Annotated in this window: 99 protein-coding genes, 1 tRNA gene and 4 pseudogenes (2 of these 104 running past the window's edge); 67 read left to right on the top strand and 37 right to left on the bottom strand. The window is 72.1% G+C overall.

The features are described 5' to 3' along the window. The 3 genes in view from ACFQZ6_RS06725 to ACFQZ6_RS06715 are tightly spaced (at most 6 nt apart) and all read left to right on the top strand, a layout consistent with a single transcriptional unit that may run on beyond the window. Positions 1–1,109: the 3' portion of a thiamine pyrophosphate-binding protein gene (locus tag ACFQZ6_RS06725; protein WP_381605598.1), read on the top strand. Its footprint begins 571 nt before the window's first position; only the last 1,109 of its 1,680 coding nucleotides appear in the window; the start codon falls outside the window, past its left edge; the stop codon is at positions 1,107–1,109. A gap of 6 nt (positions 1,110–1,115) precedes the next feature. Further along, complete coding sequence (locus ACFQZ6_RS06720; protein WP_381605596.1) at positions 1,116–1,712, top strand: DJ-1/PfpI family protein; 597 nt, start codon at positions 1,116–1,118, stop codon at positions 1,710–1,712. Beyond that, positions 1,709–3,220 (top strand): maltokinase N-terminal cap-like domain-containing protein, encoded by a 1,512-nt coding sequence (locus ACFQZ6_RS06715; protein WP_381605594.1) that lies wholly within the window; start codon positions 1,709–1,711, stop codon positions 3,218–3,220. Before ACFQZ6_RS06720 ends, ACFQZ6_RS06715 begins: the two co-directional genes overlap by 4 nt. 38 nt (positions 3,221–3,258) lie before the next feature. Here the strand turns inward: ACFQZ6_RS06715 and ACFQZ6_RS06710 are convergent, their stop codons facing one another. The 4 genes from ACFQZ6_RS06710 to ACFQZ6_RS06695 form a co-directional block, all read right to left on the bottom strand. Then, positions 3,259–4,614, bottom strand: coding sequence for a helix-turn-helix domain-containing protein (locus ACFQZ6_RS06710; protein ID WP_381605592.1), 1,356 nt, complete (start codon positions 4,612–4,614; stop codon positions 3,259–3,261). A 280-nt stretch (positions 4,615–4,894) separates the two neighbouring features. After that, positions 4,895–6,898 (bottom strand): dipeptide ABC transporter ATP-binding protein, encoded by a 2,004-nt coding sequence (locus tag ACFQZ6_RS06705; protein ID WP_381605590.1) that lies wholly within the window; start codon positions 6,896–6,898, stop codon positions 4,895–4,897. Further along, the gene (locus ACFQZ6_RS06700) at positions 6,895–7,734 is read right to left on the bottom strand and encodes an ABC transporter permease (RefSeq protein ID WP_381605588.1); all 840 of its coding nucleotides are present in this window, start codon (positions 7,732–7,734) and stop codon (positions 6,895–6,897) included. The genes ACFQZ6_RS06705 and ACFQZ6_RS06700 overlap by 4 nt, the downstream gene beginning before the upstream one ends. Before the next feature lie 20 nt (positions 7,735–7,754). Then, positions 7,755–8,738, bottom strand: coding sequence for an ABC transporter permease (locus ACFQZ6_RS06695; protein WP_381605586.1), 984 nt, complete (start codon positions 8,736–8,738; stop codon positions 7,755–7,757). Between the two features lie 139 nt (positions 8,739–8,877). On the opposite strand from ACFQZ6_RS06695, the gene ACFQZ6_RS06690 reads away from it, so the two are divergent. Further along, a complete protein-coding gene (locus tag ACFQZ6_RS06690) occupies positions 8,878–10,590 on the top strand; it encodes an ABC transporter family substrate-binding protein (protein WP_381605584.1) in 1,713 nt (570 codons plus the stop codon). On the opposite strand, the gene ACFQZ6_RS06685 is transcribed toward ACFQZ6_RS06690, so the two are convergent. From ACFQZ6_RS06685 to ACFQZ6_RS06665, 5 genes and pseudogenes are all read right to left on the bottom strand, one after another. Beyond that, positions 10,533–11,765, bottom strand: coding sequence for an IS701 family transposase (locus tag ACFQZ6_RS06685; protein ID WP_449334081.1), 1,233 nt, complete (start codon positions 11,763–11,765; stop codon positions 10,533–10,535). The two genes, ACFQZ6_RS06690 and ACFQZ6_RS06685, sit on opposite strands and share 58 nt — an antisense overlap. A gap of 54 nt (positions 11,766–11,819) precedes the next feature. Beyond that, a complete protein-coding gene (locus tag ACFQZ6_RS06680) occupies positions 11,820–13,967 on the bottom strand; it encodes an AGE family epimerase/isomerase (protein WP_381618115.1) in 2,148 nt (715 codons plus the stop codon). 4 nt (positions 13,968–13,971) lie between these two features. Further along, a complete protein-coding gene (locus ACFQZ6_RS06675) occupies positions 13,972–15,522 on the bottom strand; it encodes a glycogen debranching protein (protein WP_381605580.1) in 1,551 nt (516 codons plus the stop codon). Between the two features lie 287 nt (positions 15,523–15,809). Next, positions 15,810–16,001 (bottom strand): annotated as a pseudogene (locus ACFQZ6_RS06670) (hypothetical protein); the annotation flags it as partial. Positions 16,002–16,469: 468 nt separating this feature from the next. Next, positions 16,470–16,554 (bottom strand) — tRNA-Leu (locus ACFQZ6_RS06665). A gap of 145 nt (positions 16,555–16,699) precedes the next feature. Here ACFQZ6_RS06665 and ACFQZ6_RS06660 point away from each other — a divergent pair. The 3 genes and pseudogenes from ACFQZ6_RS06660 to ACFQZ6_RS06650 all read left to right on the top strand — a co-directional run bounded on the left by ACFQZ6_RS06660 (position 16,700) and on the right by ACFQZ6_RS06650 (position 19,498). Further along, positions 16,700–18,065 (top strand): annotated as a pseudogene (locus ACFQZ6_RS06660) (M20/M25/M40 family metallo-hydrolase). A 156-nt stretch (positions 18,066–18,221) separates the two neighbouring features. Further along, complete coding sequence (chpH, locus tag ACFQZ6_RS06655; protein WP_381605578.1) at positions 18,222–18,455, top strand: chaplin ChpH; 234 nt, start codon at positions 18,222–18,224, stop codon at positions 18,453–18,455. Between the two features lie 191 nt (positions 18,456–18,646). Further along, positions 18,647–19,498, top strand: a complete 852-nt coding sequence (locus tag ACFQZ6_RS06650) for a chaplin (RefSeq protein ID WP_381605576.1) — start codon at positions 18,647–18,649, stop codon at positions 19,496–19,498. 80 nt (positions 19,499–19,578) lie between these two features. Here the strand turns inward: ACFQZ6_RS06650 and ACFQZ6_RS06645 are convergent, their stop codons facing one another. Further along, positions 19,579–19,767, bottom strand: coding sequence for a DUF5703 family protein (locus tag ACFQZ6_RS06645; protein ID WP_094055315.1), 189 nt, complete (start codon positions 19,765–19,767; stop codon positions 19,579–19,581). 47 nt (positions 19,768–19,814) lie between these two features. Between ACFQZ6_RS06645 and ACFQZ6_RS06640 the strand changes: the two genes are divergently transcribed. After that, positions 19,815–20,507: a hypothetical protein gene (locus ACFQZ6_RS06640; RefSeq protein WP_381605574.1), complete on the top strand. Its 693-nt coding sequence runs from the start codon at positions 19,815–19,817 to the stop codon at positions 20,505–20,507. Positions 20,508–20,595: 88 nt separating this feature from the next. Here ACFQZ6_RS06640 and ACFQZ6_RS06635 read toward each other — a convergent pair whose 3' ends face one another. Then, positions 20,596–22,674: a helix-hairpin-helix domain-containing protein gene (locus ACFQZ6_RS06635; protein WP_381618112.1), complete on the bottom strand. Its 2,079-nt coding sequence runs from the start codon at positions 22,672–22,674 to the stop codon at positions 20,596–20,598. Next, positions 22,659–23,642: an aldo/keto reductase gene (locus tag ACFQZ6_RS06630; protein ID WP_381605572.1), complete on the bottom strand. Its 984-nt coding sequence runs from the start codon at positions 23,640–23,642 to the stop codon at positions 22,659–22,661. The genes ACFQZ6_RS06635 and ACFQZ6_RS06630 overlap by 16 nt, the downstream gene beginning before the upstream one ends. A 134-nt stretch (positions 23,643–23,776) precedes the next feature. Here ACFQZ6_RS06630 and ACFQZ6_RS06625 point away from each other — a divergent pair, with 134 nt between their 5' ends. Then, positions 23,777–24,832 (top strand): LLM class F420-dependent oxidoreductase, encoded by a 1,056-nt coding sequence (locus ACFQZ6_RS06625; protein WP_381605570.1) that lies wholly within the window; start codon positions 23,777–23,779, stop codon positions 24,830–24,832. A 225-nt stretch (positions 24,833–25,057) separates the two neighbouring features. Next, a complete protein-coding gene (locus ACFQZ6_RS06620) occupies positions 25,058–25,849 on the top strand; it encodes a ferritin-like domain-containing protein (protein ID WP_381605568.1) in 792 nt (263 codons plus the stop codon). A gap of 18 nt (positions 25,850–25,867) precedes the next feature. Here the strand turns inward: ACFQZ6_RS06620 and corA are convergent, their stop codons facing one another. After that, on the bottom strand, positions 25,868–26,857 hold the full coding sequence (corA, locus tag ACFQZ6_RS06615; protein WP_381605566.1) for a magnesium/cobalt transporter CorA: 990 nt from the start codon (positions 26,855–26,857) through the stop codon (positions 25,868–25,870). 62 nt (positions 26,858–26,919) lie between these two features. On the opposite strand from corA, the gene ACFQZ6_RS06610 reads away from it, so the two are divergent. The 4 genes from ACFQZ6_RS06610 (at position 26,920) to mshC (ending at position 30,417) form a co-directional block, all read left to right on the top strand. After that, complete coding sequence (locus ACFQZ6_RS06610; RefSeq protein ID WP_381605564.1) at positions 26,920–27,606, top strand: histidine phosphatase family protein; 687 nt, start codon at positions 26,920–26,922, stop codon at positions 27,604–27,606. Positions 27,607–27,706: 100 nt separating this feature from the next. Next, positions 27,707–28,297: a DUF3090 domain-containing protein gene (locus ACFQZ6_RS06605; protein WP_381605562.1), complete on the top strand. Its 591-nt coding sequence runs from the start codon at positions 27,707–27,709 to the stop codon at positions 28,295–28,297. After that, the gene (locus tag ACFQZ6_RS06600) at positions 28,261–29,079 is read left to right on the top strand and encodes an SCO1664 family protein (protein ID WP_381605560.1); all 819 of its coding nucleotides are present in this window, start codon (positions 28,261–28,263) and stop codon (positions 29,077–29,079) included. The genes ACFQZ6_RS06605 and ACFQZ6_RS06600 overlap by 37 nt, the downstream gene beginning before the upstream one ends. A 108-nt stretch (positions 29,080–29,187) precedes the next feature. Next, a complete protein-coding gene (gene mshC / locus ACFQZ6_RS06595) occupies positions 29,188–30,417 on the top strand; it encodes a cysteine--1-D-myo-inosityl 2-amino-2-deoxy-alpha-D-glucopyranoside ligase (RefSeq protein ID WP_381605558.1) in 1,230 nt (409 codons plus the stop codon). Between the two features lie 50 nt (positions 30,418–30,467). Here mshC and ACFQZ6_RS06590 read toward each other — a convergent pair whose 3' ends face one another. The 6 genes from ACFQZ6_RS06590 to ACFQZ6_RS06565 all read right to left on the bottom strand — a co-directional run bounded on the left by ACFQZ6_RS06590 (position 30,468) and on the right by ACFQZ6_RS06565 (position 37,600). Next, positions 30,468–31,454, bottom strand: a complete 987-nt coding sequence (locus ACFQZ6_RS06590) for a PAC2 family protein (RefSeq protein WP_381605556.1) — start codon at positions 31,452–31,454, stop codon at positions 30,468–30,470. 133 nt (positions 31,455–31,587) lie between these two features. Next, the gene (locus ACFQZ6_RS06585; protein ID WP_381605554.1) at positions 31,588–32,295 is read right to left on the bottom strand and encodes a FadR/GntR family transcriptional regulator; all 708 of its coding nucleotides are present in this window, start codon (positions 32,293–32,295) and stop codon (positions 31,588–31,590) included. A gap of 150 nt (positions 32,296–32,445) precedes the next feature. Next, positions 32,446–34,062 (bottom strand): glycerol-3-phosphate dehydrogenase/oxidase, encoded by a 1,617-nt coding sequence (locus ACFQZ6_RS06580; protein WP_381605552.1) that lies wholly within the window; start codon positions 34,060–34,062, stop codon positions 32,446–32,448. Positions 34,063–34,130: 68 nt separating this feature from the next. After that, positions 34,131–35,690 (bottom strand): glycerol kinase GlpK, encoded by a 1,560-nt coding sequence (glpK, locus tag ACFQZ6_RS06575; RefSeq protein ID WP_381605550.1) that lies wholly within the window; start codon positions 35,688–35,690, stop codon positions 34,131–34,133. Between the two features lie 77 nt (positions 35,691–35,767). Then, entirely contained in the window at positions 35,768–36,562 is a 795-nt protein-coding gene (locus tag ACFQZ6_RS06570) for an MIP/aquaporin family protein (protein ID WP_381605549.1), read from the bottom strand. A 273-nt stretch (positions 36,563–36,835) separates the two neighbouring features. After that, entirely contained in the window at positions 36,836–37,600 is a 765-nt protein-coding gene (locus ACFQZ6_RS06565; protein ID WP_381605547.1) for an IclR family transcriptional regulator, read from the bottom strand. 366 nt (positions 37,601–37,966) lie between these two features. Between ACFQZ6_RS06565 and metH the strand changes: the two genes are divergently transcribed. From metH to ACFQZ6_RS06545, 4 genes are all read left to right on the top strand, one after another. Next, positions 37,967–41,485, top strand: coding sequence for a methionine synthase (gene metH, locus ACFQZ6_RS06560; RefSeq protein ID WP_381605545.1), 3,519 nt, complete (start codon positions 37,967–37,969; stop codon positions 41,483–41,485). A 130-nt stretch (positions 41,486–41,615) separates the two neighbouring features. Then, the gene (locus tag ACFQZ6_RS06555; protein WP_381605543.1) at positions 41,616–42,317 is read left to right on the top strand and encodes an HAD family hydrolase; all 702 of its coding nucleotides are present in this window, start codon (positions 41,616–41,618) and stop codon (positions 42,315–42,317) included. 431 nt (positions 42,318–42,748) lie between these two features. Next, positions 42,749–44,350, top strand: a complete 1,602-nt coding sequence (locus tag ACFQZ6_RS06550) for an ABC transporter substrate-binding protein (protein WP_381605541.1) — start codon at positions 42,749–42,751, stop codon at positions 44,348–44,350. Between the two features lie 67 nt (positions 44,351–44,417). Beyond that, complete coding sequence (locus ACFQZ6_RS06545; RefSeq protein WP_381605539.1) at positions 44,418–46,001, top strand: ABC transporter substrate-binding protein; 1,584 nt, start codon at positions 44,418–44,420, stop codon at positions 45,999–46,001. A 100-nt stretch (positions 46,002–46,101) separates the two neighbouring features. On the opposite strand, the gene ACFQZ6_RS06540 is transcribed toward ACFQZ6_RS06545, so the two are convergent. Further along, a complete protein-coding gene (locus tag ACFQZ6_RS06540) occupies positions 46,102–46,773 on the bottom strand; it encodes a response regulator transcription factor (protein ID WP_360218279.1) in 672 nt (223 codons plus the stop codon). Positions 46,774–46,787: 14 nt separating this feature from the next. Continuing rightward, complete coding sequence (locus ACFQZ6_RS06535) at positions 46,788–47,735, bottom strand: RecB family exonuclease (RefSeq protein ID WP_381605537.1); 948 nt, start codon at positions 47,733–47,735, stop codon at positions 46,788–46,790. A 131-nt stretch (positions 47,736–47,866) separates the two neighbouring features. Between ACFQZ6_RS06535 and ACFQZ6_RS06530 the strand changes: the two genes are divergently transcribed. From ACFQZ6_RS06530 to ACFQZ6_RS06520, 3 genes are all read left to right on the top strand, one after another. Beyond that, the gene (locus ACFQZ6_RS06530; RefSeq protein ID WP_381605535.1) at positions 47,867–49,345 is read left to right on the top strand and encodes a site-2 protease family protein; all 1,479 of its coding nucleotides are present in this window, start codon (positions 47,867–47,869) and stop codon (positions 49,343–49,345) included. A 54-nt stretch (positions 49,346–49,399) separates the two neighbouring features. After that, positions 49,400–50,302, top strand: coding sequence for a tRNA (adenine-N1)-methyltransferase (locus tag ACFQZ6_RS06525; protein ID WP_381605533.1), 903 nt, complete (start codon positions 49,400–49,402; stop codon positions 50,300–50,302). A 195-nt stretch (positions 50,303–50,497) separates the two neighbouring features. Continuing rightward, entirely contained in the window at positions 50,498–51,076 is a 579-nt protein-coding gene (locus ACFQZ6_RS06520; protein WP_381605530.1) for a hypothetical protein, read from the top strand. Positions 51,077–51,134: 58 nt separating this feature from the next. Here ACFQZ6_RS06520 and ACFQZ6_RS06515 read toward each other — a convergent pair whose 3' ends face one another. Then, the gene (locus ACFQZ6_RS06515) at positions 51,135–51,440 is read right to left on the bottom strand and encodes a ferredoxin (RefSeq protein WP_381605528.1); all 306 of its coding nucleotides are present in this window, start codon (positions 51,438–51,440) and stop codon (positions 51,135–51,137) included. A 244-nt stretch (positions 51,441–51,684) separates the two neighbouring features. Between ACFQZ6_RS06515 and arc the strand changes: the two genes are divergently transcribed. From arc to prcA, 6 genes are all read left to right on the top strand, one after another. Next, a complete protein-coding gene (gene arc / locus ACFQZ6_RS06510) occupies positions 51,685–53,451 on the top strand; it encodes a proteasome ATPase (protein ID WP_381605526.1) in 1,767 nt (588 codons plus the stop codon). 233 nt (positions 53,452–53,684) lie between these two features. Then, the gene (gene dop, locus ACFQZ6_RS06505) at positions 53,685–55,196 is read left to right on the top strand and encodes a depupylase/deamidase Dop (protein WP_381605524.1); all 1,512 of its coding nucleotides are present in this window, start codon (positions 53,685–53,687) and stop codon (positions 55,194–55,196) included. Positions 55,197–55,384: 188 nt separating this feature from the next. Further along, a complete protein-coding gene (locus ACFQZ6_RS06500) occupies positions 55,385–55,603 on the top strand; it encodes a ubiquitin-like protein Pup (protein ID WP_376731621.1) in 219 nt (72 codons plus the stop codon). Between the two features lie 32 nt (positions 55,604–55,635). Continuing rightward, positions 55,636–56,229, top strand: coding sequence for an endonuclease VII domain-containing protein (locus ACFQZ6_RS06495; RefSeq protein WP_381605521.1), 594 nt, complete (start codon positions 55,636–55,638; stop codon positions 56,227–56,229). Next, the gene (gene prcB / locus ACFQZ6_RS06490) at positions 56,181–57,026 is read left to right on the top strand and encodes a proteasome subunit beta (RefSeq protein WP_381605519.1); all 846 of its coding nucleotides are present in this window, start codon (positions 56,181–56,183) and stop codon (positions 57,024–57,026) included. Before ACFQZ6_RS06495 ends, prcB begins: the two co-directional genes overlap by 49 nt. A 60-nt stretch (positions 57,027–57,086) precedes the next feature. Further along, the gene (gene prcA, locus ACFQZ6_RS06485) at positions 57,087–57,848 is read left to right on the top strand and encodes a proteasome subunit alpha (protein ID WP_381605516.1); all 762 of its coding nucleotides are present in this window, start codon (positions 57,087–57,089) and stop codon (positions 57,846–57,848) included. Between the two features lie 77 nt (positions 57,849–57,925). Here the strand turns inward: prcA and ACFQZ6_RS06480 are convergent, their stop codons facing one another. Then, positions 57,926–58,939: a LacI family DNA-binding transcriptional regulator gene (locus ACFQZ6_RS06480; RefSeq protein ID WP_381605514.1), complete on the bottom strand. Its 1,014-nt coding sequence runs from the start codon at positions 58,937–58,939 to the stop codon at positions 57,926–57,928. A gap of 92 nt (positions 58,940–59,031) precedes the next feature. On the opposite strand from ACFQZ6_RS06480, the gene ACFQZ6_RS06475 reads away from it, so the two are divergent. From ACFQZ6_RS06475 to ACFQZ6_RS06395, 17 genes are all read left to right on the top strand, one after another. Continuing rightward, entirely contained in the window at positions 59,032–60,291 is a 1,260-nt protein-coding gene (locus ACFQZ6_RS06475; RefSeq protein ID WP_381605512.1) for an MFS transporter, read from the top strand. Positions 60,292–60,300: 9 nt separating this feature from the next. Then, positions 60,301–61,662: a Pup--protein ligase gene (gene pafA / locus ACFQZ6_RS06470; protein ID WP_381605510.1), complete on the top strand. Its 1,362-nt coding sequence runs from the start codon at positions 60,301–60,303 to the stop codon at positions 61,660–61,662. A gap of 145 nt (positions 61,663–61,807) precedes the next feature. Next, positions 61,808–62,809 carry an FKBP-type peptidyl-prolyl cis-trans isomerase gene (locus ACFQZ6_RS06465; RefSeq protein WP_381605508.1) on the top strand — a complete coding sequence of 334 codons (1,002 nt, stop codon included), beginning with the start codon at positions 61,808–61,810 and terminating at the stop codon, positions 62,807–62,809. Positions 62,810–62,936: 127 nt separating this feature from the next. Beyond that, complete coding sequence (locus ACFQZ6_RS06460) at positions 62,937–63,308, top strand: FKBP-type peptidyl-prolyl cis-trans isomerase (RefSeq protein WP_381605506.1); 372 nt, start codon at positions 62,937–62,939, stop codon at positions 63,306–63,308. A 119-nt stretch (positions 63,309–63,427) separates the two neighbouring features. Then, entirely contained in the window at positions 63,428–64,405 is a 978-nt protein-coding gene (locus ACFQZ6_RS06455) for a helix-turn-helix transcriptional regulator (RefSeq protein WP_381605504.1), read from the top strand. A 19-nt stretch (positions 64,406–64,424) separates the two neighbouring features. Beyond that, on the top strand, positions 64,425–65,564 hold the full coding sequence (locus ACFQZ6_RS06450) for a helix-turn-helix transcriptional regulator (protein ID WP_381605502.1): 1,140 nt from the start codon (positions 64,425–64,427) through the stop codon (positions 65,562–65,564). Positions 65,565–65,605: 41 nt separating this feature from the next. Beyond that, positions 65,606–65,893 carry a hypothetical protein gene (locus ACFQZ6_RS06445; RefSeq protein WP_381605500.1) on the top strand — a complete coding sequence of 96 codons (288 nt, stop codon included), beginning with the start codon at positions 65,606–65,608 and terminating at the stop codon, positions 65,891–65,893. Between the two features lie 9 nt (positions 65,894–65,902). Then, complete coding sequence (locus ACFQZ6_RS06440; protein WP_381605498.1) at positions 65,903–66,097, top strand: hypothetical protein; 195 nt, start codon at positions 65,903–65,905, stop codon at positions 66,095–66,097. 322 nt (positions 66,098–66,419) lie between these two features. Beyond that, entirely contained in the window at positions 66,420–66,704 is a 285-nt protein-coding gene (tatA, locus tag ACFQZ6_RS06435) for a Sec-independent protein translocase subunit TatA (RefSeq protein ID WP_360218339.1), read from the top strand. Between the two features lie 47 nt (positions 66,705–66,751). Further along, positions 66,752–67,705 carry a twin-arginine translocase subunit TatC gene (gene tatC, locus ACFQZ6_RS06430; RefSeq protein WP_381605495.1) on the top strand — a complete coding sequence of 318 codons (954 nt, stop codon included), beginning with the start codon at positions 66,752–66,754 and terminating at the stop codon, positions 67,703–67,705. A gap of 31 nt (positions 67,706–67,736) precedes the next feature. Beyond that, positions 67,737–68,627: a diacylglycerol kinase gene (locus tag ACFQZ6_RS06425; RefSeq protein WP_381605493.1), complete on the top strand. Its 891-nt coding sequence runs from the start codon at positions 67,737–67,739 to the stop codon at positions 68,625–68,627. Positions 68,628–68,684: 57 nt separating this feature from the next. Further along, positions 68,685–71,534: a DEAD/DEAH box helicase gene (locus tag ACFQZ6_RS06420; protein ID WP_381605491.1), complete on the top strand. Its 2,850-nt coding sequence runs from the start codon at positions 68,685–68,687 to the stop codon at positions 71,532–71,534. Between the two features lie 313 nt (positions 71,535–71,847). Then, a complete protein-coding gene (locus ACFQZ6_RS06415; protein ID WP_381605489.1) occupies positions 71,848–73,548 on the top strand; it encodes an ATP-binding protein in 1,701 nt (566 codons plus the stop codon). After that, positions 73,548–73,952 carry a roadblock/LC7 domain-containing protein gene (locus ACFQZ6_RS06410; RefSeq protein WP_381605487.1) on the top strand — a complete coding sequence of 135 codons (405 nt, stop codon included), beginning with the start codon at positions 73,548–73,550 and terminating at the stop codon, positions 73,950–73,952. Before ACFQZ6_RS06415 ends, ACFQZ6_RS06410 begins: the two co-directional genes overlap by 1 nt. Then, positions 73,949–74,395 (top strand): DUF742 domain-containing protein, encoded by a 447-nt coding sequence (locus tag ACFQZ6_RS06405; RefSeq protein ID WP_381605485.1) that lies wholly within the window; start codon positions 73,949–73,951, stop codon positions 74,393–74,395. The genes ACFQZ6_RS06410 and ACFQZ6_RS06405 overlap by 4 nt, the downstream gene beginning before the upstream one ends. Further along, the gene (locus ACFQZ6_RS06400) at positions 74,376–74,996 is read left to right on the top strand and encodes a GTP-binding protein (RefSeq protein WP_381605483.1); all 621 of its coding nucleotides are present in this window, start codon (positions 74,376–74,378) and stop codon (positions 74,994–74,996) included. The genes ACFQZ6_RS06405 and ACFQZ6_RS06400 overlap by 20 nt, the downstream gene beginning before the upstream one ends. 56 nt (positions 74,997–75,052) lie before the next feature. Further along, positions 75,053–76,528: a cytochrome P450 gene (locus ACFQZ6_RS06395; protein WP_381605481.1), complete on the top strand. Its 1,476-nt coding sequence runs from the start codon at positions 75,053–75,055 to the stop codon at positions 76,526–76,528. A 21-nt stretch (positions 76,529–76,549) separates the two neighbouring features. Here ACFQZ6_RS06395 and ACFQZ6_RS06390 read toward each other — a convergent pair whose 3' ends face one another. The 3 genes from ACFQZ6_RS06390 to ACFQZ6_RS06380 form a co-directional block, all read right to left on the bottom strand. Next, a complete protein-coding gene (locus ACFQZ6_RS06390; RefSeq protein WP_381605479.1) occupies positions 76,550–77,515 on the bottom strand; it encodes a pseudouridine synthase in 966 nt (321 codons plus the stop codon). A 34-nt stretch (positions 77,516–77,549) separates the two neighbouring features. Continuing rightward, positions 77,550–78,392, bottom strand: coding sequence for a siderophore-interacting protein (locus ACFQZ6_RS06385; protein WP_381605477.1), 843 nt, complete (start codon positions 78,390–78,392; stop codon positions 77,550–77,552). A 171-nt stretch (positions 78,393–78,563) separates the two neighbouring features. Then, entirely contained in the window at positions 78,564–79,493 is a 930-nt protein-coding gene (locus ACFQZ6_RS06380) for a 5'-3' exonuclease (RefSeq protein ID WP_381618109.1), read from the bottom strand. Between the two features lie 204 nt (positions 79,494–79,697). Between ACFQZ6_RS06380 and ACFQZ6_RS06375 the strand changes: the two genes are divergently transcribed. From ACFQZ6_RS06375 to ACFQZ6_RS06360, 4 genes and pseudogenes are all read left to right on the top strand, one after another. Next, positions 79,698–80,774 (top strand): quaternary amine ABC transporter ATP-binding protein, encoded by a 1,077-nt coding sequence (locus ACFQZ6_RS06375; RefSeq protein WP_381605475.1) that lies wholly within the window; start codon positions 79,698–79,700, stop codon positions 80,772–80,774. Beyond that, a pseudogene (locus ACFQZ6_RS06370) lies at positions 80,767–82,589 on the top strand (ABC transporter permease/substrate binding protein). Before ACFQZ6_RS06375 ends, ACFQZ6_RS06370 begins: the two are co-directional and overlap by 8 nt. A gap of 564 nt (positions 82,590–83,153) precedes the next feature. Continuing rightward, positions 83,154–83,720, top strand: a complete 567-nt coding sequence (locus ACFQZ6_RS06365) for a helix-turn-helix domain-containing protein (RefSeq protein ID WP_381605473.1) — start codon at positions 83,154–83,156, stop codon at positions 83,718–83,720. Positions 83,721–83,723: 3 nt separating this feature from the next. Beyond that, entirely contained in the window at positions 83,724–84,446 is a 723-nt protein-coding gene (locus ACFQZ6_RS06360; RefSeq protein WP_381605471.1) for a helical backbone metal receptor, read from the top strand. On the opposite strand, the gene ACFQZ6_RS06355 is transcribed toward ACFQZ6_RS06360, so the two are convergent. Continuing rightward, positions 84,373–85,473, bottom strand: a complete 1,101-nt coding sequence (locus ACFQZ6_RS06355) for a TDT family transporter (RefSeq protein ID WP_381605469.1) — start codon at positions 85,471–85,473, stop codon at positions 84,373–84,375. The genes ACFQZ6_RS06360 and ACFQZ6_RS06355 overlap by 74 nt on opposite strands. 71 nt (positions 85,474–85,544) lie before the next feature. Between ACFQZ6_RS06355 and ACFQZ6_RS06350 the strand changes: the two genes are divergently transcribed. Beyond that, positions 85,545–86,471, top strand: a complete 927-nt coding sequence (locus ACFQZ6_RS06350) for a LysR family transcriptional regulator (RefSeq protein ID WP_381605467.1) — start codon at positions 85,545–85,547, stop codon at positions 86,469–86,471. A gap of 14 nt (positions 86,472–86,485) precedes the next feature. Here ACFQZ6_RS06350 and ACFQZ6_RS06345 read toward each other — a convergent pair whose 3' ends face one another. From ACFQZ6_RS06345 to ACFQZ6_RS06335, 3 genes are all read right to left on the bottom strand, one after another. Continuing rightward, the gene (locus tag ACFQZ6_RS06345; RefSeq protein ID WP_381605465.1) at positions 86,486–87,184 is read right to left on the bottom strand and encodes a gamma-glutamyl-gamma-aminobutyrate hydrolase family protein; all 699 of its coding nucleotides are present in this window, start codon (positions 87,182–87,184) and stop codon (positions 86,486–86,488) included. A gap of 33 nt (positions 87,185–87,217) precedes the next feature. After that, complete coding sequence (eat, locus tag ACFQZ6_RS06340; RefSeq protein WP_381605463.1) at positions 87,218–88,666, bottom strand: ethanolamine permease; 1,449 nt, start codon at positions 88,664–88,666, stop codon at positions 87,218–87,220. 229 nt (positions 88,667–88,895) lie between these two features. Then, positions 88,896–89,627, bottom strand: coding sequence for a FadR/GntR family transcriptional regulator (locus tag ACFQZ6_RS06335; RefSeq protein ID WP_381605461.1), 732 nt, complete (start codon positions 89,625–89,627; stop codon positions 88,896–88,898). Positions 89,628–89,735: 108 nt separating this feature from the next. Between ACFQZ6_RS06335 and ACFQZ6_RS06330 the strand changes: the two genes are divergently transcribed. From ACFQZ6_RS06330 to ACFQZ6_RS06315, 4 genes are read left to right on the top strand one after another with little or no spacing between them, the layout of a single operon-like run. Next, positions 89,736–91,100, top strand: a complete 1,365-nt coding sequence (locus tag ACFQZ6_RS06330) for a glutamine synthetase family protein (protein ID WP_381605459.1) — start codon at positions 89,736–89,738, stop codon at positions 91,098–91,100. Between the two features lie 8 nt (positions 91,101–91,108). Then, on the top strand, positions 91,109–92,554 hold the full coding sequence (locus tag ACFQZ6_RS06325) for an aldehyde dehydrogenase family protein (RefSeq protein WP_381605457.1): 1,446 nt from the start codon (positions 91,109–91,111) through the stop codon (positions 92,552–92,554). After that, entirely contained in the window at positions 92,551–93,369 is an 819-nt protein-coding gene (locus ACFQZ6_RS06320) for a 3-oxoacyl-ACP reductase (protein ID WP_381605455.1), read from the top strand. The genes ACFQZ6_RS06325 and ACFQZ6_RS06320 overlap by 4 nt, the downstream gene beginning before the upstream one ends. A gap of 48 nt (positions 93,370–93,417) precedes the next feature. Beyond that, complete coding sequence (locus tag ACFQZ6_RS06315; protein WP_381618106.1) at positions 93,418–94,329, top strand: DUF2510 domain-containing protein; 912 nt, start codon at positions 93,418–93,420, stop codon at positions 94,327–94,329. A gap of 14 nt (positions 94,330–94,343) precedes the next feature. On the opposite strand, the gene ACFQZ6_RS06310 is transcribed toward ACFQZ6_RS06315, so the two are convergent. Next, entirely contained in the window at positions 94,344–95,546 is a 1,203-nt protein-coding gene (locus tag ACFQZ6_RS06310; protein WP_381605453.1) for an amino acid deaminase/aldolase, read from the bottom strand. Positions 95,547–95,778: 232 nt separating this feature from the next. Here ACFQZ6_RS06310 and ACFQZ6_RS06305 point away from each other — a divergent pair, with 232 nt between their 5' ends. After that, on the top strand, positions 95,779–96,957 hold the full coding sequence (locus ACFQZ6_RS06305) for a hypothetical protein (protein ID WP_381605451.1): 1,179 nt from the start codon (positions 95,779–95,781) through the stop codon (positions 96,955–96,957). Next, positions 96,954–98,126 carry a type VII secretion-associated serine protease mycosin gene (gene mycP, locus ACFQZ6_RS06300; protein ID WP_381605449.1) on the top strand — a complete coding sequence of 391 codons (1,173 nt, stop codon included), beginning with the start codon at positions 96,954–96,956 and terminating at the stop codon, positions 98,124–98,126. Before ACFQZ6_RS06305 ends, mycP begins: the two co-directional genes overlap by 4 nt. A 6-nt stretch (positions 98,127–98,132) precedes the next feature. Here mycP and ACFQZ6_RS06295 read toward each other — a convergent pair whose 3' ends face one another. Then, positions 98,133–99,056: a serine hydrolase gene (locus tag ACFQZ6_RS06295; RefSeq protein WP_381605447.1), complete on the bottom strand. Its 924-nt coding sequence runs from the start codon at positions 99,054–99,056 to the stop codon at positions 98,133–98,135. Positions 99,057–99,205: 149 nt separating this feature from the next. On the opposite strand from ACFQZ6_RS06295, the gene ACFQZ6_RS06290 reads away from it, so the two are divergent. Then, entirely contained in the window at positions 99,206–99,943 is a 738-nt protein-coding gene (locus ACFQZ6_RS06290; RefSeq protein WP_381618103.1) for an SseB family protein, read from the top strand. Positions 99,944–99,959: 16 nt separating this feature from the next. On the opposite strand, the gene ACFQZ6_RS06285 is transcribed toward ACFQZ6_RS06290, so the two are convergent. Further along, positions 99,960–100,307, bottom strand: coding sequence for a DUF1844 domain-containing protein (locus ACFQZ6_RS06285; RefSeq protein ID WP_210922299.1), 348 nt, complete (start codon positions 100,305–100,307; stop codon positions 99,960–99,962). A gap of 361 nt (positions 100,308–100,668) precedes the next feature. Here ACFQZ6_RS06285 and infC point away from each other — a divergent pair, with 361 nt between their 5' ends. The 9 genes and pseudogenes from infC to ACFQZ6_RS06240 all read left to right on the top strand — a co-directional run bounded on the left by infC (position 100,669) and on the right by ACFQZ6_RS06240 (position 110,478). Beyond that, positions 100,669–101,346 carry a translation initiation factor IF-3 gene (gene infC, locus ACFQZ6_RS06280; protein WP_381605444.1) on the top strand — a complete coding sequence of 226 codons (678 nt, stop codon included), beginning with the start codon at positions 100,669–100,671 and terminating at the stop codon, positions 101,344–101,346. Positions 101,347–101,467: 121 nt separating this feature from the next. Further along, positions 101,468–101,662: a 50S ribosomal protein L35 gene (rpmI, locus tag ACFQZ6_RS06275; protein WP_007829094.1), complete on the top strand. Its 195-nt coding sequence runs from the start codon at positions 101,468–101,470 to the stop codon at positions 101,660–101,662. 94 nt (positions 101,663–101,756) lie between these two features. Beyond that, positions 101,757–102,140, top strand: coding sequence for a 50S ribosomal protein L20 (gene rplT / locus ACFQZ6_RS06270; protein WP_210922300.1), 384 nt, complete (start codon positions 101,757–101,759; stop codon positions 102,138–102,140). A gap of 179 nt (positions 102,141–102,319) precedes the next feature. Then, positions 102,320–103,162, top strand: a complete 843-nt coding sequence (locus ACFQZ6_RS06265) for a TrmH family RNA methyltransferase (protein WP_381605441.1) — start codon at positions 102,320–102,322, stop codon at positions 103,160–103,162. Between the two features lie 53 nt (positions 103,163–103,215). Beyond that, the gene (locus tag ACFQZ6_RS06260) at positions 103,216–104,346 is read left to right on the top strand and encodes a PAS domain-containing sensor histidine kinase (RefSeq protein WP_381605439.1); all 1,131 of its coding nucleotides are present in this window, start codon (positions 103,216–103,218) and stop codon (positions 104,344–104,346) included. A 128-nt stretch (positions 104,347–104,474) separates the two neighbouring features. Continuing rightward, positions 104,475–105,595, top strand: a pseudogene (gene pheS / locus ACFQZ6_RS06255) (phenylalanine--tRNA ligase subunit alpha). Then, entirely contained in the window at positions 105,595–108,108 is a 2,514-nt protein-coding gene (gene pheT, locus ACFQZ6_RS06250) for a phenylalanine--tRNA ligase subunit beta (RefSeq protein ID WP_381605437.1), read from the top strand. Before pheS ends, pheT begins: the two are co-directional and overlap by 1 nt. A gap of 339 nt (positions 108,109–108,447) precedes the next feature. After that, positions 108,448–109,788 (top strand): transcriptional regulator, encoded by a 1,341-nt coding sequence (locus tag ACFQZ6_RS06245; RefSeq protein WP_381605435.1) that lies wholly within the window; start codon positions 108,448–108,450, stop codon positions 109,786–109,788. Between the two features lie 129 nt (positions 109,789–109,917). Then, a complete protein-coding gene (locus ACFQZ6_RS06240; RefSeq protein ID WP_381605433.1) occupies positions 109,918–110,478 on the top strand; it encodes an NUDIX hydrolase in 561 nt (186 codons plus the stop codon). Positions 110,479–110,688: 210 nt separating this feature from the next. Here ACFQZ6_RS06240 and ACFQZ6_RS06235 read toward each other — a convergent pair whose 3' ends face one another. Both ACFQZ6_RS06235 and ACFQZ6_RS06230 read right to left on the bottom strand, forming a co-directional pair. Further along, on the bottom strand, positions 110,689–110,946 hold the full coding sequence (locus tag ACFQZ6_RS06235) for a hypothetical protein (RefSeq protein WP_381605431.1): 258 nt from the start codon (positions 110,944–110,946) through the stop codon (positions 110,689–110,691). A 182-nt stretch (positions 110,947–111,128) separates the two neighbouring features. Further along, positions 111,129–112,001 carry a 3-hydroxybutyryl-CoA dehydrogenase gene (locus ACFQZ6_RS06230; RefSeq protein WP_381605429.1) on the bottom strand — a complete coding sequence of 291 codons (873 nt, stop codon included), beginning with the start codon at positions 111,999–112,001 and terminating at the stop codon, positions 111,129–111,131. Between the two features lie 182 nt (positions 112,002–112,183). Between ACFQZ6_RS06230 and ACFQZ6_RS06225 the strand changes: the two genes are divergently transcribed. Next, entirely contained in the window at positions 112,184–113,422 is a 1,239-nt protein-coding gene (locus tag ACFQZ6_RS06225; protein WP_381605428.1) for a glycoside hydrolase family 10 protein, read from the top strand. Positions 113,423–113,446: 24 nt separating this feature from the next. On the opposite strand, the gene ACFQZ6_RS06220 is transcribed toward ACFQZ6_RS06225, so the two are convergent. After that, positions 113,447–113,647: a DUF1918 domain-containing protein gene (locus ACFQZ6_RS06220; protein ID WP_381605426.1), complete on the bottom strand. Its 201-nt coding sequence runs from the start codon at positions 113,645–113,647 to the stop codon at positions 113,447–113,449. A gap of 95 nt (positions 113,648–113,742) precedes the next feature. Beyond that, positions 113,743–114,663 (bottom strand): DMT family transporter, encoded by a 921-nt coding sequence (locus tag ACFQZ6_RS06215; RefSeq protein WP_381605424.1) that lies wholly within the window; start codon positions 114,661–114,663, stop codon positions 113,743–113,745. Here ACFQZ6_RS06215 and ACFQZ6_RS06210 point away from each other — a divergent pair. Next, positions 114,662–115,343: the 5' portion of an aminotransferase-like domain-containing protein gene (locus ACFQZ6_RS06210; protein ID WP_381605422.1), read on the top strand. Its footprint extends 767 nt past the window's final position; the window shows 682 of its 1,449 coding nt (coding positions 1–682); the start codon lies at positions 114,662–114,664; the stop codon falls past the right edge of the window. The two genes, ACFQZ6_RS06215 and ACFQZ6_RS06210, sit on opposite strands and share 2 nt — an antisense overlap.

The raw sequence follows: 115,343 nt of genomic DNA, 5'->3' as shown, positions 1-115,343 counted from the left end.
TCGACCGCGCCGCGGACCTGCTGTCCGGCGCCCGCAGGCCCATCGTCATCGCCGGTGACGGCGTCCACTTCTCCGGCGCGCAGCCCGAACTCGCGCGGCTCGCGGAGGTGTGGGGCGCCGAGGTGTGGGGCGCCGACTGGGCCGAGGTCAACCTGTCCGTGGAACACCCGGCGTACGCGGGCCAGTTGGGCCACATGTTCGGCGAGAGCAGCCGCCGGGTCACCGGCGCCGCCGACGCCGTGCTGCTGTGCGGCACCTACGCCCTGCCGGAGGTCTTCCCGGCCCTGGAGGGCGTCTTCGGCGAGGGCGTGCCGGTCGTGCACATCGACCTGGACACCGACGCCATCGCCAAGAACTTCCCCGTGGACCTGGGTCTGGTGGCCGACCCGAAACGGTCCCTGGGGCCGCTCGCGGACGCCCTGGCGGCGCGGATGACCGGCGAGCGGCGCGCCGCCGCCGACGACCGGCTGCGCCGCGGGGCCGCCGAACGCGCCGACGCCCGCGCCGCCGCCGTACGGCGCCGCCGGGAGCACGCCGAGGCGCACGACCTGCCGCACATCGCCTTCGCGGAGGAACTCGCCGCCCGGCTCCCCGACGACGCCGTCCTGTTCGACGAGGCGCTCACCGCGGGCCCGGACCTGTTCGCCCCGCTGCCGCCGACGAAGCCAGGCCACTGGCACCAGACCCGCGGCGGCTCCCTCGGCGTCGGCATCCCCGGCGCGCTGGGCGCCCAACTCGCCCACCCCGAGCGCACGGTCGTCGGCTTCACCGGCGACGGCGGCAGCATGTACACCTTCCAGGCGCTGTGGACGGCCGCCCGGCACGGCATCGGCGCCAAGTTCGTCATCTGCAACAACAGCAGCTACAAGCTCCTTGAGGACAACATCGAGCAGTACTGGCGGGAGCAGGGCATCCCCGCGCACGACCACCCGGAGATCTTCGACCTCGGACGGCCCGCGATCGACTTCGCGGCCCTGTCGAAGTCCCTGGGAGTGCCCGCGCTGCGCGTGGAGAAGACGGGCCAGGCGGCCTCGGCGGTCGCCGAGATGCTGGCACACCGCGGCCCGTTCCTGGTCGACCTGGTCACCGAACGGGGGAAGGGACGGTAAGCAGCCGTGCGACTCACGGGGCACAAGATCGCCGTACTGATGGAGAGCGACTTCTACGAACCCGAGATCCTCTACTACCGGCACCGCTTCCCCGAGGAGGGCGCGGAGGTCCACTTCCTGTCCCGCCTGTGGGGCGAGGACTCCATGACCTTCACCGGGCACGAGCACCGGATGCCCTTCACGGTCGACGAGTCCTTCGAGGACGTCGACGAGTTCACGCTCAAGGAGTTCAGCGCCGTCATCGTGCCCTCCGGCATGGTCGCCGACCGGCTGCGCTACACCGAGGACCCCGACCAACTGCCGCCCGCCGCGCTGTTCCTGCGCCGGGCGTTCGCGGACGAGGCCATCATCAAGGGCGTCATCTGCCACGGCATGTGGCTGGCCGCCCCGATCGCGGGCATGGTCCGGGGCCGCCGCGCGGTGGTCCACAACAACCTGCTCGGCGACCTGCGGAACATGGGCGGCGTCTACGTCGACGAGGACGTCGTCGTCGACGACGACCTGGTCACCGCCCGCACCGGCGAGCACTGCCACCTGTTCGCCCGGAAGATCATCGACCTGCTCGCGGTGCGGTCCCGGCCCACCACGGTGACCCTGCCATGAGCGCCGCCACCACCGGGATCGGGGCCGCGGTCGAAGCCCCCGTCGGCCCGCGCGTCACGGCGGACGCCTCCGCCGTGACCGTGCTCGGCCCGCTGCTGCCCGTCCTCGCCCCCTGGCTGGCGACCCGTCGCTGGTACCAGGGGACGACCGTGAGCGGGCTGCGTCCGCGCGCGGTCACGGTGATCCACGGCGACGGCCTCCCCGACCTCGTCGTCGCGGTGGTCGACGTGACCGCGCGCGGCACCGCCGCCGCGCCGACCTGCTACCAGCTCCTGCTCGGCCTCGCCCGCGAGCTGCCCCGCCGCCTGGCGGACGCCGCGATCGGCACGGTGCCGTCCGGCCGCTGGGCGGGCCGGGCGGTGTACGACGCCGTGGCCGACCCGGCGCTGATGGGGCTGCTGCTGCGGGCCCTCGCCGCCCGCCGCGCGGGCACCCTGCGCCTGGAACGGGCGGGACTGTTCCCGCTGCCGGTCGGACTGGTGCCGCGCCCGCTGACCGGGGAGCAGAGCAACAGCGCGGTCGTGTACGGCGACCGGCTGCTGCTGAAGCTCTACCGGCGCCCGGAGCCGGGCCCGAGCCCCGAGGCGGAGGCCCTGCGCGCCCTGACCGCCGAGGACTGCGCGCGCACCCCCCGGCTGTACGGCGCCCTGTCGGTACCGGCGCCGGGCGGCGATCCCCTCACCGTGGGCCTGATCGAGGAGTTCGTGCCGGGCGCGGAGGACGGCTGGGAACGAGCGGTCCGCTTCGCCCGCGACCACATCAACGGGCCGGGCGACCCGGAGGCCGACGCGGACCCGGGTACGACCACCGGCGCGGGCGGTGGTTTCACCGGGCAGGCCCATGCCCTCGGGCAGGCCGTCGCCGAGGTGCACGGCGCGCTCGGGCGGGCCTTCCCGCGCCGTCGCCGCCAGGCCCTCGACCTCGCCGCGGACGCGGCGCGGATGCGACGCCGTCTGGACACCGCCGTCCTGGAGGTCCCGCAGCTCGCCCGCTACCACGCCGCGCTGGCCGCGGTGTTCGACGAGTACGGCGCCCTCGCGGGCCGCGGCTGCCCGGTGTTCGCCCAGCGCGTCCACGGCGACCTGCACCTCGGCCAGGCCCTGCACACCGAGGACGGCTGGTACGTCGTCGACTTCGAGGGCGAGCCCGCCACCCCCGCAGCCGAACGCGCCCTGCCGCAGCCCGTGCTGCGGGACGTCGCGGGGATGCTGCGCTCCTTCGACTACGCCGCCCGCACCGCGCTGGCCGAACTCGACGGCGCCGCGGGCCCCGCCCAGCAGCTCAGCCGACGGCGCCGGGCCACGGCCTGGGCGCTGCGCAACCGCCGCGCCTTCTGCGCCGGTTACGCCGCCGCGGGCGGCGAGGACCCGACCTGCCGGACCGCCCAGCTCACCGCGTTCGAGGCGGACCGCGCGGTGTACGAGGCGCTGTACGAGGCGAGACACCGCCCGCACTGGCTGCCGGTCCCGCTCGCGGCGGTCCACCGGCTCGTGGGGCGGATGCGCTGATGCGGGACTACGGGGGAGACGGGTCCGGCACCACCGCCTCAGCGCTGGTGCTGCTCCGCCAGGGCGTGCGCGGGATCGTACGTCGCGGGCATCCCGGTCGCCTGAAGCGCCTGGTCGTACGCCTCCAGCGCCTCCTTGGACCGGCCCTGCCGCTTCCACACGTCCCCGATGTGCCGCCACTCCTGCGCCGTCTCGTACGAGGGCGGGAAGTGCCGGAGCTGCCGGGTCGCCGTGTGCAGGGACTGCAGGCCGTCGTTCCGCTCACCGCGCAGCAGGTGCAACTCGGCGAGCCGGACGCGCGCGCCGACCGCCTCGACCCGCGGGCCGGAGCTGAGCAGCCCGAGGGCGCGCCGGGCGTGGGCGGACGCGTCGTCCCACTGGCCGAGTTGGATGTGCGCGTCGACCAGACAGATCTCGCACCGGGCCTGCTCGATGGCGTTGCCGACTTCGGCGAGCGTCTGCCCGGCGTCCTCCAGCAGGGCCCGGGCGCGCGCCGGGGCGGGGGTGTCGGACTGCAGCTCCAGCCAGGCGACGTTCAGCTTGAGCATGGCCACGTGCCGGAGGTTGTCGTCGTCGGCCATCATCGCCAGCGCCCGCTCGGTCAGGGCGAGCGCCTCCGGGAACTGCCGCCGCGAGAGGGCGACCAGCCCGGCGTTCCAGTACACCGCGCCCCGGCCGACCCGCCCGCCGTGCTCCTCCGCCACCGGGATCAGCCGCTGCGCGAGCAGATGGGCGCGGGTGAGGTCACCGCGCATCAGGTACGACCCGATGAGGGTGGAGCCGACCTGGATGTGGTCCATGGTGACGTCGAGGCCGAGGGCGTCGAGCGTGGCCATGGTCCGCTCGCCGATCTCGATGCTGAGGGCGATGTCGCCCACGTTGCGGTAGCAGCGGCTGAGGGAGACCGAGACGCGGCACCACGCGTCGGAACCCGCGGCCAGGTCCGGGTCCTTGACCAGTTCCTCCAGGATCGGGATGGCCGCCTCGATCCGGTCCAGCTTCTCCAGCGCGGTGGCCTGGCCGACGCGCGCCCGCAGCCGCGTCGGCCGGTCGAGGAGGGCGGGCTTGGCCAGCAGCTCGCCGAAGGACTGGAGCGCCGCGCCGTTGTCCCCGTTGCGCAGGGCCATTTCGGCGAAGGAGAGCTTCAGCTTGGTGTCTTCCAGGGCGTGCTCGTCGTGACCGGTCCTGAGATGGTCGGGCGAACACCCCAGTTTCCTGGCGAGGGTGGTCAACACCGTGTCCGAGGGAACCCTTTTCCCGGATTCGATCAGCGAGATGTAGCTGGCGGAGATTTCCGTGGAGGCCAGGTCCTGCTGCTTGAGCCCGAGCTTCACCCGCAGGTTTCGGATACGCCTGCCCACGTGGACCGGGGATGCGGCTTCCACTTGATCCATTTTGGCTTCCCGAGGGTGAGCATGACTAATGGTGTCATAGATCATGATACCAGCATGACTGGAGCACGCCAAGGTTTGCTCATGACGGCGGCGCCGACGGCCGGAAAAAGCGCTGGCTAAGTCGGTGTAGGTCACCTCGGTCGAAAGAAAAGGGAATCCCGATTCCGCTCGCCTTTCACTACTGCGCATGAACTTGACTCATGGTGAAAACTGCCATGACTGGCGCAGTAATGATCATGCGGAGGGATGGTGTCTATGAGATGGGAGAAATGAAGTGATCTCAAGATCCTTTACGCTTCTCGTCGTGACTCTCTTCGTCGTCGGCCTGGTCTGCGCCGGGATGTACCTGGCGGCGGGGGAGCCGAAGTACGACACGGTCAGACCGGCGAAGGAAAACGGTCCCGTCGTCTGCTGTCGGGGGATCGGCTGAGCGGGCCGACAGCCGCCTCCGTTCCACGACCGGGTCCGGTACCGGAACCGAATGGACCAGCACCCTGGTGTACGGATGCGCCGGTCGCTCGAAGACCTCCCGCACCCGCCCGGTCTCGACGACGCGACCGGCCCGCATGACCGCGACCCGGTCGGCGAGGTGCCGTACCGCCGCCAGGTCGTGGGAGACGACCAGACAGGAGGGACCGTGATCTCCCGTCAGCCGCCTTAGCAGGTCGAGTATCCCCGCCCGCACCGACACGTCGAGCGCGGAGACCGGCTCGTCCAGCAGCAGCAGCTCCGGCTCTCCGGCCAGCGCCCTGGCGATGGCGATCCGCTGCCGCTCACCACCGGAGAAGCGGTGCGGATAGGCGTCCGCGGCGGCGGCACCCAGACCGACCAGCTCCAGCACCTCGGCCACCCGCACGGCCGCGCGCTCCGGCGGCACCCGTCGGGCCCACAGCGGCTCGGCGACGATGTCACCCACCGGCATCCGAGGATCGAGGCTCGCCATCGGGTCCTGCGGTACGTACTGCAGGGCCCCGCGCAACCGCCGTACCGCCTCCCGTGACAGCGCGCCGGTCTCCATGCCGAGCACCTCGACACGGCCGCGCCGGGGCGCCGTCAGGGCCATCACCTCCCGCAGCGTGGTCGACTTCCCGCACCCGGACTCCCCGACCAAAGCGAGGGTCTCCCCCCGGCGCACCTCCAGGTCCACCCCGGCCACGGCCCACACCTCACGCGCCCCCCTGCCGGTCCCGGGAAACGCCTTGCCGAGCCCACTGATCCGCAGGACGGTCTCGCCCGCGCCCGCGCCACCCCCGCCCCGCCTCCTCCCGGCGGGCGGAAACAGCTCGGCCGCGCCGCGCCGCGCGGCCTCCCCGGCGTGATGACACGCGGTCAGGTGCCCGTCCACGCCCACGAGCGCCGGTACCCGCGCCTCGCACACCCGGTCCGCCAGCGGACAGCGCGGCGCGAAGGCGCAGCCGGGCCCCGGGGCGCCGGGCGCGGGCGGCCCGCCCGGCATCGGGGTGGGCGGCACCTCACTGTCGATCCGGGGCACGGAGCCGAGCAGCCCTTTGGTGTACGGCATCCGGGGCCGGGCGTAGAGGGCCTCGGCCGCCGCGGTCTCCACGATCCGCCCGCCGTACATCACCGCGACCCGGTCCGCCGCCCCCGCCACCACCCCCAGGTCATGGCTGACCAGCAGCAGCGCCGCCCCCGTCGCCCGCCGCGCGGTCACCAGCGCCCGCACCACCCTGTCCCGCACGGTGCCGTCCATGGCGCTGGTCGGCTCGTCGGCGACGATGACGTCCGGCCGGTTCGCCATCGCCATCGCGATCATGGCCCGCTGCCGGGTGCCGCCGGACAACTGGTGCGGATAGGCGTCCGCGACCCGCCCCGCCTCCGCCACCCCGACGGCGTCCAGCAGCTCGGCCGCGGCCCGCCGCGCCGCCGCCCGCCCGGGACGCGGCTCCTGGTGGACGCGGATCGCCTCGCCGATCTGGTCACCGATCCGCAGCACCGGCGTGAAGGCCGCGAGCGCGTCCTGGAAGACCAGGGCGATGCGCCGCCCCCGCAGCCGTGCCAGCTCCCGCCCGGGCATCCCGACGATCTCGCGCCCCAGCAGCCGTACCGAGCCGCTCACCGCCAGACCCGGCGGGCACAGACCGAGCAGCGCCAGCGCGGTCAGGCTCTTCCCCGCCCCCGACTCGCCGACCAGGCCCAGCACCTCGCCCCGCCGCAGCCGCAGGTCCACGCCGTGCACCAGGGGCAGCTCGGGGGCGCGCCGGGACGCGGGCCGCGCCACCCGCAGCCCCCGCACCTCAAGCAGCACCTCGCCCGGGCCCGTCACCGCCCGCCCCCCACCGCGGCCCCGGCCGGGTCCAGCGCGTCCCGCAGCGCCTCGCCGACCAGATGGCAGGCGAGGACCAGGCAGACCAGCAGCCCGGCCGGGAAGAAGAACATCCACGGGTACGTCACCGGCACCTCCGCGGCGTCCGCGATCAGCGAGCCCAGCGAGACGTCCGGCGGCTGCACCCCGAAGCCGAGGTACGACAGGCCGGTCTCACTGAGCACCGCCCCGGCCACCGCCACCGTCGCGTCCGTGATCAGGAACCCCGCCAGATGCGGCAGGACGTGCCGCCGCATCACCGCCACCGGGCCGACGCCCAGATACCGCGCCACCCGCACGAACTCCCGCTCCCGCAGCGACCGGGTCTGCGCCCGCACGGCCCGCGCGGTGACCATCCAGCCGAACACGGCCAGCAGCCCCGGGTACGCGAGCCAGCCCAGCCCGCGCAGCCGGGGCGCGAGGACCACCAGGACCAGGAACGCGGGCACCACCAGCATCAGATCGACGAAGAACATCAACGCCCGGTCGGTCCAGCCGCCGAGGTACCCGGCGCACACCCCGACGACGGTCCCCAGCACCGTGGCGAAGAACGCCACCAGCACCCCGATGAACAGCGACTTCTGGAGCCCGCGCGCACACTGCGCGAACACGTCCTGGCCGATCCGGTTGGTCCCGAACCAGTGCTCGGCGCCGGGCGGGCGGTGCAGCGCGGAGTAGTCGACGTCGGCGTACCCCCACCGGGTCAGCGCGGGACCGGCGAACGCGAGCAGGGACAGCCCGAGCAGCAGCGCGGTACCCGCGAGGGCCGTGGGGGAGCGGACCAGGCGCCGTACCACCGCGCGTGTCCGCGCCGACCTCACGGGTGCCGGACCCGGGGATCGAGCGCGGCGTGCAGCAGATCTCCGGCCAGCCCGGCCAGCAGCACCAGCGCGGCCCCGAACACCTGCATGGCCACGACGGAGTGGACGTCGCCCTTCTGCACCGACTCGACGAACCAGCCGCCCATGCCGTGCCAGCCGAAGACCTTCTCGGTGAACACCGCCCCGGTGAACAGGGTCAGGAACCCGAAGGAGAAGAACGCCGTCAGCGGGATCAGCGACACCCGCAGCCCGTGCCGCAGCAGCGCCCGCCCGGGGGTGAGCCCCTTGGCCTGGGCGGCGCGCAGATGCTCGGAGGCGAGCACGTCCAGGGTCGCCGCCCGCTGGTAACGGCTGTACGCGGCGATGGCGCCCAGGGCGACGCAGAGCGTGGGCAGCGCGAGGTGCACCGCGGTGTCCCGGAGCTGGGTCAGCGCCCCGCCCGTCAGGCCGGGCGTCCGCTCGCCGGTGTAGCGGATCACCGTACGGCCCGCGGCGTCGTTGACGGTGATCGCCCCCGCCTGCAACAACAGCCCCAGCACGAAGGGGGGCACCGCCAGCACCGCGAAGGAGAACAACGTGAGCGCCCGGTCCGGCAGCCGTCCCCGGCGGACCGCCGCCCACACCCCGGCCAGCACCCCCAGCGCCGTCCCCACCACGGTGCCCACGACCAGCAGCCGCGCGGTCACGCCGACGCGGCGGCGGAACTCCGTGGTGACCGGGGTGCCGTCGAGCGTCCGGCCGAGGTCGCCGTGCAGCGCCCGCCATGACCAGTGGGCGAACCGCTCGGTGACCGGAACGGTGTCGTCCAGCCCGAGCTGGGCGAGCCGCTGGTCGACCACGGCTCCCGGCGGCGGCGGTGTGCGCTGTTCGTAGTAGGCACGGGGGTCGAGGGCGGAGGCGGAAATCAGATAGGAGAGGAAAGTTGAAGCAAGGAGTAAAGCAAGACAGTTTGTCAGGCGTATTGCCGACAATATGAGCATCGAGTGTTCCCCCGAGGAACTTCACGAGCGTGACATGCGCCAATGTTAGGCTCAACTTCCCCGCTCGGAAGGCGAGTTCTGTATTTCCTCGCACCGGCGGTGGCGCAGCGAAGACCTTAAGAGGGGGAGAGGGCGCGCTATGGCGGTTTTCCAGGGCTCCAGAAGACGGTTACGACTCCTCCTCGTCTGGACCGCTCTCGGCGCGGTGCTCATCGGATGCACCCCATCCGGCTCGGACGACTCACCCGGTGCGGACCATTCCCGGGCCGCGGTCCCCGCCTACGGCCACACCGACGTCCACCCCCGCCCGCGCTCCGCGCTCCGCCAGGGCGGCACCCTCACCCTGCCGATCTACCAGTGGCCGACCCAGTTCAACTACCACCACGTGGACGGCGCCCTCGACGAGGTCTGGACGATGGCCGGACTGCTGGAACCGCGGCTCTTCGCCCGGGACGCGCACGGCACCCCCCAGCCGGACCCCGACTACCTCCGCTCCGCCACCGTCACCGCGACCTCCCCGCAGACCGTCACCTACCGCCTCAACCCCAAGGCCCGCTGGTCCGACGGCCAGCCCCTCGGCTGGCGCGACTTCGACGCCCAGTGGCGCGCCCTCGGCCGCGGCGACGACCGGTACCAGATCGCCGACCCCACCGGCTACGAGGACATCACCGAGGTCCGCCCCGGCGCCGACCCGCACGAGGTCGAGGTCGTCTTCGCGGAGCCGTTCGCCGACTGGCAGCGGCTGTTCACGCCGCTGTACCCGGCCGCCGCGTTCCGCACGCCCGAGCAGTTCAACGAGGGCTGGCGCACCGGCGTCCCCGTCACCGGCGGCCCCTTCAAGGTCGGCGCCCTCGACGCCACCGCCCGCACCCTCACCCTGGTGCCCGACCGGCGCTGGTGGGGCCCCCGCCCCCTCCTCGACCGGGTCATCCTGCGCACCCTCGACCCCGCCACCGCCGTACAGGCGTTCCTCAACGGCGAGGTCGACGCCGTCAACGCGGCAGCCGCCGACGTCTACGACCGCCTCAAGGACGCCCGCGACACCGACCTGCGCACCGGCTCCGCCTGGGACGCCGTACAGATCGCCCTCAACGGCGCCGCGGGCCCGCTCACCGACCCCGAGGTGCGCCGGGCCGTGCTGCACGCCGTCGACCGCAAGGCCCTCGCGGAGGTCGCGGGTGAGGGCCTGCCCATCGGCGTGCCGCTGCTCGGCAACCACTTCTTCATGACCAACCAGCCCGGCTACACCGACAACTCCGGCCCCTACGCCACCCGCGACCTCGCCCGGGCCGAACGCCTCCTGGACCGCCGCGGCTGGCGCCGCGCCGACGGCACCGGCACCCGCACCAAGGACGGCCGCCCGCTGAAGCTGCGCCTGGTGCTCAGCCAGGCCACCAACCGCCTCGGCCTCGACCTCGCCCAACTCGTCCAGCGGATGCTCGCGGAGGCCGGGATCGAGGTGGAGCTGCAGAAGGTCCCCGCCGACGACTACCTGCCGAAGTACCTCAACCAGGGCAACTTCGACCTGGCCATCTTCCGCTTCGTCGGCCTGACCTACCCCAGCGCCCTCTACCCCGTCTACCGGCAGACGGACGACAAGCAGACCTACGCCAACTACGGCCGGATCTCCAGCCCACGCGTCGACGCGCTGCTGGCCGAGGCCACCCACACCCTGGACGAGGGGCGCCGCCTGCGGCTCTACCAGCAGGCCGACGCCGCCATCTGGGAGTTGGGCCACGACGTCCTCCTCTACCAGCGCCCCCAGGTCGTCGCCGTCCGCGAACACCTAGCCAACTACGGCGTCCCGGGGCTCGGCGACATCGACTTCACCGCCGTCGGCTGGGAGAAGTGACCCCCGGCGCTCAGCGCGTCATAGCCGAGCGCCACGGAGGCGAGGGTGACGTGGTGGTGCCAGCCGCGGAACGACCGGCCCTCGAAGTCGGCCAGCCCGAAGTCCCGCTGGAGCCGCGCCAGGCTCTGCCCCGACAGCGCCCGCAACTGCGCCAGCGGCATGATGTCGGGCAGCCTGCGCGCGGGCAGGTTCGTCAGCCAGTAGGAGCGCGGCGCGGGACGGCCGTAGGGCCAGTCGGTCACCAGGTGCCGGGGCCGCTGCGCGGGCTGCGCCTCCGCCGAACGAGCCCCCGCACCCCCGCCGTGCGGAGCCTCCGTCAGCAGCAGCGCGGGCATCGACAGCACCTGTGACTGCCGCATCCGCGCGGTGGCCCGGTCCTGCCAGGCGATCGGCATCCGCTTGCGGTGCTGGGCGGCGTGCACCGCCAGCTCCACCAGCGTCCCACTGCCGTACGGCGACCCCGCGCAGGGCCGCGGCAGGGTCACCCCGACGCTCGGCGCGACCTGGACCAGGTACGCCAGGCCGCGCGCCTCAAGACCGCGCAGCAGCGGCGCCACATCGCCCTCGCCGCGCCAGTCGACCAGCACCGGCAGCGGCTCCAGCAGCCACTCCTCCAGCATCTCGTCGACGGCCTCCAGGATGTACCGCCAGCGCGGCCGGGCGCGCTCCACGTCCGGCAGGTGCGCCTGGCGGCGCAGCTCCTCGTCGCGGTCCCAGCGCTGCGGCAGCAGCAGCCGCCAGCTCACCGGCACCCCGCCGTGCCTGCCGACCAGCGAGGTGGCCAGCGCGAGCTGGCAGTTGACGGTGCGCTCCAGGGACGGCGCGTACTGCCGGGCGACGCCCACGGACCGGTCGCCGTTCTTGGTGAACACGACCTCGTCCACGCACCACGCCTCGGTGCCCAGCGTCCGCTCCAGTTGTCCGGCGAGCCGCCGCCGCACCGGCCCGCAGGGCCACGGGCTCTGGTTGACGAACTGCTGGATCTGCTGGACGGCCCGGCGCCCCAGCACCTGTTCGGAGATCCGGGCCGGGGTCTTGCGGCCGGGCACGTCGAGCAGTCCGCGGACGTACACCTCGCCCCAGCGCCGCTGGTCCGACCGGGCCAGCGTGCCGAAGAGGTCCTGGCAGTACGCGGAGAAGTCCAGCGGTGCGAGCGGCACCTCGGCGGGCGGCACGGGGACGGCCGCCTCGGGGAGGAGGTGCGTGGGGGGCAGGGTGGTGGTCACGGGTCAGTCCTCCTCGCCCTCGAGCAGGAAGGCGTCGGTGGCCAGCAGCGCTTCACGGACCTCGGGCAGCACCGAGCCGACGACGACGAAGTCCACGTCGAGACCGGCCTTGGTGCGCTGCACGAGCAGTTCGTTGACGGCGGGACGGCACATCTCGGTGACCTCGCCCAGGTGGAACTCCACCCGCTGCGGCCCGGCCGCCATCACCTCGCCGAGGACCCGCCGGAACTTCTCCAGCTCCCCGGAGTCCACCGCGCCGCCGCAGCGCACGTGCGCGGTGCCGCCGTCGAACTCGCTGCGCACCCGCAGCCGCATCTGCACCGGCTCCAGCTCGACCCGCACCCGCACCGGGCCGTCGCTCTCGGGCAGCCTGACGGTGAGTTCCTTGGCGTCGAAGTGGTGGTGGGGCCGACCGTCGACCCAGACCCGGGTCAGCTCGACCGTGCCGCGCGGTAGCAGGTCGGGCGCGACGCGCAGCTCCCGGTCCGGGAGGTCGCCGGGGCGCGGCCGGAAGTACAGGCTCAGCGGCTCGTGGCTGATCAGCAGCCCCGTGTAGGCGGCGGCGAGGTAGCACAGCTCCAGCGCGTGGTACCCCGCCATCGAGTGCGAGCCCTTGAACCGCTCGGTGCCGACCAGGTACGGATTGCCGTCGGCCAGCACGTTGAAGTAGACGCCGCCGTCCTGGTGGTCGAGGAAGAACGCGTTGTAGAACGCGGCGGCCTCCCGCGCCAGGCGCAGCGAGTCCGGGTCGTGCGAGGTCCCGGCGAGGATCAGGTAGGCGAGGATCGCCTGCTCCTGCTGCCACCACGCCTTGCGGTCGTGCCAGACCATCCGGTGGATGCCGCTGTCCGGGTCGGGCCGCCGCTCCACCACGTCGTACCAGCCGCCGCGGAGCTGGTCGCTGCCGACCGCGGGCATGATCTCACCGATCCGGCGGGCGGTCTCGGCGTACTCGGGCTTGTCGGCCAGCGCCCGGATGCGGGTCAGGTTCCAGGCGATCTTCAGGTTGTGGCCGACGACGGCCCGGTCCTGCTGCCAGCCCCAGGTGCGGTCCGGCGTCCAGTCCTCGTGGAACCGCTCCTGCACGAACGGGCTGTTCGGCTCGTCCGGGAACCGGGCCACGATGGTGTCGGCGGTCTCCTCCAGGAGCGCGGCGAAGTCCTCCCGCCCGGTGGCCAGATAGGCGTTGATCAGGTACGCCGGGGCGTGGTCCCCGATCGAGTTCCAGTTCTTCCGCGACCGGTTGCGGCCGAGGGCGTCGTCGCAGGGGCTGAGGTTGATCGGGTCGATGTGCGAGAAGAAGCCGCCGCGCTCCTCGTCGCGGAAGTACCGATCGAACAGCGCCACCGTCCGGTCGATGTCCTCCAGGATCCGCGGGTCCCCGGTCACCCGGTACGTCTGGGTCGGCCCGGCCAGCGCGTAGATCTGCTCGTACATCGGGATGGCGTCGTAGTCGTCGCCGAACTCCGAGGCGTAGACCTTGCGCCGCCCGGTCGGGGTGATGTCCATGCCGTGGTACCAGTAGACGATCCCGTCCTGCTTGTCGTCCACGCGCATGTACTGCCGCAGGTACTCGGTACCGCTCTCCGCCGCGTCCAGGAACCGGTCCTCACCGGTCAGCAGGTACGCCGTCGCCAGCCCGTAGACCAGCCGGGAGATGGTGTCGGTCTCCTGGCGCACGTTCTGCCCGGCGAACTCCGGCAGGTGGGCGCCGTCCAGGGTGAGGTTGGTGCGGTAGCCGCGCCAGTCGTACTTGCCGTCCGGGAACTGCCCGCGTAAGTAGAAGTCCGCGATCGCGGCGGCCTGCCGCACCCACCACTTGGGGTGCTCGAAGACGTACTGCCCGCGGCTCTCCTCGGGGAAGGTGATCTCCTTCGCCTCGAACCGCGAACCCCCCTCCCACTCGTAGAAGATCCCGTACGCGAACAGGAAGCGGCCCGCGGAGAGCATGTCCCGGGTCTGCCCCGTGGTGTCGCGGTAGGGGTCCCCGAGGTTGCGTACGACGCGGGAGACGACGTTGCGGGCCAGGTGCACGGTGAACTCGCGGCCGTCGGAGGTGCGCAGCCCGAACCGGTTCTGCACGGGGCTGTGGTAGGTGACGTATCCGGCGAGGGTGTCGGAGAAGATTCGGCGTTCGGCGGTGGCACTCATCTCGTCACGTGCCCTTCTCATCGGGTAAGGCCACGAGCAGCACGACGCTGCGGCCGTGGGCGTGGAAGGTGTCCGCTTCGATCGGCTCTTCCTGACCGGGCGCGAGCAGCTCGCGCGGCGCTCCGCAGGCGGTGTCCAGCACCCGGTACCAGCGGTGGCCGTCGATGTCCGGCAGCTCGAAGTCCAGCCCCAGGTGGTACATGTTCATGATCAGGTGCAGGTCCGGGTCGCCCTGGAAACCGCCGAGCGTGGCGGCCAGCACCCGGGCCTCGTCGTCGTCCCAGCCGGGGCAGTCCAGCCGGGTGCCGTGCCAGGTGACGTCCGCGATCCCGCGCTCGTTGCGCCGCTCGGTGAAGAACCGCGGCTCCCGGAAGGTCTTGAACCGCTTGCGCAGCGCGATGACCCGCTCCGTGAAGGACCGGACCTCCGTCTCCTTCTCGGCCTGCTCCCAGTCCAGCCACGAGACCTCGTTGTCCTGGCAGTAGGCGTTGTTGTTGCCCTGCTGGCTGTTGCGGAACTCGTCCCCGGCCAGCAGCATCGGCACCCCGCGGCTGAGCATCAGCACCGACAGCAGGTTCTTGATCTGCCGCACCCGCAGCCGCTCGACCTCCTCGGAGTCCGAGGGGCCCTCGACGCCGCAGTTCCAACTGAAGTTCTCGTGCGCACCGTCGGCGTTCGCCTCGCCGTTGGCGTGGTTGTGCTTGTGGTTGTACGACACCAGGTCGTTGAGCGTGAACCCGTCGTGGCAGGTCACGAAGTTGATGCTGTTGGTCGGCAGCACCTGCTGCGGGAAGAACAGGTCGGCCGAGCCGCCGATCCGCGAGGCGATCTCCCCGACCAGCCCCGCGTCGCCGCGCACGAACCGCCGTACGTCATCCCGGAACGGCCCGTTCCACTGCGCCCAGCGCTTCCCCGGGAACCGGCCGACCTGGTACAGCCCGCCCCCGTCCCACGGCTCCGCGATGATCTTCGTCTCGGAGAGCACCTGGGACAGCTCGATCGCCCACAGCGCGGGCGGCACCGCCATCTCGTACCCCATCGGCCCCCGTGACATCTCCGAGGCCAGGTCGAACCGGAAGCCGTCCACGTGGTGCTCGGTGACCCAGTACTCCAGGCACTCCAGGATGAACTTGGTGACCATCGGGTGGTTGGCGTTGACCGCGTTGCCGCACCCGGTGAAGTCCATGTATCGACTGCGGTCCTGCGGCCACAGGTGGTAGTACGCCTCGTTCGCCGCGCCCCGGAAGCTGATCGTCGGCCCGTACTCGTTTCCCTCGCTGGTGTGGTTGAAGACCACGTCGAGGATGACCTCGATCCCGGCCCGGTGCAGCGCCTTGACCATGTCCCGGAACTCGGTGATGTGGTGCGCCAGGTGCGGCTCGGCGCAGTACCCGGTGTGCGGTGCGAAGAAGCCGTAGGGGTCGTAGCCCCAGTAGTTGCGCAGCGGGGTGCCGTCCGGCCCCGTCCGCAGCACCTGGGTGTCGTCGAAGTCGAACACCGGCAGCAGCTCCACGGCGGTGATCCCCAGCCGCTGCAGCTCCGGGATCTTCTCCACCAGCCCGGAGAACGTGCCGGCCGCGTCGCCCCCGCGGTCGGCGAGGCGGTCAGCCCCCGCACGTGCGCCTCGTAGATGACGGTGTCCGCCATGGGGATGCGCAGCGGGCGGTCGCCCTCCCAGTCGTAGCTGTCGAGGTCGACGACCAGGCTGCGCATCGAGTGCTCCACGTTGTCGGCGCTGCCGACCGCGCGGGACCGCTCCCAGCGGGTGTTGATGTTGGCGCGGGCGTACGGGTCGAGCAGCACCTTGCGGTGGTTGAACCGGGACCCGGAGTGCGGGGTGTTGCGGGGTCCGTCGATGCGGTAGGCGTACACCTGGCCGGGGCCGATGCCCGCCACGTGGCAGTGCCAGAAGTGGAAGCTGCGGTGGTGCTCCGGGTGCAGCCGGATGACCCGGGACGGCTGCGGCGCGTCACAGCGGTCGAAGAGCAGCAGGTCGACCCGGGTGGCGTACTCCGAGAAGATCGAGAAGTTCACACCGTCGGCGTCGACGGTGGCGCCCAGTGGCTGGGGATGCCCCGGCGAGACTCTCGACACGGCCTCCGACCGCTGCTCCGCCAACACGCTTCCCTGGGTTTTCACAGAGCTTCACCTCTTGTCACCTGGGTGGTCGAGCAACCGTCAAGTCCGCTACTAGGCCGGGCATGTGCTGGCGGCAACTCGCCGGAGACCGCGCCCGATTCAGTCAACAAGCTCTGTAAGGTCGAGTCAAGCACGTTGTAAAACCGGAAGCGTGTACGAGTCCCGTGCGGATCGGGACAAGGGTGCGACACCTGGGACTTCCCGGCCGAACGGGACCACTCGGAAAACTTACGGAACCCGCCAGCGGGCCCCCCGCGCCCGGCGGATTCGGTCGCGACGGCCGGTCATGACCGGCCGACACGCTCCTCCCCGGACACGACGAATCCCCCCGGCCGCCGCAGCGACCGAGGGGATTCGGTGATGTGTCCGAGGGGGGACTTGAACCCCCACGCCCGATAAAGGGCACTAGCACCTCAAGCTAGCGCGTCTGCCATTCCGCCACCCGGACAAGGTGTCTGTCGTGCGGGGTTTCCCCCGCGGCGACGACGTAAACATTACCAGGCTTCCGGACCCGCCGATCACACCCCACCCGCTGTGAACGCCACGTGACGGACCGCCCCCGGTCTTGGGGCGCGCCCCGCCCCGGAGAGAGGATGAGGGGCATCCGTCAGCAGCACCAGCGGGAGGTACCCACCGTGAGCCAGCAGGGCACGACCAGCAACGTCACCGGCGAGGACGAGGTCGTGGACCTCTGCCGCGACCTCATCCGCATCGACACCAGCAACTACGGCGACCACTGGACCCGGCGAACGCGCCGCCGCCGAGTACGTCGCCGAGAAGCTCGCCGAGGTCGGCCTCGAACCCCGGATCATCGAGTCCCACCCCGGCCGCGCCTCCACCGTCGCCCGCATCGAGGGCGAGGACCCGTCCCGGCCCGCGCTGCTCATCCACGGCCACACCGACGTCGTCCCCGCCAACGCCGCGGACTGGACCCACGACCCGTTCTCCGGCGAGATCGCGGACGGCTGCGTGTGGGGGCGGGGCGCCGTCGACATGAAGGACATGGACGCCATGACCCTCGCCGTCGTCCGCGACCGGCTCCGCAGCGGACGCAAGCCGCCGCGTGACGTCGTCCTCGCCTTCCTCGCGGACGAGGAGGCGGGCGGCACCTACGGCGCGAAGTACCTCGTCGACAAGCACCCCGACCTCTTCGAGGGCGTCACCGAGGCGATCGGCGAGGTCGGCGGCTTCTCCTTCACCGTCAACGAGAACCTGCGCCTCTACCTCGTGGAGACCGCGCAGAAGGGGATGCACTGGATGCGCCTGACGGTCGACGGCACCGCGGGCCACGGCTCCATGACCAACGACGACAACGCCATCACCGAGCTGTGCGAGGCCGTCGGCCGCCTCGGCCGCCACACCTGGCCGGTACGGGTCACCAAGACCGTCCGCTCCTTCCTCGACGAACTCTCCGACGCCCTCGGCACCGAACTCGACCCCGAGAACATGGACGCCACCCTCGCCAAGCTCGGCGGCATCGCCAAGATGGTCGGCGCCACCCTGCGCAACTCGGCCGCGCCGACCATGCTCGGCGCCGGGTACAAGGTCAACGTCATCCCCGGCCAGGCCACCGCCCACGTCGACGGCCGCTTCCTGCCGGGGTACGAGGAGGAGTTCCTCGCCGACCTCGACCGCATCCTCGGCCCGCGGGTCCGGCGCGAGGACGTGCACGCCGACAAGGCGCTGGAGACCGACTTCGACGGCAGGCTCGTCGACGCCATGCAGACCGCGCTCGGCGCCGAGGACCCCATCGCCCGCGCGGTGCCCTACATGCTCTCCGGCGGCACCGACGCCAAGTCCTTCGACGACCTCGGCATCCGCTGCTTCGGCTTCGCGCCGCTGCGGCTCCCGCCGGAGCTGGACTTCGCCGGAATGTTCCACGGCGTCGACGAGCGGGTCCCCGTGGACGGCCTGAAGTTCGGCGTACGGGTGCTCGACCGCTTCCTCGACGCGTCCTGAATGACCCGGTGAAACGACACTCCACTATTCGGCCGCGCGTGCGGTCGCGACTGGGAAGGGTGAATGCGCTCATAGGGTCGTAGCTCTATTAGTCCCTCCTCGTTACTGCTGGTGCGATCAGCTTCATGGGATCGCATTGCCAACAAGGAGGAATAAATGATCAAGAAGATCGTCGCCGCCGCTGCCGCCACCGGTGGTCTCGTCCTCGCGGGCGCGGGCCTCGCCGTCGCCGACTCCGGCGCCCAGGGTGCCGCGGTCCACTCCCCGGGTGTGGCGTCCGGCAATGTCGTCCAGGTGCCCGTGCACGTCCCGGTGAACGTCTGCGGCAACACGATCTCGGTGATCGGCGTGCTGAACCCCGCCTTCGGCAACGTGTGCATCAACAAGTGACGTGACCACCCCCTCGTGAGGGTGTGACCTAGGGTCCGGACCCGCCCGTCGGCCCCGGAGCGCGCGCCATGCGCTCCGGGGCCGACGGATTCCGTTCCGCGCCCCCTCGGCTCCTTCCACTCCCTCCGCTTCCTTTCCGCGATACGGCAGGCCGAGGAACTCGGCACAAGGCGAAGGCAGGAACTCAGCACATGCGACAGGTCACCCGCAAGGGCCTGATGACCGTGGCGGCGGCGACCGGCGTGATCGCCGCGGTGGGCGCCCCCGCGCACGCCACCTCCGGTTCGGGCGCCCACGGCACGGCGTCCGGCTCACCCGGCGTACTGTCCGGCAACAGCGTGCAGGCCCCGGTCCACGCACCGGTCAACGTCTGCGGCAACACCGTCAACGTCGTCGGCGTCCTCAACCCGGCCGCGGGCAACTCCTGCGCCAACGAGGGCGGCGGCGGGCACGCGGGCGGCGCGCAGGCGGAGGGTCACGCCTCCGACTCCCCGGGCGTCGGCTCGGGCAACAACGTCCAGGCGCCGGTGCACGTCCCGGTGAACGTCTGCGGCAACAGCGTCGACGTGGGCGGCGTGGCCAACCCGGCGACGGGCAACTCCTGCGCCAACGGCGGCCACCACGGGGGCGGCCACCCCACGCCCCCGCCGCCGGGCCCGGAGGAGCCGGGCAACCCTGGCAACCCCGGGAACCCCGGCAACCCGGGTAACCCCGGGAACCCGGGCAACCCCGGAAACCCTGACAACCCGGGTAACCCCGGCAATCCGGGTAACCCGGTGGAGCCGCCCCGGCCGGAGAACCCGCCCACGGACGACGACACCCCCGCCCCCGGTGACTCCACGCCCCCGGACGACTCCGCCACCCCGCCCGGCTCCCCGTCCGGCAACCGTCCGGGCGCCCAGACCGGCGCCACCCAGCCCCAGACCGACGCCCAGCTCGCGGAGACCGGCAGCGGCCTCCCGCTCGGCGCCGCCGTGCCGCTGGGCGCGGGCGCGCTGCTGGCCGGAGCGGTCCTCTACCGCAGGGCGCGGGCCACGCGGTAACCCGTACAAAACCCCTCGTAGCGGCACAACTTGGAGCGGGCTCCCCCTAGGGGCCCGCTCCGCCCCGTCCGTGGCCTACGTCACCACGTGGCCCGCACCTGGCGGATGATCCGCCGCCGCAGGCGCACCCTGCGACTGCCGTCCCGCAGCAGGCTCAGACGGTGCAACTCCCAGTGCCCGTACTCCGCATGGTCCGTCAGCAGACGCGCCGTCTCCTTGCGGGAGACCCCGCGCGGCACGTACACGTCGACAAATTCGTATTCCGGCATCGCATCTATTGTGCGGGCAGAGGCCGGGTGCGGATAGCGTCTGCACTATGTCTGATGCTGCGCAGCCCACCGCTGCCGAGGTACGCGCCGCCGCCGAGGCGGTCAAGACCGCGCTCGACCGCCATCTCGCCGCGGTCGAAGGGCGGTCGGGTGAGGACGACCCGGGCGTCTACGAGGCGTTCAACGAGCTGGCCGCCGCCGCGGAGGCGTACGACGAGCTGCTGTACGACCGCTACGACGAGGTCACGCCCTTCGAGATCCCCGGCGCGGAGGACGCCCTGCCGCCGTACACCGGCCCGGAGGAGCCCAGCGCGCTGAGCGTGCTGATCCGCCGCGACTACACCGTGGTGGAACCGCAGCGGCTGCTGTCCCAGGCCCAGCGGGTGGAGGCGGCGGACGACGACGGCAGCGGGGTGGAGGCGGCGGCCACCGTGCACGGGGCGCTCGGCATCCTCTTCGGCGAGTTCGAGCCGGACGAGATCGCCTCCCGGCACAAGGAGTTCGGCCTGGAGGAGGGCGACTCCACGATGTGGGTCACGGCCGCGGACGAACCGGCGGACCCCGGCGAATGGCTGGAGGCCCCGTTCGAGAACGCCGATCCGCAGCGGGTGGTCTGCCGCTTCGACGTCAGCGCGGTCTTCGACGAGGAACTCACCGACGACGACGATGACGACGACCTGGAAGCGGAACTGGAACTGGACGAGGACGAGGACCTGGAGCCCCTGGACGCGGACCGCTAGAGAACCGGACGTGAACTGCTAGAGGACCGGACACCGGGCGGGCGGTCGGAGGGCCGTAGGGCCCCCGCCGTCCGCCCGCCTCCGCCGTCTACGCCTGCTCCGCCCCCTGCTCCAGCCCCCGTGCCGCCGCCAGCAGCACCGGCAGGCGGGTCGTGCGGGGCTTGGCCGCCACCTCGGCGACGGCCCGGGGCAGGGCCTGCTCCACCCCCTGCACGACCGACAGGTGCCGCTCGGCCCGCCCGAAGGCGGTGTAGACCCACGGCCGACTGAGGGCCGCGGCGGCGTCACCGGGCAGGACGACGACCACGGCGGGCCAGCGCCCGCCCACGGCCTGGTGCGCGGTCAGCGCCCACCCGTGCCGCACCCACCCCTCGACCCGCTCGCGCGGCACGACGACCTCCGCGCCCGAGCAGGACAGCCGCAGCCCGTCACGGTCGGCGCCCACGACCACACCCGGCAGCACCCGCCCGGGAACGGGGGAGTAGACGACCCGGTCCCCGGCGTCGAACCCGCCGAACCGCCCCGGACCGGGGTTGAGCCGCTCCTTCAGCGCCGCGTTCAGCACGCGGGTACCGGCGGCGCCCCCGTGCCCCGGTGTGATGACGACCGTCTCCTCCGCGGGCACCCCGATCGCCCGGGGCACCGAGTCCGCCACGAGCTGCACGGTGCGGTGGACGGCCTCCCCGGCGTCCCGCACCGGCACGATCACGACCTCCTTGCCGGGCGCCTCGACCTGGGTCAGCTCACCGACGCCGACGCCCGACACCAGCTCACCGAGCGGCCCGGGATCAGGCGTCCGCGAGGCGACCCGCGGGCAGGTCCGCGCGGCCAGCAGGTCCGCGAACACCCGCCCGGCGCCCACGGACCACAGCACCCCGGGATCGCCGCCCAGCACCAGCCGCACCCCGTCCGGCAGCGACTCCACCAGCAGGGCGGCGGTCTCCACGTCGAGCTGCGGGGCGTCGAGCACCACCAGCAGGTCCAGGTCGAGCGCCCCCTCCGCGTCCCGCCCGGGGCCCTCCGCCCCGGCGAGCAGCCCGGCCACCGTCACGACCCCGGCCACCGCCTCCCCGGCCAGGGCGGCGAACCGGTCCCGCCCGAGGGGACTGTGGGCGGCGGCCCAGGCCCGCAACCCGACCTCCCGGGCGGCCCGCAGCAACACGGCGGACTCGCCCCGCGACGCCTCACCCCCGGTGTGCAGCACCAGCCCGTGCCCGGCCACGGTCCGCGCCAGCTCCCCGGCGGCCCCGCCGCCCCCCGCGGCGGCCCGCTCCCACTCCTCGGCCGAACCACCGCCCTTGGGCACGGAGTTGACCAGCCGGGCCAGCCCGTCGGCGAGACTCTCCTCGGCCAGCGCGTACCGCTCAAGCCCCACCAGCACCCGTACGGGCCGCTCCTCACCCTCGGCGTCCTCCTGCGCCCCGGCGGCGGGGTCGAGGGCGTCCTGGAAGGCGAGGGCGTCGCCCTCCGCGAGCGCGTCCTGCACCGCGGCGTCCGCGTCGGGCACCCCGCGCTGGGCCAGCGCGGCGGTCAGGGCGGGCAGCTCCAGCGCCGTGTGCCCGGCGAGCGCGGCCTGCTCCAGCAGCCACCCGGTGAGGGCCCGCCCACGCCGCTCGTCGCCCGGCGAGGACTCCGCGCCGAGCAGCGCCCGCGCGAACCCGTCGGCCTGCTCGGGCCGCACCCCGGGCACCCGCAGCAACTGCCATGGATCGGCCCGCAGGACGTCCTCGGCGCCCTCCCCGAGCGCCAGCGCCACCGGCGCGGCCAGCGCCTCGGGCGCGCCGCCCGCCACCAGCACGTCCCGCACGGCGGCCACCCGGTCCGCGTCGGGCGCGGACCGGGCCACGACCGCGGGCCGCGGCGGCGCCGCCCGCCGCGCGGGCTCCGGTGCCGCGGGCCGCCGTACCGGCTTCTCCTCGGCGAAGACCGGACCCACGGGCTTCGCCCCGCTCTCCACGGCCCGCACCGCGGCGAGCAGTTCGGCGGCGGTGCCGCTGAGCTTGGCGCCGCTCTCGACCGGCCCCCGCTTCTCCGCCTTGCGCCGCTCGATCCGCTCCCGCTCGACGCGCTGCGCCTCCAGCTCGGCCTGCGCCTCGGACACCTCAGCGGTGCCCTCCGGCGTGCCGTCCTCGGTGGTCTCCGGCTCGGTGCTCACAGCGTGCTCCAGTCGTGATCGGGATAGCGGTGCACGGGCGCCGACACATCGTCCAGCGCCCGGCAGATCTCGTCAGGAAGACTAAGCGCCTCCACTGACAACGCCGCCGTGAGCTGCTGCGCGTTGCGCGCCCCGATGATCGGCGCCACCACGCCGGGCCGGTCGCGGACCCAGGCCAGGGCGACCTGGAGCGGGGTCACCGCGAGCCCGTCGGCGGCGGTCGCCACCGCGTCCACGATCCGGCTGGCCGTGTCGTCGAGGTACGGCTCGACGAACGGGGCGAGGTGCTCCGAGGCGCCCCGGGAGTCCGCGGGCGTCGCGGTGCGGTACTTGCCGGTGAGCACGCCACGGCCCAGCGGCGACGAGGGGAGCAGGCCGACGCCGAGGTCCAGCGCGGCGGGCAGCACCTCGCGCTCCACGCCGCGCTGGAGCAGGGAGTACTCCATCTGCGTGCTGGCCAGCCGGGTGCGGGTGCCCGGCGCCGCGAGCTGCCAGGTGGCGGCCTTGGCGAGCTGCCAGCCGCAGAAGTTGGAGACCCCGGCGTAGCGGGCCCGGCCGCTGCTCACCGCGAGGTCGAGGGCCTGGAGGGTCTCCTCCAGGGGGGTGTCGGCGTCGTAGGCGTGGACGTGCCACAGGTCGACGTAGTCGGTGCCGAGGCGGGCCAGCGAGGCGTCGAGGGCGGCGAGCAGGTGGGCGCGGGAGCCGTTGAACCGGCGGTCCGGGTCGGGCACGCTGCCCGCCTTGGTGGAGATGACCAGGTCCCGGCGGGGGACCAGGCCGTCTATGAGGCGCCCGAGCAGGTACTCGGCCTCGCCGTCCCCGTAGACGTCCGCCGTGTCGACGAGGCTCCCGCCCGCCTCCCAGAACGTCTTCAGCAGGTCCGCCGCGTCGTGCTCGTCGGGTTCCCGGCCCCAGGTAAGGGTCCCGAGTCCGATACGGGACACACGCAGGCCGGTACGGCCGAGATGCCTCTGCTCCATGAACGCCGAGATTACTGGCCAGAACCTACGGTGTGGGTTGCCTACGGACAACGGATCTGGCGCGGCCCTCCGGAGGGCGGCACACGCTAAGGTTCCCCGACAAGGGACGTTACTGACCAGTAAGGGGAACGGCCATGCAGCTCGGGATCAACCTCGGCTACTGGGGCGGCGGTATGGACGCCGACAACCTCGCCGTGGCGCAGGAAGCCGACCGCCTCGGGTACGCCGTCTGCTGGGCCGCCGAGGCTTACGGCTCGGACGCCGCCACCGTACTCACCTGGGTCGCCGCCCAGACCACCCGCATCGACGTCGGCTCGGCCATCTTCCAGATCCCGGCCCGCCAGCCCGCGATGACCGCCATGACCGCCGCCACCCTCGACTCCCTCTCCGGAGGCCGCTTCCGCCTGGGCCTCGGCGTCTCCGGACCGCAGGTCTCCGAGGGCTGGTACGGCGTCAAGTTCGACAAGCCCCTCGCCCGCACGCGCGAGTACGTCGACATCGTCCGCAAGGCCATGTCCCGCGAGCGCCTCACCCACGACGGCGAGCACTGGACCCTCCCCCTTCCCGGCGGCCCCGGCAAGCCCATCAAGCTCACCGTGCACCCCACGCGCGAGCACATCCCCCTCTACATCGCCGCCATCGGCCCCAGGAACCTCGAACAGACCGGCGAGATCGCCGACGGCGCCCTGCTGATCTTCCCCTCCGCCGAACACCTGGAGGAGACCGCGATCCGGCACATCCGCGCGGGCCGCGAGAAGACCGGCCGGACCCTCGACGGCTTCGACGTCTGCCCCACCGTCCCGCTCGCCGTGGGCGACGACAAGGACGTCCCCGCCCTCGCGGACACCTTCCGCCCCTACACCGCCCTCTACGTCGGCGGCATGGGCAGCCGCAAGCAGAACTTCTACAACCAGCTCGCCCAGCGCATGGGCTACGAGGAGGCCGCCGCCGAGATCCAGGACAAGTACCTCTCCGGCGACAAGCAGGGCGCCGCCACCGCCGTACCGCACGACCTGATCGACAAGACCACCCTGCTCGGCTCGGTGGACCGCATCGCCGACCGGATGAAGGCGTACGCCGCCGCCGGGGTCACCACCCTCACCCTCGCCCCCGCGGGCTTCACCCTGGACGAGCGGCTCACCGCCCTGCGCGCGGGCACCGAGGCCCTGGAGCGCGCGGGCCTCGCCTGACGCCCCTCCGTCCAACACACGTTCCCACGGCCGTGGTGGGGGCTCGGGGGTCGACCCCGCCACGGCCGTCACGCGGAACAACGCCCCACGCGCGGGCCCCGTCACGTCATCCTTTCGACGGAGTTGTCCGACACACCGGTTGCGACACCACCCCCCGCCCATTTGACTCGTCCTTTACGGACCCGGATCCCACGGAGGCCGCGCACGGCAGAGAGGTGCCCACGGATGCTTTCGGCCAAGAGTCTGTTCCAGGAGATCCTCGACAACGACGAGTCGTTCCGCCTGTTCTGCTCCATCGCCGCCAGCGGCGAGGCCCAGGGCGGCTGGGAGAACGCCCGCATCGCCGCGCTCGTCCCGGACAGCGAGCGCGCCCTCGCCCCCAAGATCACCCGCCATGGCGCGGACGAGGACAAGCACGGGCGGATCTTCACCGCGCTGCTGAAGAAGCGCCACCTGGAACCGGTCCCGGTCCCCCCGGAGACCGACTACACCATGCTCCTCGAACAGCACGGCATCGGCCTGGCCCACGACAAGCTCAAGGGCGACCAGCCCCTCACCGTCCAGGACATCGTCACCTACCTCGCCCACAGCAGGGTCACCGAACAGCGCGCCTCCGAGCAGATGGAACTGCTGCGCAGGCACTTCGCCGACCACCCCGACGTGGGCCGAGCGGTCCGGATGATCTCCGCCGACGAGGACAACCACCTCGCCTACTGCCACGAGGAACTCCTCCGCTTCGCCCGCGCCGGACACGGCCGCACCATCCAGCGCACCCTGCGCGAGTGCGCCCTCGCGGAGATCCGGATCTACCGGGACGTCAGCCTCGCCGTGATGGCCCACATGGGCCGCGTCCTGGGCTGGCCCAGGCCGAAGGCGGCGCTCCTGGCGTTCGGCATCCACGCCGTGTACGCGTACGAACGCCTCGGCGGCTGGCGCCGCATGGTCTCCCTGCGGATGCCGGAGCACCGCGACGCCCTCGGCGGCCCCACACCCCCGCCCGCCCCCGAGTTCGCCTGACGGCGGGGCGACCGCCGCTCACAGCCAGCCCCGCCGCTTGAACAGCCGGAACACCCCCATCTCCAGCACCACCATCACCGCCACCAGCACCGGGTACGACCACCTCCACCCCAGCTCCGGCATATGGCGGAAGTTCATGCCGTAGATCCCCGCGACCATCGTGGGGATCGCGGCCATGGCGGCCCACGCGGAGATCTTCCGCATGTCGTCGTTCTGCCGCACGCTCATCTGCGCCAGGTGCGCCGACAGCACGTCCGACACCAGCCGGTCCAGCCCCTCCACCGACTCGTTCACGCGCGTCAGGTGGTCGTACACGTCCCGGAAGAACGGCCGCGCGCTCTCCTCGACGAACGGCGGCGCCACCCCGTTCACACCCGCCAGCCGGCTCAGCGGCAGCGCGAGCGGCCCGCTGGCCCGCCGGAACTCCAGAACCTGCCGCTTGAAGTTGTAGATCCGCGAGGAGACATGCCGGGACCGGCCCCCGTCCTCCGAGAAGACCTCCGCCTCCAGCTCCTCCAGATCGGTGGACAGCTCGGTGGCCACGTCCAGATAGCGGTCGACGGCGGCGTCCGCGATGGCGTACAGCACCGTCGTCGCCCCCTGCCCGAGCATCTCCGGCTCCCGCTCCAGCCGCCGCCGCACCGGACCGAGCGGCAGCCCCTCGCCGTGCCGGACGGTCACCACGAAGCCGTCGCCGAGGAAGGTCAGCACCTCACCGGTGGAGACGGCGTCGCTCTCCGGCTCGTACACGACCGGCTTCAGCACCAGGAACAGCGAGTCGTCGTACACCTCCAGCTTGGGCCGCTGATGGGCCTTCAGGGCGTCCTCGACGGCCAGCGGATGCAGCCCGAACTGCTCGGCGACCCGGCCCAGCTCCCGTTCGTCGGGCTCGTACAGGCCGATCCACACGAACCCGCCCGCGGCCCGCGCGTCCGCCAGCGCCGCGGAGAAGTCCCCCGGCCCCTCGGTCCGCCGCCCCTCGCGGTACACGGCACAGTCGACGATCACGGAACGCACTCCCTCCTCGCCGGGCCGCCGCCACGGCACGCGGTACGCCTACCCTGGGCGACATGCCCACGCTGATCCTGGTCCGGCACGGACGTTCCACCGCCAACACCGAGGGACTGCTCGCCGGGTGGACGCCCGGTGTCGGACTCGACGAGCGCGGCGCGGCCCAGGCCGCCGCGCTCCCCGGACGCCTCGCCGAGCTGCCGCTCGCCGAGATCGTCACCAGCCCCCTGCAACGCTGCCAGGAGACCCTCGGGCCCCTCCTGGACGCCCGCCCCGAAGTGCCCGTCCACACCGACGACCGGATCGGGGAGTGCCACTACGGCGACTGGTCCGGCCGCAAGCTGGCCGAGCTGAAGGACGAGCCGCTGATGGAGGTCGTCCAGGCGCACCCGTCCGCCGCGGCGTTCCCCGGCGGCGAGTCCATGCGGTCCATGCAGACCCGGGCCGCCGAGGCGGTACGCGAGTGGAACGCGCGCGTGGAGCGCGACCACGGCGCCGACGCCGTGTACCTGATGTGCTCGCACGGGGACATCATCAAGTCCCTCGTGGCGGACGCGCTCGGACTCCATCTCGACCTCTTCCAGCGGATCTCCGTCGAACCGTGTTCCATCACCGCGATCCGTTACACCCGGCTGCGGCCCTTCCTCCTACGGCTCGGCGACACCGGCGACTTCGCGTCGCTGGCACCGAGGGAGGAACCCCCGACCGGCGACGCCCCGGTCGGCGGCGGCGCGGGCGCACCGTGATCGTCGACCGCAGTAGGGTGAACCGACCTCAGCAGCCCCCGCCCCCACCCGCCAGCCCCCACCGAAGACTCCCCACTCACGACTTCAATGGAGACAGGACGTGTCCCGTCAGGTGTTCCTCTACGACCAACCGGACCGTTTCGTGGCCGGTACGGTCGGACTACCCGGGCGCCGTACCTTCTTCCTCCAGGCCACCGCGGGCGCCCGCACCACCAGTGTGGCCCTGGAGAAGACCCAGGTCGCAGCGCTCGCCGAGCGCATGGACGAACTCCTCGACGAGGTCGTGCGCCGCAGCGGCGGCAGCGCCTCCGTCCCGGCCGTGGCGCCCTCGGAGATCCACGACACCGCCCCCCTGGACACCCCCGTCGAGGAGGAGTTCCGGGTCGGCACCATGGCCCTCGCCTGGGACGGCGAGGAACAGCGCATGATCGTCGAGGCGCAGGCCCTGGTGGAACTGGACGCCGACACCGACGAGGACCTCGCGGAGGCCGAGGAACGGCTGCTCCAGGACGAGGAGAACGGCCCCCCGATGCTGCGGGTCCGCCTCACCGGCGCCCAGGCCAGGGCCTTCGCCAAGCGCGCCCTCGACGTCGTCAACGCGGGCAGGCCGCCGTGCCCGCTGTGCAGTCTGCCGCTCGACCCGGAAGGACACGTATGTCCGCGCCAGAACGGATACCGCCGCTCAGCGTGAGTCCCGCGGAACTGCTCACCGAGGGCGAACTGACCGTCCGGGGCCGGATCCGGGACGCCTCCAACGCGGCCCTGTACTGCACGGTCGCCCACGAGGGCCAGGAGGCCGCCTGCGTCTACAAGCCGGTCGCGGGGGAGCGCCCCCTGTGGGACTTCCCCGACGGCACCCTCGCCGCCCGCGAGGTCGCGGCCTACCTCGTCTCCGAGGCCACCGGCTGGGACCTCGTCCCCCCGACGGTGCTGCGCGACGGCCCCTACGGCGAGGGCATGGTCCAGTTGTGGATCGAGGCCGTCCCCGGCGCCGAGCTGCTCGCCCTGGTCGACGCGGAGGAGCCGGAGCCCGGCTGGAAGGCGATCGGGCTCGCCGAGGTCGCCGAGGACAGGACCGCCCTGCTCGTGCACGCCGACGACGAGCGGCTGCGGCGCCTCGCCGTCCTCGACGCCGTGATCAACAACGCCGACCGCAAGGGCGGCCACCTGCTGCCCACCGCCACGGGACACCTGTACGGCATCGACCACGGCGTCACCTTCCACACCGAGAACAAGCTGCGCACCCTGCTGTGGGGCTGGGCCGGGGAGCCCCTCACCGAGGAGGCCGTCACCGTCCTCGACCGGCTCAGCGAGGAGCTGAGACCCGGCGGCACCCTCACCGACCGCCTCACCGGCCTGATCACCGCCGCCGAACTCGACGCGACACGCGCGCGTGTCGACGTACTCCGCACCACCCGCACCCACCCCGAACCCAGCGGCGAATGGCCCGCCATCCCCTGGCCGCCGGTGTAGGACGCGCCGCACAGGGCACACGGGCCGGGATCGCGCAAGACCGCCTTCCCGGCCAGCGGTCCCTGGTCCGGGTCGTATACGGAACTCCAGTCCGGTTAGGCTCATGACATGTATGCCTGGCCCGCTTCCGAGGTCCCCGCCCTGCCCGGTCAGGGCCGCGACCTCAGGATCCACGACACCGCGACCGGTGCCCTGGTCACCCTTGACCCCGGTCCAGTCGCCCGCATCTATGTCTGCGGCATCACCCCGTACGACGCGACCCACATCGGGCACGCGGCGACCTACAACGCGTTCGACCTCGTGCAGCGCGTGTGGCTCGACAACAAGCGGCAGGTCCACTACGTCCAGAACGTCACCGACGTCGACGATCCGCTGCTCCAGCGCGCGGAGCGCGACAACGTCGACTGGGTGGCCCTCGCCGAGCAGGAGACCGCCCTGTTCCGCGAGGACATGACCGCGCTGCGCATGATCCCGCCGCGGCACTACATCGGCGCCGTGGAGGCCATACCCGGCATCGTGCCGCTGGTGGAGCGGCTGCGGGACATGGGCGCCGCCTACGAGCTGGACGGCGACATCTACTTCTCGGTCGAGTCCGACGCCGACTTCGGCAAGGTCTCCGGCCTCGACGCCGCCACCATGCGGCACCTGTCCGCCGAGCGCGGCGGCGACCCGGACCGCCCCGGCAAGAAGAACCCGCTGGACCCGATGCTGTGGATGGCGGCCCGCGAGGGCGAGCCGAGCTGGGACGGCGGCTCCCTCGGCCCCGGCCGCCCCGGCTGGCACATCGAGTGCGTCGCCATCGCCCTCGACCACCTCGGCATGGGCTTCGACGTCCAGGGCGGCGGCTCCGACCTCGCCTTCCCGCACCACGAGATGGGCGCCTCGCACGCCCAGGTGCTGACCGGCGAGTTCCCGATGGCCAAGGCGTACGTGCACGCGGGCATGGTCGCGCTGCACGGCGAGAAGATGTCGAAGTCCAAGGGCAACCTGGTCTTCGTCTCCCAACTGCGCCGCGACGGCGTCGACCCGGCCGCCATCCGGCTGGCGCTCCTCGCCCACCACTACCGCGCCGACTGGGAGTGGACCGACGACGTGCTGCGGGACGCCGAGGCGCGCCTCGCCCGCTGGCGCGCGGCGGTGTCCCGGCCCGACGGCCCGCCCGCCGAGACGCTGGTCGAGGAGGTCCGCGACGCGCTCGCCGCCGACCTGGACGCCCCGGCCGCGCTCGCCGCGGTCGACCGCTGGGTGGCCCGCCAGGAGCAGCACGGCGGCACGGACACCGGCGCCCCCGGCGTCGTGTCGCGGGCGGCCGACGCACTGCTCGGCGTGGCGCTCTAGCGGCAGGCACACGACGAAGGGGCGCTCCCGTCAGGGAAGCGCCCCTTCTCTCACTCCTCCGAGGAATCGTCCTCGTCCGCCGCCCCCGGCTTCGGTGGCTTCGGCGGACGTGTCCGCTCACTCGGGTTGTCCCGCAGGAACGGCGGACCGTCACCGCCGTCCGTGGCGTGCCCCCCGGGACCGGTACCCGGCCCGCCGCCGTCCCGGCGCCGCAGATACCGCTCGAACTCCCGCGCGATCGCCTCACCCGACGCCTCCGGCAGCTCGGCGGTGTCCCGGGCCTCCTCCAGCGTCTGGACGTACTCGGCGACCTCGCTGTCCTCCGCCGCGAGCTGGTCCACGCCCACCTGCCAGGCGCGCGCGTCCTCCGGCAGCTCGCCCAGCGGGATGCGGACGTCGATCAGGTCCTCCAGCCGGTTCAGCAGCGCCAGCGTCGCCTTCGGGTTGGGCGGCTGCGACACGTAGTGCGGTACGGCGGCCCACAGCGACACCGCCGGGACGCCCGCGTGCGTGCACGCCTCCTGGAGGACGCCGACGATGCCCGTGGGGCCCTCGTACTTGGTCTCCTCCAGGTCCATCCGCCGGGCCAGGTCGGCGTCCGACGTGGTCCCGCTGATCGGCACCGGACGGGTGTGTGGGGTGTCCCCGAGCAGCGCGCCCAGGATCACCACCAGCTCCACGCCCAGCTCGTGGGCGAAGCCCAGCAGCTCGTTGCAGAACGACCGCCAGCGCATGGAGGGTTCGATGCCCCGCACCAGCACCAGGTCGCGGGGCTTGTCGCCGCCGACCCGCACCACCGACAGTCTCGTCGTCGGCCATGTGATCTTGCGGACGCCCGCGTCCATCCACACCGTGGGGCGGTTGACCTGGAAGTCGTAGTAGTCCTCGGCGTCCAGCGCCGCGAACACCTCGCCCTTCCACTCCCTCTCGAGATGCGCGACCGCGGTGGAGGCGGCGTCGCCGGCATCGTTCCAGCCCTCGAACGCGGCCACCATGACTGGGTCGATCAGCTCGGGAACCCCCTCTAGCTCGATCACCCAGTGCCTCCTTCCGACGTGCCCTCGCCTGACGTCCCAACCTTACGGCGTTCCGCGGGGGCGCCCGCAGCCCCCTTGCACGGGGCAGTGAACGGATCACTGCCCCGATCATCACCCCGGAACACCCACCGATTCATCCGAGCTGTGAGGCTGAGCTGTCACGCGGTGTCCCCAGCGCGCCGCGCAGCCACTGCTCCACGCTCGCGATGTGCACGGTCGCCCACGACCGCGCCGCCTCGGCGTCCCGGTCGCGCAGCGCGGCGAGGATCGCGCGGTGCTCGTGCAGGGTGCGGCTGACGGCGTCCCGCTGGGTCAGACCGCGCCAGACCCGGGCCCGCGTCGTGGGGCCGGACAGGCCGTCGAGCAGGGACGACAGCACCGAGTTGCCGGACGCCTGCCCGATGGCCCGGTGGAACTCCAGGTCGCAGGCGACCAGTTGCTCCACCGAGGGGGCCGCGCCCAGCGCGTCCAACCGCCCGGCCAGCGCGTCGAGTTCGGCCACCGTGATCCGGGACGCGGCGAGCGCGGTGGCGGCGGGCTCCAGGATGCGCCGCACCCCGAGGAACTCCAGCACCGTGTCGTCCCGGTGGAAGTCCACGACGAAGCTCAGCGCCTCTAGGAGCAGCCGCGGATCGAGGCTGGTGACGTACGTGCCGTCGCCCTGCCGCACGTCCAGGATCCGGATCAGCGACAGGGCGCGCACCGCCTCGCGCAGGGAGTTGCGGGACAGTCCGAGGTCCGCGGCGAGTTCGCTCTCCTTGGGCAGCCGGTCGCCGGGCCGCAGCGCACCGGAGACGATCATGCCCTTGATCTTCTCGATCGCCTCGTCGGTCACTGCCATCGTCGGCCTCCCACGGTCGTACGGTCGCGCAAGCACGCAAGACACCGTCGTAGACATCCGATGTCTGCGCGCATTATGACCGACGACATACGAAGGGGGCGGCCCCGTCGGGGTGGAGCCGCCCCCTTCGTCCCCCCGTCCGGCCCGACGCTACTTCTCGTCGAGCAGGCCCTGGACCCTCGCGCGGACGTCGTCCGTGGCCAGCCCGCGGATGGTCAGGGTGGTCCGGCGGCGCAGCACGTCGTCCGCCGTCTCGGCCCACTCGTGGTCCCGGGCCCAGACGACCTGCGCCCAGATCTCCGGGGCGTCGGGGTGGACGCGCTTCGCGAGTTCGGGGTCCTCGTTGGCGATCCGGGCGATGTCGAAGGCGAGCGAGCCGTAGTGGGTGGCCAGGTGCCGCGCGGTGTCCGGCGCCATGCGCGGGCCGGGCGCCGGGCGGTCGGTGAGCAGCCGGTGGGCGACCGCGCGCGGGTTGGCGATGCCGGGCAGCGGCAGCTTCTTCGGCAGCGCCGAGATCGGCTCGAAGTCGTCGCCCAGCGGGTGGCCCGGCAGCGACTCCAGCTTCCGCATCACGGTGCGGCCGATGTGCCGGAAGGTCGTCCACTTGCCGCCCGCGATGGACAGCATCCCGCCGCGGCCCTCGGTGACGACGGTCTCCCGCTTGGCCTTGGCGGTGTCGCCGGGCCCGCCCGGCAGCACCCGCAGCCCCGCGAACGCGTACGTGATCAGGTCCCGGTCGAGCTGCTGGTCGCGGATGGAGAACGCGGCCTCGTCGAGGATCTGGGCTATGTCCTTGTCGTTGACGGCGACGTCGGCCGGGTCGCCCTCGTACTCCTCGTCGGTGGTGCCGAGCAGCAGCATGTCCTCCCAGGGGAGGGCGAAGGTGATGCGGTACTTGTCGATCGGGGTGGCCAGCGCCGCCTTCCACGGGGAGGTCCGCTTCAGCACCAGGTGGGCGCCCTTGGACAGCCGGATGGACGGCGCCGCGTTCGGGTCCTCCATGCGGCGCAGGTGGTCGACCCAGGGGCCGGTGGCGTTCAGCACCAGCCGGGCGGTCACCCCGAACTCCTCACCGGTGAGCCGGTCGCGCAGCTCGGCGCCGGTCACCCGGTTCCGGGTGAACCGCAGCCCGGTGACCTCGGCGTGGTTGAGGACGACGGCGCCCGCGTCGACGGCGGCGCGGACCGTCATCAGCGCCATCCGGGCGTCGTTCATCTGGTCGTCGCCGTAGACGGCCACGGCCTTGAGGTTCTCGGTGCGCAGCTCGGGCACGTCGGCCTGGGCGCGGGTGGGGGAGAGGAGGTGGCCGACGCCGTCGCCGAACGCGGACAGCGCCGAGTACGCGAAGACACCGGCCCCCAGCTTCGCGGCGCCGTGCGGTCCGCCCTTGTACACGGGGAGGTAGAAGGTGAGCGGGTTCGCCAGGTGCGGGGCGACCTGGCGGGAGACCGCGCGGCGCTCGAAGTGGTTCTCCGCCACCAGCTTCACGGCGCCGGTCTGGAGGTAGCGCAGGCCGCCGTGCAGGAGCTTGGAGGAGGCGGAGGAGGTGGCGCCGGCGAAGTCACCGGCGTCGACCAGGGCCACCCTCAGGCCGGACTGCGCGGCGTGCCAGGCGGTGGAGATGCCCAGGATGCCGCCGCCGATTACGAGGAGGTCGTACGACGCCTTGGAGAGCTGCTCGCGGACCTCGGCGCGGCCGGGGTTGGCGCCCGAGGCCGGGCGGGTGCCGAGGGCAGGCACGGACTGGAGGGTGGACTGACTGGTCATGTCGGGTTGCTACTCCTCATCAGAGCCGCCGGGAGCGGACTCCCGACGGCTCTTCGTCAGGTGTTTCGTCAGCTCTCGTCGTCGATCCAGCCCATGGTCCGTTCGACGGCCTTGAGCCAGCTCTTGTACTCACGTTCGCGGGTGTCCGCGTCCATGCGGGGGGTCCACTCGGCGGCCCGGCGCCAGTTGGCGCGCAGGTCGTCGGTGCTGTTCCAGAAGCCGACGGCGAGTCCGGCGGCGTAGGCGGCGCCGAGGCAGGTGGTCTCCGCGACCATGGGGCGCACCACGGGGGCGTCCAGGAAGTCGGCGAGGGTCTGCATCAGCAGGTTGTTGCTGGTCATGCCGCCGTCGACCTTCAGGGCGGTCAGTTCGACGCCGGAGTCCTTGGTCATGGCGTCCGCGATCTCGCGGGTCTGCCAGGCGGTGGCCTCCAGCACCGCGCGGGCCAGGTGCGCCTTGGTGACGTAGCGGGTGAGACCCGCGATGACGCCACGGGCGTCGGAGCGCCAGTAGGGGGCGAACAGGCCGGAGAAGGCGGGCACGAAGTAGGCGCCGCCGTTGTCCTCGACGGACAGGGCGAGGGTCTCGATCTCGGCGGCGGTGGAGATCAGGCCCATCTGGTCGCGCATCCACTGCACCAGCGAGCCGGTGACGGCGATGGAGCCTTCCAGGGCGTAGACGGTGTCCTGGTCGCCGATCTTGTAGCCGACGGTGGTCAGCAGCCCGCTGTAGGAGTTGATGATCTTGTCGCCGGTGTTCATCACCATGAAGGTGCCGGTGCCGTAGGTCGACTTGGTCTCGCCCTCGGAGAAGCAGGTCTGTCCGAACAGGGCCGCCTGCTGGTCACCGAGCGCGGAGGCGACCGGGATGCCGCCGAGCAGGTCGCCGAGCTTGCCGCCGGTGATCTCGCCGTACACCTCGGCGGAGGAGCGGATCTCCGGGAGCATCGCCAGCGGCACGCCGATGGACTCCGCGATCTTGGCGTCCCACTGCATGGTGTGCAGGTTCATCAGCAGGGTGCGGGAGGCGTTGGTGACGTCGGTGACGTGCTGGCCGCCGTTGACGCCGCCGGTGAGGTTCCAGATGACCCAGGTGTCCATGGTGCCGAAGAGGATGTCGCCCGCCTCGGCGCGCTCCTTGAGGCCGTCGACGTTGTCGAGCAGCCAGCGGGCCTTGGGCCCGGCGAAGTAGGAGGCCAGGGGGAGGCCGGTCTCGCGGCGGAAGCGGTCCTGGCCGACGTTGCGGCCCAGCTCCTTGCAGAGGGCGTCGGTGCGGGTGTCCTGCCAGACGATGGCGTTGTGGACGGGCTCACCCGTGTTCCTGTCCCACAGCACGGTGGTCTCGCGCTGGTTGGTGATGCCGATGGCCTTGATGTCGTCGCGGGTGATCCCGGCCTTGGCGACGGCCCCGGCGACGACTTCCTGGACGTTGGTCCAGATCTCGGTGGCGTCGTGCTCGACCCAGCCCGGCTTGGGGAAGATCTGCTCGTGCTCCTTCTGGTCGACGGAGACGATCCGGCCGTCCCGGTCGAAGACGATGCACCGGGAGGACGTGGTGCCCTGGTCGATGGCGGCGATGAACGGCCCTTGGCCGTGGGAGGCGATGCCGGCGGTGTGGGCGTCGGTCACTGTGAACTCCTGAGAGGTCCGTGGGTTACGAGGGCGGTACGCGCGTGTGCGTGCTCGACAGCTTGCAAGGGGAACTGTCAGACGAAGGCGAGCTTGTAGAGACCCGCCGCGAGCGCGCCGCCGATCAGCGGTCCGGCGACCGGGACCCAGGCGTAGCTCCAGTCGGAACCGCCCTTGTTCGGCAGCGGCAGCAGCGCGTGCACGATGCGCGGGCCCAGGTCACGGGCCGGGTTGATGGCGTAGCCGGTCGGCCCGCCCAGCGACAGACCGATGCCGACCACGACCAGCGCGGTGATCAGCGCGCCCAGCGTGCCCAGGCCGTTGCCCTCGTCGTTCAGGCCCTGGGTGAGCACGGCGAGCACCAGCACGAAGGTGCCGAGGATCTCCGTCGCCATGTTCTGCACCGCGTTGCGGATCTCAGGACCGGTCGAGAACACGCCCAGAACCGGTCCAGCGCCCGTCTCCTGCGCCTGGACCGCCTTGGCCTGGGTGGCCTGCGCGCCCGGACCGCCGACGATCTCCTTGTCGGTGAGGTGGGCCTGGAACTGCCCGTAGTAGGCGACCCAGACCAGCGCCGCGCCGATCATGGCGCCGAGGAGCTGTCCGGCCCAGTAGGTGGGGACGTCGCCCCACTCACCGTCCTTGATCGCGATGCCCAGGGTCACCGCGGGGTTCAGGTGGGCGCCCGACAGGGGCGCGGTGGTGTAGACGGCGGTCAGCACCGCGAAGCCCCACCCGAAGGTGATCGCGAGCCAGCCGGCGTTGCGGGCCTTGGAGGCCTTGAGCACCACGGCGGCCACCACGCCACCGCCGAGGAGGATGAGCACGGCGGTACCGATGGTCTCGCCGATGAAGATGTCGGAGCTGGACACCCGCGACTCCTTTGTCCTTTGGCGTCGTCACACTCTAACGTCTATTGCCGGTAGGTGTTCGACATTGTCGACCGATGGACGGGAGTCTTGCTCTGGGGTTCCACGGGCGTCAAGAGTTCTGATGGGGAAAGTGCGATCGTTATTGATCGCCGCGGGTCACCGATGTTTCGGGTCGGAAAGGGGCTGTTTTGGGTCGGAAAAGGACGAGGGCCGGAACGTCCTCCGACGTTCCGGCCCCTCGCGCGTGACGCGGCCGTGACCTGCCCGCGCCCCTCAGAACCGCCCGGCGCCCAGGTCGCGGGAGACCGCGCGGGCGCAGTCCCGCACCGCCGCGATCAGCTCCGGGCGCAGCTCACCGTCCCGGCACACCCGCTCCACCGCCCCCGTGATGCCCACCGAGCCGACCGGCATCCGGCGCCGGTCGTGGATGGGTGCGGCGATGGACGCGACGCCCTCCCAGGTCTCCTCCACGTCGGCGGCGTACCCCCGCGCGCGCGTGAGGTCGAGGATCTGCTCGAAGGCGTCCAGGTCGCACACCGTGCGGTCCGTGAACGCCTTGCGGTCGGCCTCCAGCGCCTCGCTGTGCGCCACCGGGTCGTACGCCGACAGCACCTTGCCCAGCGCCGTGGAGTGCAGCGGCTGCATGGCCCCGATCTCCAGCACCTGGCGGCTGTCGTCGGGGCGGAAGACGTGGTGCACGACCAGCACGCCCTGCTGGTGCAGCACGCCCAGGTGCACGCTCTCCCCGCTGGAGCGGGCCAGGTCGTCCGTCCAGACCAGCGCCCGCGCGCGCAGCTCGTGCACGTCCAGGTAGGTGGTGCCGAGCCGCAGCAGCTCCGCGCCGAGCTGGTAGCGCCCGGACGCCTCGTCCTGCTCGACGAAGCCCTCCTGCTGGAGGGTGCGCAGGATGCCGTGCGCGGTGCCCTTGGCCAGCCCCAGGGACGAGGCGATGTCCGACAGGCCCAGCCGCCGCTCGCCGCCCGCGAGCAGCCGCAGCATCGCGGCCGCCCGTTCGAGCGACTGGATGTTCCGTGCCATCGCCGTCCTGCCTCCGTCCCCTTCGGCCGTCGCGCCGCGACGGCGTCCGGCCCCTTCGCCTACCGTCGGCCCGTGGACACACCGTCCGCCGTCGGTCCGTCGAATACCGCCGAACCACGTGAGCGTTAGGGTGCCGCCCTCGCTGACATGGTTCGGCAATGCCGAACACTACCGGTCGATGCCGACCTCCCGCTAATAGCTCGACGTGTACGGCCATCCGGCGCGGACCGCCCGCCATCCTCGTCCGCGTCGTGGACGCCCTGCCCACCGGGCCCCCGTCCCGGCTACCCTTGCGGCGTGCGCCCACCGTGAGAAGGTCCACGGAAGCGCAAAGCCGACAGCCGTCGCACCCCAGGGAGCCCTTTCATGGCCTCGTCGCCACAGAGCCCGTCCGCAGCCGACAGCCGCACCCGCGCCACCGCCCTCCGGCAGGCCCTCGCCAGCCGCGTGGTGGTCGCCGACGGGGCGATGGGCACCATGTTGCAGGCCCAGGAGCCGACACTGGACGACTTCGAGCAGCTCGAGGGCTGCAACGAGGTCCTCAACGCCACCCGCCCCGACATCGTCCGCTCCGTGCACGCCGCCTACTTCGACGCGGGCGTCGACTGCGTGGAGACCAACACCTTCGGCGCCAACCTGTCCGCCCTCGGCGAGTACGACATCGCCGACCGGATCGGCGAACTGTCCGAGGCCGGTGCCCGCATCGCCCGCGAGGTGGCCGACGAGTACACCACCGCCACCGGTCAGCAGCGCTGGGTCCTCGGCTCCATGGGCCCCGGCACCAAGCTGCCCACCCTGGGCCACACCACCTTCGCCGCCATCCGCGACGCCTACCAGCGCAACGCCGAGGGCCTCCTCGCGGGCGGCGCCGACGCGCTGCTCGTGGAGACCACCCAGGACCTCCTCCAGACCAAGGCGTCCGTCATCGCCGCCCGCCGCGCCATGCGCACCGCCGGGTACGACGTCCCGCTGATCGTCTCCGTGACCGTCGAGACCACCGGCACCATGCTCCTCGGCTCCGAGATCGGCGCCGCGCTCACCGCGCTGGAACCGCTCGGCATCGACATGATCGGCCTGAACTGCGCCACCGGCCCCGCCGAGATGAGCGAGCACCTGCGCTTCCTCGCCCGGCACTCGCGCACCCCGCTGTCCTGTATGCCCAACGCCGGACTGCCCGTCCTCACCTCCGACGGCGCCCACTACCCGCTCTCCGCGCCGGAACTGGCCGACGCCCAGGAGAACTTCGTACGCGACTACGGCCTGTCCCTGGTCGGCGGCTGCTGCGGCACCACCCCCGAGCACCTCCGGCAGGTCGTGGAGCGGGTGCGGGAGCTGACGCCGCCGCGGCGCGAGCCGCGCCCCGAGCCGGGCGCCGCCTCCCTCTACCAGTCGGTGCCGTTCCGGCAGGACACCTCCTACCTCGCCATCGGCGAGCGCACCAACGCCAACGGCTCGAAGAAGTTCCGCGAGGCCATGCTGGACGGCCGCTGGGACGACTGCGTGGAGATGGCCCGCGAGCAGATCCGCGAGGGCGCGCACATGCTCGACCTGTGCGTGGACTACGTCGGCCGCGACGGCGTCGCCGACATGGAGGAGCTGGCGGGCCGCTTCGCCACCGCCTCCACCCTGCCGATCGTGCTGGACTCCACCGAGGTCGACGTCATCCGCGCCGGACTGGAGAAGCTCGGCGGACGCGCGGTGATCAACTCCGTCAACTACGAGGACGGCGACGGCCCCGAGTCCCGCTTCGCCAAGGTCACCGAGCTGGCGCGCGAGCACGGCGCCGCGCTGATCGCGCTGACCATCGACGAGGAGGGCCAGGCCCGCACCGCCGAGAAGAAGGTCGAGATCGCCGAACGGCTGATCGACGACCTCACCGGCAACTGGGGCATCCGCGAGTCGGACATCCTCATCGACTGCCTCACCTTCACCATCTGCACCGGCCAGGAGGAGTCCCGCAAGGACGGCGTCGCCACCATCGAGGCGATCCGCGAACTCAAGCGCCGCCACCCCGACGTGCAGACCACCCTCGGCCTGTCGAACATCTCCTTCGGCCTCAACCCGGCCGCCCGCATCCTGCTGAACTCCGTCTTCCTCGACGAGTGCGTCAAGGCGGGCCTGGACTCCGCGATCGTGCACGCCTCCAAGATCCTGCCGATCGCCCGCTTCAGCGAGGAGGAGGTCACCACCGCCCTCGACCTCGTCTACGACCGCCGCTCCGAGGGCTACGACCCGCTCCAGAAGCTGATGGCCCTGTTCGAGGGCGCCACCGCCAAGTCCCTGAAGGCGGGCAAGGCCGAGGAACTCGCCGCGCTGCCGCTGGAGGAACGCCTCAAGCGGCGCATCATCGACGGCGAGCGCAACGGCCTGGAAGCCGACCTCGACGCCGCCCTCACCGAGCGCCCGGCGCTCGACATCGTCAACGACACCCTCCTGGACGGCATGAAGGTCGTCGGCGAGCTCTTCGGCTCCGGCCAGATGCAGTTGCCGTTCGTCCTGCAGTCCGCCGAGGTCATGAAGACCGCCGTCGCCTACCTCGAACCGCACATGGAGAAGGTCGAGGGCGCCGAGGGCAAGGGCACCATCGTGCTCGCCACCGTCCGCGGCGACGTCCACGACATCGGCAAGAACCTCGTCGACATCATCCTGTCCAACAACGGCTACAACGTCGTCAACCTCGGCATCAAGCAGCCCGTCTCCGCGATCCTCGACGCGGCCGAGGAGCACAAGGCCGACGTCATCGGCATGTCCGGCCTCCTGGTCAAGTCCACCGTGATCATGAAGGAGAACCTGGAGGAGCTGAACGCCCGCGGCCTGGCCGCCAGTTACCCCGTCATCCTCGGCGGCGCCGCCCTCACCCGCGCCTACGTCGAACAGGACCTGCACGAGGTCTACGAGGGCGAGGTCCGCTACGCCCGCGACGCCTTCGAGGGCCTGCGCCTGATGGACGCCCTCATCGGCGTCAAGCGCGGCGTGCCCGGCGTCCAGTTGCCCGAGCTGAAGCAGCGCCGGGTCCGCGCGGCCACCGTCGAGGTCGAGGAGCGCCCCGAGGAGGGCCACGCCCGCTCCGACGTCGCCACCGACAACCCCGTGCCCGCCCCGCCGTTCTGGGGCACCCGCATCGTCAAGGGCATCCAGCTCAAGGAGTACGCCTCCTGGCTCGACGAGGGCGCCCTCTTCAAGGGCCAGTGGGGCCTCAAGCAGGCCCGCACCGGCGAGGGACCCAGCTACGAGGAACTCGTCGAGACCGAGGGCCGCCCGAGGCTGCGCGGCCTGCTGGACCGCCTCCAGACCGAGAACCTCCTTGAGGCCGCCGTGGTCTACGGCTACTTCCCCTGCGTCTCCAAGGACGACGACCTGATCATCCTCGACGAACAGGGCAACGAGACCACCCGCTTCACCTTCCCCCGCCAGCGCCGTGGCCGCCGACTCTGCCTGGCGGACTTCTTCCGCCCCGAGGAGTCCGGCGAGACCGACGTCGTCGGCTTCCAGGTCGTCACCGTCGGCTCCCGCATCGGCGAGGAGACCGCCCGCCTGTTCGCGTCCGACTCCTACCGCGACTACCTCGAACTGCACGGACTGTCCGTCCAGCTCGCGGAGGCCCTCGCCGAGTACTGGCACGCCCGCGTGCGCGCCGAACTCGGCTTCGCCGGGGAGGACCCCGCCGCCATGGAGGACATGTTCGCCCTGAAGTACCGCGGCGCCCGCTTCTCCCTCGGCTACGGCGCCTGCCCCGACCTGGAGGACCGCGCCAAGATCGCCGACCTGCTCCAGCCGGAACGCATCGGCGTCCACCTCTCGGAGGAGTTCCAGCTCCACCCCGAGCAGTCCACCGACGCGATCGTCATCCACCACCCCGAGGCCAAGTACTTCAACGCAAGGTGACCCGCCACCGCACACAGTGACGTCTCTCACCGCACACTGATCCGATCCGACGTACAATGGTCGGTCCACTGCTCGCAGGCCGGTTCCCCGCGCGGGAACCGGCCTGTGCGTCCCTGAAGGAGGTTGGTGGATGACGACCACGATCCCGGCGCTTCGCACCCGCACGGGCGACGGCTCCGCGCTCCAGGCGGTGCTCCTCGACATGGACGGCACCCTCGTCGACACCGAGGGCTTCTGGTGGGACGTGGAGGCCGCGGTCTTCGCCGACCTCGGGCACACCCTCGACGAATCCTGGCGGCAGGTCGTCGTCGGCGGCCCCATGAGCCGCAGCGCCGGGTTCCTCATCGAGGCCACCGGCGCCGACATCACCCTCGCGGAACTCACCGTCCTGCTCAACCAGGGCTTCGAGGACCGCATCGACCACTCGCTGCCGCTGATGCCGGGCGCCGCCCGACTGCTCGCCGAACTCGCCGCGCACCAGGTCCCCACCGCGCTGGTCTCGGCCTCCCACCGGCGCATCATCGACCGCGTCCTCGCCTCGCTCGGCCCCCAGCACTTCGCGCTCACCGTCGCCGGTGACGAGGTGCCGCGCACCAAGCCGCACCCCGACCCGTATCTGCTCGCCGCCGCCGGACTCGGCGCGGATCCGGCCAGATGCGCGGTGATCGAGGACACCGCCACCGGTGTCGCGGCCGCCGAGGCGGCGGGCTGCCAGGTCGTCGCCGTCCCCTCCGTGGCCCCCATCGCCCCCGCCGACAGGCGCACCGTGGTGTCCTCCCTGGAAGAGGTCGACCTGGCATTTCTGCGCGGCCTTGTGACACAAATGCGCTAGCCGTTCACCCACCGTGCAGCACGGATAACACGCGAATTCATCCCGCGCGGCCGACCGGCGTCCGCAAAGGAATTCGACTCCGCCGGATGGCTGAATTCCGGCTTGTCACACCCTGGTGGAAAGTGTGACGTTCGCCACCCTTGGCCGGGTCGACAGTCGCCCCCGCATGTGCTTGCCGCCCCCCGCCGGGGCGGTGTGCCATGCCCTTGTGTCCTGATTGGTGGACCGCTGCCGGAATCCTTCCCGTGTCGGGTTTTCGGTCTGTCCACGCCCGGTTTCACAGCGTGATGGGGCCTCAACTCCACTGGCTGTGAACGCCGCTGCAAGCGCGGACTAATCTCGTCGCGAGAACGACACCCCCAACCTCGTGGAACGGCTACGCCACCCCTGTATGCCGGGTACACGGACGTGACATCTGGAGAAACTCGAGCATGAACCGCAAGACTTTGGTGCTGCCGGCCGTCGTGGGCCTGCTCGCGCCAGTGCTGGTGGCCTGCGGTGGGTCCGACAGCGGCAGCGACTCGGACGCCATCGTCGTCGGCACCACGGACGGGTTCATCGCCTCGAAGGACGCTCCCGCCCCCGTCGACCCGGCCTACGCCTACGACGTCGGCACCTGGAACATCCTGCGCCAGACCGTGCAGACCCTCATGGTCCAGCCCCGCGGCGACGGCGAACCGGTCCCCGAGGCCGCCGAGTCCTGCTCCTTCAGCGACGCGGGCAACGAGCGCTACTCCTGCGAACTCCGCAAGGACCTCAAGTTCTCCAACGGCGACCCCGTCACCGCCGAGGACGTCAAGTACTCCATCGACCGCGCCCGCGCCATCAAGGCCGACAGCGGCGTCTTCGCCCTGCTCTCCACCATCGACACCGTCGAGACCAAGGGCGACCGCGAGGTCATCTTCCACCTCAACACCGCCGACGCCACCTTCCCGTACAAGCTGTCCACGCCCGTCGCGGGCATCGTCAACCCCGACGACTACGACAAGGGCAAGCTGCGCGACGGCTTCGACATCGACGGCTCCGGCCCGTACACGCTCGACGCGCAGGAGGAGGACGGCAAGCTCACCAAGGCCGTCTTCACCAAGAACCCCCACTACAAGGGTGCCCTTGAGGTGAAGAACGACAAGGTCGAACTGCGCTCCTTCGCGGACGCCGACGCCATGGGCGACGCCCTCGAAAAGGGCGACATCGACCTGATGACCCGCACCATGAACCCGCAGCAGATCCAGGAGCTGTCCACCGGCTCCAACAGCGACATCGACCTCGTCGACATGCCCGGCCTGGAGATCCGCTACCTCGCCTTCAACACCGACGACCCGTCCGTGAAGTCGAAGGCCGTCCGCCAGGCCATGGCCCAGCTCGTCAACCGCAGCGAACTCGTCACCGAGGTCTACGGCTCCCAGGCCGAACCGCTGTACTCGCTGGTCCCCGCCAGCATCACCGGCCACACCAACGCGTTCTTCAACGCCTACGGCGACCCGAACGTGTCCAAGGCCCGCGACACCCTCACCGCGGCCGACATCACCACGCCCGTGAAGCTGACCCTGTACTACACCACCGACCACTACGGCGCCGCGACCAAGGACGAGTTCGACGTCCTGAAGAAGCAGCTCAACGACAGCGGCCTGTTCGACGTCACCACCAAGGGCGTGCCCTGGGAGACCTTCCGCCCCGCCGAGAAGGAAGGCGAGTACGAGGTCTACGGCATGGGCTGGTTCCCCGACTTCCCCGACGCCGACAACTACCTCGCCCCGTTCCTCGACGCCGACAACTTCCTCGGCTCGCCGTACGCCAACAACGAGATCCGCAACACCCTGATCCCGCAGTCGCGGCGCGAGGCCGACCGGATCGCCGCCGTCGAGAGCCTCTCCGACATCCAGGACCTCGTCGCCAAGGACGTCCCCGTCCTGCCGCTGTGGCAGGGCAAGCAGTACATCGCCGCCCGTGACGGTGTCACCGGCGCCGCCTACGCCCTGAACTCCTCCTCCACGCTGCAACTGTGGGAGCTGGGCCGCGGCGTCAGCGGCTGACGCACACCCGAACCCGGGGCCCGGCACGAGGGCCCCGGGACGCACCAACGACACAAGGCACACGCACGTGAACCTGCGCAACCAGTGGCCCGTCCTACCGATCGTGGCGGGCCTGGCCTCCGGCCTGTTGACCGGCTGCGGCTCCGAGACCGGCGACACCGGTCAGGGCGGCTCCCACGTGGTCATGGGAATGTCCGACGACGTCCTGGCCACCGACCCGGCGTCCGGCTACGACCCGGGCTCCTGGCTGTTGTTCAACAACGTCTTCCAGTCCCTGCTCAGCTTCCCCAACGGCGGCACCGAACCGCAGCCCGAGGCCGCCGAGCAGTGCTCCTTCACCGACACCCGCACCTCGGTCTACGAGTGCACCCTGAAGGACGGCCTGAAGTTCAGCAACGGTGACCCGCTCACCTCGAAGGACGTCAAGTTCTCCTTCGACCGCATGGTGGACATCGACGGCCCCGACGGCCCCGCCGTCATGTTCCCCACCCTCGACAAGGTCGAGACCCCCGACGAGAAGACGGTCGTCTTCCACCTCAACGCCCCCGACGCGACCTTCCCCAGCAAGATCGCCTCCGGCGCGGGCTCCATCGTCAACCACCGCGAGTACGACGCCGACGGACTGCGCACCGACGACCAGGCCAGCGGCTCCGGCCCCTACAAACTGGACTCCTTCACCGACGACCAGGCCGTGTTCTCCGTCAACGAGAACTACCAGGGCACCGCCGACGTCCAGAACGAGGGCGTCACCCTCAAGTTCTTCCACGGCGACCAGGCCGCCCTGAAGAAGGCCCTCCAGGACGACACCGTCGACATCGCCTACCGCGGCCTGTCCGCCGCCGACATCGCCGACGTCGAGAAGACCTCCGACGGCACCAGCGGCATCGAGGTCGTCGAGGGCAGCAGCGCCGAGGTCCAGCACCTCGTCTTCAACATGGACGACCCCGTCGCGGGCAAGCTCGGCGTCCGCCGGGCCATCGCCCACCTCCTCGACCGCGAGGCCCTCGTCCAGGACGTCTACCAGGGCACCGCCACCCCGCTCTACTCGATCGTCCCCGCCGGGATCACCGGCCACAACACCGCCTTCTTCGACACCTACGGCGCCCGCCCCTCCAAGGCCAAGGCCGCCGCCGCGCTCGCCGCCGAGGGCATCACCGGCAAGGTCAAGCTCACCCTCTGGTCCACGCCCAGCCGCTACGGCCCCGCCACCGACCAGGAACTCAAGGCCATCGCCGGACAGCTCAACGCCAGCGGCCTGTTCGACGCCGACGTCAAGTCCGTCCCCTTCGAGCAGTACGAGAAGGACATCGAGGCGGGCAAGTACGGCGTCTACGTCAAGGGCTGGGTCCCCGACTACCCCGACGCCGACAACTTCACCGCCCCGTTCTTCGGCGAGGGCAACGTCCTCGGCAACAACTACGCCAACGACACCATCACCGGCACGCTCATCCCGAACACCGCCGCCGAGAGCGACCGCGCCGCCACCGAACGGGACTTCGGCCGCCTCCAGGACATCGTCGCCGAGGAACTCCCCGTCCTGCCCGTCTGGCAGGCCAAGCAGTACGCCGTCGTCGGCGACGGCGTCTACGGCCTGGAGTACTGCCTGGACGCCTCGACCGTGTTCCGCTTCTGGGAACTGCGCAAGGCCTGACCCAGGCCCGCACCCACGACGAGGGCGCCCCCATCAGGCCCGAGGGGGGCGCCCTCCCTCCGTCTCCCGGCGTCGGCCACCGCCCGTCCTGCGGCGTCGGCTACTGCGCGCCGGGACGCACCAACCCGCTCTCGTACGCGTACACCGCCGCCTGCACCCGGTCCCGCAGCCCCAGCTTCGTCAGCACATGGCCGACGTGCGTCTTGACCGTCGTCTCACTGACGAACAGGTCCGCGGCGATCTCCGCGTTCGACAACCCGCGCGCCACCAGCTTCAGCACCTCCACCTCACGCTCCGTCAGCGTGCCCAGGGTGTCCGGCACCGGCTCGTCCCCCGACGGCAGATGCGTGGCGTACTTGTCCAGCAGCCGACGCGTGATGCTCGGCGCCAGCATCGCCTCACCCGCCGCCACCACCCGGATCGCCTGCACCAGCTCGTTGGCCGGGGCGTCCTTCAGCAGGAACCCGCTGGCGCCCGCCTTCAACGCCTCCACCACGTACTCGTCCAGGTCGAACGTGGTCAGCACCAGTACCTTCGCCGGACCGTCCCGACCCGGGCCCGTGATCTGCCGGGTCGCCTCCACACCGTCCATCCGCGGCATACGGATGTCCATCAGCACCACATCGGGCTGCAACGCCCGCACCTGGTCGAGCGCCTGGAGGCCGTCCCCGGCCTCACCCACGACCGCGAGGTCCTGCTCCGCCTCCAGGATCATCCGGAAGCCCGTGCGCAGCAGTGGCTGGTCATCGACCAGTAGGACACGGATGGCCACGTAAGTCTCCTTCGCTAGTCCGGGCCCATTCTGCCCTGCGCGCCCCCACCCGACTCCGCCGCCCTGACCGGCAGCGGATACGGCGGGGGCGTACCGCCGAACTCCGGGCAGTGCGCCTGGTGATCGCACCAGCCGCACAGCTTCGTCGGCCGGGGCCGCCAGTCACCGCTCTCCGTCGCCTGCCGGATCGCCTCCCACAACGCGAGCAGCTTCCGCTCCACCCGCTCCAGATCCGCCAGGACCGGGTCGTACGTCAGCACGTCACCACTGCCCAGGTAGACGAGCTGGAGCCGACGCGGCACGACCTTCTTCAGCCGCCACACCACCAGCGCGTAGAACTTCATCTGGAACAGCGCCCCGTCGGCGTACTCAGGGCGGGGCGCCTTGCCCGTCTTGTAGTCGACGATCCGCACCTCACCCGTCGGCGCCACGTCGACCCGGTCGATGATCCCGCGCAGCCGCAGCCCCGAGTCCAGCTCGGCCTCCACGAACAGCTCCCGCTCGGCGGGCTCAAGGCGCGTCGGGTCCTCCAGCGTGAACCACCGCTCCACCAGCCGCTCCGCCTCCGACAGCCAGCGCGCCAGCCGCTCCCCGTCCGGATCGTCGGCGAACAGCTCCACCACCTCCGGCCGGGAGGTGCGCAGCCGCTCCCACTGCGCCGGGATCAGCGACTTCGCCCGGGGCGCCGTACGCTCCCCGGCGGGGGCGTCGAAGAGGCGCTCCAGCACCGCGTGCACCAGCGTGCCCCGGGTGGCCGCCTCGCTCGGCTTCTCCGGCAGCTTGTCGATCACCCGGAAGCGGTACAGCAGCGGGCACTGCATGAAGTCACCGGCGCGCGAGGGCGACAGGGACGCGGGCGCGACCGCCGCCCTGGGCTCCTCCGGCTCGGGCACGGCAGGCGGCCGTACCACCGCCGCGGCGTCGCTGGGGGCCGTCATGTCGCCCTCGGTCCTCGTCTCCATGACCACAGACCTTACGACCCACCACTGACAGTCACCCGACCGCCGTCACCCCTGCCGCGCCCACCACATACCATCGACCACAGACCCTTCCGCCCGGCAGGCGCGGAAGACGCTTCGAACGAGGGGAAACCGTGGACGTGAGCGGCGGGAGCGGGCAGCCGCGGTCCGACAGGGACCAGCCGGCCGGGAACAACGCCGACGAGACACCCCGGCCCACCACGGACACCGACGACACCACCAGCGCCGACGCGAGCCCCGCGCGGCCCCCCGCCGCCCACGAGGACCCCGCGCCCGGGACCGACAGCGCCCCGCAGCCCCCCGCGCCCGACGGGGAGGACACCCACGACCAGCGGCCCACCCCGCCCCCCGGCACCGTCGGCAGCGCACAACCCGAGCACACCCCGGCCGGAGAGCGCCCCCACGCGCACGCCGGGAACAAAGCGCCCGCGCGGGGACCCGAGCCCCGGGGCGGCCTGCTGATGGGGCGGCCCTTCGGCGTACCCGTGTACGTCGCCCCGAGCTGGTTCCTCGTCGCCGCCCTGATCACCTGGGTCTTCGGCGGCCAGCTCGACCGCGTCCTGCCCGAACTCGGCGGCGCCCGCTACCTCGTCTCCCTCTTCTTCGCCGTCGCCTTCTACGCCTCCGTCCTCGTCCACGAACTCGCCCACACCGTCGCCGCCCTCCGCTTCAAACTCCCCGTCCGCCGCATCCAGCTCCAGTTCTTCGGCGGCGTCTCCGAGATCGAGAAGGAAGCCGAGACCCCCGGCCGCGAGTTCGTCCTCGCCTTCGTCGGCCCCCTGCTCTCCCTCGTCCTCGCCGGTGTCTTCTACGCCGCCATGCAGACCGTCGAGCCCGGCACCGTCCCCGGCGTCCTGCTCGCCGGACTGATGATCTCCAACCTCATCGTCGCCGCCTTCAACCTGCTCCCCGGCCTCCCCCTCGACGGCGGCCGGATGCTCCGCGCCGTCGTCTGGAAGATCACCGGCAAACCCATGAGCGGCACCATCGCCGCCGCCTGGTTCGGCCGCGCCCTCGCCGTCTCCGTCCTCATCGGCCTGCCCTGGCTCACCCAGTCCGGCGCCCTCGGCAGCGACGCCGTCGACAACGTCGGCATGGACACCGTCATGGACGCCCTGCTCGCCGCGATCCTCGCCGCGATCATCTGGACCGGCGCCGGGAACAGCCTCCGCGTCGCCCGCCTGCGCGAACACCTCCCCGAACTGCGCGCCCGCGCCCTCACCCGCCGCGCCGTCCCCGTCCAGACCGACACCCCCCTCTCCGAGGCCCTCCGCCAGGCCAACGCCGCCGGGGCCCGCGCCCTCGTCGTCGTCGACGGCGACGGCAACCCCGTCTCCCTCGTCCGCGAGGCCGCCATCGTCGGCGTCCCCGAGCACCGCCGCCCCTGGGTCGCCGTCAGCGGCCTCGCCCAGGACCTCACCGACGGAATGCGCGTCTCCGCCGAACTCGCCGGGGAAGACCTCCTCGAAGTCCTGCGCGCCACCCCCGCCACCGAGTACCTCGTCGTCGAGGACACCGGCGAGATCTACGGCGTCCTCTCCGCCGCCGACGTCGAACGCGCCTTCGTCAAGGCCATGGCCCGCCCTTCCTGACCCCCCGCCCCCGCCGTGGTCGGCGGCCCCCGCCAGGCCCGGTAGGCTGGTCACATGTCCGAACCGACCGGTGCCGCCCGCCGTCGCGGGCCCTTCAAGGTCGGGGACCAGGTACAGCTGACCGACCCCAAGGGCCGCCACTACACGTTCACGCTCGAAGCCGGGAAGAACTTCCACACCCACAAGGGTTCCTTCCCGCACGACGAACTGATCGGCGCACCCGAGGGCAGCGTTGTCCGCACCACCGGGAACGTCGCCTACCTCGCGCTGCGCCCCCTGCTCCCCGACTACGTCCTGTCCATGCCCCGCGGGGCGGCCGTCGTCTACCCCAAGGACGCCGGACACATCCTCGCCTTCGCCGACATCTTCCCCGGCGCGCGCGTCGTCGAGGCGGGCGTCGGCTCCGGCTCGCTCAGCAGCTTCCTGCTGCGCGCCATCGGCGACCAGGGCATGTTGCACAGCTACGAGCGCCGCGCCGACTTCGCCGAGATCGCGCAGGCCAACGTCGAGCGCTACTTCGGCGGCCCCCACCCGGCCTGGCAGCTCACCGTCGGAGACCTCCAGGACAACCTCTCCGACACCGACGTCGACCGCGTCATCCTCGACATGCTCGCCCCCTGGGAGTGCCTGGAGGCCGTCTCCAAGGCGCTCGTCCCCGGCGGCATCGTCTGCTGCTACGTCGCCACCACCACCCAGCTCGCCCGGACCGTCGAGTCCATCCGCGAGATCGGCTGCTTCAACGAGCCGACCTCCTGGGAGACGATGATCCGCAACTGGCACATCGAGGGCCTCGCCGTCCGCCCCGACCACCGCATGATCGGGCACACCGGCTTCCTCCTCACCGCCCGCCGCCTTGCCGACGGCGTCGAACCGCCCATGCGCCGCCGCCGCCCCGCCAAGGGCGCCTACGGCGAGGACTACTCCGGCCCCAACGCCGACGGAGGCCTCGGCCGCTGAGGCGGCCCCCCGCCGCGTACAACCTCACGGCGCCGGGCCCGAGTTCCCCCACCAGCACGGGAAGTCGGGCCCGGCGCCGTCACGTTGACCTGAGCCAAAAGCCATCCGAGTACCCACCCCGGCGTTCCCCCGCACTGTGACGTGTGGCACGATGCAGCCACCCCACCGGCACAGCCCTCACAGGAGACACTCCTCGTGCAGCAACCCGCCGTTCCGGAACTGGCACACACGCACACCCGCCCCATCCACTGGCTCGCCACCGCCACGGCGGTCGCCGGGGTCGTCGCCCTGTCCTCCGTGCTCCAGCCCGGCCCGGCCACGGCGGCGCAGCCCCCCGCCAGCGCGTCCAAGAAGGCACCCGCCGCCGGACCACCCCCCACCACCGACGGCGTCGACTTCCCCCTCGACTGCGGCCCCGTGACCACCGTCGTCGCCCACCAGGCCTCCGGCGACCTCGACGGCGACGGCCAGCCCGAGACCGTCGCCGTGGTGCACTGCGACGCCGGAATGAGCACCCCGCCCGACGGCGTGTACGTCCTCACCCGCGGCGCCGACGGCGCCCAACCCCGCGTGGTCGCGACCCTCGTCGACCCCAAGGACCGGGTCACCGTCAGCGACTTCACCGTCCGTGACGGCGCGGTCCGCGCGACCCTGCACGGCTACTCCACCGCCGACGTGCCCACCTGCTGCCCCGACGTCCACGACGACACGAAGTGGCAGTGGCGCGACGGCGCGTTCGTCCGCTCGACACCCGCCGGAGCGCGCAGCGTGTGACGCACGCGACCCCGAGGTGTGAGAAATCAGACAGCGGTCACGGACCGTGCAGATCCAGTCACTCCGCGTCCGGACCGTAGACCTCCACCCTGTCCGAAACGCGACGCACGTGGATGCACTCACCCGGGCACTCCCGCGCCGAGTCCACCACATCCGTCAGCAGCGGCAGCGGCACCGGCGTCGTCGCGCCCCTGTCCTGCAACAACTCCTCGCCAGCGCCCTTCACATAGGCCAGACCGTCGATGTCCAGCTCGAACACCTCGGGCGCGTACTGGACGCAGATGCCGTCGCCGGTACAGAGATCCTGGTCGATCCAGACCTCAAGGGCCCCGCCACCGACTCCGGCCTCCTGCTGCGCTGCCATTCGCTCCTGCCGTTTCTTCGCCGAGCCTGCGGGAATCCGGCCAGCTCTGACGGGTGTTGAACACTTCGACCCTACCTCCGGCAGCTTTCCAATCACGTTCGGTGGGTATTCCCCTGGCGTGAGGGAGAGCGCAAGGGTGAAGATCGGACACACCCCGACAGTCTTTGTGATCTAGGGGTTTCAATCGACACCCACCCAGGTAGGGTCTGGAAGCGTCCAGCTCCCCTTGGAGGAGGTGAGGACCGTGGCAGCCCACGACGACGACATGAACCGCGGCATCCGCCCGGGACGAGGGTCCGAAGACCCGGCCGGGCAGATCGCCTACCTTGAGCAGGAGATCGCCGTCCTGCGACGCAAGCTCGCCGACTCTCCGCGGCACACGAGGATTCTCGAAGAGCGGATCGTCGAGCTTCAGACGAACCTGGCCGGCGTGTCCGCCCAGAACGAGCGACTCGCCAACACGCTCCGTGAGGCCCGCGACCAGATCGTGGCCCTCAAGGAAGAGGTCGACCGGCTCGCCCAGCCGCCCGCCGGTTTCGGCGTCTTCCTCACGGCGAACGAGGACGGCACCGCCGACATCTTCACCGGAGGCCGCAAACTCCGGGTGAACGTCAGCCCCAGCGTCGACCTCGAAGAGCTGCGGCGCGGCCAGGAAGTCATGCTCAACGAAGCACTCAACGTGGTCGAGGCCATGGAGTTCGAGCGCGTCGGGGACATCGTCACCCTCAAGGAGATCCTTGAGGACGGCGAACGCGCCCTGGTGCTCGGGCACACCGACGAGGAACGGGTGGTACGGCTCGCCGAGCCGCTGCTGGACGTCACCATCCGCCCCGGCGACGCCCTGCTGCTCGAACCCCGCTCCGGCTACGTCTACGAGGTCGTCCCCAAGAGCGAGGTCGAGGAACTCGTCCTCGAAGAGGTCCCCGACATCGGCTACGAGCAGATCGGCGGCCTCGGCAACCAGATCGAAGCCATCCGCGACGCGGTCGAGCTTCCCTACCTCTACCCCGACCTGTTCCGGGAGCACGAACTGCGCCCGCCCAAGGGTGTCCTCCTCTACGGACCCCCCGGATGCGGCAAGACGCTCATCGCCAAGGCCGTCGCCAACTCGCTGGCCAAGAAGGTCGCCGAGGTCACCGGCCAGGCCGCGGGCAAGAGCTTCTTCCTCAACATCAAGGGCCCGGAACTGCTCAACAAGTACGTCGGCGAGACCGAGCGGCAGATCCGCCTGGTCTTCCAGCGGGCCCGCGAGAAGGCCAGCGAGGGCACCCCCGTCATCGTCTTCTTCGACGAGATGGAGTCCCTCTTCCGCACCCGCGGCTCCGGCGTCAGCTCCGACGTCGAGAACACCATCGTCCCGCAGCTCCTCGCCGAGATCGACGGCGTCGAGGGCCTGCAGAACGTGGTCGTCATCGGCGCCTCCAACCGCGAGGACATGATCGACCCCGCCATCCTGCGCCCCGGCCGACTCGACGTGAAGATCAAGATCGAGCGTCCGGACGCCGAGGCGGCCAAGGACATCTTCGGCAAGTACCTGACCGAGCGCCTGCCCCTGCACGGGGACGACCTCAACGAACACAGCGGCGACAAGGCCATGACCGTCCAGAGCATGATCCAGACGGCAGTGGAACACATGTACGCCGAATCGGAGGAGAACCGCTTCCTCGAGGTGACCTACGCCAATGGTGACAAGGAAGTCCTCTACTTCAAGGACTTCAACTCCGGCGCCATGATCGAGAACATCGTCGGCCGCGCCAAGAAAATGGCGATCAAGGACTTCCTCGAAAAGAATCAGAAGGGCCTCAGGGTCTCCCACCTGCTCCAGGCATGTGTCGACGAGTTCAAGGAGAACGAGGACCTGCCCAACACCACCAACCCCGACGACTGGGCCCGCATCTCCGGAAAGAAGGGCGAACGGATCGTCTACATCCGCACCCTGATCACCGGAAAGCAGGGCGCGGACACCGGACGCTCCATCGACACGGTGGCGAACACCGGACAGTACCTGTAAAAGCCAGGGCGGCTGCGGGTCCCCTCTCCGGGTACCCGCAGCCGACTGCTTTTCCAGGGAGGCTGGAGCAAGGCAATGACGCAAATGATCTCCCCACCGGCGCAGAGGCGTTCTAGGCTCTTCCATACCGCCGAGTCGCGCAGTGCGGGGACGGGCACCGCACACGCAACCGAGCGCCAGCGGTACTTGAGTGGCGTCCACGACCGAGGGCGCCGCCGGGCAAGGAGGGCCGCATGACCGTACGGCGAGTAATGGGCATCGAGACGGAGTACGGGATCTCCGTCCCCGGCCACCCCAACGCCAATGCCATGCTCACCTCATCCCAGATCGTCAACGCCTACGCCGCGGCGATGCACCGGGCCCGCCGGGCCCGCTGGGACTTCGAGGAGGAGAACCCCCTGCGCGACGCGCGAGGCTTCGACCTCGCCCGCGAGGTCGCCGACGCCAGCCAGCTCACCGACGAGGACATCGGCCTGGCCAACGTCATCCTCACCAACGGAGCCCGGCTCTACGTCGACCACGCACACCCCGAGTACAGCGCCCCCGAGGTCACCAACCCCCGCGACGCCGTCCTCTGGGACAAGGCGGGCGAGCGCATCATGGCCGAGGCCGCCGAACGCGCCGCCGCGCTCCCCGGCGCCCAGCCCATCCACCTCTACAAGAACAACACCGACAACAAGGGCGCCTCCTACGGCACGCACGAGAACTACCTGATGAAGCGGGAGACCCCGTTCTCCGACATCGTGCGCCACCTCACGCCCTTCTTCGTCTCCCGCCAGGTCTTCACCGGCGCCGGTCGCGTCGGCATCGGCCAGGACGGCCACGAACACGGCTTCCAGCTCAGCCAGCGCGCCGACTACTTCGAGGTCGAGGTCGGCCTGGAGACCACCCTCAAGCGCCCCATCATCAACACCCGCGACGAGCCGCACGCCGACGCCGAGAAGTACCGCCGCCTGCACGTGATCATCGGCGACGCCAACCTCTCGGAGATCTCCACCTACCTCAAGCTGGGCACCACCGCGCTCGTCCTGTCCATGATCGAAGACGGCTTCATCGCCGTCGACCTGGCCGTGGACCAGCCCGTCCGCACCCTCCACCAGGTCTCCCACGACCCGTCGCTGAAGCGCCTGGTCACCCTCCGTAGTGGCCGCACCCTCACCGCCGTACAACTCCAGATGGAGTACTACGAACTCTCCCGCAAGTACGTCGAGGAGCGGTTCGGCGCCGACGCGGACGAGCAGACCAAGGACGTCCTGGCCCGCTGGGAGGACACCCTCAACCGGCTCGAACGCGACCCCATGAGCCTCGCGGGCGAACTGGACTGGGTGGCCAAGCGGGAACTCATGGAGGGCTACCGCCGCCGCGACAACCTCGACTGGGACGCCGCCCGGCTCCACCTCGTCGACCTCCAGTACGCCGACGTACGCCCCGAGAAGGGCCTCTACAACCGCCTGGCCGCCCGCGGCCGGATGAAGCGCCTCCTGGACGACGCCGAGGTCGAGCGGGCCAAGGTCACGCCTCCGGAGGACACCCGCGCCTACTTCCGCGGACGCTGCCTGGAGCAGTACGCCGACGACGTCGCCGCGGCCTCCTGGGACTCCGTGATCTTCGACCTCCCGGGGCGGGACTCCCTCCAGCGGGTCCCAACCCTCGAACCACTTCGCGGAACGCGTAATCACGTCAAGGAACTGCTGGACCGCTGCCGTACCGCGGAAGACCTGGTCAGGGTCTTGTCCGGCGGCTGAGCGGGTACACGGAGCAGACGCCCGGCCGGGGTGGAAACCGCCCCGGACGGGAATCATCGAGGTGGCCCTCGCGCGTTGTACCAACGGCAGGGCCGTTGTCAGACCGGCCTTGTAGGGTCTGATCAAGACCGAACGGCAGGAAAGCCGTCCTGCCGACCATGTCGGGCGAACCGAGCGGGGTGAGGGTTATGGCGACCAAGGACACCGGCGGCGGCCAGCAGAAGGCGACGCGCTCCACCGAGGAGGTCGAGGAGCAGTCGACCGAGGCACAGGGGTCGGAGGACCTCAAGGAGCGGCACGAGAAGCTGAGCGATGACGTGGACTCCGTCCTGGACGAGATTGACGACGTCTTGGAGGAGAACGCCGAGGACTTCGTTCGGTCATTCGTTCAGAAAGGCGGCGAATAACCTTCGAATCGAAGGTTATTCGGGGGGTTCGGTTGGGGAGCGGCGAGAAGGCGAAGCGCTGTGTGCGGTGTGGCGAGTGGAAGCCGTACACAGCCTTCGCGCGCAAGCGGTCCAACCTGGATGGGTTGCAGCGGCACTGCCGGGACTGTGCATCGGAGTATCACCGGGCGCGGCAGCAGACACTTGGGCGGAAGGTCCGACCCAAGGTGGAGGTGCCCGAGGGGTACAAGCTCTGTCTGAAGTGCGGAGAGATCAAGCCGCACAGCGAGTGGCACCGCAACGCAACCGCTTCCGACGGGCTGTCGACGCGCTGCAAGACGTGTCGAGCCGCCGAGGGGCGCGCAGGACATCTCAAGCGCCACTACGGCCTCACCGAAGCCGAGCGCGACGAGATGGTCGCCTCCCAGATGGGGCTCTGCCCGATCTGCTTGGCCGCCCCCGCTGTGCATGTGGATCACTGCCACAAGACGGGTAGGGTCCGTGGCGTACTGTGCTTCAACTGCAATTCCGGCCTCGGCCTGTTGAGGGACAACCCCGAAGCGATGAACCGAGCTGCCGATTACCTGGAAGGAAACGCGTGGAAGCCAACACTCGTAGCACCGGGCGTCTACCAGCTGCCTTCCTGACGCCTGGGTCCTCCTCCTTCATGGACTTCCTGTCCGAGCACCAGCCGGAGCTGCTGCCGGGCAAGCGGCAACTCCCGCCCACGCAGGGCGTGGTGGAGGCGCCGCACGGGACCACGATCGTGGCCGTGACGTTCCCGGGGGGCGTCGTCCTCGCCGGTGACCGCCGCGCCACGATGGGGAACGTGATCGCCCAGCGCGACATCGAGAAGGTCTTCCCGGCCGACGAGTACAGCGCCGTCGGCATCGCCGGCACGGCGGGTCTGGCCGTGGAGATGGTCAAGCTCTTCCAGTTGGAGCTGGAGCACTTCGAGAAGGTGGAGGGCGCCCAGCTCTCCCTGGAGGGCAAGGCGAACCGGCTGTCGACGATGATCAGGTCCAACCTGGGCATGGCGATGCAGGGCCTGGCCGTCGTCCCGCTGTTCGCCGGGTTCGACGTGGACCGGGGCAAGGGGCGGATCTTCTCCTACGACGTCACCGGTGGCCGTTCCGAGGAGCAGAACTTCGCCGCGACCGGCTCGGGCTCGATCTTCGCCCGCGGTGCGATGAAGAAGCTGTTCCGCGCCGACCTGACCGAGGACGACGCGACGACGCTGGTGGTGCAGGCCCTGTACGACGCGGCTGACGACGACTCGGCGACCGGTGGTCCCGATGTCGCCCGCCGGATCTACCCGATCGTCACCGTGATCACCGAGGACGGCTTCCGCAGGCTCACCGAGGAGGAGTCGTCGCAGATCGCCCGCTCGGTGCTGGAGCGGCGCCTTGAGCAGCCCGACGGCCCGCGGGCCGCGCTGCTGTAGGCGGCGGCCGGTTCTTGTGAGGGTGATCCAGTGACTTCCACAGAAAGGGACGGATAACCGGTGTCGACGCCGTTCTATGTCTCACCTCAGCAGGCCATGGCCGACCGGGCGGAGTACGCCCGCAAGGGCATCGCCCGGGGCCGCAGCCTGGTCGTGCTCCAGTACGCCGACGGCATCGTGTTCGTCGGCGAGAACCCGTCCCGCGCGCTGCACAAGTTCAGCGAGATCTACGACCGGATCGGCTTCGCCGCCGCCGGTAAGTACAACGAGTACGAGAACCTCCGCATCGGCGGCGTCCGGTACGCGGACCTGCGGGGTTACACCTACGACCGGGACGACGTCACGGCCCGTGGCCTCGCCAACGTCTACGCCCAGACGCTGGGCACGATCTTCTCCTCGGCGGCCGAGAAGCCGTACGAGGTGGAGCTGGTCGTGGCCGAGGTGGGGGAGACGCCGGACGGGGACCAGATCTACCGGCTGCCGCATGACGGTTCGATCGTGGACGAGCACGGCTCGGTCGCGGTCGGCGGCAACGCCGAGCAGATCAGTGGCTATCTGGATCAGCGCCACCAGGACGGCATGACCCTCGCGGAAGCCCTGAAGCTGGCGGTGCAGGCGCTGTCGCGGGACACCAACGGGACGCAGCGGGAGATTCCCGCGGAGCGGCTTGAGGTGGCGGTGCTGGACCGTACGCGTCCGCAGAAGCGGAAGTTCAAGCGGATCACCGGCGGTCAGCTTTCGCGGCTGCTGGCGGCTGACGCGGGCGCGGGCGTGGACACGGAGGCGGCTGCCGACGACTCGTCCGGGTCCGAGGAGGAGTAGCCCTTCCGAGCCGAAAAGAACGCCTGGAAGACGTCCTGTGCCCCGGCCGCCCCTGTGCGGCCGGGGCACAGGGCGTTTCAGGTGGCGCGTGGTGGGGCCGTGGAAGCGCGGACGACGAGGCGGACGGGGATGTCGCCGTGCTCGGGTTCGCGGCCGTCCAGGACGGCGAGGAGGGCGTGCATCCCGCGTTCGCCGAACAGCTCGGCGTCGAGGTGGACGGTGGTGAGTTCCGGGTCGATGGCGGTGGCGAGGGCGAGGTCGTCGAGGCCGGTCACGGAGATGTCGTCGGGGATGCGGAGCCCGAGGCGGCGCAGCGCCTTGTAGGCGCCCGCGGCGAGTTTGTCGTCGTCGCAGACGACCGCGGTGGGCCGGGGGTCGGCGGTGAGGGCGGCCTCGGTGGCGGTGAGGGCGGCGTCGATGGAGAGGGGGGCGCGGGTGGTGCGCAGGGTGGTGCCGGGAACGGTGTCGAGCCGTTTGGCCAGTTCGCGGGCGCGGACGTCGAAGGTCCAGGAGGGGACGTCGGCGGCGAGGTGCAGGAAGGCGCGGTGGCCGAGGCCGAGGAGGTGGTCGGCGATCTGGTGGACGCCGTCGGCGATGTCGAGGTTGACGGTGGTGGCGCCGTGGCTGCCGTGGGGGTCGCTGTCGAGCATGACGAGGGGGAGCTGGTCGCCGCGGAGGGCGGTGAGGGCGTCGGCGGCCATGGAGGAGGCGATGACGCCGTCGAGGGCGGCCTGGGCGGAGTGGAAGGGGTCCTTGGCGGGGCCGATGCCCTCGGGGGAGGGGTAGAGGACGACGCCGAATCCGTGTTCGGCGGCGACCCGGGCTGCGCCGGTGTAGACACCGGCGAAGAATTCCGTGGTGAGGGCGGGGACGACGAGGAGGACGGTGCGGGTGTGTCCGAGGCGGAGGTTGCGGGCGGCGAGGTTGGGCCGGTAGCCGAGGTCGAGGGCGGCCTGCCGGACGCGCTGGGCGGTGGTCTCGGAGACGCGTCCGCGCCATTTGTCGCCGAGGACGAGGGAGACGGCGGCCTGGGAGACGCCGGCGGCCTGGGCGACGTCCCGGCTGGTGGGTCGGGTGCTGCCTCGTGCCACCGTGGGCCTGCTCTTTCGTCTGGACGTGTGAACTGGGCACATGGTACGTATGACAGCGGACGTTATACGTAAAACCTCGGGAAGGGCGGGTCATGGCCGCGGGATACCTGGAGATCCTCAGGGCGCAGCACGCCGCCCGGTTGCTGGTGGGCACGCTGGTCGGCCGGTTGCCGAACGCGACGGCGGCGATCGCGATCGTGCTGTTCATCCGCGCGGAGGGCGGCACGTACAGCCTGGCGGGGGCGCTGGCGGCGGTGTACGGCGTGGCGAACGCGGTGGGGCAGCCGGTCCTGGGGCGGCTGTGCGACCTGTACGGGCAGCCGCGGGTGCAGTTGCCCGCGGCGGTGCTGTCGGCGCTGGCGATGGTGGCGTTCGCGCTGACGGGCACGGAACTGCTGGCGCTGTCGTACGCCGCGGTGGCGGCGGCGGGGTTGTTCACGCCGCCGTTGGAGGGCGGCTTGCGGGCGCTGTGGCCGAGTGTCCTCCGCAAGGAGGAGCAGGTGCACACGGCGTACGCGATGGACGCGGTGGCGCAGGAGGTGATGTTCACGGTCGGCCCGCTGCTGGTGACGCTGTGCGTGTCACTGTGGTCGGCGCGGGCGGCGCTGGTGGTGCTGAGCGTGATCGGGGTGCTGGGGGCGCTGTCGGTGGTGGTGTCGCCGCCCTCGCGCGCGTGGCGGTCGGCGCCGCGGGAGGCGCACTGGCTGGGCGCGCTGCGCTCGCGCGGGCTGCTGGTGCTGCTGGCGGCGTTCTTGTTCATCGGGGTGGCGCTGGGGTCGATCACGGTGGCGGCGGTGTCGTACGCGGACGATCACGGGGGTGACGTGGTGTACGGCTGGCTGATGGCGGGGCTCGGTCTGGGCGCGCTGCTGGGCGGCACGGTGTACGGGGCGCGGCAGTGGGTGGGTCCGCCGGAGCGGCGACTGCGGGGTCTGGTGGCCCTTCTGGCGGTGTGTTACGTGCCGCTGACGCTGTTGCCGGGTCCGGTGGCGATGACGGCGTTGTCGGCGCTGGCGGGGGTGTTCCTGGCGCCCGCGATCGCGTGCGCGTTCGTGCTGGTGGACCGGCACGCGCCGCGCGGGACGGTGACGGAGGCGTTCTCGTGGCTGGTGACGACGTTCACGGTGGGCGCGTCGGTGGGGACGGGGGTCGCGGGGCCGGTGGTGGAGTGGGGCGGGGCGCTGTGGGGTTTCGCGGTGCCGGGTGTGGCGGGGGCCGTGTCGTTGCTGGTTCTGCTGGCCGCGCAGGGGGTCCTCGCAGTTCCCGCCAGGGGCGGGGTCGTTGCGGCTTCATCGGAAAATGATCCAAATCGTGCCGCCGAACCCCGTTTCAGTTCAGGGGATCGGGCGTAATGTTCAGTCATGGACCGCCGCATTTTCGGGCTGGAGAACGAGTACGGCGTCACGTGCACGTTCAGGGGACAGCGCCGTCTGTCGCCTGACGAGGTGGCGCGGTACCTCTTCCGCCGTGTCGTGTCATGGGGCCGCAGCAGCAATGTCTTTCTGCGGAACGGCGCCCGCCTCTATCTCGACGTGGGCTCACATCCGGAATACGCGACACCCGAATGTGACAACGTGACCGAGCTGGTCACCCACGACAAGGCTGGCGAGCGCATTCTCGAAGGTCTTCTGGTGGACGCGGAGCGACGCCTGCACGAGGAGGGAATCGCGGGCGACGTCTACCTGTTCAAGAACAACACCGACTCGGCGGGCAACTCCTACGGGTGCCATGAGAACTATCTGGTGGCGCGGCACGGGGAGTTCTCGCGGCTGGCGGACATCCTGATCCCGTTCCTGGTGACGCGGCAGTTGCTGTGCGGTGCCGGGAAGGTGCTCCAGACGCCGCGGGGCGCGGTGTACTGCGTGAGTCAGCGGGCGGAGCACATCTGGGAGGGTGTGTCGTCGGCGACGACGCGTTCCCGGCCGATCATCAACACGCGTGACGAGCCGCACGCGGACGCGGAGCGTTACCGCCGTCTGCATGTGATCGTCGGCGATTCGAACATGTCCGAGACGACGATGCTGCTGAAGGTCGGCGCGACCGATCTGGTGCTGCGCATGATCGAGGCGGGCACGGTGATGCGCGATCTGACGCTGGAGAACCCGATCCGGGCGATCCGTGAGGTCAGTCACGACATCACCGGGCGCCGCAAGGTGCGGCTGGCGAGCGGCCGGGAGGCCTCGGCGCTCGAGGTGCAGCGGGAGTACTACGAGAAGGCCGTGGACTTCTGCGAGCGGCGCGGCATCCGCACCGGCACGGTGGAGCAGGTGCTGGAGCTGTGGGGCCGCACGCTGGACGCGATCGAGACCGAGGACCTCGACCGGATCGGCACCGAGATCGACTGGGTGATGAAGTACAAGCTGCTGGAGCGGTACCGCGCCAAGCACAACATGACCATGTCGCACCCGCGGGTGGCGCAGATAGACCTCGCGTACCACGACATCCACCGCCGTCGTGGGCTGTACTACCTGCTGGAGAGGAAGGGTCAGGCGGCGCGGATCTGCGACGACTTGAAGATCTTCGAGGGCAAGTCGGTGCCGCCGCAGACCACTCGGGCCCGACTGCGGGGTGACTTCATCCGGCGGGCGCAGGAGCAGCGCCGGGACTTCACGGTCGACTGGGTGCACCTGAAGCTGAACGACCAGGCGCAGCGGACGGTGTTGTGCAAGGACCCGTTCCGTTCGGTGGACGACCGGGTGGAGAAGCTGATCGCCGGGATGTGAGGGGCGGCTCGCGCGGTCCTCGGTTTCGCCGAGACTGGCGCGGAACGCCACACGAGCGCCGTACGTTTCACGTACGGCGCTCTTCTCACGCCGTAGAGTTGCGCGCACGCCATCCACAAGATCGACCGATTATGAGGCCCCCACCGTGCGCCGACGCTCACTTCTCATCGCCGTTCCCGCCGGACTGGCCACGCTCGCCGCTTGCGGCGACGAGGACTCGGACTCCGGCAAGGCCAGCGACAGCGCGTCGCCGACGGACGGCAACACGTCCGAGGCCCCCGCGCCGAAGATCGTCGACGGTCCGCTGCCCAAGGTCACGGCGGGCACGAAGTTCGACGAGAAGCCGACGGTGGACAAGGGCTCGGGTGACCCTTCGGACCAGCTCGCGGTGCGGACCCTGATCGCGGGCGGGGGCCGCACGGTCGCGGAGGGCGACTACGTCCAGGCGAACTACCTGGGCCAGGTGTGGGACACCGCGAAGGTGTTCGACAACTCCTACGACCGCAAGACGCCGCTGGTGATCCAGCTCGCCCAGGGCAGCATCATCGACGGCTGGCGCTACGCCCTGACGGGGAAGAAGGCGGGCAGCCGGGTCCAGTTCTCGGTCCCGCCGACGTGGGGGTACGGCGAGAGCGGCAACGAGAACGCGGGCATCAAGGGCACGGACACGCTGGTCTTCGTGGTCGACCTGCAGAACACGTTCAACGCGAAGAGCTCCGCCGAGGGCACGGACGTCGCCCAGGACAACGTGGACGTGCCGAAGGTCGGCACCAACAAGGACGGCAAGGCGCCGTCGATCGAGGTCCCGGACGCCGAGGCGCCGAAGGACCTGGTGGCGAACTACGTCATCGAGGGCGACGGCCCGGAGGTCGGCGCGGAGGACAGCGTGCTGGTGCAGTACAAGGGCGTGCTGTGGGACGGCGGCAAGGAGTTCGACTCGACGTACGGCCGCAAGGCGCTGACGTCGTTCTCGCTCCAGCAGGTCGTCAAGGGCTGGGCGCAGGGCCTGACCGGCAAGAAGGTCGGCAGCCGGGTGCTGATCGTGATCCCGCCGAAGCTGGGGTACGGCGACCAGCCGCCGAGCGGCAGCGGCATCAAGAAGGACTCCACGCTGGTCTTCTCGGTGGACATCCTCGCCAAGATGTGACGACCCCCGGGGTCCCGGTCGGCCGTGGCGCGGGGCGGCGCTGGCCCCGCCCTGCGGGGCGGGTGGCGGGCGGGGATGAAAGACTGGTGCGTGTTGCCTTGTTCGCACACATGCAGGAGCTAGAGACGTGAGCATCGAGAAGCCCGAGATCGACTTCCCGGGCGGCGAGCCCCCGGCGGACCTTGAGATCAAGGACATCTGGGAGGGTGACGGGCCGGTCGCCAAGGCGGGCGACACCGTCGCCGTCCACTACGTGGGCGTCGCGTTCTCCACCGGCGAGGAGTTCGACGCCTCCTGGAACCGCGGTACGCCGCTCACGTTCCAGTTGGGCATCGGCCAGGTCATCGCGGGCTGGGACCAGGGCGTGCAGGGCATGAAGGTCGGCGGTCGCCGCCAGCTCGTCATCCCGCCGCACCTGGCGTACGGCGACCGGGGTGCCGGTGGCCGCATCGGTCCGGGTGAGACGCTGATCTTCGTCTGTGACCTGGTGTCGGTCTGACCGCGGTCGACCATGTGGGGTCCATGCCCGTCCGGGCATGGACCCTCGGCTTTTGTCCGGGTGCCGTGGAGCGGTACGGTCATCGGTCGGAAGCACCATAGGGAAGGCGAAGGGCGTCGATGGCCATTGCCAAGGCCGAGCGGCTGATGAATCTGGCGCTGTGTCTGCTCGGGACCAGGCGGCCACTCAGCAAGCGGGAGCTGCGCGACTCCATTGAGGCCTACGTCGAGGCCGTCAGGCCGGGCGGAGGGGCGGCGGGGGCCGACGACGCCTTCAACCGGATGTTCGAGCGGGACAAGGACGATCTGCGCGAGCTGGGCCTGGTCATCGAGACCGTGGAGAGCGTGGACGGCGAGGTCGGCTATCTGGCGCGCCGGGACAGCAACCGGCTGCCGCCGATCACCCTGGACGCGGAGGAGGCCGCCGCCCTCGGCCTGGCGGCGAAGGTGTGGCAGCAGGCCCGTCTCGCGGGCGCGGCCAGCGGCGCCCTGCAGAAGCTGCGCGCGGCGGGGCTGCCCGAGGACGTCGACCCGTACGAGGCGCACGGCGCGCTGGAGCCGCGCATCCCGGTGCACGAGGCGGCGTTCGAGCCGCTGATGCTGGCGTGCCGGGACCGCCGTCCCGTCGTCTTCGACTACCGCAAGGCGACCGCCGCCCGTCCCGAGCCCCGGCACGTGGAGCCGTGGGCGCTGGAGTGCTGGCGCGGCCACTGGTACCTGGCGGGCTTCGACCGGGACCGGGGCGCGGAGCGGGTGTTCCGGCTGTCGCGGATCACCGGCCGGGTGCGCACCCGCAGCGGCCGGTACGTCGCGCCCGTCCCCGATGTGGTGACGGTGCGGGAGACGGTCGCGAGCTGGGCGGGGGAGATCGCGGACCGCACGGCCCGCATCCGGTTGCGTTCGGGGTCGGGTTACCCCTTGCGGGCGAAGGCCACGTCGGTGCGGGAACTCGGCGACGGCTGGGACGAGTTGGAGATTCCGTACGGGCACGGTCTGGACGCCTGGCTGGTGGAGTTCGGGCCGGATGTGGTGGTCCTGGAACCGGCGGAGCTGCGGGCCGACGTGGTGGACCGGCTGCGTGCCGTGGCCAAGGGCTGAGGGGGAGCGGAGAAAGACAGTGGCTGGCAAACCGGTCAGGCCCGTGAACGCCATCGACCAGACCCGGCGGATGCTCTCCCTGGTGACGTATCTGCGGGAGCGCCCCGGCGCGCGCGTGGAGGACGTCGCGCGGGCCTTCGGGATCACCGAGGACGAGCTGATCTCCGACCTCGACGTGCTGCCCCTGTGCGGGACGAGCTTCCGCGGCGGTGATCTGCTCGACATCGACACCGACGGCGAGCGGATCTGGTGGCACAATCCGGCGGCGCTCGGCGCGGAGGCCGCCGAGCCGCTGCGGCTGGCCGCCGACGAGGCGACCGCGCTGCTGGTCGCGGCGCGCGCGGTGGCCACGCTGCCGGGGCTGCGCGAGGGCGACCGGCAGGCGCTGCTGCGGGCGACGGCCAAGGTGGAGGCGGCGGCGGGGGAGGCGGCCGGGGCCAGCTCTCGGCTGTCGGTGACGTTCGAGTCGGAGGGCGGGGTCTTCGCGGACGTCGACCGGGCGATCTCGGAGCGGCGCAGGCTGTGGATCCGCTACTACTCCCCGGCCCGCGACGAGGTCACCGAGCGGGAGATCGACCCGATCCGGCTGGTCAGCGTCGGCCACACCTATGTCGAGGGCTGGTGCTACCGCTCCGAGGCGCGGCGCACGTTCCGGCTCGACCGGGTCGCCGAGATCAAGGTCCTGGACGAGCCGTCGGCGCCCCCGGAGGTGGAGCTGCGGGACCTGTCCGAAGGGCTGGTGCAGCCCGCGGCGGAGGACCCCGAGGTCGTCGTCGAGGTCGGTCCTGGCGGGCGCTGGGTCGCGGAGTACTACCCGCACGACAGCGCCGATGAGCTCTCCGACGGCGGGCTCCGTATCACCCTGCGCACCCCCGACCCGGCGTCGCTCAGGCGGCTGGCGCTGCGGCTCGGGCGGGACGGCCGGATCGTCGCCCCGCGCGAGCTGGCCGAGAGCGCCCGCCGGGCGGCCCGGGAGGCGCTGGCGGCGTACGACGGCGTCGACGCGGAGACCGCGCGCAACGCGGAGACCGCGCGGAACGCGGAGACCGCTGGGAACGCTGAGCGGGCTGAGCGCGCGGTGAAGGCTGAGCGCGCGGCGAAGGCTGAGCCCGCGGAGACCGCTGAGCCCGCGCCCGGCGCGACGCCGGGTGGGGTATGACAGACGCACGACGGCCGGTACGACAGGCAGGAGCGAGGACTGTGAGCGAGTCGGCGACGTCCGGGGCGCGCGGCATGTCGGTGGCCGCCGCGTTCGCCGGGATGCGGAGCGTGGCCCCCGTGGTGTTCCGGGCGGGCTGCCCGGACTGCCGGGGCCGGTTCGAGCTGGCGGCGAGCGCGCTGCGCCTCGCGATCGGCGCGAGCAGCCGTACGACGTTCTACTCCTTCACCTGCCCCGACTGCGGCACCCTGGTCCGCAAGCCCGCCGGTGAGCGCATCGTGGAGCTGCTCACCGGCGGCGGGGTGAGCACGCTGCGGCTGACCCTCTAGGCTCGGCGCATGTTCTGGGCGATGTGCGCGGTGGCGTTGGGCTTTGCGGGACTGCTGGTGCTCGGGGTGCTCGCGGTGCGGGTGTTCCTGGAGGCCGAGCGGCTGGGTCGGCAGGTCGCCGACTCGGCGCGCCGGGTCAACCGGGCCGCGGAGGACCTGGAGCGCGCGGCGACGAGCGCGGCCCGCTCGGCGGACGCCCTGTGAGGCGCTGACCGCGCGAGGTGGGGCGGTTGTCCAGGTTGGCTAGGGATGCGCTGGGTATCCGCTAGACCGCCCCTGTGAGTCCCGCCGTGCGGGACGTTTCGGGGTGCTTCGCCCTGTCAACTTGCCCCACCCGGCAGGTACGCTGCTGGTCGCGGCCCGGTAAACGAGGCCCGGACCGCGGCCGGGAGTACGCACGGGGATTGCCTCACGTTCACCCCTGAGCGTTACGATCGCTGACGAGCACGCTCGGTCGGACACCTGTCCGACCGGTCGGACAACACAGCACCCCACCCAAGCCGCCTCGGTGAGAAGGTAAAGACTTATGTTCGGAAGGCTCGGAGCCCCCGAGATCATTCTCATCCTCGTCGTCATCATCCTGCTGTTCGGCGCGAAGAAGCTTCCGGACATGGCCCGCTCGCTCGGCAAGTCCGCGCGCATCCTGAAGAGCGAGGCCAAGGCGATGAAGGAGGACAAGTCCTCCGCCCCGGCCGACCCGCCGCAGCCCGACGACCAGCAGGGCCCCGCTCAGCGCATCATCCAGGCCGCGCCCGGCGACGTGACCAGCTCCCGCCCGGTCACCGAGCCGACGGACACGACCAAGCGCTGACGCAGGGCCGGTGACCTCCGGCCCCCCGCACGAGATGGGAACGTGGGTTGCTGAAGCCTGCCCGCAAGAAGGAGAAGGATCCGGAGGGGCGGATGCCCCTCGCGGAGCACCTCCGTGAGCTACGCAACCGGCTCGCGAAGGCGCTGCTGGCGATCGTCCTGGTGACGATCGTCGCCGCCTTCTTCTACAACGACATCATCAACTTCTTCACCGAGCCGATCCTCAAGTCGGTCGGGTGCTCCAAGTCGTTCGAGGAGCTGGCTCGCTCCACGGACAAGAGCGAGCCGTGCGCGCAGATCACCATCAACGGTCTGCTCACGCCGTTCACGCTCGCCCTCAAGGTCTCCCTGATGGCGGGTGTGGTGCTGGCCGCCCCGGTCTGGCTGTACCAGCTCTGGTCGTTCGTCGCGCCCGGTCTGCACCGGCACGAGAAGAAGTACGCCTACGCGTTCGTCGCCACCGGCTTCCCGCTCTTCCTCGGCGGCGCCTTCTTCGCCTACAAGGTGCTGCCCACCACCGCGAAGGTGCTGATCGAGTTCACGCCGTTCGGCGTCGACAACCTGCTGCCGCTGGACGACCTGCTCGACCTGGTCACGCGCATGGTCGTCGTCTTCGGCCTCTCCTTCGAACTGCCGCTGCTGCTGGTCATGCTGAACTTCACCGGCGCCATCACCGGCAGGCGGATGCTCGGCTGGTGGCGCGCCATGATCATGGGCATCACCGTCTTCGCGGCCATCGCCACACCCAGCACCGACCCGCTGACCATGCTGGCGCTGGCCGGTCCGATCTGGGTGCTGTACTTCGCCGCCGTGGTCGTCTCGCTGGTCAACGACCGCCGCAGGCGCCGCCGTGAGGCCCTCGGCCCCGCCGACGACGAGGCCTCCGAGCTGGACCTCACGCCCGAGGACATCGGCGAGGCCGAGCCGGTCACCAGCGGCCGGGCCACGCTGCCCGAGCAGGCGAGCACGGACCGGGTCAACGGTTATGACGACGTGACCTGAGGATCCGCGGTCGGCTCATAGGGTCACTCCCGTGAGCAGCGAGATCACCATCGTCGTCAACCCCACCGCGGGACGCGGCCGGGGCGCCCACGCGGCGCGACCGGCCGCTTCCGCTCTGCGGGCCGCCGGGTTCCAGGTGCGTACGGTCGTCGGGAGCAGCGCCGCGGACGCCCTCACGCGCGCGCGTGCCGCCGTCGCGGAGGGCACCGGCGCGCTCGTCGCGGTCGGCGGCGACGGCATGGTCAACCTGGCGCTCCAGGCCGTGGCGGGCACCCGCACCCCGCTCGGCGTGGTCGCCGTCGGCACCGGCAACGACTTCGCCCGCACCCTGGGCCTGCCCATACGCGACCCGGCCGCCGCGGGCCGGATCACCGCCGACGCCCTGAAGGGGGCACGGCTGCGGGACGTCGACCTCGGCCGGGTCGGCGACCACTGGTTCGGCACCGTCCTCGCCTCCGGGTTCGACTCCCGCGTCAACGACCGCGGCAACCGGATGCGCTGGCCCGCCGGGCGGCTGAAGTACGACCTCGCGATGCTGGCCGAGCTGGCCGCGTTCCGGCCGTTCCCGTACCGGATCACCCTGGACGGCGGCGAGACACGGGAGATCGAGGCGACGCTGGTGGCGGTCGGCAACGGGGCGTCGTACGGCGGCGGGATGCGGATCTGTCCCGGCGCCGACCCCACCGACGGGCTGTTCGACGTCACCGTGGTCGGGGACTGCGGCCGGGCGACGCTGCTGCGGGTGTTCCCGTCGGTGTACCGCGGCGGGCACGTGCGCCACCCCAAGGTGAGCGTGTACCGGGCGGCCCGCGTCGAGCTGGCCGCCGACGGCGTCACCGGGTACGCCGACGGGGAGCCGCTCGGGCCGCTGCCGCTGACCGCCCGGTGCGTGCCCGGCGCCGTCCGCATCGTGGGCCCTTGACCGTCGTACGGCCCTGAACTGGGCGGATCGCCCGATTCCCGGCCGTGGATCCCGATAATGATCGTCCTGTTGTCAGTGGGGCCCGGTACGCTCGAAAGTACGATGACAGAGGATCTCTCACCGGCCGAGCGGTACGCGGCAGCCCGCAAGCGGGCCGTCGAGCAGGCCACCGCGCTCGCGTCCTTCCGCGAGATGTACGACTTCGGCCTCGACCCCTTCCAGATCGAGTCCTGCCAGGCGCTGGAGGCGGGCAAGGGCGTCCTGGTCGCCGCGCCCACCGGCTCCGGCAAGACGATCGTGGGGGAGTTCGCCGTCCACCTCGCCCTGCTCCAGGGCAGGAAGTGCTTCTACACCACCCCCATCAAGGCGCTGTCGAACCAGAAGTACGCCGACCTGTGCCGCCGTTACGGCGCCGAGAAGGTCGGCCTGCTCACCGGCGACAACAGCGTCAACTCCGACGCCCCGGTGGTCGTGATGACCACCGAGGTGCTGCGGAACATGCTGTACGCGGGCTCCCAGACCCTGCTGGGCCTGGGCTACGTGGTCATGGACGAGGTGCACTACCTCTCCGACCGCTTCCGTGGCGCGGTCTGGGAAGAGGTGATCATCCACCTGCCCGAGTCGGTGACGCTGGTGTCACTGTCGGCGACGGTCTCCAACGCGGAGGAGTTCGGTGACTGGCTGGACACCGTCCGCGGTGACACCGAGGTGATCGTCTCCGAGCACCGGCCGGTGCCGCTGTTCCAGCACGTGCTGGCCGGGCGGCGGATGTACGACCTGTTCGAGGAGGGCGAGGGGCAGAAGAGGGCCGTCAACCCCGACCTGACGCGGATGGCGCGGATGGAGGCCACCCGGCCGTCGTACCAGGACCGCCGCCGGGGGCGCGCGATGCGCGAGGCCGACCGGGAGCGGGAGCGGCGGCAGCGCGCGCGGGTGTGGACGCCGAGCAGACCGGAGGTCATAGAGCGGCTCGACGCCGAGGGCCTGCTGCCCGCGATCACCTTCATCTTCAGCCGCGCCGCCTGTGAGGCCGCCGTCCAGCAGTGCCTGTACGCGGGGCTGCGGCTCAACGACGACGAGGCGCGGGCGAAGGTGCGCGCCCTGGTGGAGGAGCGCACCGCGTCGATCCCCGCCGAGGACCTGCACGTCCTCGGCTACTACGAGTGGCTTGAGGGCCTGGAGCGGGGGATCGCGGCCCACCACGCGGGGATGCTGCCGACCTTCAAGGAGGTCGTGGAGGAGCTGTTCGTCCGCGGACTGGTGAAGGCCGTGTTCGCCACCGAGACGCTGGCGCTGGGCATCAACATGCCCGCGCGGTCGGTGGTGCTCGAGAAGCTCGTGAAGTGGAACGGCGAGCAGCACGCCGACATCACCCCGGGCGAGTACACGCAGCTCACCGGTCGGGCCGGGCGGCGTGGCATCGATGTCGAGGGCCACGCGGTGGTGCTGTGGCAGCGGGGGATGAGCCCGGAGCACCTGGCGGGGCTCGCGGGCACCCGCACGTATCCGCTGCGGTCCAGCTTCAGACCGTCGTACAACATGGCGGTCAACCTGGTTGAGCAGTTCGGGCGGCACCGGTCGCGGGAGTTGCTGGAGACGTCGTTCGCGCAGTTCCAGGCGGACCGCTCGGTGGTCGGGATCTCCCGGCAGGTGCAGCGCAACGAGGAGGGCCTGGAGGGCTACAAGGCGTCCATGACCTGCCACCTCGGGGACTTCGAGGAGTACGCGCGGCTGCGCCGGGAGCTGAAGGACCGGGAGACCGAGCTGGCCCGGCAGGGCGCGGCGCAGCGGCGCGCGGAGGCGGCGGTGGCGCTGGAGCGGCTGAAGCCGGGCGACGTGATCCACGTGCCGACCGGGAAGTACGCGGGTCTTGCGCTGGTCCTCGACCCGGGGCTCCCGGCGGGGCGTTCCAACGGGCACCGCGGCTTCGAACACCACGACGGTCCGCGGCCGTTGGTGCTCACCGCCGAGCGGCAGGTCAAGCGGCTGGCGTCGATCGACTTCCCGGTGCCGGTGGAGGCGCTGGAGCGGATGCGCATCCCGAAGTCGTTCAACCCGCGCTCCCCGCAGTCCCGTCGGGACCTGGCGTCGGCGCTGCGCAGCAAGGCCGGGCACATCCCGGCGGAGCGGGCCCGCAAGCGGCGTTCGGCGGCGGCCGACGACCGGGAGATCGCGCGGCTGCGGGCGGCGCTGCGGGCGCACCCCTGCCACGGGTGCAACGACCGTGAGGACCACGCCCGGTGGGCGGAGCGGTACCACCGGCTGCTGCGGGACACCTCGCAACTGGAGCGGCGGATCGAGGGCCGCACCAACACCATCGCGCGGACCTTCGACCGGATCGTGGCGCTGCTGACCGAGCTGGACTACCTGCGGGACAACGAGGTCACCGAGCACGGCAAGCGGCTGGCCCGGCTCTACGGCGAGCTGGACCTGCTGGCCAGCGAGTGCCTGCGCGAGGGCGTCTGGGAGGGCCTCGGGCCCGCCGAACTCGCGGCGTGCGTCTCGGCGTTGGTGTTCGAGGCGCGGGTCTCGGACGACGCGATGGCGCCGAAGCTGCCGTCCGGTCAGGCGCGGGCCGCGCTGGGGGAGATGGTGCGGATCTGGGGGCGTCTCGACGCCCTGGAGGAGGAGTTCCGCATCACCCAGACCGAGGGTGTCGGGCAGCGCGAGCCGGACCTCGGGTTCGCCTGGGCGGCGTACATGTGGGCCAGCGGCAAGGGGCTCGACGAGGTGCTGCGGGAGGTGGAGATGCCCGCCGGTGACTTCGTGCGCTGGTGCAAGCAGGTCATCGACGTGCTGGGGCAGATCCAGGCGGCGGCGCCCACCGGGTCGACCGTGGTGAAGAACGCCCGCAAGGCCGTGGACGCCCTGCTGCGGGGCGTGGTCGCCTACTCGTCGGTGGGCTGACGGGGCTGATCGTCACCGGGGGTGTCCGTCCGAGCGGCGGGCACCCCCGCGTCATGCGCGGGCGGTCGTACGCCCGTATGCGATCACGATGGGTGTTCGATTAGCTGCGCTGTGTGCAAATGTGATTGAGGGTACTCCTGTCACGCGCGGTGTTTCAGGCGGACGCGGAATGTGACACGGCGATGATCCGGTCGGGCTAAGCTCGCCCGCAGCGCGCCGAGTTGAGACGTATTCGGGCGTTTGTTCCCCATGAGTCCTGAAGGTTCAGGATGCCCATGAACCGTCCCCCCGCTGATCTGTCTTAGAGGCCCACATGGTGAGTGTCCAACCCCCTCCCCTACGGCGTGACCTGCCCGAAGCGCGCGTCCTGCTGGTACCGGCCATAGTGATGGCGGCGGCGACCGGGGCCGCCGTCGCCCTGGTGGTGCCCTCCGCGCGGATCGTGGTCGGCGCGTGCGGCGCCGTCGCCGTGGTGCTGCTGCTCGCGGTGTCCGCCGTGGCCGTGCGGCGCGGCCGGGTGGTGCGCAACGTACAGGCCGAGCACACCCACTACGCCGCCTACCTGGAACGCCGGTGGGCCGCCCAGCACGACGTGCTGGCCCGCTTCACCGACGACATCATCCCCGCCGCGTTCGAGAAGCTGAAGCAGGGCGAGTCCCCCCGCGAGGCGCTCCGCCAGCTCAAGGAGGAGGACGAGCGCTTCCTGTACCTCCCCGGACCGCTGGAAGTCCTGCTGAAGCGGGTCCTGTTCATCGTGGACACGGAGGACGCCATCCGCGACTCCCTGGCCCGCTCCTTCGTCGACGTCGCCCGCCGCATCCAGGCCCTCATCCACCAGCAGGCCCGCGAACTGCGGGAGATGGAGGAGGACCACGGCACCAACCCCAGGGTCTTCGACGACCTGCTCCGCGTCGACCACGGCACCTCGCTGATGGGGCGCCTCGCCGACACCGTCTCCGTCCTCGGCGGCGGCCGTCCCGGCAGGCAGTGGCCGCTGCCCGTGTCGCTCTACAGCGTCCTGCGCGGCGCGATGTCCCGCATCCTGGAGTACCGCCGGATCGCCCTGAGCAACGTCGCCCGGATCAGCGTCAAGGGCATCTACGTCGAGCCCGTCATCCACGCCCTCGCGGAACTGTTCGACAACGCCACCCGCTACTCGCCCCCCAAGTCGAAGGTCCACGTCTCCGCGGTCGCCGTGCAGACCGGCGTCGCCATCGAGATCGAGGACGGCGGCGTCACCTTCAACGAGGAGACCCGCGCCCGCTGCGAGTCGATGCTGGAGCGGGCCATGCAGGGCATCGACATCCAGGACCTCGACCAGACGCCCCGCCTCGGCCTCGCCGTCGTCGGCCGCCTGTGCAAGTCCTACAACATGCAGGTCTCGCTGCGCCCCTCGGCGTACGGCGGGGTCCGCGCCGTACTCGTCGTCCCGCACGCCCTGCTCACCACCGAACGCGGTGTCGGCCTCGCCCACGGCATCGGCGCCACCTCGCTGCCCATCCTCGCCGAGGAGATCGGCCCGGGACCCAAGCGGCCCCCCAAGAAGCGCCGCCCCTCCAGCCCGAAGAAGGTCCCCACGACGGCCCTCCACCTGGAGGAGGAGGAAGCCGCCGCCGCCACGGCCCGCGGCATCCCCGCCGCCATCGACGTGCCGCCGCCCCCGCCGCCCTCGGAGGACGACGACCCCATCGTCACCGAGTGGACGTCCACCGGTCTGCCGCAGCGCCGCAGCAAGGTGGTGGTACCGCCGCACGAGCTGCGCAGGCGCGCCTACATCGCCCAGGCCGAGGAGCAGGCCGCCGCCGAGAAGGCCGCGCGGGAGGGCCGGACCCTGCCGGAGCCCGAACCCGAGCCGAAGAAGGACGAGCAGCCCCCGCCCGGGCTCTGGGTCGAGGCCTTCTTCGAGGGGCTGAAGCGCGACCCGTCCGAGTACGAGTCCGAGTCCACCCCCGGGCCGACGGAGGAGCCGGTCCGTGCCGAGACCGAGGCCGCAGACGAGAGGGATCCCAAGTGATGGAGTACCGACCGAACCTCGACTGGATGCTCACGGACCTCGCCAAGAGCGTGCCCGGCATCCAGATGATCGTGGTGCTCTCCGCCGACGGGCTGCGCATCGCCCGTCAGGGCGGCGACCCCGACGCCGGGGACCGGGTCGCCGCCGCCTGCGCCGGACTCCAGAGCCTGGCCGGGGCCCTCGCCGACGAGATCGTCAGCAGTGACGGCGAGATGCGCATGATCCTCATCGAGGTCAACGGCGGCTACTTCTACCTGATGGCCGCCGGTCCCAACGCCTACCTGGCGGTGCTCTCCGACATCCGGTGCGAACCCGGGATGATGAGCTCCCGGATGCGCGACCTCGTCGCCCGGCTCGGACCGCACCTGACCAGTCCGCCGAGGCGGAACGGGAAGGTCGTATGACTCCTCCGAAACGCCAGCGGCGCCACCCCCGGAAGCAGGAGCCGCCGCCCCAGCGGCCGCCGGAGCCCGCCGAGGGCGAGGGCGATGACGACGACCGGCCCGAACCCGAACGCCTGTTCGTGATCGGTGGCGGGGACGGCACCGAGGACGGCGGCGCGGACGGCGCGCGCGGGGACCTCGACCTGGTGACCTTAGTGGTGGCGCACGCAGAGCCGGAGTCCTCCGCTCCCCCCGAGCAGGCGGCGGTGCTCAGGCTGTGCGTCGCCCCCCTGTCCGTGGCCGAGATCTCGGCCTACCTGGCCCTGCCGTTCAGCGTCGTGTCCGTGCTGCTCACCGACATGCTGACGGCCGGACTCGTCCAGGCGCGCGCCCCGATCGTCCGCCAGGCACTACCCGACCGTTCCATCCTCGAAGCGGTGATGCATGGACTTCAAAAGCTCTGACGCCGTCCCCGGCCCCCGCGCCGAGGACCATCTGCCGCACACGGCGAAGGCCGCGGTGAAGATCGTGATCGTGGGTGGCTTCGGGGTCGGCAAGACCACCATGGTCGGCTCGGTCAGCGAGATCAAACCGCTGACCACCGAGGAGACCATGACGCAGGCGGGGGTCGGCATCGACGACGACCGCCGCAACGACGACAAGACGGCCACCACCGTGGCCATGGACTTCGGCCGCATCAGCATCACGGACGAACTCGTGCTGTACCTCTTCGGCACCCCCGGCCAGGAACGCTTCTGGTTCCTGTGGAACGGGCTGTTCGAAGGCGCGCTCGGCGCGGTCGTCCTGGTCGACACCCGGCGCCTCCAGGTCAGCTTCGAGGTGATGGGGCGGCTGGAGGAGCGCGGCGTGCCGTTCGTGGTGGCCGTCAACACCTTCCCCAACGCGCCCCGTTACCCCCTCGACGAACTGCGCATCGCGCTCGACCTGGCACCCGAGATCCCCATCGTGGAGTGCGACGCCCGGCGCCGCGCCTCCAGCCGGGACACGCTGATGATCCTCATGCGGTTCCTGCACGACATCGTCATGAGCCGCCAGCTCACCTGACGGGACCGCCCCGTACCCCGTACGCCCCGTGTACGAGTTCTCGAAAGCGACTCGCTGTGATGCCTGAATCCCCAACCCCGGCCGGTACGGACGACGCCCTGCTCAGTCCGCCCCCCGGCTGCCCCGCGCACGCCTTCGGCCCCCAGGGGGTGCGTCGGCTCTACGGCCCGGACGCCGACGACCTGCGGTCCCTGTACGAGGAACTCCGTGAGGAACACGGGCCGGTGGCGCCGGTGCTGCTGCCCGACGACGTACCGATGTGGGTGGTCCTCGGCCACGCCGAGAACCTGCAACTGGTGCGCTCACCCACGCAGTTCTCACGCGACAGCCGGATCTGGACCCCGCTGCGGGAGGGCCGGGTCAAGCCCGACCACCCGCTCATGCCGCACATCGCCTGGCAGCCGATCTGCTCGCACTCCGAGGGCGACGAACTCCTGCGGCTGCGCGGCGCCGTCAACGGCGCCCTGTCGACCATCGAGTTCCGCGCGCTGCGGCGGCACATCAACCGCTTCAGCCAGATGCTCGTCAACCGCTTCTGCGAGGAGGGCGAGGCCGACCTCGTCAGCCAGTTCGCCGACCACCTGCCGATGGCCGTGATGTGCGAGATCCTCGGGATGCCCGAGGAGTACGGCGACCGGATCGTGCACGCCGCCCGCGACATGCTCAAGGGCACCGAGACCGCCATCGCCAGCAACCAGTACATCGTCGACGCGCTGGGGCGGCTCGCCACCCGGCGGCGCGCCCACCCCGAGGACGACTTCGCCAGCCATCTGATCACCCACCCCGCCGGGCTCTCCGACGAGGAGGTCCGCGAACACCTCCGGGTGGTGCTCATCGCCGCCTACGAGGCCACCGCCAACCTGCTCGCCAACGTGCTGCGGATGGTCCTCACCGACTCGCGGTTCCGCAACCGGCTCAACGGCGGGCAGCTCACCGTGCCCGAGGCGGTCGAGCAGTCGCTGTGGGACGAGCCGCCGTTCAGCACCGTCTTCGCCTACTTCGCCAAGCAGGAGACCGAGCTGGGCGGCCACCGCATCCGGCGCGGCGACGGCCTGCTGTTCGCGCCCGCCCCCGGCAACGTCGACCCCAAGGTGCGGCCCAACCTGCGGGCCGGGATGAAGGGCAACCGCGCGCACCTCGCCTTCGGCGGCGGACCGCACGAGTGCCCCGGGCAGGACATCGGCCGCGCCATCGCCGACGTCGGCGTGGACGCGCTGCTGCTGCGGCTGCCGGACGTGGAGCTGGCCTGCGAGGAGGACGAGCTGCGGTGGTCGGAGTCCATCTCCTCGCGCCACCTGCTGGAGCTGCCGGTGTACTTCGAGCCGCGGGAGCCGCAGGACGTGCTCCAGAAGCCCGCCCTCAACGCCGTCCCGCAGCAGCGCGCTAGCTGGGACCTCAGCACCAGCGAGGCCGACGCCACCCAGACGCCGTCCCGGCCGACGGCACCCACGGAGCTGCTCCAGGCCCCGCAGAGCCCGGCCCGCCCGGACGGGGTGTGGCGGCGGCTGGTGCGGTGGTGGCGGGGGTACTGACGGGTGCCGGGGGTACGGCGGTCAGCCGGCCGCCGTACCCGTCGCCCACGCGTCGGGGGACGACCAGGCGTCGAGCGTGCGGCCGGAGCGGAAGCGGTGCGGCGTGCCGGTCACCGGGTCGGTGAACTCCAGCTCCCGCGCCAGCAGTTGGAGGGGCCGCTGGAAGTCGTCGGGCGACGTCGGCGGCGCCACCTCCGGGTAGAGGGGGTCACCCAGGATGGGCAGGCCGAGGGCGCTCAGGTGGACGCGGAGCTGGTGGGTCTGGCCGGTGGCGGGCAGCAGCCGGTAGCGGGCCAGCCCGGCACCGGCGCGGGTCTCCAGCAGCTCGATCCGGGTGACCGCGTTCGGGGCGCCCCCGACCTCCCGCGCGGTCAGCGAGCCGCGCTCCTTCACGATCCGGCTGCGCACCGTCCGCGGCAGCGTGAGCCCCGGATCGTACGGCGCCACGGCCTCGTACTCCTTGCGCACCAGCCGGTCGCGGAACAGGGTCTGGTAGGCGCCGCGTTCCGCCGGGCGGACCGTGAACAGCACCAGGCCCGCCGTCAGCCGGTCCAGCCGGTGCGCCGCGCTCAGCGTGGGGACGCCGAGGTCGCGGCGGAGCCGGGCCAGCGCGGTCTCGGTGACATGGCTGCCGCGCGGGGTGGTGGCCAGGAAGTGCGGCTTGTCCACGACGACGAGGTGCTCGTCCCGGTACACCACCGGCAGCGGGAACGGCACCGGCACCTCCGCGGGCAGCTCCCGGTGGAACCACACGTACGCCCCCGGCGCGTACGCCGCGTCCGGGCGCACCGGCCGTCCGTCCGCGCCGACGATCAGCCCGGCGGCGAGCATCGCGTCGATCACGCCGGGGCCCGCGCCGGTGAGGCGGGCGACCAGGTAGTCCCGCACGGTGTCCCAGAGGCCCTCGGCGGGCAGCCGCACCCGCACCGGATCGACTCCGGCGCGCTGGGGGAGCGGGGCGGGCGGGGCGGGGGTCCTGCGTCTCATCGTGGGTCGACGTACGAGGCGGTGTGCCGTGCCGTCACGCGGTCGCCGTGCCCTCCTGCTCGGCCTCCACCCGGGCGTTCCACTCCCGCTTGGACTCCTGCCAGCCGTCCTCGTTGTGGCCGAGGCGCCAGTAGCCGGAGATGGAGAGGTCCTCGCGGGGCACCTGGTGGTCGACGCGGAGCAGTCGCCGGATCTCCTTCACCCAGCCCGCCTCGCCGTGCACGAAGGCGTGGACGCGGCCCTCCGGGAAGGACAGCGCGCGCACCGCCTCGACCAGCGCGGCGCCGATCGGCCGGTCACCGCGGTGCAGCCAGACCACCTCGGCGTCGGAGTCGATCTTCTGCTCCTCCTCGGGCCCGGCGACCTCCACGAAGGCGCGCACGCTGGCGCCGTCGGGCAGCGCCTCCAGGGCCGCCGCGACGGCGGGCAGGGCGCTCTCGTCACCGACGAGCAGGTGCCAGTCGGCGTCCGGGTCGGGGGCGTAGGCGCCGCCCGGGCCCAGGAAGCGGATGGTGTCGCCGGGACGGGCGCGGATGGCCCACGGTCCCGCCAGGCCCTCGTCGCCGTGCAGCACGAAGTCCACGGTCAGCTCCCGCACCTCGGCGTCCCAGGCGCGCACGGTGTAGGTGCGGGTCACCGGCCACTGCTCGCGCGGGAACTCCTCGCGGATGCGCTGCACGTCGAACGGCTCGGGGTAGCTCACGCCCGGCGCCGGGAACAGCAGCTTCAGGTAGTGGTCGGTGCAGGAGCCCGCCGAGAAGTCGGCCAGTCCGTCGCCGCCGAGGACCACGCGCTGCATGTGCGGAGTGAGCCGTTCGGTGCGAACGACCTGCGCGGAGTGGACCCTGCGCGGCTTGCGGGCCGGACGTTCTGCCATGGCGGCCTCCCTGCTGTCCCATGCTTAGGTTTACCTAAGCTAGCACCTCCCCGCGGTGCGGACCTCTTGTGTCCCTCCGGGGGGCGCCTCGCGCACGGAACCCATGGATTCACTTCCCGTGCGGACGGCACCGGCCGCCACCGGCGTGCGCGGCGCGAGCGGGGGCCCGCCTCAGGCTCTGAGCGTGGCCAGCAGGCGCTCCAGGGAACCCCCGAGGTTCCAGTGCTCCGCCAGCTCGGTGAGCCCGGCCGGGTCGCGCGGGGCGCGCGGCAGCGCGGGGTCGACCTCGGGCAGCGGCACGTCGTCCGCGACCTTGACCACCTTCGGCGCGACCTCCACGTAGGGCCGGGCCTCGGTCAGCCGCTTGCGCTGCGACGGGGTGAGCCTCGCCCTCGGGTCGTCGACGGCGGCCATGATCCCGGCCAGGTCACCGAACTCGGCGAGCAGCTTGGCCGCGGTCTTCTCACCGATGCCGGGCACGCCGGGCAGCCCGTCGCTGGGGTCGCCGCGCAGCAGCGCCAGGTCCGCGTACCCGGGGCCGTCGACGCCGTACTTCTCGCGCAGCACCGACTCGTCGGTGATCTGGAGGGTGCCGACGCCCTTGAGCGGGTACAGCACCCGCACCCCGCGGGCGTCGTCCACCAACTGGTACAGGTCGCGGTCGCCGGTGACGATGTCGACCGGGAGCGCGGCGCGGGCGGTGAACGTGCCGATCACGTCGTCCGCCTCGTAGCCCGCCACGCCCACGCGGGCGATGCCGAGCGCGTCGAGGACGGCCTCGATGACCGGGACCTGCGGGGCGAGGGTGTCGGGCACCTCCTCCTCGTCCGGCCCGCCCTCGTGCTCCTCGGCGACGCGGTGCGCCTTGTAGGAGGGGATGAGGTCGACGCGCCACTGCGGGCGCCAGTCGGCGTCCATGCAGGCGACCAGCTCGGTGGGGCGGTGGTCGCGGACCAGGCGGTCGATGAATTCCAGCAGGCCGCGCACGGCGTTCACCGGGGTGCCGTCCATGGCTTTCACGGACTCCGGCACACCGAAGTAGGCGCGGAAGTAGAGCGAGGCGGTGTCGAGGAGCATCAGTCGTCCGGTCACGCCCCGCATCATGCCGCACCCCACTGACAACGCCCCCCGACGCCGGTCCCCGGCGTGCCCGCCGACACCCCGGGCACCCCCTGTGAACTGGGCCACTTGTGTGTTTGGGGGTGGTGGGCAGGGGCAGGCGCCGCCGCGGAGCCGCGCCGGTTGCTCATTCAACTGTTCAGCGTCCGGTGGCCCCGTCCCCGCAGTCGAGACATAGAGGTACGCGTGTCAGCCAGGCTAGAGGCCGAGCACCTTTACAAGGTGTTCGGCAGACGACCCGAGGAGGCGGCCGAACGGCTGCGCGGTGGAGCGGACCGGGAGGAGCTGCGGGCCGACGGCACCACCGCCGCCGTCATCGACGCCTCCTTCACCGTCGAACCAGGGCAGATCTTCGTCGTCATGGGCCTGTCCGGGTCCGGGAAGTCCACCCTGCTGCGGATGCTCAACGGGCTGCTGGAGCCGACCGCGGGCCGCGTCCGCTTCGACGGCCAGGACCTGACCGCGCTCGGCGCCGCCGAGCTGCGCGAGGTCCGCGCCCGGAAGATCAGCATGGTCTTCCAGCACTTCGCGCTCTTCCCGCACCGCGGCGTCCTGGAGAACGCCGCCTACGGCCTCGCCGTGCAGGGTGTGCCCCGCGCCGAGCGTGAGGAACGCGCCGCCGAGGCGCTGCGGCTGTGCGGGCTCGCCGGATGGGAGCGGTCCTGGCCGGACGAGCTGTCCGGCGGTATGCAGCAGCGCGTCGGCCTGGCCCGCGCGCTGGCCACCGACGCCGACCTGCTGCTGATGGACGAGTCGTTCAGCGCCCTCGACCCGCTGATCCGGCGCGACATGCAGGACCAGTTGCTCCAGCTCCAGCAGACCCTGAAGAAGACCATCGTCTTCATCACCCACGACCTCAACGAGGCCATGCGCCTGGGCGACCGCATCGCCGTCATGCGGGACGGCCGGATCACGCAGAACGGCACCGCCGAGGACATCCTGCTGCGCCCCGCCAACGACTACGTCGCCGCCTTCACCAAGGACGTCGACCGCTCGCGCGTGCTGACGGCCGCCGCCGTCATGGACACCGAGCTGCGCGGCGACGAGGCCGACTGCGACTGCGCCACCGCCACCCCCGACACCCCGTTCGGTGAGCTGTGCGCCCTCAGCGCGCGCGTGCCGCACCCCGTCGCCGTCCTGGACGCCGACCGCGCCCTCGTCGGCGTCGTACCGCCGCGGCGGCTGGTCGGCTTCCTCGGGGAGCGGACCGGCGCCCCGGAACCCTGCGCGAACGCGCGTGGGCAGGTGACCGCTCATGCCTAGGCTGCACCTCGGTGACTGGGTCGACTCCGGCGTCGACTGGCTGCTCACCCACCTGTCCTGGCTGTTCGACGCCGTCAAGGCGGTCCTCGGCGGGATGTACGACGGCGTGAACGCCGTGCTCACCGCGCCCGAGGCGCTGCTCCTCGCGGGCATCCTCGCCGTGGCCGCCTGGTGGCTGCGCGGCCTGGTCGCGGGCGTGCTGGCGTTCGCCGGGTTCGCGCTCATCGACTCGCTCGGCCTGTGGGAGCGGGCCATGTCGACGCTGGCGCTGGTCCTCGTCGCCACCGTCATCGCCCTGCTGATCGCCGTACCGCTGGGCATCTGGGCGGCCCGCTCCAAGACGGTCAGCGCGGCCGTGCGGCCCGCCCTGGACCTGCTCCAGACGATGCCGTCGATGGTGCTGCTGATCCCGGCGATCCTGTTCTTCGGGCTCGGCACCGCCGCCGGTGTCGTCGCCACGCTGATCTTCGCCATCGCGCCCGGCGTGCGCATGACCGAGCTGGGCATCCGCCAGGTCGACGGCGAACTCGTCGAGGCCGCCGAGGCCTTCGGCACCACCCCGCGCGACACCCTGCTCCGGGTGCAGTTGCCGCTCGCCCTGCCGACGATCATGGCGGGCGTCAACCAGGTCATCATGCTCGGCCTGTCCATGGTCGTCATCGCGGGCATGGCCGGGACCGGCGGTCTCGGCGGCGCCGTCAACGAGGCCATCGGCCGCCTGGAGATCGGCTACGGCTTCGAGGCGGGCGTCGCCATCGTCGTCCTCGCGATCTACCTGGACCGGATGACCAGCGCGCTCGGCACCCAGATCTCCCCGCTCGGCCGTCGCGCCGCCGCCCGGACCGCGCCGCCAGCGCCGCCCGGCTGTGGGCGCACCGGCCGCGTCCCGCCGTCGCGGTCGTCGGCGTGGTCGTCCTCGCCCTCGTCGCGGGCGGCGTCAACGTCCTCGGCTCCGCCAGCGGCACCGCCACGGCGTCCGCGGCCGACGTCGGCAAGGGCAAGGAGGTCAAGATGGGCTTCCTGCCGTGGGACGAGGGCATCGCCTCCACCTACCTGTGGAAGGAGCTGCTGGAGCGCCGCGGCTTCGAGGTGACCACCACCCAGTACGCCGCGGGCCCGCTCTACACCGGCGTCGCCACCGGCCAGATCGACTTCCAGACGGACGCCTGGCTGCCCACCACCCACGGGGAGTACTGGTCCACGTACGGCGAGCAGATCGACGACCTCGGCGCCTGGTACGGCCCCACTTCCCTGGAGCTGACCGTCCCGGCGTACATGAAGGACGTGAACTCCCTGGCGGACCTCAAGGCGCACGCCGACGACTTCGGCGGCAAGGTCATCGGCATCGAGCCGAGCGCCGGGATGATGGGCCTGCTGAAGGACAAGGTCCTCAAGGAGTACGGCCTCGAAGGCGACTACGAGGTCGTCGACGGCTCCACCCCGGCGATGCTCGCCGAACTGAAGCGCGCCTACGCCGAGAAGGAGCCGGTCCTCGTCACGCTCTGGTCGCCGCACTGGGCGTACAGCGACTACGACCTGAAGAAGCTGAAGGACCCCAAGGGCGCCTGGGGCGAGGGCGACGGCGTGCACACCGTGGCCCGCGACGGCTTCGCCGAGGACCACCCCGAGGTGGCCCGCTGGCTGAGGGACTTCTCCATGACCGAGGAGCAGCTCACCGGCCTGGAGTCCCGCATCCTGAAGGCGGGCCGCGGCAAGGAGCAGGACGCCGTGCGCGACTGGCTGAAGGAACACCCCGGCCTGCTGGACAAGTGGGCCCCCGTCGACGCGACGGACGAGAACCAGGCGACCGGGTGACCTGACCGGCCCGGACCGCCGTGTGAGCGAGGGGCGGGCACCGTCGTACTGATCTTCCGTGGGTACGGCGGGGCCCGCCCTTCGTGCTGCCCGGGGGCGTGCGGCGGGGCCCGTCCCTCGTGGTGCCCGGGGGACGTGCGGCGGGGCGTGTGTGTCCACCACAAGGATCCGGACAACCACGCAGCGCCATGCCACCCCCCGAACCAGGCGGGCAACCGCGTGCCGGGTGCACCGACTTCGCGCGTCGCCTACGGCGGGAAGATGGGGGAACACGGGAGGACAGCCGCGCATTGAAGGGAAGAGAGCCTTTTCTCCGCCGCTGGTCAGGTGCTCCGTCCGGGGTCCGCACCGCGGAAGGGGTTCCGTCGGAGGCGCCCCCGGCGGGATGATCCAGGTGGCGCGAACTGTGAGGTCGCACCCGACGCAGTGTGTCGTCGATGTGACGGCCATGGGAAACGGTTTGCCGAACATGCGTAGGGTGCAGAGAACTCAACAACAGGAAGAGCGCGTCGGGTCACGGCGCGCGTGGCGGAGCGAGGACGAGCGAGGGAGGGAGCCGGAGCGATGGGCGACCACAAAGAACAGCCCCTCCGCGTGGGCGCGGCCGTACGCCGACGGCGCCGCGCGCTGCAGCTCACCCTCGCGGTCGTGGCCGAACGCAGCGGCCTGTCGGTGCCCTTCCTCAGCCAGATCGAGAACGACCGGGCGCGGCCCAGCACCGGCTCCCTGGAGAAGGTCGCCGACGCGCTGAGAACGACCGCCGTCGAACTCCTCGCCGCCGCCGACCCGGCGTGCAGCGTCGACGTCGTCCGCGCGGAGTGCGTCGACCTGACGCCGCAGCCGCGGATGCGGTCCCTGGTGCGCGGTCACCACCAGATGCACGCCTCGGAGTTCACCGGCGACCATGACGCGGGCCGGGAGTTCCAGTACCGCAACGACCAGTTGATGTACGTCGCCGACGGCGCGGTGGAGATCGAGGCGGAGGGCCGCGCGTACCGCCTGGGCCGCGGCGACACGCTGTACCTCACCGGCGGGGTCCGGCACCGCTGGCGGGCCACGGTGCCGGAGACCCGGGTGCTGGTCGTCGCCGTGGCCGAGCACATCGAGGCCCTGCACGACCGGCACCGGTAGCGCGTGCGGCGGATCGTCTCCCTGGTGCCGTCGCTGACCGAGGCGGTGGCCGTGACCGTGCCGGGCGCGCTGGTCGGCGCCACCGACTGGTGCGGCCATCCGGCCGACCTCGACGTCACCCGCGTCGGCGGCACCAAGAACCCCGACACCGCCCGCGTCGCCGCCCTCGCCCCCGACCTGGTGATCGCCAACGAGGAGGAAAACCGCGCCGCCGACCTGGACGCCCTGCGCGCGGCGGGCCTCGACGTGCTGGTGACCGAGGTGCGGGACGTGCCCGGGGCCCTGCGCGAGCTGGACCGGGTGCTGGCCGCCTGCGGCGCCGGGGCGCGCCCGCGGTGGCTGGCCGAGGCGGAGGCGGCCTGGACCCGGCTGCCCGTCCCGGAGCGGCGTACGACGGCGGTCGTGCCGATCTGGCGGCGGCCCTGGATGGTGCTGGGCCGGGACACCTTCGCCGGGGACGTGCTGGCCCGCCTCGGCGTCGACCACCTCTACGCCGACCACCCCGACCGCTACCCGCGCGTGCCGCTGGCGGAGCTGCGCGCGGCGGCGCCGGACGTCGTGGTCCTGCCCGACGAGCCGTACCGCTTCACCGCCGACGACGGCCCCGAGGCGTTCCCCGGCCTGCCCTGCGCGCTCGTCGACGGGCGGCACCTCACCTGGTACGGGCCGTCGCTGGCCGCGGCGCCACGCGTGCTGGGCGAGGCCCTGCGAGCAGCGCTCCGCTGACCAGCCCGCGCGCGGTGTGCACGGCGGCGACCGCCCAGGCGGCGGCCAGTACGGCGTACAGGCCCGCCGCCAGCCAGCCGAAGGCGGCCAGGCCGGTGTGCCGGGCCAGTGAGTCGGCGCCCGTGACACAGGTGCCCACCGGGAAGGTGAACGCCCACCACGTCATCGTGAACGGCATCCCGAGCCGCCGGGCGCGCAGCACGTGCGCGGTGGCGAGGGCGCCCCACAGCAGCGCGAACCCCGTGACCGGCACCCCGTACAGCACGGCGAGCGCCCGGAAGCCCTCGGCGTACGGGGCGGGCAGCACGCCGGGGGCGACGTCCGCGAACTGCCCGGCAGCGGTCGTGGACTGCCCGAGCGGGCCGAGGACCAGGAACAGCGTCGGGGTGAGGGCCAGCGGCAGCGGCCCCCCGGCGAGCAGCCGCGCGAACACCACCGGCAGCATCAGCAGCGTCGCGAGCAGGCTCAGCCCGAACAGCGCGACACAGGCCAGCAGCAGCGTCTGCCGGGCCTGCCCCGCCGGGAGCCACGGCACCAGCAGCGGCCCGACCGCCGCCGACACCATCGGCGCGACCAGCGGCAGCAGCCACACCGGCGACGCCTGCGCCAGCCGCACCCGGTGGTGTACGGCCATCAGGTACGGCACCCCGACCGCCGCCGCCAGCCCGACGACCGTCCCCGCGCCGAACAGCCCGGCGCCCAGCACCACCGCGGCCGTCGAACCGGTCCAGGCGTGGCCGACGGTGAGGGCGCCGCCGCCGACGGCGAGCAGGGCCATCGACAGGCAGCCGTAGAAGGGCGCCACGGCCGGGTCGAGGAGGTGGGCTCGGGCCTGGTCGCGGTGGTGGGTCCAGTGCACGGCGCGGGCGGTGAGCAGCGCGGTCAGCAGGGCGAGGGCGAGCATCCAGACGGCGGCCCACAGGCCGAGCAGGGCGGGGGCGAGGCGGTGGCCCGCGGTGCCGAGGATCGCGGTGCCCATGACGGCGGCGTACCAGTGGGGTCCGAGGTGCCGGACGGAGGTGACCATGTCCTCCACGGTCGGGCCGGTCGTCCCGCGCGACCAGAGGGCTTGTCCCTATCGCCGCATAAGCTGGGTTTATGAGCAAGGCGGAGGACGAGGGACACGGGCCGGTCGGGGGCCTCGCGCACCGGGTGCCCGACCTGGGGGCGCTGGAGCTGCTGCTGGCCGTGGCGCGGCTGGGCAGCCTCGGCGCGGCGGCGCGGGAGGTCGGCATCACCCAGCCCGCCGCCAGCAGCCGTATCCGCTCCATGGAGCGGCAGCTCGGGGTGGCCCTGGTGGACCGCTCACCGCGCGGCTCCCGGCTCACCGACGCCGGGGCGCTGGTCACGGACTGGGCGCGCCGGGTCGTCGAGGCCGCGGAGGCGTTCGACGCGGGCGCGCAGGCGCTGCGGGACCGGCGGGACTCACGGCTGCGGGTCGCGGCCAGCATGACCATCGCCGAGTACCTGCTGCCGGGCTGGCTGCTCGCCCTGCGCGCCGAGCGGCCCGACACGGCGGTGTCGCTGCTCGCGGGCAACTCGGCGGCGGTCGCGGAACGCCTCCTCGCCGACGAGGCGGACCTCGGCTTCGTGGAGGGGCTGACGGTGCCGCCCGGCCTGGACGCCGTGGTGATCGCGCACGACCGCCTGGTCGTCGTCGCGGCACCCGGCCACCCCTGGGCCCGGCGCCGCCGCCCGCTGTCGGCGGAGGAGCTGGCGGCCACGCCGCTGATCCTGCGGGAGAAGGGCTCCGGCACCCGCCAGGTCCTCGACACCGCCCTCGGCGGGCTGGCCCGCCCGCTGATCGAGCTGTCCTCCACCACCGCCGTCAAGGCCGCCGCGGTCGGCGGCGCGGGCCCCTCCGTCCTCAGCGAACTCGCCGTCCGCGAGGAACTCACCATGCGCCGCCTGGTCAGCGTCCCCCTCGCCGACGTCACCCTCGGGCGCTCCCTGCGCGCGGTCTGGCCCACCGGCCACCGGCCCACGGGCCCGGCCCGGGACCTGCTGTCCCTGACCCGGGCGTAGGGGGATTCAGCCGCTCACCGGGTGCCGGACGCCCGCACCAGCGCCGCCATCACCCGTACGTCCTCGCCCATCTCCGGGTGCCACTGCACCCCCAGGACCCAGCCGCCGTCCCCGGCGGGCGGCACCTCGACCGCCTCCACGGTGCCGTCCGGGGCGTGCGCCGAGGGGACGAGGCCGCTGCCGAGGCGGTCGACGGACTGGTGGTGGTAGGTCGGGACGGAGGTCTCCTCCGGGACGGCGGCGGCGTACAAGGTCCCCGGCACGGGCTTGACCGGGTGGCGGCCGAAGACGCCGACCACCTCCGCGTGACCGTCGAGGTGCTGGACGAGGGTCCCGCCGAGGGCGACGTTCAGCAACTGCATCCCGCGGCAGATGCCGAGGAGCGGCACGCGCGCGTGGAGGGCCGCTTCGATGAGGGCGAGTTCCCAGGCGTCCCGCTCACGCGCGGGCGGCCCGGTGCGCGGGTCGCGGTCGGCGCCGTAGCGCGCCGGGTCCACGTCGGGTCCGCCCGCGATGACCAGGCCGTCAAGGCGGGCCACCGTCTCCGCCGCCCGCTCCGGCGCGTCCGGCGGCAGCATCACCGCGAGCCCGCCCGCCCGCCGCACCAGGCGCGGGTAACCGGCGGGCAGCAGCGCCGCCTCCAGCTCCCACACGCCCCAGCGGGCCCCCGGCTCCAGATAGGTGCTGATCCCGATCAGCGGCCTGGCCACCACACCACTCTCCCTCGGCTCCCTCGGCTGTTCCCGTCAGTCCCGTGCCAGCTCCGCCTCCGCCGCCGCCAGCGCGGCGAACTCCTCCTCCGGAGCCTTCGCCACCAGATGCCTGCGGCTGTACAGCCCGAAGTACGCCAGCGCCACGACGTACACCGCCAGCGCGATGAACGCCGCCGTCACGTCGACCAGGAACGTCGCCACCAGCGCCGCGCAGGCCAGCACCAGCGCCACCGACGACGTCACCACCCCGCCCGGCGTGCGGTAGGGCCGCGCGAGGTCCGGCTCCCGGCGGCGCAGCACGATGTGGGACAGCGACATCAGCGCGTACGAGATCGTCGCGCCGAACACGGCGACGTTCAGCATCCGCGCCCCGTCACCGGTGCCCGCCGCAAGACCGAACCCGATCGCGCCGGGCACCAGCAGCCCCAGGTACGGCGCCCTGCGGCCGCTGGTCAGGGACAGGAACCTCGGCAGGTAGCCCGCGCGGGACAGCGCGAAGAGCTGGCGCGAGCCCGCGTAGATGAGGGAGAAGAAGGACGCCACCAGGCCCGCGAGCCCGGCGTAGTTGACGATCCGGCTCCACGCCGTCGCCTCGCCGTCCGGCTGGAGCGCCTCCACCAGCGGGTTGCCCGCCTCCTGCACCGCGGCCGAACCGCGCGCCCCGGCCGCCGTGACGAAGGTGACCACGGCCAGCACCACCAGGATGCCCATGGACCAGACGATCGCCTTCGGCAGCGTCCGGGACGGCTCCCTGGTCTCCTCGGCGGCCAGCGGCACGCCCTCCACGCCGAGGAAGAACCACATGCCGAACGGGAACGCCGCCCAGATGCCGAGCAGCCCCATCGGCAGCCACGAGTTCGACCCGGCGGCCGAGGTGTCCACCGGGATGTCGTCCAGGGTCGCGGCGTCGAAGTGGGGGAGCGCGGCCAGCGCGAACACCACCAGCGCCGCCACCGCGATCCCCGTCACCACGAAGCTGAACCGCAGCGCCTCGCCCACGCCCCACAGGTGGATGCCGAGGAAGATCACGAAGCAGGCGAGGTAGACCGGCCAGCCCGACTCCAGGCCGAACAGGCCGAGCGACTCGACGTAGTCCCCGATGAAGATGACGATCGCGGCGGGCGCGAGGACGTACTCGATGAGGATCGCCGTACCCGTCAGGAAGCCGCCCCACGGGCCGAGCGCGCGGCGGGCGAAGCCGTAGCCGCCGCCCGCGGTGGGCAGGATCGACGACAGCTCGGCCAGCGCGAACACCATGCAGGTGTACATCGCGCCCATCAGCACCATGGCGATGGCCAGCCCGCCGAAACCGCCCTCGGCGAGGCCGAAGTTCCAGCCCGAGTAGTCGCCGGAGACGACGTAGGCGACGCCGAGGCCGGTCAGCAGCAGCCAGCCCGCGCTGCCCCGGCGCAGGGCCCGGCGCCGGAGGTAGTCGTCCGCCGGGTCGGCGGCGGCCTGTGGTGACGTGGGTTCCACGGTCATACGGCGACTCCCGGGGCGCGACGCAATGGAATGGACGCATACCTTTGTGGCCCCGACGGCGGGAAGGCAAGACCCGTGCGTTAAGTCGCCGTAAAGTTCACCGGCCCGGGGCGCGCCTGAACGGCGGTTCGGGTACCGGCCCGGGTCGCGCGTGGACGGCGGTTCGGGTACCGGCCCGGGTCGTGTGAACGGCGGTTCGGGTACCGGCCCGGGTCGTGTGAACGGCGGTTCAGGTGAGGAAGCCCCGCAGGAGCGCCGCCGTGCCCGCGCAGTGCTCGCGCGCGATCTCCCGCGCGCCGTCCGCGTCCCCCTCCAGCACCGCCCCCACCAGCGCCTCGTGCTGGCGCTGCGAGTGCTCCAGGTTGCGCACCAGCAGCGGGATGCAGTCCAGCAGGTCGTTCACCGTGGCCCGGACCGCGGCGTACTGCGCGGTCAGCGTCGGTGAGCCGCACAGCTCGGCGAGCGTGAGGTGCAGCAGGGTGTCCAGCCGCCGGTACTCGGCGAGCGGCGCGTCCTGCGTGGCCCTCAGGGCGTCGCCCAGCCGCGCCGCCCCCGCCCCCGTCAGCCCGTGCGCCGCGCACAGCCCCGCCGCGCCCACCTCCAGCACCTCGCGGAACCGCAGCACGTCCTCGATGTCCACCCCCGCGGTCCGGCGCCGCAGCTCGCCCTCGCCGCCGCCCGCCGCGCGCGGGAGCACGAACGTGCCGCCGTAGCGCCCCCGCCGCGCCTCCACGAGCCCCTGGTCCTGGAGCACCTTCAGCACCTCGCGCAGGGTCACCCGGCTGATCCCCAGCCGGTCCGCGAGGTCCCGCTCCGGGGGCAGCCGCTCACCCGCCGCCACCAGCCCAAGGCGCACCACCTGGAGGATCTGCTCCAGCGCCTCCTCGAACCCGTTGCCCGCCCGCACCGGACGCAGCACCGGAGTGAGCCGGTCCGCCACCGGGACGCCAGCCTCCGCCATGTCGCCGTGCCCCCTTCCCAAGCATTGGTCGGCCGCCATACCTTATGCCGCAGCCTATGGCTCCCGGCCCGCCTACGAAGAGCGCACCAGCCCCCAGGAGGCCCACCCGTGGCAGACCGCACACCCCCGCTCGGCGTCGAGGAGCTGCACGCCCTCGTCGCGGGCGGTGAGATCGACACCGTCGTCCTGGCCTTCCCGGACATGCAGGGACGGCTCCAGGGCAAGCGGTTCGCCGCCCGCTTCTTCCTCGACGAGGTCCTCCAGCACGGCACCGAGGGCTGCAACTACCTCCTCGCCGTCGACACCGAGATGAACACCGTCGACGGCTACGCCATGTCCTCCTGGGAACGCGGCTACGGCGACTTCGCCATGCACCCCGACCTGAGCACCCTGCGCCGGGTGCCCTGGCACCCCGGCACCGCCATGGTCACCGCCGACCTCGCCTGGGACGACGGCAGCCCCGTCGTCGCCGCGCCCCGCCAGATACTGCGCCGCCAACTGGAGCGGCTCGCGGAGCACGGGCTGACCGCGCGGGTCGGCACCGAGCTGGAGTTCATCGTCTTCAAGGACAGCTACGAGCGGGCGTGGGACGCGCACTACCGCGGCCTCACCCCGGCCAACCAGTACAACGTCGACTACTCCGTCCTCGGCACCGGCCGCGTCGAGCCCCTGCTGCGCCGCATCCGCAACGAGATGGCGGGCGCCGGGATGACCGTCGAGTCCGCCAAGGGCGAGTGCAACCCCGGCCAGCACGAGATCGCCTTCCGCTACGACGAGGCCCTGGTCACCTGCGACCAGCACGCCGTCTACAAGACCGGCGCCAAGGAGATCGCCGCGCAGGAGGGCTGCTCGCTGACGTTCATGGCGAAGTACGACGAACGCGAGGGCAACTCCTGCCACATCCACCTCTCCCTCGCGGACGAGGACGGCACCAACGCCATGGCGGGCGACGGACCCGGCGGCATGTCCGACCTCATGCGGCACTTCCTCGCCGGGCAGCTCGCCGCGCTGCGCGACTTCGCCCTGCTGTACGCCCCCAACATCAACTCCTACAAGCGGTTCCAGGTCGGCTCCTTCGCGCCGACCGCCGTCGCCTGGGGCCGCGACAACCGCACCTGCGCGCTGCGGGTCGTCGGCCACGGCCGCTCCCTGCGCTTCGAGAACCGGCTGCCCGGCGGCGACGTCAACCCGCACCTCGCGGTCGCCGGGATGGTCGCGGCGGGCCTGTACGGCGTCGAACAGCGCCTTGAGCTGCCCGAGCCGTGCCCGGGGAACGCCTACACCGCCGGGTACGAGCACGTGCCCGGCACCCTGCGGGAGGCGGCCGAGCTGTGGGAGAACAGCCCGATCGCCAAGGCGGCCTTCGGCGACGAGGTCGTCGCGCACTACCGCAACATGGCCCGCGTCGAGGTGGACGCCTTCGACGCCGCGGTCACCGACTGGGAGCTGCGCCGCTCCTTCGAACGCATGTGAGGCCCCCCTTGTCCCACCAGCCCCACCAGCCCCACCGGCCCGACCAGTTCCAGGCACCGCACCAGTCCGACCAGCCCCACCAGCTCCACATACTGAACCCCGCCACCGAGGAGACCGTCGCCACCGTCCCCGCCGCCACCGCCGCCGACGTGGACGCCGCGGTCGTCCGGGCCGCCCGCGCCCAGACCCGGTGGGCGGCGCTGGCGCCGGGCGACCGGGCCCGGCTGCTGCGCCGGTTCGCCGTCACCGTCGACGAACACCTGGAGGAACTCGCCCGGTTGGAGGTCCGCGAGGCCGGGCACACCATCGGCAACGCCCGCTGGGAGGCGGGCAACGTGCGCGACCTGCTCGACTACGCGGCGGGCGGCGTGGAGCGGCTGACCGGCCGCCAGATCCCGGTCCCCGGCGGCCTCGACGTCACCCTCCTCGAACCGCTCGGCGTGGTCGGCGTCATCGCGCCCTGGAACTTCCCCCTGCCCATCGCCGCCTGGGGCACGGCCCCCGCGCTCGCCGCGGGCAACGCCGTCCTCCTCAAGCCCGCCGAGACGACCCCGCTGACGGCGCTGCGGCTGGCGGAACTGGCCCTGGCGGCGGGGCTCCCCGAGGACCTGTTCCAGGTGCTGCCCGGACACGGCCCGGTCGCGGGCGACGCCCTCGTCGAGCACCCCGGCGTGGCGAAGATCGTCTTCACCGGGTCAACGGTCGTGGGCAAACAGGTGTTGGCGAAGGCGTCGGCGCAGCTCAAGCGCGTCACCCTGGAACTCGGCGGGAAGAGCCCCAACATCGTCTTCGCCGACGCCGACCTCGACACCGCCGCGGCCACCGCCCCCATGGCCTTCCTCGACAACTCCGGCCAGGACTGCTGCGCCCGCACCCGCATCCTCGTCCAGCGCACGGTGTACGACCGCTTCCTGGAACTGCTCGCCCCGGCGATCGAGGCCGTCCGCGTCGGTGACCCGGCCGACGAGAGCACCGACATGGGCCCGCTGATCTCCCGCACCCAACTGCACCGCGTCCGCTCCTACGTCGACCCCGACGCGACCGGCATCCGCGGCAAGGCCCCCGAGGGCCCCGGCTACTGGTTCCCGCCCACCGTCCTCACCGACGTCGACCCGCACGCGCGCGTGGCCGTCGAGGAGGTCTTCGGCCCCGTCGCCGTCGTCCTCCCCTTCGACGACGAGGCCGACGCGATCCGCCTCGCCAACGACACCCCCTACGGGCTCTCCGGTTCCCTCTGGACCCGCGACGTGGGCCGCGCCCTGCGCGTCTCCGGGGCCGTCCGCGCGGGCAACCTGTCCGTCAACTCCCACTCCAGCGTGCGCTACTGGACCCCGTTCGGCGGCTTCAAGCAGTCCGGCATCGGCCGCGAACTGGGCCCGGACGCGCTGGCCGCCTTCACCGAGACCAAGAACGTCTTCATCAGCGACACCAGCACGGAGGGCCCCGCACAGTGACCGAGACCGAGACCGGTACCGCGACCGGTTCCGAGACCGAAGAGACCATCTGCCGCCGACTGGTCGGCCGTACCGCCGTCGTCACCGGCGCGGGCAGCGGCATCGGCCTGGCCACCGCCCGCCGACTCGCCGCCGAGGGCGCCCACGTGGTCTGCGGCGACGTCGACGAGACCCGCGGCAAGGCCGCCGCGGAGGCGGTCGGCGGACTGTTCGTCCAGGTCGACGTCACCGACCCCGAGCAGGTCGAGGCCCTGTTCCAGGCGGCGTACGACACCTACGGCAGCGTCGACGTCGCCTTCAACAACGCGGGCATCTCCCCGCCCGACGACGACTCCATCCTGGAGACCGGCCTGGACGCCTGGAAGCGGGTGCAGGAGGTCAACCTGACCTCCGTCTACCTGTGCTGCAAGGCCGCGATCCCCTACATGCGGCGCCAGGGCAGGGGCTCCATCATCAACACGGCGTCGTTCGTGGCCCGGATGGGCGCGGCCACCTCGCAGATCTCGTACACCGCGTCCAAGGGCGGCGTCCTCGCCATGTCCCGCGAACTGGGCGTGCAGTTCGCGCGGGAGGGCATCCGGGTCAACGCGCTCTGCCCCGGACCGGTCAACACCCCGCTGCTGCAGGAGCTGTTCGCCAAGGACCCGGAGCGGGCCGCGCGCCGCCTGGTGCACATCCCGCTGGGCCGGTTCGCCGAGGCCGACGAGATCGCCGCCGCCGTCGCCTTCCTGGCCAGCGACGACTCCTCCTTCGTCAACGCCACCGACTTCCTCGTCGACGGCGGCATCTCGGGGGCGTACGTCACACCCCTGTAGGCGCCGCCCGTGCGCCCCGGGCCACGTCCTACAGTGGCCCGGGTGAGCATGACACCCCCGCCCGGCTGGTACCCCGACCCGCGCGCCCCGCACCTGGAGCGCTGGTGGGACGGCGCGGCCTGGACCGAGCACCGGCGCACCCCCGGACAGCCGGTCACCCCGCCCGCCCCCGCCCCCGGTGGCGGCGGGTCGACCGGCGTGAAGGCCGTCGCCCTCACCACCGCCGCGGCCGTCGTCGTCGCCGCGATCGTCACCGGCGTGGTCCTCCTCGGCAAGGACGACGACCCCACCGGCGCCCGCCCCGGCCCCAGCGTCTCCGCCCCCGCCCCGGAGACCAGCGAGCCGCCGCCGTCCCCCGCGCCCACCACCTCCGAACCCTCCGCCGACGACCCCTCGGTGGTGGTCGACGAGCTGAACGGCATCACCCTCCCCCTCCTCAGCGGCTGGGTCCGCCCCAAGTACGTCAGCGACGAGGACGTGCTGATGACCACGGACGGCACCTACGACTGCCCCGGCGAGGGCAGCCTGTGCCGCCACGGCATGGTCATCTCGCACACCGCGCCCCTGGAGGACGGCACCTCCCCGGAGGCGCTCGCCAAGGCCGACATCAAGGACGCCGCCGAGGAGGCCTTCGACCGCGACAGCCTCGACCGCCGTCCCTACGGCGGCATGGAGTCCCACGAGGTCGTCAAGTCGGAGCCGGTCGCGGTCGCGGGCCGCGCCGGGTACCTGGTGCGCTGGAAGGTCAAGACCGCCAAGGGACCCGGCGGTTACGTCCAGTCCCTCGCCTTCCACTCCACCGTCGGCGTCGAGGCGCCCGTCATCGTCCGCTACGTCTTCGACGCGGGCGAGGACGGCCCGCCCCTCACCGACATGGACCGCATCACCGAGGGCATCCGACCCATCGGCGACGCGGACACGGGCGGCGGGGTCGGCAGCAGCATCGGCCCGACGGACTGACGTACGGCACCGGCCTACAGGAAGGTGTGCCCCTCGCCCCGGTACGTCGGCACGGTCGCCGTCACCGCGTCGCCCTCCACCAGGTGCAACACGTCGAACCGCTCGCACAGCTCACCGGCCTTGGCGTGCCGGAACCACACCTTGTCCCCGATGAGCAGGTCGTCGGCGGGCGCCCCCAGCAGCGGCGTCTGCACCTCACCGGCGCCCTCCTGGGGGTCGTAGCGCAGCCCCTCCGGCAGGTACGGCTCCGGCAGCCGGTCCCGGCCCGGCGCCCCCGACGCGGGGTAGCCGCCGCCGAGCACCGTCACCACGCCCACCCCGGGCCGCCGCACCACCGGCGCGGCGAACAGCGCGGCCGGACGCCCCGTGAACGACGTGTAGTTGTCGAACAGCCGCGGCACGTACAGCCCCGACCCGGCCGCGACCTCGGTGACCGCGTCCTCCGCGGCCGTGTGCTGCACGCTGCCCGTCCCGCCGCCGTTGACGAACTCAAGCCCCGGCGCCACCTCCCGTACCGCCCGCACCACCGCCGCCCGCCGCTCCGCCAGCTCCCGGCGCGCCGCCGCCTGCATCAGCCGCACCGCCCGCGACCGCACCGGCCGCCCGGCGACGGAGTCACCGACGCCGGCGACGTGACCCTCGTACGCCATGATCCCCACGACCTCGAAGCCCGGCCGCCGGGCCACCACCCGCGCCAGGTCCGCCACCGCGGCGGGGGAGTGCAGCGGGGAGCGGCGGGCACCGATCCGCACCCGGCCGCCCAGCAGCCGCAGCGAGGTGTCCAACTCCAGGCACACCCGCACCACTTCACGCCCGCCGTCGCGCGCCTCGTCGATCAGCCGCAACTGGGCCGGGTCGTCGATCATCACCGTGACCGAGGCGGCCAGCTTGGGGTCGGCGGTCAGCTCGGCGTACCCGGCGCGGTCCGCGGACGGGTAGGCGAGCAGCACGTCCGCGAAGCCGGAGCGGGCCAGCCACAGGGACTCGGCCAGCGTGAAGGACATCACGCCCGCGAAGCCGTCCCGCGCGAGCACGCGCTCCAGCAGCGCCCGGCAGCGCACGGACTTGCTGGCGACCCGGACCGGCTTGCCCCCGGCCCGGCGGACCAGATCGTCCGCGTTGGCGTCGAAGGCGGCCAGGTCGACGATCGCGAGGGGGGCGTCGAGGTCGGCGGTGGCCCGGTCGTAACGGGCCCGGTCAGTGGCGCGCGCAGTCATGAACGAAGCCTGCCAGACCGGGTTACCGCAAGGTAGGGGGATGTTCCGGGCAGATGCCCCGGCGTCGCGGACTGGTTCCCGTTCGCGGCGCGGCAACCCGTAGAGTGACGTGCGGACACGGGGAAGACTCCGGTGGGACATCCGTACATCCACACCGGCTCCGGGGCGTACGACCTGAGAACGACGGCCCACGCACAAGGAAGCGGTCCGGGCAGAGGGAAACGGGGGGTGCATGAGCACAGAAGCCCAGCGCGCTCCCGTCCCACCACGCCCCACCACACCCCCGCGGACCCCGGCACAACGGGACACCTCACCGCCGCCCGGCACCCCACCGCGCCCGGAGGAGCCGCCGACGCCGCCAGACGGCACCGCCCCGGCCCCCGGGGGCCGCTCCCCGGTGCCGACCCCGCCCCCGCCGCCCGCCTCGGCCCGCTTCCCCGACGCCGCGCCACCCCGCGGCGGCAGCGGCGCACCCCCCGAGGCCCCCTCGGAGACGACCACCCGGCTCCGCCCCCTCCAGCCCCCGGACCCGGCGCGCTCCTGGGGTGTCATGACCCCGCCCCCCGCGACGCCCCCGACCCCCACCGCCCGCCCCGTCGTCACCCTCGGCCAGCCCGAGACCTACGACGACCAGGGGCGCCCCCGGTCGCTGAGGGCCCGGCTGCGGGGCCGTACCCTCGCCGCGGCCGGATGCGTCGTCCTCGGCCTCGGCCTCATCGGCGGCGCCGTGACCGGCAGTTGGCTCACCGGCGACTCCGGGCCGGACGGCGAGCGCGGCTCCTTCGCCACCGCCGGGGAGCTGTGGCACAGCATCCCGGTCGACCGGCTCTTCCCGCCCACCGTGCAGGGCAAGGGCGCCGGGCCCGGCGGCTCCGACCGCACCTGGACCCGGATCGCCGTCGCCCCGGACAGCGACTGCGCGGGCGCCTTCGACCCGCTGCTGCGCAAGGTCCTCGCCCCGGTCGGCTGCGCACGGCTGCTGCGCGCCACCTACACCGACGCCACCCAGAGCCACGTCACCACCGTCGGCCTGCTCTTCACCGGCGCCGACGTCGAGGCCATGCGCTCCCTGGACGAGCAGTTCGAACGCGAGGGCCTCGACGAGCGCGGCGACCTCGTGCCCCGCCCGTACGCCGCCGAGGGCACCGCCGCCGCCCGGTTCGGCCCCGAGCAGCGCGCCACCTGGGCCATCTCCGTGCTCACGGACGCCCCCGTCGTCGTGTACGCCGTCTCCGGCTGGGCCGACGCCCGCACCGTCGACGAGCCCGAACCCGCCGCCGAGGCCAAGGCGTCCGGCGCCACCAGCGCCGCCGCCCAGGCGGGCCTCGGCCACGAGGCGCAGGGCCTCGCGGACCGCGTCGAGCGCGGGCTCCGCAAGAACGCCACCTCGCCCACGGAGCAGCCGTCATGACCGGCCTCGCCCGCCGCGGCGGCCTCCTCGGCTGCCTGCTCGCCGCCTGTCTCGCCCTCGTCCCGCCCACCGCCGCGCACGCCGACGGCATCCGCGCCCGGCAGTGGGCCCTGGACGCCCTGCACGCCGAGCGGGCGTGGCAGACCACCAAGGGCGCCGGGATCACCGTCGCCGTCCTGGACACCGGCGTCGACGACCAACACCCCGACCTCGTCGGCAACGTCCTCGACACGCACGACCTGGTCGGCTTCGGCGCCGGGCGCGGCGACGCGACCTGGGCCAAGCACGGCACCGCCATGGCCGGGATCATCGCCGCGCACGGCCACGGCGTGAACAACGCCGACGGGGTCATGGGCATCGCCCCCGAGGCGAAGATCCTGCCCGTCCGCGTCATCCTGGAGGACGACGACCCGGCCCGCGCCAAGGCCCGCAAGTCCCGCGGCAACGCCCTCGCGGAAGGCATCCGCTGGGCCGCCGACCACGGCGCCGACGTCATCAACCTCTCCCTCGGCGACGACTCCGCCTCCGCGCACCCCGAACCCGCCGAGGACGAGGCCGTCCAGTACGCGCTGGCCAAGGGCGCCGTCGTCGTCGCCTCCGCCGGGAACGGCGGCGAGAAGGGCGACCACATCTCCTACCCCGCCGCCTACCCGGGCGTCATCGCCGTCACCGCCGTCGACCGCTACGGCACCCGCGCCTCGTTCTCCACCCGCCGCTGGTACGCCACTGTCAGCGCCCCCGGCGTGGACGTCGTCATCGCCGACCCGGACGGCCGGTACTACGAGGGCTGGGGCACCAGCGCCGCCGCCGCGTTCGTCTCCGGTACCGCCGCCCTGATCAGGTCGGCCCACCCCGACCTGACCCCGGCGCAGATCAAGCGCCTGCTGGAGGACACCGCCCGCAACGCGCCCGTCAAGGGCCGCGACGACTCCCGGGGCTTCGGCTTCGTCGACCCGGCCGCCGCCCTCACCGAGGCCGCCCGCCTCAAGCCGGAGGGCCTGCGCTCGGCGGCGTACGGCGAGGAGTACTTCGGCCCCGGCCCCGACACCCCCGAACCCGAATCCGGCTCCGCGGCCTGGGCTGGCCCCCTCGCGGGCAGCGCGGGCGGCGTCCTGCTGGTCGCCGCGGTGGTGCTGTGGCGGGGCCGCCGCTGGTACGGCGAGGACTGACCCGCCTCAGGACCCGGACGCGCCCACCGCCCGCACCGCCGCCCCCGCCGCCGCCTCCACCAGGGCCACCCCCCGCTCCTTCGTCGCGTTGCCGTCGGACAGCACCGCCAGCAGGCAGTCGTGGCCGTCGACGGTGACGCGGCCGACGCTGTTGACGTCCCACAGCCCGGTCGCGGTGCGCGGCAGCCACCCGTTCTTCAGGGCCCAGGCCCCGGGGCCGTCAGTGACCGCCGACACCCCCCAGTCCTGCCCGGCGGCGATCCGCCCCATCAGCCCCTGGAGATACGTCCGCGAGGCGGCGCTCAGCTCGGAGTCGTCCCCGAACACCTGCCCGAGCAGCGTCAGTTGGTCGGCGGCCGTGGTCTGCGTCAGCCCCCACAGCATCCCCTCGCCGCCCGCGGTGCCGGTCAGCCCGAACCGCTCGTTGGCCGCGTCCAGCCCTTCCGCCCGCCCGATCACACGCCACAGCGCCGACGCGGAGTCGTTGTCACTGCTGACGATCATCGCGGTGGCGTACGCCTCCTCGGCCGCGGTGAGCCGCCGCCCGGCGTCCTGCGCCTGGAGCAGCAGCGCCGCGAGGATGTCCACCTTCACGATGCTCGCGGTGTCGAAGGCGCCGTCGCCGTACCCGGCGCGCTCCCCGGTCGCGACGTCCAGCACCGCCACGGAGACCTCGGCGCCGTCCGCCACGGACACCTCCGCCATGGCCCGCGCGAGCAGCGCGTCCCGGTCGACCACCGGCTCCACGGACTCCACCTGTTCCACAGTCGCCTCCCCACCCGCCTCCCCAGTCGACGAAGCCGCCGCCGACGATACGACGCCCGTCCCGGCGTGCGCCCGCGCCTGGACGTAGAACGTCCCCGCCGCCGTACCGCCGACGAGCACGACGGACGCGACGGCGGCGCAGACGAGGGCGCGGGGAGAGGCCATGCCCGCGATGCTGCGGGCGGTCGCTGTGCGGACTGTTGGACGCAGGTGAGATCTGTGTCAGGTAAGGCTGAGAAAACCGTGAGCGGATGACGCCCGTGTTACCGGGCCCGGACGAACGCCCCGGCATCCCCCCGATAGGGTCGGTGACCGTGGCGAACAAGAACATCCCCGACCCCGGCTACTCCGACGACGACGGCTCCGCCGACCCCGCGCTGAGCGCGGCGCTCGCCGCCTGGGCCGCGGACCGCACCGCCGAGGGGCCCGTCCTCCAGGCCCTCAAGGGCACCCGGCTGCTCGTGCCCGTCGTGGCCGTGCTCGGGGAGGTGGAGGAGGACGAGAACGGGCTGCGCCGCGAGAAGACCAGCGACATGGCCGTCCCCACCCTGAAGGCCCAGGGCCGCACCGCGCTGCCCGCCTTCACCTCCACCGACGCGCTGGCCCGCTGGGACCCGGCGGCCCGCCCCGTCGCCGTACCCCTGCACCAGGCCATCCAGGCGGCGGCGCACGAGAAGGCCGACACGATCGTCCTCGACATGGCCGGACCGGTGCCCTACGAGCTGACCGGGCGCGCGCTGCTCGCGCTCGCCGAGGGCCGCACCAGCACCGACCCGCTCACCGACCCGGCCGTCCTGGACGCCGTACGGGCCGCGGTGGCCGCCGAGCCCGCGGTCGTCCGCGCGCACCTCGGGCCGGGGCAGGCCGACGGCACCCTGGCCCTCGTCCTCGACCCGGCCGCCGACCCCGCGGGGACCGCCCGCGCGGTCGCCGGGCGGATGGCCGCCGACGAGACACTGCGGGCCCGCCTGGTGCGCGGTCTCGACCTGGCACTCATGCCCGCCGGGACCACGCCGCCGGGCGAGCCCTTGTACGTACGCGGAAGCCTGTGAAGTCTGTGGGGCGCGCTCAGCCGTAGACCGGGCCGGTGTACTTCTCGCCCGGCCCCTGGCCCGGCTCGTCCGGGACCAGTGACGCCTCGCGGAACGCGAGCTGGAGCGACTTCAGACCGTCGCGCAGGGGCGCCGCGTGGAAGGAGCTGATCTCGGTGGCGCTGCCGTCCAGCAGCCCGGCCAGGGCGTGGATCAGCTTGCGGGCCTCGTCCAGGTCCTTGTGCTTCGCGCCCTCCTCGGTCAGACCGAGCTTCACGGCGGCGGCGCTCATCAGGTTGACGGCGACCGTCACGATCACCTCGACCGCGGGGACCTCGGCGATGTCGCGGGTCATGGCGTTGAAGTCGGGCGTCTCTTCACTCATGCGGTTCACCCTAGAGGCAGCCGGGCGCCCGGTCCCAGTCGGTCTCGGTTAGCCGTTCGGGGACCGAGCTGCTAACCTTGTGTAACGACCGGTCGGATTCGCCTGCCTCACGGCCCGCGAGCCCGGCCCACAAGTGGAGGCTTTCGAACTCCCACCTGATCGCCCAGCGGGCGGCGGGTCACCGGTCAGGCGGTCCCTCCCGTGGTGGAGGGGATCCGCCCGAAAGCGCGCCCCGCGTTCACCGCGGCGGTGCTCCGGTAGTTCGAGGAGCCCCGCCTGTGATCGTCCGGGGCATTTTTTGTGTCTCGGCGCGGTTAGGTCTAACGACTAGAGACGTTACGCGGCGGTCCGCCAGACCGTCGTGTGGTGCTACCGAGGAGGATCCATCAGCGCCGAGCCCCGCATCAACGACCGGATTCGCGTTCCCGAGGTGCGACTTGTCGGTCCCAGTGGCGAGCAGGTGGGCATCGTCCCGCTGGCCAAGGCACTGGAGCTTGCGCAGGAGTACGACCTGGACCTGGTCGAGGTCGCGGCGAACGCCCGTCCGCCCGTGTGCAAGCTCATGGACTACGGGAAGTTCAAGTACGAGTCGGCCATGAAGGCCCGTGAGGCGCGCAAGAACCAGGCGCACACGGTCATCAAGGAGATGAAGCTCCGGCCGAAGATCGACCCGCACGACTATGACACCAAGAAGGGTCACGTCGTCCGGTTCCTCAAGCAGGGCGACAAGGTCAAGATCACGATCATGTTCCGTGGTCGCGAGCAGTCCCGGCCCGAACTGGGCTACCGACTGCTCCAGCGGCTCGCGGAGGACGTCCAGGACCTCGGGTTCATCGAGTCGAACCCGAAGCAGGACGGCCGAAACATGATCATGGTTCTCGGTCCGCACAAGAAGAAGACCGAGGCGATGGCCGAGGCCCGCCAGGCGCAGGAGGCCCGCAAGGCCGAAGCGAAGGCCAACCCCGGCCGCTCGCAGAACGCCGCGGACGCCACCGAGGAGCCTGCCGAGGCGTCGGCGGAGGAGCCTGCCGAGGCGTGATCCCCGGGACGCGCGCCCCGGCGCGCCGTCCCAGGCAGTAACCGAAACAAGAGCGACGCTCCACCGTGCCCGGTCTCATGGCCGGGCACCGGAGCGCCACCCACGAGGAGAGAACGGCGCTATGCCGAAGAACAAGTCGCACAGCGGTGCCAGCAAGCGCTTCAAGGTCACCGGCTCCGGCAAGGTGCTCCGTGAGCGCGCCGGCAAGCGCCACCTGCTTGAGCACAAGTCGTCCCGACTGACGCGTCGCCTCACCGGCAACGCCGAGATGGCCCCGGGCGACGCCAAGAAGATCAAGAAGCTTCTCGGCAAGTGACATCGGGCGCACCCCGCGCCTGATCTCCGACCGGGACCCAATCGAACCCGGGCCGTGTGACGACCACCGCGGCCCCGCTACAAGGAGTTAAGAAGTGGCACGCGTCAAGCGGGCAGTCAACGCCCACAAGAAGCGCCGGGCGATCCTCGAGCAGGCCTCCGGCTACCGCGGTCAGCGCTCGCGCCTGTACCGCAAGGCCAAGGAGCAGGTCACCCACTCACTGGTCTACAACTACAACGACCGCAAGAAGCGCAAGGGCGACTTCCGTCAGCTGTGGATCCAGCGCATCAACGCCGCTGCCCGCGCCAACGGCATCACGTACAACCGCTTCATCCAGGGCCTGAAGGCCGCCAACGTCGAGGTCGACCGCAAGATCCTCGCCGAGCTGGCCGTCAACGACCCGGGCGCGTTCGCCGCGCTGGTCGAGGTGGCGCAGAAGGCGCTGCCGAGCGACGTCAACGCGCCGAAGGCCGCGTGACGCTGGCGCTGGCCTTGGAGCCGACGTGACTGGACCCGCAGGGTTTTTCCTGCGGGTTCTGTCGTGCTGGCGTAGTCATTCATGCGCGGGTGCGTCGTGGCTGGTCGCGCAGTTCCCCGCGCCCCTGAGGGTGAGTCCCTCGCGCCAGCCTGAACAGTTGCCGATAGGTGGAACAGAAGATGCCTGCCCCCGAACTCATCTCCCCCCGCTCCCCCCGTGTCCTGGCCGCCCGGCGGCTCGGTAAGCGGAACTTCCGGGGGAAGGAGCGGCTGTTCCTCGCCGAGGGGCCGCAGGCGGTCCGGGAGGCGGCCGGGCAGGCGGAGACGCTCGTCGAGCTGTTCGTCACCGTCGAGGCCGCGGAGCGGTACGCCGACATCGTGGGCGCGGCCCGCGACGCCGGGGCGCGTGTCCACCTCGCCGCCGAAGAGGTCATCGCCGACATCTCGACCACCGTCACCCCGCAGGGGCTGGTCGGGGTCTGCCGGTTCCTGGACACGCCGTTCGAGGAGATCCTCGCCGCCCGGCCGAAGCTGGTCGCCGTACTCGCGCACGTACGCGACCCCGGCAACGCGGGCACCGTGCTGCGCTGCGCCGACGCCGCCGGAGCCGAGGCGGTCGTGCTGACCGACGCCTCCGTGGACCTGTACAACCCCAAGGCCGTACGGGCCTCCGTGGGCTCCCTGTTCCATCTGCCGGTCGCCGTCGGCGTGCCCGTCGAGCGGGCCGTGGCGGGGCTGCGGGAGACCGGCGTACGGGTGCTGGCCGCCGATGGCGCGGGGGACCGGGACCTCGACGACGAGCTGGACAAGGGCACCATGGGCGGACCCACCGCCTGGGTGTTCGGGAACGAGGCGTGGGGGCTGCCGGAGGAGACCCGCGCGCTCACCGACGCCGTCGTGCGCGTGCCCATCCACGGGCAGGCCGAGAGTCTGAACCTGGCGACCGCCGCCGCCGTATGTCTCTACGCGTCGGCCCGTGCACAGCGCGCCGCCGGAGGCTGCCGCTCCGTCACCGAAGGCTAGTAGGGTGACCAGCTCGGGGGCCCACTGGACAAGCTGAGAGGTGGGGTACGGGGATGAGCGTCGGCACGAGCAGCGCACCGGGAGCGCACCGGGCGCGCCCACCCGCTGCCGCCGGTGACCCCGGCGGCCTGGGCATCGACCCGGACGACCTGCCGGACGGCCTCGTCGTCGCCGACGAGCACGGCCGGGTGACCTGCTTCAACGCCGCCGCCGAGCGCATCACCGCCGTCCCCGCCGCCGAGGCCCTCGGGCAGCGGCTGGAGAAGGCGCTGCCGTTAGAGGACCTGGAGGGCAGGCGCTGGTGGCAGCTCACCGACCCCTACGGCGGGCTCGCCATCCGGGTCCGGCAGCCCGAGCGGAACCTGCTGCTGCCGGGCGGGCGGGAGGTCCTCGTCGCCGCCCGCTACGTGCGGGACCAGCCCGTCGGGCCGGTCCGCCGGGTCGTGGTCTCGCTGCGGGACACCGAGGCCCGGCGCCGCACCGAGCGCAGCCACGCCGAGCTGATCGCCACCGTCGCGCACGAGCTGCGCTCCCCGCTCACCTCCGTCAAGGGGTTCACCGCCACCCTGCTCGCCAAGTGGGAACGGTTCACCGACGACCAGAAGCGGCTGATGCTGGAGACCGTCGACGCCGACGCCGACCGGGTCACCCGGCTCATCGCCGAGCTGCTCGACATCTCCCGCATCGACTCCGGGCGCCTTGAGGTGCGCCGCCAGCCCGTCGACATCGGCGCCGCCGTCGGACGGCACATCCAGGCCTACGTCGCCGCCGGGCTGCCCGCCGACCGGTTCCTGCTCCGCATCGAGCAGCCGCTGCCGGACCTGTGGGCCGACCCCGACAAGATCGACCAGGTGCTGAGCAACCTGCTGGAAAACGCGGTGCGGCACGGCGAGGGGACCGTCACCATTGACATCACGGCCACGGCGTCACCCCGCGAGGGGGAGGACACCGGCACGTCGGTCACCGTGAGCGACGAGGGCCCAGGCATCCCGGAGGAGTCCATGAACCGCGTCTTCACCCGCTTCTGGCGGGGCAGCAAGCGCGGCGGCACCGGCCTCGGGCTGTACATCGTCAAGGGCATCGTCGAGGCCCACGGCGGCACCATCACCGTCGGCCGCGCCCCCGGCGCCGGTGCCGAGTTCCGATTTACGTTGCCCGTGAGCGCTCCGGCCTATCTCGCCTGAGCCGCCCGCGGGCGCGTTCGCGTATCCCCACCCCGTTAGACTCGGCCAATGGCACCTTTGTGTCCTGCTCGCGGCCCTTCGCGTCGATGACGGGGACTCCAGCCAGCCAATCGGAAGCACGGGAAGAGATGTCGGCACCCAATAAGTCGTACGACCCTGTCGAGGTCGAGGCGTTGAAACCGGAAGAGATCGAGCGGATGCGGGACGAGGCGTTCGCCGCCTTCGCCGCCGCGGACTCCCTCGACGCGCTCCACGAGGCCAAGGTCGCGCACACCGGCCCGGCCTCCCCGCTGGCGCTCGCCAACCGCGAGATCGGCGCCCTGCCCCCGCACGCCAAGGCCGACGCGGGCAAGCGGGTCGGCATGGCCCGCGCCGCCGTGAACAAGGCCCTCGCCGCCCGGCAGGGCGAGCTGGAGGCCGAGCGGGACGCCCGCGTGCTCGTCGAGGAGGACGTCGACGTCACGCTGCCGTACGACCGCGTGCCCGCGGGCGCCCGGCACCCGCTGACCACGCTGTCGGAGCGCATCGAGGACATCTTCGTGGCCATGGGCTACGAGGTCGCCGAGGGCCCCGAGGTCGAGGCCGAGTGGTTCAACTTCGACGCCCTGAACATCGGCCCGGACCACCCGGCCCGCGGCGAGGCGGACACCTTCTTCGTGCGGGCCCCCAGGGCGGCACCGAGTCCGGCGTCGTGCTGCGCACCCACACCTCGCCGGTGCAGATCCGCTCGCTGCTCGGCCGTGAGCTGCCGGTGTACGTGATCTGTCCCGGCCGCGTGTACCGCACCGACGAGCTGGACGCCACCCACACCCCGGTCTTCCACCAGGTCGAGCTGCTCGCCGTCGACGAGGGCCTGACCATGGCGGACCTCAAGGGCACCCTGGACCACATGGTCCAGTCGCTGTTCGGGGAGGGCATGAAGACCCGGCTGCGGCCGAACTTCTTCCCGTTCACCGAGCCGTCCGCCGAGATGGACATGCTCTGCTACGTCTGCAAGGGCGCGTCCGTCGGCAACCCCGACCGGCCCTGCCGTACCTGCTCGTCCGAGGGCTGGATCGAGCTGGGCGGCTGCGGCATGGTCAACCCGCGGGTGCTGACCGCCTGCGGCGTCGACCCGGAGAAGTACAGCGGCTTCGCCTTCGGGTTCGGCATCGAGCGGATGCTGATGTTCCGCCACAACGTCGAGGACATGCGAGACATGGTCGAGGGTGACGTCCGGTTCACCCGGCCGTTCGGGATGGAGATCTGATGCGGGTCCCGCTTTCTTGGCTGCGGGAGTACGTCGACCTGCCGGAGACGGAGACCGGTCGGGACGTGCAGGCCAAGCTCATCGCCGCCGGTCTCGAGGTCGAGACCGTCGAGCAGCTCGGCGACGGCCTCAAGGGCCCCCTCGTCGTCGGCCAGGTGCTGACCATCGAGGAGCTGACGGAGTTCAAGAAGCCGATCCGCTTCTGCACCGTCGACGTCGGCCGGGCCAACGGCACCGGCGAGCCGCAGGAGATCATCTGCGGCGCCCGCAACTTCGCCGTCGGCGACAAGGTCGTCGTCGTACTGCCCGGCGCGGTGCTCCCGGGCGGCTTCGCCATCTCCGCCCGCAAGACCTACGGCCGGACCTCGCACGGCATGATCTGCTCCAGCGACGAGCTGGGCATGGGCGACGACGGCAGCAAGGGCATCATCGTGCTGCCGCCGGAGACCGAGGTCGGCAAGGACGCCATCGAGCTGCTCGAACTGGTCGACGAGGTCCTCGACATCGCCGTCACGCCCGACCGCGGCTACTGCCTGTCGCTGCGCGGCGTCGCCCGCGAGACCGCCATCGCCTACGGGCTGCCGCTGCGCGACCCGGCGCTGCTCGACGTGCCGGGACCGAACGCGTTCGGCTACCCCGTCGAGGTCTCCGACCCGCTCGGCTGCGACCGCTTCACCGCCCGCACCGTCACCGGCCTCGACCCCGAGGCCCGCTCCCCGATCTGGCTCAAGCGCCGCCTCCAGAAGGCGGGGATGCGGCCGATCTCGCTCGCCGTCGACGTCACCAACTACGTGATGCTCGAACTCGGCCAGCCGCTGCACGCCTACGACCGGAACCTGGTCCAGGGCACCATCGGCGTGCGCCGCGCCCAGCCCGGCGAGAAGCTCACCACCCTCGACGGCGCCCAGCGCACCCTGGACGCCGAGGACCTGGTCATCACCGACGAGCGCGGCCCGATCGGGCTCGCCGGTGTCATGGGCGGCGCCAACACCGAGATCGCGGACCACGCCGACGTCGAGAACGCCACGACCGACGTGGTGATCGAGGCCGCGCACTTCGACCCGGTCGCCATCGCCCGCACCGCGCGCCGCCACAAGCTGTCCTCGGAGGCGTCCCGCCGCTTCGAGCGCGGCGTCGACCCGCAGGCCGCGGCAGCCGCCGCGCAGCGCACCGTCGACCTGCTGGTCCTGCTCGCGGGCGGCACCGCCGAGGCCGGGGTCACCGAGGTCGTCGCCCCGTCCGCGCCGCGCACCATCAGCGTCCCCGCGGACCACCCCGACAAGGTCGCCGGAGTCGGCTACGGCCGGGAGACCGTCGTACGCCGCCTCCAGGAGGTCGGCTGCGACGTGTACGGGCAGGACGAGCTGATCGTCACCGTGCCGTCCTGGCGTCCCGACCTCACCGACCCCAACGACCTCGCCGAAGAGGTCATCCGCCTGGAGGGCTACGAGAACCTGCCCTCCACGCTGCCCAAGCCGCCGTCCGGCCGGGGCCTCACCCACCGGCAGCGGCTGCACCGCCGGGTCGGCCGGGCGCTCGCCGGGGCGGGCTACGTCGAGGCGCCGAACTACCCGTTCGTCAGCGAGCAGGTCTTCGACCAGCTCGGCCTCGACGCCGCCGACCCCGCCCGCCGGGTCGTGAAGCTCGTCAACCCGCTCAGCGACGAGGAGCCCGCGCTGCGGACCTCGCTGCTGCCGGGGCTGCTCGGCGCGCTGCGCCGCAACGACGGCCGGGGCAGCCACGACCTCGCCCTCTTCGAGACGGGGCTGGTCTTCCTGCCCCGCGAGGAGCAGCGGGTCGCCGCCGCGCTGCCCGTCGACCGGCGCCCCACCGACGAGGAGATCGCCGAGCTGGGCGCCGCGCTGCCCGAGCAGCCGCGCCATGTCGCCGTCGTCCTCGCGGGCGCCCGTGAGCAGGCGGGCTGGTGGGGCAAGGGCCGCCCGGCCGACTGGGCCGACGCGGTCGAGGCCGCGCGGGCCGTGGCCACCGAGACCGGGGTCGAGCTGACCGTCCGCAAGGGCCAGTACGGGCCGTGGCACCCGGGCCGGTGCGCCGAGCTGGCGCTCACCGTCGACGGCGCGGAGCGGGTCGTCGGGCACGCCGGTGAGCTGCACCCGCGCGTGGTGAAGGCGCTGGGCCTGCCCGAGCGCACCTGCGCGATGGAGCTGGACCTGGACGCCCTGGAGCGGGCCGCCGACGGCACCCCGCAGGCGCCGTCCATCTCCACCTTCCCGGTCGCCACGCAGGACGTCGCCCTGGTCGTGGACCGGCCGGTGCCGCACACCGAGGTCGAGGCCGCGCTGCGCGAGGGCGCCGGTGAACTGCTGGAGTCCCTCCGGCTGTTCGACGTCTACGAGAACGCCGAGCAGCTCGGCGAGGGGCGCAAGTCGCTCGCCTACGCGCTGCGGTTCCGCGCGCCGGACCGGACGCTGACGGTGGACGAGGCGTCGGCGGCGCGGGACGCGGCGGTGGCCCTGGCCACGGAGCGCACGGGGGCGGTGCTGCGGGGCTAGGTAGTGTGCCGGGTGCGGGTCGTCTGTGGCTGGTCGCGCAGTTCCCCGCGCCCCTGGGGGTGTGGGGGCTGCGCCCCTCACACCCCCATCCCACCCGGCGCGCCGTCCCCCCGTCACGGAGTGTCGGGCAGGCGACGGGCGGACGGCGGATGTTCGGGCCGTCGCACTGTACGAGGGGGAGCCGACGGCCCGGCCGGGCCTCTTGCGAGGCATTTCAGTCAACCGGGCCGGAAACTCTCCGCGACAGCGCGCACACGGTGCGGATGCGGGCACTCCGTTCACACCCCGTGTGAACCCGTATTCACTACGCTGTCGGCAGGAGCCATCTTGGGGGCAAGGATGCAGCCCAACACCCTGCTGGACGCGATCCTCGACGAGGCCGGAATCTCCCACGCCGGGCTGGCCGCGCACGTCAACCAGGCCGGCCGGGCACGTGGTCTGGCCCTGCGCTACGAGCACACCGCGGTGGCGCGCTGGCTGAAGGGCCAGCGACCGCGCGGCCAGGTGCCCGACCTGATCTGCGAGGTGCTCGCCGCCCGGCTGCGACGGCCCGTCACGCTCGACGACATCGGCCTCGGTGTCCCGGGCGAGCCGCAGACCCCGCACGGCGCCTCCCTGTCCGGGTTCGTGGAGCGGGCCACCGCGCTGTGGCGCAGCGACGAGCAGCAGCGCCCGCACATCCTCGGCGCCCCCGCCGTCACCGGCACGCCCGCCGTGATGCCGGTGTGGGAGTGGGAGAACCCGCCGGAGGACGTGGACGTCTCGCGCGGCGGACGCCACCGGGTCACCCCGGCCGACCTGGAGCTGCTGCGGGCGGCCCGCGGCCACTACGAGCAGATGTACCGCAAGGCGGGCGGGGTGGCGACCCGCGCCCGGATCGTCGGGTTCCTCAACGCGGAGGCGGCGCCGCTGCTGCGCGGCAGCTACACCGACGCCATCGGCCGCCAACTGCACCGGGCCACCGGCGGGCTGGTGGCGGTCGCCGGGATCTGCGCCTACGACTCCGACGCGCACGGTCTCGCGCAGCGCTACTTCCACCAGGCGCTGCGGCTGGCGAAGGCGAGCGGGGACCGGGGGCTGGGCGCGTACGTGATCGCGCTGCTGGTCAACCAGTCGCTGTTCATGAAGGAGTTCCGGCAGGCCGTCGCCTTCGCGGAGGCGGCGCTGCGCACGGCGGGCAAGGACATCACGCCCGCGCTCGCCTCCGACCTGTACGCGATGCAGGCGAAGGCGTACGCGCACCTCGGTGACAGCACGAGCGCGTTGTCCTGCATCCGGCGGGCGGAGACGGCCGCCGGACGCATCCGGCGCGGCTACGAACCCGATGAGACCGGCTATGTCCAGCCGGACCTGGTCAACGTCCAGGTGGCGGAGGCGCTGCTGAGCCTCGGGGAGCTGGCGGCGGCGGGGGAGCACGCGGCGGCGGCCGTGGACAACCCGGCGCACGACCGGGGCCGGGTGCACCGGCTGGCCATGCTGAGCACGATCGAGCTGCGCCGGGGCAACGCCGACAAGGCGGTGGCCACGGCGGTGCAGATGGCCGAGCAGGCGCGCGGCATGGAGTCACAGCGGCTGCGCGACAGACTCCGGGCGGTACGCGACCACCTGGTGCGCAGCGGCGGCGCGGGCACCGCCGAGGCCGCCGAACTCATCGACGGGGCCCTGCGCGTACCGCTGTAACCGCCCCACCACCCTCTTCCACTCCGGCCCCGCGCCGCCCCAGCGCGCGCGGGCGCCCGCGCGCGCTCCTGCTGCCGACTCGCTCCTGCTGCGATATTGCCACTGACTCAAACGGAAGGTGGCAGAACCGTGCAGTGGACGAAACTGAACGAACAAACTGTGTACGCAAATCGCTGGTTCAGCGTCAATCTCGCCGATGTCGTCTTACCTGACGGACGGCATCTGGACCACTTCCTGATACGGCTGCGGCCCGTCGCCGTGGCGACCGTGGTGAACGCGGCCAACGAGGTGCTGCTGCTGTGGCGGCACCGCTTCATCACCGACAGCTGGGGCTGGGAACTCGCCGCCGGGGTGGTCGAGGACGGCGAGGACATCTCGGTCGCGGCGGCCCGTGAGCTGGAGGAGGAGACCGGATGGCGGCCGGGACCCCTGCGCCATCTGATGAGCGTGGAGCCCTCGAACGGGCTCACCGACGCCCGGCACCACATCTACTGGGCCGACGAGGGGAAGTTCGTCGGACCTCCAGTGGATGACTTCGAGTCCGACCGCCGGGAATGGGTCCCCCTCAAACTCGTCCCCGACATGGTCGCCCGTGGTGAGGTCCCGGCCGCCAACATGGCGGCCGCACTGCTCTTGCTGCACCACCTCAGGCTCGGCCAGGACAGCGTGCCCCGACACGACCGGGCCTAGGGCCTGTCGTTTGGATCATGCCGCAGACGCGGGGTCTGGCACGCACGTCTGCCGCGTTGTCGTCGGTTGCCGACGCTCCGCGTCGCCGCCCTCCTCCGCCTTGCAGCCGCACGCACCAGACCCCGCTCACCGGCACTGATCATCCACCGCCGATGCCCTGCGACCTGATCCAAACGACAGGCCCTAGGGGTGGCCTTGGGGGTTACCGCCCTAGTGGCCGAGGGCCTGCCAGACCGCCACGATCAGCGCGCCGACGGCGGTGACGGCGGCGATCGAGGGCAGCGGCCAGCGGGCGTGTTCCAGGGTCACCAGACGGCTGTTCAGGTCGTCCAGCTCCTTGGCGGTCTCCTCGGTCCGGTGGGTGAGCAGTGCCAGGCCACCCTCGACTCGGGCGTAGGCCACGTCCAGTCGGCGTCGTAACTCTGCGAGTTCTCCATGGGCGACGGACTGCTCGGGATCGGCGGTCACGAACCGCTCCTTTCCGTAGTCGTTCCTATCCCTTGCATGACGCACGATGAGTCAACTCGCCTGCTGGGCCCCTGGGGAGAGTGTGAGCGGGGCATATGCGGGCTTGGGGCGCACACGGTGTGTGAATGCCGCGGGCCCGGCACCGAAGGGGTGCCGGGCCCGCGGAACGTCACGTTCAGTGATCAGCCGTAGGTGTAGAACCCGGAGCCGGACTTCCGGCCGAGGCGGCCCGCGTCGACCATCCGCTGGAGCAGCGGGGGAGCGGCGTACAGCGGCTCCTTGTACTCGTCGTACATGCTCTGCGCGACCGACGCCACGGTGTCCAGACCGATCAGGTCGGACAGCTTCAGCGGGCCCATCGGGTGGGCGCAGCCCATCTCCATGCCGTTGTCGATGTCCTCGCGGCTCGCGATGCCCGTCTCGAACATCCGGATCGCGGAGAGCAGGTACGGGATCAGCAGGGCGTTGACCACGAACCCGGAGCGGTCCTGGGCGCGGATCGCGTGCTTGCCGAGCAGCTTCTCCGTGAACAGTTGCGCCCGGCTGAGCGTGCCCTCGGAGGTGGTGAGCGCCGGGATCAGCTCGACGAGCTGCTGCACCGGCGCCGGGTTGAAGAAGTGGATGCCGACGACCTGGTCAGGGCGGGAGGTGGCGACCGCCAGCTTCACCAGCGGGATCGAGGAGGTGTTGGACGCCAGGATCGCGTCCGGCCGGGTCACCACCTGGTCGAGCACCTGGAAGATCTCGGTCTTGACCTGCTCGTTCTCGACGACGGCCTCGATCACCAGATCACGGTCGGCGAACTCGCCGAGGTCGGTGGTGAAGCTCAGCCGCTCCAGCGTGGCGTCCCGCTCGGCCTCGCTGATCTTGCCGCGCTCGGCCGCCTTGGCGAGGGAGTTGAACAGCCGGGTACGGCCGATCTCCAGGGCCTCGCCGGTGGTCTCGGCGACCTTGACCTCAAGACCCGCCCGGGCGCACACCTCCGCGATGCCCGCTCCCATCTGACCGCAGCCCACCACTCCGACGCGCGCGATATCTCCCGAACTGCCGGTCACATCGTCCCTTTCGCTGATCCACGGCCGGACGGACCACCGGGTCGCGGCGTCCTCGTACCAGCCCTGCTCCGATCGTGCACGTTACCCCCAAGTATCGATGATCGATCGACGGGGTACAGGCATCCTGGAGCCCGAGACGATCCGTGATCGAACGGATCCGGAGCGTATGGGGGTGTTGTTCCATGGGACGGCTGACACGACGGGCGTTCGCCCTGGTCGCCTTGTCCACCCTGGCCTCGGGCGCGGACGTGTCCGCCGCCCCCGCCCGGACACCCCGGCACCCACGGGCCGCCGGGACCGGGGAGATGCGGGGCGTGTGGCTGGCGACCGTGCACAACCGCGACTGGCCCTCCGAGCCCGGCCTCACCGCGGCCGAGCAGCGCGCCGAACTGATCGCCCACCTCGACACCGCGGTCCGGCGCCGCCTCAACACGGTGATCTTCCAGGTACGGCCCACCGCCGACGCCCTGTGGCCGTCCCCGCACGAACCCTGGGCGGAGTGCCTCACCGGCACCCAGGGCCGCGACCCCGGCTGGGACCCGCTGGGCACCGCCGTCACCGAGGCGCACGCCCGCGGGCTCGAACTGCACGCCTGGTGCAACCCGCTGCGGATCGCCGCCCACGACGACCCCTCCCGCCTCGCCGCCTCCCACCCGGCACGACGGCACCCCGACTGGGTGGTGTCGTACGGCGGGCAGCTCTACTACAACCCCGGGCTGCCCGAGGTCCGCGCCTTCGTGCGGACGGCGATGCTGGACGCGGTGCGCCGGTACGCGGTGGACGGGCTCCACTTCGACGACTACTTCTACCCGTACCCGGTGCCCGGCCAGACCTTCGACGACGACGCCGCCTACGACGCCCACGGCGGCGACTTCCCCGACCGGGCCGCCTGGCGGCGGGACAACATCGACCGGCTGGTGCGCGACACGGCCGCCGGGGTCAAGGAGGTCCGCCCGGCCGCCCGCTTCGGCATCAGCCCCTTCGGCGTCTGGCGCAACGCGGACAGCGACTCCCGCGGCTCCGACACCCGCGCCCTCCAGTCCTACGACGACCAGCACGCGGACACCCGCAAGTGGGTCAGGGAGAACTGGATCGACTACATCTGCCCCCAGCTCTACTGGCACATCGGCAACGCCCCCGCCGACTACGCCAAGCTGGTGCCCTGGTGGGCGGAGGTGGCCCGGGGCACCAGGACGCAGCTCTACCTGGGCGAGGCGCTGTACCGCGCCGGTGACCCCGCCCAGGGCGCCGCCTGGCAGGACCCGGCGGAGCTGTCCCGGCACCTCACCCTCGCCGGGGACCACCCCGAGGTGCGCGGCCATGTCTTCTTCGCCGCGCGCGAGGTGCGGGAGGACCCGATCGGGGCGATGGCGCGGGTGGTGGCCGACCACTACGGGCGGTCGGCGCCGCCCCCGAGCTGAGGCACTCCACCGCCCCGCTGGGGGCTACTGCCCGGTGGTGGTCTCCCGGTGCCGGATCTCCGTGTCGGGGCCGGGGGAGCAGACGCCCTCGTGACCGTCCTCGAAGCGGACCCGGAACGGCGGGTTGCCCTCCTGCCCCATCACTTCGACGATCTCGCCGACCTTGTCCTGCTGTCCGACCACCCTGCCGTGCTGGACAAGCTGGTCGCCCACGCGTGCGCGCATCTTGGGCCTCCTCCGAGTGCGGGAGCAGCGGTCCGTGGCTCTGCCTGAGTCTACGGCGCGCGGTGCCGGTCGGGACCGGCGTGTACGGGCGGCGTTCAGCCGCGCGCCCGTTGCGTGACGGCGATGCAGACGAGCACCGCCGCCGCCGTCAGCGGTGCGGCCACCGTCAGGCGCTCGCCCAGCAGCAGCACCGACCACACCAGTGTGAGCAGCGGCTGGGCCAACTGCAACTGGCTCGCCTTGGGTATCCCGATGGCCGCCATGCCCCGGTACCAGACCACCAGGCCGAGGAACTGCGAGCCCGCCGCGACCCACAGCACCCCGGCCACACTGTGCGCGGTGAGCCGGACGGGTTCGTACGACAGGGCCAGCGCGGCGGCGGGCAGCGCCAGCGGCAGGCACAGCACCAGCGCCCAGCCGATCACCTGCCAGCCCGGCATGATCCGCGCCAGCCGCCCGCCCTCGGTGTACCCGGCGGCGCACACCAGCAGCGCCGCGAACAGGTAGAGGTCGGCGGAGGTGAGGGCGCCACCGCTCTGCTGCACGGTGAACGCGACCACCGCGGCCGCGCCCGCCAGCGCCGCCGTCCAGAAGGTGCGCGAGGGCCGGGTGCCCATCCGCAGGGCGGACAGCAGCGCGGTCGTCAGCGGGAGCAGGCCGACCACGACGGCGGCGTGCGCGGTGGTCGACGTCCGGAGCGCGAGCGTGGTCAGCATCGGGAAGCCCAGGACGACCCCCGCCGCCACCACCGCGAGCCCCGCCCAGTGCCGCCGCTCCGGGAGCGGCACCCGCAGCGCCAGCAGACAGGCGCCCGCGATCAGCGCCGCCAGCACACTGCGCACCGCCACCAGCGACCAGGGCCCGAAGCCCTCTAGACCCCACGCGGTCGCGGGGAAGGTGAGGGAGAAGGCGGTGACGCCGAGGGCCGCCATGAGGGTGCCGGTGGCGCGCCCTGAGGGCTCCGGGGTGCTGACCGCTATCCTGGTCGGCGCGATAGCGCTACTCTCTGCTCTCATGCAAGAGCGTAGCAGCGTGGCTGAACTGGCGGAACAGCTACGCCGAGAGCTGGACCGCTATCCGGTGGCAGGAAAGCTCCCATCGAGCCGTGCCCTCGTCGAACGGTTCCGCGTCAGCCCCGTGACCGTCTCCCGGGCCCTCGCCCAGCTCGCCGCCGAGGGGCTCGTCGTCACCCGGCCCGGCGCCGGTGCCTTCCGCGCCCGCCCCCGCGCCGCCGCCCCGCAGCCCGCCGGGGACACCTCCTGGCAGGAGGTCGCGCTCAGCGCCGACGGCGCCGCCGACCTCGTACCGCGCTCCGTGGACGCCTCCGGCGTGCTGGTCTCGCTGGCCGCGCCCTCGCCCGGCGTCATCGAGTTCAACGGCGGCTATCTGCACCCCTCCCTCCAGCCGGAGCGGGCGATGGCCGCCGCCCTGTCCCGCGCGGGCCGCCGCCCCGGCGCCTGGGGGCGCCCCCCGATGGACGGACTGCCGGAGCTGCGGGAGTGGTTCGCGCGCGGCGTCGGCGGCGCCGTCACCGCCGCCGAGGTACTGGTCACCGCGGGCGGCCAGTCCGCCCTGACCACCGCCCTGCGCGCGCTCGCCCCGCCCGGCGCGCCCGTCCTGGTCGAGTCGCCCACCTACCCCGGCATGTTGGCCATCGCCCGCGCCGCCGGACTGCGCCCGGTACCCGTCCCCGTCG

Source organism: Streptomyces flavalbus (assembly GCF_042674625.1).
Taxonomy (GTDB): Bacteria; Actinomycetota; Actinomycetes; order Streptomycetales; family Streptomycetaceae; genus Streptomyces; species Streptomyces flavalbus.
This window is presented reverse-complemented; position numbering and strand designations above follow the sequence as displayed.

Excerpts from the sequence above, each read along its gene's own strand:
- ACFQZ6_RS06625 (WP_381605570.1), top strand. The coding sequence starts at position 23,777 with ATGCAGCTCGGGATCAACCTCGGCTACTGGGGCGGCGGTATGGACGCC.
- ACFQZ6_RS06600 (WP_381605560.1), top strand. The coding sequence starts at position 28,261 with ATGTCCGCGCCAGAACGGATACCGCCGCTCAGCGTGAGTCCCGCGGAA.
- ACFQZ6_RS06630 (WP_381605572.1), bottom strand. The coding sequence starts at position 23,642 with ATGGAGCAGAGGCATCTCGGCCGTACCGGCCTGCGTGTGTCCCGTATC.
- pafA (WP_381605510.1), top strand. The coding sequence starts at position 60,301 with ATGGACCGCCGCATTTTCGGGCTGGAGAACGAGTACGGCGTCACGTGC.
- ACFQZ6_RS06610 (WP_381605564.1), top strand. The coding sequence starts at position 26,920 with ATGCCCACGCTGATCCTGGTCCGGCACGGACGTTCCACCGCCAACACC.
- ACFQZ6_RS06715 (WP_381605594.1), top strand. The coding sequence starts at position 1,709 with ATGAGCGCCGCCACCACCGGGATCGGGGCCGCGGTCGAAGCCCCCGTC.
- tatA (WP_360218339.1), top strand. The coding sequence starts at position 66,420 with ATGTTCGGAAGGCTCGGAGCCCCCGAGATCATTCTCATCCTCGTCGTC.
- ACFQZ6_RS06695 (WP_381605586.1), bottom strand. The coding sequence starts at position 8,738 with ATGCTCATATTGTCGGCAATACGCCTGACAAACTGTCTTGCTTTACTC.
- ACFQZ6_RS06260 (WP_381605439.1), top strand. The coding sequence starts at position 103,216 with ATGAGCGTCGGCACGAGCAGCGCACCGGGAGCGCACCGGGCGCGCCCA.
- ACFQZ6_RS06265 (WP_381605441.1), top strand. The coding sequence starts at position 102,320 with ATGCCTGCCCCCGAACTCATCTCCCCCCGCTCCCCCCGTGTCCTGGCC.
- mshC (WP_381605558.1), top strand. The coding sequence starts at position 29,188 with ATGTATGCCTGGCCCGCTTCCGAGGTCCCCGCCCTGCCCGGTCAGGGC.
- ACFQZ6_RS06215 (WP_381605424.1), bottom strand. The coding sequence starts at position 114,663 with ATGAGAGCAGAGAGTAGCGCTATCGCGCCGACCAGGATAGCGGTCAGC.
- ACFQZ6_RS06455 (WP_381605504.1), top strand. The coding sequence starts at position 63,428 with ATGGCCATTGCCAAGGCCGAGCGGCTGATGAATCTGGCGCTGTGTCTG.
- ACFQZ6_RS06380 (WP_381618109.1), bottom strand. The coding sequence starts at position 79,493 with ATGCGGGGCGTGACCGGACGACTGATGCTCCTCGACACCGCCTCGCTC.
- ACFQZ6_RS06410 (WP_381605487.1), top strand. The coding sequence starts at position 73,548 with ATGGAGTACCGACCGAACCTCGACTGGATGCTCACGGACCTCGCCAAG.
- ACFQZ6_RS06245 (WP_381605435.1), top strand. The coding sequence starts at position 108,448 with ATGCAGCCCAACACCCTGCTGGACGCGATCCTCGACGAGGCCGGAATC.
- metH (WP_381605545.1), top strand. The coding sequence starts at position 37,967 with ATGGCCTCGTCGCCACAGAGCCCGTCCGCAGCCGACAGCCGCACCCGC.
- eat (WP_381605463.1), bottom strand. The coding sequence starts at position 88,666 with ATGACCGTGGAACCCACGTCACCACAGGCCGCCGCCGACCCGGCGGAC.
- ACFQZ6_RS06580 (WP_381605552.1), bottom strand. The coding sequence starts at position 34,062 with ATGACCAGTCAGTCCACCCTCCAGTCCGTGCCTGCCCTCGGCACCCGC.
- ACFQZ6_RS06710 (WP_381605592.1), bottom strand. The coding sequence starts at position 4,614 with ATGGATCAAGTGGAAGCCGCATCCCCGGTCCACGTGGGCAGGCGTATC.
- ACFQZ6_RS06585 (WP_381605554.1), bottom strand. The coding sequence starts at position 32,295 with ATGGCAGTGACCGACGAGGCGATCGAGAAGATCAAGGGCATGATCGTC.
- ACFQZ6_RS06690 (WP_381605584.1), top strand. The coding sequence starts at position 8,878 with ATGGCGGTTTTCCAGGGCTCCAGAAGACGGTTACGACTCCTCCTCGTC.
- pheT (WP_381605437.1), top strand. The coding sequence starts at position 105,595 with ATGCGGGTCCCGCTTTCTTGGCTGCGGGAGTACGTCGACCTGCCGGAG.
- dop (WP_381605524.1), top strand. The coding sequence starts at position 53,685 with ATGACCGTACGGCGAGTAATGGGCATCGAGACGGAGTACGGGATCTCC.
- ACFQZ6_RS06620 (WP_381605568.1), top strand. The coding sequence starts at position 25,058 with ATGCTTTCGGCCAAGAGTCTGTTCCAGGAGATCCTCGACAACGACGAG.
- ACFQZ6_RS06475 (WP_381605512.1), top strand. The coding sequence starts at position 59,032 with ATGGCCGCGGGATACCTGGAGATCCTCAGGGCGCAGCACGCCGCCCGG.
- ACFQZ6_RS06650 (WP_381605576.1), top strand. The coding sequence starts at position 18,647 with ATGCGACAGGTCACCCGCAAGGGCCTGATGACCGTGGCGGCGGCGACC.
- ACFQZ6_RS06555 (WP_381605543.1), top strand. The coding sequence starts at position 41,616 with ATGACGACCACGATCCCGGCGCTTCGCACCCGCACGGGCGACGGCTCC.
- ACFQZ6_RS06565 (WP_381605547.1), bottom strand. The coding sequence starts at position 37,600 with ATGGCACGGAACATCCAGTCGCTCGAACGGGCGGCCGCGATGCTGCGG.
- ACFQZ6_RS06420 (WP_381605491.1), top strand. The coding sequence starts at position 68,685 with ATGATCGTCCTGTTGTCAGTGGGGCCCGGTACGCTCGAAAGTACGATG.
- ACFQZ6_RS06310 (WP_381605453.1), bottom strand. The coding sequence starts at position 95,546 with ATGACTGCGCGCGCCACTGACCGGGCCCGTTACGACCGGGCCACCGCC.
- ACFQZ6_RS06525 (WP_381605533.1), top strand. The coding sequence starts at position 49,400 with ATGTCCGAACCGACCGGTGCCGCCCGCCGTCGCGGGCCCTTCAAGGTC.
- ACFQZ6_RS06535 (WP_381605537.1), bottom strand. The coding sequence starts at position 47,735 with ATGGAGACGAGGACCGAGGGCGACATGACGGCCCCCAGCGACGCCGCG.
- rpmI (WP_007829094.1), top strand. The coding sequence starts at position 101,468 with ATGCCGAAGAACAAGTCGCACAGCGGTGCCAGCAAGCGCTTCAAGGTC.
- mycP (WP_381605449.1), top strand. The coding sequence starts at position 96,954 with ATGACCGGCCTCGCCCGCCGCGGCGGCCTCCTCGGCTGCCTGCTCGCC.
- ACFQZ6_RS06550 (WP_381605541.1), top strand. The coding sequence starts at position 42,749 with ATGAACCGCAAGACTTTGGTGCTGCCGGCCGTCGTGGGCCTGCTCGCG.
- ACFQZ6_RS06350 (WP_381605467.1), top strand. The coding sequence starts at position 85,545 with ATGAGCAAGGCGGAGGACGAGGGACACGGGCCGGTCGGGGGCCTCGCG.
- ACFQZ6_RS06680 (WP_381618115.1), bottom strand. The coding sequence starts at position 13,967 with ATGAGTGCCACCGCCGAACGCCGAATCTTCTCCGACACCCTCGCCGGA.
- ACFQZ6_RS06440 (WP_381605498.1), top strand. The coding sequence starts at position 65,903 with ATGTTCTGGGCGATGTGCGCGGTGGCGTTGGGCTTTGCGGGACTGCTG.
- ACFQZ6_RS06285 (WP_210922299.1), bottom strand. The coding sequence starts at position 100,307 with ATGAGTGAAGAGACGCCCGACTTCAACGCCATGACCCGCGACATCGCC.
- ACFQZ6_RS06315 (WP_381618106.1), top strand. The coding sequence starts at position 93,418 with ATGACACCCCCGCCCGGCTGGTACCCCGACCCGCGCGCCCCGCACCTG.
- ACFQZ6_RS06645 (WP_094055315.1), bottom strand. The coding sequence starts at position 19,767 with ATGCCGGAATACGAATTTGTCGACGTGTACGTGCCGCGCGGGGTCTCC.
- ACFQZ6_RS06225 (WP_381605428.1), top strand. The coding sequence starts at position 112,184 with ATGGGACGGCTGACACGACGGGCGTTCGCCCTGGTCGCCTTGTCCACC.
- ACFQZ6_RS06335 (WP_381605461.1), bottom strand. The coding sequence starts at position 89,627 with ATGGCGGAGGCTGGCGTCCCGGTGGCGGACCGGCTCACTCCGGTGCTG.
- ACFQZ6_RS06220 (WP_381605426.1), bottom strand. The coding sequence starts at position 113,647 with ATGCGCGCACGCGTGGGCGACCAGCTTGTCCAGCACGGCAGGGTGGTC.
- ACFQZ6_RS06515 (WP_381605528.1), bottom strand. The coding sequence starts at position 51,440 with ATGGCAGCGCAGCAGGAGGCCGGAGTCGGTGGCGGGGCCCTTGAGGTC.
- ACFQZ6_RS06365 (WP_381605473.1), top strand. The coding sequence starts at position 83,154 with ATGGGCGACCACAAAGAACAGCCCCTCCGCGTGGGCGCGGCCGTACGC.
- ACFQZ6_RS06415 (WP_381605489.1), top strand. The coding sequence starts at position 71,848 with ATGGTGAGTGTCCAACCCCCTCCCCTACGGCGTGACCTGCCCGAAGCG.
- ACFQZ6_RS06355 (WP_381605469.1), bottom strand. The coding sequence starts at position 85,473 with ATGGTCACCTCCGTCCGGCACCTCGGACCCCACTGGTACGCCGCCGTC.
- ACFQZ6_RS06405 (WP_381605485.1), top strand. The coding sequence starts at position 73,949 with ATGACTCCTCCGAAACGCCAGCGGCGCCACCCCCGGAAGCAGGAGCCG.
- ACFQZ6_RS06295 (WP_381605447.1), bottom strand. The coding sequence starts at position 99,056 with ATGGCCTCTCCCCGCGCCCTCGTCTGCGCCGCCGTCGCGTCCGTCGTG.
- ACFQZ6_RS06390 (WP_381605479.1), bottom strand. The coding sequence starts at position 77,515 with ATGAGACGCAGGACCCCCGCCCCGCCCGCCCCGCTCCCCCAGCGCGCC.
- ACFQZ6_RS06640 (WP_381605574.1), top strand. The coding sequence starts at position 19,815 with ATGTCTGATGCTGCGCAGCCCACCGCTGCCGAGGTACGCGCCGCCGCC.
- chpH (WP_381605578.1), top strand. The coding sequence starts at position 18,222 with ATGATCAAGAAGATCGTCGCCGCCGCTGCCGCCACCGGTGGTCTCGTC.
- ACFQZ6_RS06500 (WP_376731621.1), top strand. The coding sequence starts at position 55,385 with ATGGCGACCAAGGACACCGGCGGCGGCCAGCAGAAGGCGACGCGCTCC.
- ACFQZ6_RS06385 (WP_381605477.1), bottom strand. The coding sequence starts at position 78,392 with ATGGCAGAACGTCCGGCCCGCAAGCCGCGCAGGGTCCACTCCGCGCAG.
- ACFQZ6_RS06400 (WP_381605483.1), top strand. The coding sequence starts at position 74,376 with ATGGACTTCAAAAGCTCTGACGCCGTCCCCGGCCCCCGCGCCGAGGAC.
- ACFQZ6_RS06305 (WP_381605451.1), top strand. The coding sequence starts at position 95,779 with ATGAGCACAGAAGCCCAGCGCGCTCCCGTCCCACCACGCCCCACCACA.